Annotated in this window: 104 protein-coding genes and 2 pseudogenes; 68 read left to right on the top strand and 38 right to left on the bottom strand. The window is 54.4% G+C overall.

Going from position 1 to position 115,267, the window contains the following annotated elements:
* Positions 1-123: 123 nt before the first annotated feature.
* The 3 genes from cydB to mapR all read right to left on the bottom strand — a co-directional run bounded on the left by cydB (position 124) and on the right by mapR (position 4,035).
* Positions 124-1,035 carry a cytochrome d ubiquinol oxidase subunit II gene (gene cydB / locus E0L35_RS19515; RefSeq protein ID WP_283241547.1) on the bottom strand — a complete coding sequence of 304 codons (912 nt, stop codon included), beginning with the start codon at positions 1,033-1,035 and terminating at the stop codon, positions 124-126.
* Positions 1,036-1,054: 19 nt separating this feature from the next.
* Positions 1,055-2,461 carry a cytochrome ubiquinol oxidase subunit I gene (locus E0L35_RS19510; RefSeq protein WP_138801205.1) on the bottom strand — a complete coding sequence of 469 codons (1,407 nt, stop codon included), beginning with the start codon at positions 2,459-2,461 and terminating at the stop codon, positions 1,055-1,057.
* A 164-nt stretch (positions 2,462-2,625) separates the two neighbouring features.
* A complete protein-coding gene (gene mapR, locus E0L35_RS19505; protein ID WP_138801216.1) occupies positions 2,626-4,035 on the bottom strand; it encodes a GntR family transcriptional regulator MpaR in 1,410 nt (469 codons plus the stop codon).
* Between the two features lie 345 nt (positions 4,036-4,380).
* Between mapR and ccoG the strand changes: the two genes are divergently transcribed.
* Positions 4,381-5,829 carry a cytochrome c oxidase accessory protein CcoG gene (gene ccoG, locus E0L35_RS19500; protein WP_138801204.1) on the top strand — a complete coding sequence of 483 codons (1,449 nt, stop codon included), beginning with the start codon at positions 4,381-4,383 and terminating at the stop codon, positions 5,827-5,829.
* Positions 5,830-5,933: 104 nt separating this feature from the next.
* Here the strand turns inward: ccoG and E0L35_RS19495 are convergent, their stop codons facing one another.
* Genes E0L35_RS19495 through E0L35_RS19465 form a run of 7 tightly spaced genes read right to left on the bottom strand, consistent with a single transcriptional unit; the run spans position 5,934 to position 11,762 of the window.
* Positions 5,934-7,217 carry an MSMEG_0569 family flavin-dependent oxidoreductase gene (locus E0L35_RS19495; RefSeq protein WP_138801203.1) on the bottom strand — a complete coding sequence of 428 codons (1,284 nt, stop codon included), beginning with the start codon at positions 7,215-7,217 and terminating at the stop codon, positions 5,934-5,936.
* Positions 7,218-7,258: 41 nt separating this feature from the next.
* A complete protein-coding gene (locus E0L35_RS19490) occupies positions 7,259-7,543 on the bottom strand; it encodes an MSMEG_0570 family nitrogen starvation response protein (protein ID WP_022521493.1) in 285 nt (94 codons plus the stop codon).
* Between the two features lie 2 nt (positions 7,544-7,545).
* Positions 7,546-8,547, bottom strand: a complete 1,002-nt coding sequence (locus E0L35_RS19485; RefSeq protein WP_138801202.1) for a sll0787 family AIR synthase-like protein — start codon at positions 8,545-8,547, stop codon at positions 7,546-7,548.
* Positions 8,544-9,152 (bottom strand): MSMEG_0567/Sll0786 family nitrogen starvation N-acetyltransferase, encoded by a 609-nt coding sequence (locus tag E0L35_RS19480; RefSeq protein ID WP_138801201.1) that lies wholly within the window; start codon positions 9,150-9,152, stop codon positions 8,544-8,546. The genes E0L35_RS19485 and E0L35_RS19480 overlap by 4 nt, the downstream gene beginning before the upstream one ends.
* A gap of 33 nt (positions 9,153-9,185) precedes the next feature.
* Positions 9,186-10,280, bottom strand: coding sequence for an MSMEG_0568 family radical SAM protein (locus E0L35_RS19475; RefSeq protein WP_236557393.1), 1,095 nt, complete (start codon positions 10,278-10,280; stop codon positions 9,186-9,188).
* Positions 10,273-11,265, bottom strand: coding sequence for a Nit6803 family nitrilase (locus tag E0L35_RS19470; RefSeq protein WP_249362161.1), 993 nt, complete (start codon positions 11,263-11,265; stop codon positions 10,273-10,275). Before E0L35_RS19470 ends, E0L35_RS19475 begins: the two co-directional genes overlap by 8 nt.
* Before the next feature lie 14 nt (positions 11,266-11,279).
* On the bottom strand, positions 11,280-11,762 hold the full coding sequence (locus E0L35_RS19465) for an MSMEG_0572/Sll0783 family nitrogen starvation response protein (RefSeq protein ID WP_022521498.1): 483 nt from the start codon (positions 11,760-11,762) through the stop codon (positions 11,280-11,282).
* A gap of 359 nt (positions 11,763-12,121) precedes the next feature.
* On the opposite strand from E0L35_RS19465, the gene E0L35_RS19460 reads away from it, so the two are divergent.
* Together E0L35_RS19460 and E0L35_RS19455 are read left to right on the top strand one after the other, a co-directional pair.
* A complete protein-coding gene (locus E0L35_RS19460) occupies positions 12,122-13,519 on the top strand; it encodes a PLP-dependent aminotransferase family protein (protein WP_138801200.1) in 1,398 nt (465 codons plus the stop codon).
* Positions 13,520-13,822: 303 nt separating this feature from the next.
* Entirely contained in the window at positions 13,823-14,464 is a 642-nt protein-coding gene (locus E0L35_RS19455) for a hypothetical protein (RefSeq protein ID WP_138801199.1), read from the top strand.
* Here E0L35_RS19455 and E0L35_RS19450 read toward each other — a convergent pair.
* Entirely contained in the window at positions 14,461-15,492 is a 1,032-nt protein-coding gene (locus E0L35_RS19450) for a zinc ABC transporter substrate-binding protein (RefSeq protein ID WP_138801198.1), read from the bottom strand. The two genes, E0L35_RS19455 and E0L35_RS19450, sit on opposite strands and share 4 nt — an antisense overlap.
* 118 nt (positions 15,493-15,610) lie before the next feature.
* Here E0L35_RS19450 and E0L35_RS19445 point away from each other — a divergent pair, with 118 nt between their 5' ends.
* The 7 genes from E0L35_RS19445 to folE2 all read left to right on the top strand — a co-directional run bounded on the left by E0L35_RS19445 (position 15,611) and on the right by folE2 (position 22,410).
* Positions 15,611-16,357 carry a metal ABC transporter ATP-binding protein gene (locus E0L35_RS19445; protein WP_138801197.1) on the top strand — a complete coding sequence of 249 codons (747 nt, stop codon included), beginning with the start codon at positions 15,611-15,613 and terminating at the stop codon, positions 16,355-16,357.
* Positions 16,347-17,156 (top strand): metal ABC transporter permease, encoded by an 810-nt coding sequence (locus tag E0L35_RS19440; RefSeq protein ID WP_138801196.1) that lies wholly within the window; start codon positions 16,347-16,349, stop codon positions 17,154-17,156. Before E0L35_RS19445 ends, E0L35_RS19440 begins: the two co-directional genes overlap by 11 nt.
* A gap of 32 nt (positions 17,157-17,188) precedes the next feature.
* A complete protein-coding gene (locus E0L35_RS19435) occupies positions 17,189-17,839 on the top strand; it encodes a DUF1826 domain-containing protein (protein WP_171051201.1) in 651 nt (216 codons plus the stop codon).
* Positions 17,840-17,893: 54 nt separating this feature from the next.
* Positions 17,894-19,885, top strand: a complete 1,992-nt coding sequence (gene thrS / locus E0L35_RS19430; RefSeq protein WP_138801194.1) for a threonine--tRNA ligase — start codon at positions 17,894-17,896, stop codon at positions 19,883-19,885.
* 66 nt (positions 19,886-19,951) lie between these two features.
* Entirely contained in the window at positions 19,952-20,416 is a 465-nt protein-coding gene (dksA, locus tag E0L35_RS19425; protein WP_138801193.1) for an RNA polymerase-binding protein DksA, read from the top strand.
* Between the two features lie 6 nt (positions 20,417-20,422).
* Positions 20,423-21,511 carry a GTP-binding protein gene (locus tag E0L35_RS19420; RefSeq protein WP_138801192.1) on the top strand — a complete coding sequence of 363 codons (1,089 nt, stop codon included), beginning with the start codon at positions 20,423-20,425 and terminating at the stop codon, positions 21,509-21,511.
* Positions 21,508-22,410 carry a GTP cyclohydrolase FolE2 gene (gene folE2, locus E0L35_RS19415; protein WP_138801191.1) on the top strand — a complete coding sequence of 301 codons (903 nt, stop codon included), beginning with the start codon at positions 21,508-21,510 and terminating at the stop codon, positions 22,408-22,410. Before E0L35_RS19420 ends, folE2 begins: the two co-directional genes overlap by 4 nt.
* 26 nt (positions 22,411-22,436) lie before the next feature.
* Here folE2 and E0L35_RS19410 read toward each other — a convergent pair whose 3' ends face one another.
* On the bottom strand, positions 22,437-23,324 hold the full coding sequence (locus tag E0L35_RS19410) for a LysR substrate-binding domain-containing protein (RefSeq protein WP_138801190.1): 888 nt from the start codon (positions 23,322-23,324) through the stop codon (positions 22,437-22,439).
* Between the two features lie 176 nt (positions 23,325-23,500).
* On the opposite strand from E0L35_RS19410, the gene E0L35_RS19405 reads away from it, so the two are divergent.
* From E0L35_RS19405 to E0L35_RS19370, 8 genes are all read left to right on the top strand, one after another.
* Positions 23,501-24,301, top strand: coding sequence for a citryl-CoA lyase (locus tag E0L35_RS19405; protein ID WP_138801189.1), 801 nt, complete (start codon positions 23,501-23,503; stop codon positions 24,299-24,301).
* 23 nt (positions 24,302-24,324) lie between these two features.
* Positions 24,325-25,467 carry a CaiB/BaiF CoA-transferase family protein gene (locus E0L35_RS19400; RefSeq protein ID WP_138801188.1) on the top strand — a complete coding sequence of 381 codons (1,143 nt, stop codon included), beginning with the start codon at positions 24,325-24,327 and terminating at the stop codon, positions 25,465-25,467.
* A 93-nt stretch (positions 25,468-25,560) separates the two neighbouring features.
* On the top strand, positions 25,561-26,502 hold the full coding sequence (locus E0L35_RS19395; RefSeq protein WP_138801187.1) for a dioxygenase: 942 nt from the start codon (positions 25,561-25,563) through the stop codon (positions 26,500-26,502).
* An 80-nt stretch (positions 26,503-26,582) separates the two neighbouring features.
* A complete protein-coding gene (locus E0L35_RS19390; RefSeq protein WP_138801186.1) occupies positions 26,583-27,692 on the top strand; it encodes a C4-dicarboxylate TRAP transporter substrate-binding protein in 1,110 nt (369 codons plus the stop codon).
* Between the two features lie 97 nt (positions 27,693-27,789).
* A complete protein-coding gene (locus E0L35_RS19385; RefSeq protein ID WP_138801185.1) occupies positions 27,790-28,380 on the top strand; it encodes a TRAP transporter small permease in 591 nt (196 codons plus the stop codon).
* Positions 28,367-29,695, top strand: a complete 1,329-nt coding sequence (locus E0L35_RS19380; RefSeq protein ID WP_138801184.1) for a TRAP transporter large permease — start codon at positions 28,367-28,369, stop codon at positions 29,693-29,695. The genes E0L35_RS19385 and E0L35_RS19380 overlap by 14 nt, the downstream gene beginning before the upstream one ends.
* An 18-nt stretch (positions 29,696-29,713) precedes the next feature.
* Positions 29,714-30,325: a malonic semialdehyde reductase gene (locus tag E0L35_RS19375; RefSeq protein ID WP_138801183.1), complete on the top strand. Its 612-nt coding sequence runs from the start codon at positions 29,714-29,716 to the stop codon at positions 30,323-30,325.
* 250 nt (positions 30,326-30,575) lie between these two features.
* On the top strand, positions 30,576-31,850 hold the full coding sequence (locus E0L35_RS19370) for an aminotransferase class I/II-fold pyridoxal phosphate-dependent enzyme (protein WP_138801182.1): 1,275 nt from the start codon (positions 30,576-30,578) through the stop codon (positions 31,848-31,850).
* A gap of 57 nt (positions 31,851-31,907) precedes the next feature.
* Here E0L35_RS19370 and speB read toward each other — a convergent pair whose 3' ends face one another.
* The gene (gene speB, locus E0L35_RS19365; RefSeq protein ID WP_138801213.1) at positions 31,908-32,810 is read right to left on the bottom strand and encodes an agmatinase; all 903 of its coding nucleotides are present in this window, start codon (positions 32,808-32,810) and stop codon (positions 31,908-31,910) included.
* Between the two features lie 173 nt (positions 32,811-32,983).
* Here speB and E0L35_RS19360 point away from each other — a divergent pair, with 173 nt between their 5' ends.
* From E0L35_RS19360 to E0L35_RS19350, 3 genes are all read left to right on the top strand, one after another.
* On the top strand, positions 32,984-33,907 hold the full coding sequence (locus tag E0L35_RS19360) for a LysR family transcriptional regulator (protein ID WP_138801181.1): 924 nt from the start codon (positions 32,984-32,986) through the stop codon (positions 33,905-33,907).
* Between the two features lie 203 nt (positions 33,908-34,110).
* Positions 34,111-35,682 carry a Re/Si-specific NAD(P)(+) transhydrogenase subunit alpha gene (locus E0L35_RS19355; protein WP_138801180.1) on the top strand — a complete coding sequence of 524 codons (1,572 nt, stop codon included), beginning with the start codon at positions 34,111-34,113 and terminating at the stop codon, positions 35,680-35,682.
* A 16-nt stretch (positions 35,683-35,698) separates the two neighbouring features.
* The gene (locus E0L35_RS19350) at positions 35,699-37,141 is read left to right on the top strand and encodes an NAD(P)(+) transhydrogenase (Re/Si-specific) subunit beta (protein WP_138801179.1); all 1,443 of its coding nucleotides are present in this window, start codon (positions 35,699-35,701) and stop codon (positions 37,139-37,141) included.
* Positions 37,142-37,338: 197 nt separating this feature from the next.
* On the opposite strand, the gene E0L35_RS19345 is transcribed toward E0L35_RS19350, so the two are convergent.
* Together E0L35_RS19345 and E0L35_RS19340 are read right to left on the bottom strand one after the other, a co-directional pair.
* Positions 37,339-38,850 (bottom strand): HAMP domain-containing sensor histidine kinase, encoded by a 1,512-nt coding sequence (locus E0L35_RS19345; RefSeq protein WP_171051200.1) that lies wholly within the window; start codon positions 38,848-38,850, stop codon positions 37,339-37,341.
* Positions 38,847-39,572, bottom strand: coding sequence for a response regulator transcription factor (locus E0L35_RS19340; RefSeq protein ID WP_138801177.1), 726 nt, complete (start codon positions 39,570-39,572; stop codon positions 38,847-38,849). Before E0L35_RS19340 ends, E0L35_RS19345 begins: the two co-directional genes overlap by 4 nt.
* A 175-nt stretch (positions 39,573-39,747) precedes the next feature.
* Between E0L35_RS19340 and E0L35_RS19335 the strand changes: the two genes are divergently transcribed.
* From E0L35_RS19335 to E0L35_RS19285, 11 genes are all read left to right on the top strand, one after another.
* Positions 39,748-40,068: a pentapeptide MXKDX repeat protein gene (locus E0L35_RS19335; protein WP_138801176.1), complete on the top strand. Its 321-nt coding sequence runs from the start codon at positions 39,748-39,750 to the stop codon at positions 40,066-40,068.
* A 65-nt stretch (positions 40,069-40,133) separates the two neighbouring features.
* A complete protein-coding gene (locus E0L35_RS19330; RefSeq protein WP_138801175.1) occupies positions 40,134-41,015 on the top strand; it encodes a cytochrome b/b6 domain-containing protein in 882 nt (293 codons plus the stop codon).
* Positions 41,008-41,808, top strand: a complete 801-nt coding sequence (locus tag E0L35_RS19325; protein ID WP_138801174.1) for a molybdopterin-binding protein — start codon at positions 41,008-41,010, stop codon at positions 41,806-41,808. Before E0L35_RS19330 ends, E0L35_RS19325 begins: the two co-directional genes overlap by 8 nt.
* A 180-nt stretch (positions 41,809-41,988) precedes the next feature.
* The gene (locus tag E0L35_RS19320) at positions 41,989-43,755 is read left to right on the top strand and encodes an ABC transporter transmembrane domain-containing protein (RefSeq protein ID WP_138801173.1); all 1,767 of its coding nucleotides are present in this window, start codon (positions 41,989-41,991) and stop codon (positions 43,753-43,755) included.
* Between the two features lie 28 nt (positions 43,756-43,783).
* Positions 43,784-44,782 carry an aldo/keto reductase gene (locus tag E0L35_RS19315; protein WP_138801212.1) on the top strand — a complete coding sequence of 333 codons (999 nt, stop codon included), beginning with the start codon at positions 43,784-43,786 and terminating at the stop codon, positions 44,780-44,782.
* A gap of 261 nt (positions 44,783-45,043) precedes the next feature.
* Positions 45,044-47,197 (top strand): catalase/peroxidase HPI, encoded by a 2,154-nt coding sequence (gene katG / locus E0L35_RS19310; RefSeq protein ID WP_138801172.1) that lies wholly within the window; start codon positions 45,044-45,046, stop codon positions 47,195-47,197.
* Between the two features lie 215 nt (positions 47,198-47,412).
* A complete protein-coding gene (locus E0L35_RS19305) occupies positions 47,413-48,864 on the top strand; it encodes a 4-hydroxyphenylacetate 3-hydroxylase family protein (RefSeq protein ID WP_138801171.1) in 1,452 nt (483 codons plus the stop codon).
* A gap of 4 nt (positions 48,865-48,868) precedes the next feature.
* Positions 48,869-49,363: a flavin reductase family protein gene (locus tag E0L35_RS19300; RefSeq protein WP_138801170.1), complete on the top strand. Its 495-nt coding sequence runs from the start codon at positions 48,869-48,871 to the stop codon at positions 49,361-49,363.
* A 56-nt stretch (positions 49,364-49,419) separates the two neighbouring features.
* On the top strand, positions 49,420-50,439 hold the full coding sequence (locus E0L35_RS19295; protein WP_138801169.1) for an ABC transporter substrate-binding protein: 1,020 nt from the start codon (positions 49,420-49,422) through the stop codon (positions 50,437-50,439).
* Positions 50,440-50,501: 62 nt separating this feature from the next.
* The gene (locus E0L35_RS19290) at positions 50,502-51,356 is read left to right on the top strand and encodes an ABC transporter permease (RefSeq protein ID WP_138801168.1); all 855 of its coding nucleotides are present in this window, start codon (positions 50,502-50,504) and stop codon (positions 51,354-51,356) included.
* Position 51,357: 1 nt separating this feature from the next.
* A complete protein-coding gene (locus tag E0L35_RS19285) occupies positions 51,358-52,173 on the top strand; it encodes an ABC transporter permease (protein ID WP_138801167.1) in 816 nt (271 codons plus the stop codon).
* Positions 52,174-52,257: 84 nt separating this feature from the next.
* Here the strand turns inward: E0L35_RS19285 and E0L35_RS19280 are convergent, their stop codons facing one another.
* From E0L35_RS19280 to E0L35_RS19255, 6 genes are read right to left on the bottom strand one after another with little or no spacing between them, the layout of a single operon-like run.
* A complete protein-coding gene (locus tag E0L35_RS19280; protein ID WP_138801166.1) occupies positions 52,258-53,190 on the bottom strand; it encodes a glyoxylate/hydroxypyruvate reductase A in 933 nt (310 codons plus the stop codon).
* Between the two features lie 4 nt (positions 53,191-53,194).
* Positions 53,195-53,656, bottom strand: a complete 462-nt coding sequence (locus tag E0L35_RS19275; RefSeq protein WP_212751701.1) for a type II 3-dehydroquinate dehydratase — start codon at positions 53,654-53,656, stop codon at positions 53,195-53,197.
* 22 nt (positions 53,657-53,678) lie between these two features.
* Positions 53,679-54,311, bottom strand: coding sequence for a glutathione S-transferase family protein (locus tag E0L35_RS19270; protein WP_138801165.1), 633 nt, complete (start codon positions 54,309-54,311; stop codon positions 53,679-53,681).
* Between the two features lie 7 nt (positions 54,312-54,318).
* Positions 54,319-55,317 carry an NAD(P)H-quinone oxidoreductase gene (locus E0L35_RS19265; protein ID WP_212751700.1) on the bottom strand — a complete coding sequence of 333 codons (999 nt, stop codon included), beginning with the start codon at positions 55,315-55,317 and terminating at the stop codon, positions 54,319-54,321.
* Entirely contained in the window at positions 55,317-55,742 is a 426-nt protein-coding gene (locus tag E0L35_RS19260; RefSeq protein ID WP_138801164.1) for a heme-binding protein, read from the bottom strand. Before E0L35_RS19260 ends, E0L35_RS19265 begins: the two co-directional genes overlap by 1 nt.
* The gene (locus E0L35_RS19255) at positions 55,739-56,905 is read right to left on the bottom strand and encodes an ABC transporter ATP-binding protein (RefSeq protein ID WP_138801163.1); all 1,167 of its coding nucleotides are present in this window, start codon (positions 56,903-56,905) and stop codon (positions 55,739-55,741) included. The genes E0L35_RS19260 and E0L35_RS19255 overlap by 4 nt, the downstream gene beginning before the upstream one ends.
* 351 nt (positions 56,906-57,256) lie before the next feature.
* On the opposite strand from E0L35_RS19255, the gene E0L35_RS19250 reads away from it, so the two are divergent.
* The 12 genes and pseudogenes from E0L35_RS19250 (at position 57,257) to istB (ending at position 67,758) form a co-directional block, all read left to right on the top strand.
* Positions 57,257-57,652: a RidA family protein gene (locus tag E0L35_RS19250; protein ID WP_223828082.1), complete on the top strand. Its 396-nt coding sequence runs from the start codon at positions 57,257-57,259 to the stop codon at positions 57,650-57,652.
* Positions 57,601-58,317, top strand: coding sequence for a DUF1028 domain-containing protein (locus E0L35_RS19245; protein WP_349304648.1), 717 nt, complete (start codon positions 57,601-57,603; stop codon positions 58,315-58,317). The genes E0L35_RS19250 and E0L35_RS19245 overlap by 52 nt, the downstream gene beginning before the upstream one ends.
* Position 58,318: 1 nt before the next feature.
* Complete coding sequence (argE, locus tag E0L35_RS19240) at positions 58,319-59,482, top strand: acetylornithine deacetylase (RefSeq protein ID WP_138801209.1); 1,164 nt, start codon at positions 58,319-58,321, stop codon at positions 59,480-59,482.
* Between the two features lie 287 nt (positions 59,483-59,769).
* Positions 59,770-60,762, top strand: a complete 993-nt coding sequence (locus E0L35_RS19235; RefSeq protein ID WP_138801160.1) for a TRAP transporter substrate-binding protein — start codon at positions 59,770-59,772, stop codon at positions 60,760-60,762.
* Positions 60,762-61,568 (top strand): Asp/Glu racemase, encoded by an 807-nt coding sequence (locus E0L35_RS19230; RefSeq protein WP_171051198.1) that lies wholly within the window; start codon positions 60,762-60,764, stop codon positions 61,566-61,568. The genes E0L35_RS19235 and E0L35_RS19230 overlap by 1 nt, the downstream gene beginning before the upstream one ends.
* The gene (locus E0L35_RS19225) at positions 61,555-62,070 is read left to right on the top strand and encodes a TRAP transporter small permease (RefSeq protein WP_171051197.1); all 516 of its coding nucleotides are present in this window, start codon (positions 61,555-61,557) and stop codon (positions 62,068-62,070) included. The genes E0L35_RS19230 and E0L35_RS19225 overlap by 14 nt, the downstream gene beginning before the upstream one ends.
* Positions 62,071-62,080: 10 nt before the next feature.
* Positions 62,081-63,361, top strand: a complete 1,281-nt coding sequence (locus E0L35_RS19220; protein WP_138801158.1) for a TRAP transporter large permease — start codon at positions 62,081-62,083, stop codon at positions 63,359-63,361.
* 34 nt (positions 63,362-63,395) lie between these two features.
* Positions 63,396-64,355 carry a CDF family Co(II)/Ni(II) efflux transporter DmeF gene (gene dmeF / locus E0L35_RS19215; protein ID WP_138801157.1) on the top strand — a complete coding sequence of 320 codons (960 nt, stop codon included), beginning with the start codon at positions 63,396-63,398 and terminating at the stop codon, positions 64,353-64,355.
* A gap of 105 nt (positions 64,356-64,460) precedes the next feature.
* Positions 64,461-65,429, top strand: coding sequence for a LysR family transcriptional regulator (locus E0L35_RS19210; protein WP_027958275.1), 969 nt, complete (start codon positions 64,461-64,463; stop codon positions 65,427-65,429).
* A gap of 55 nt (positions 65,430-65,484) precedes the next feature.
* Positions 65,485-65,691, top strand: a complete 207-nt coding sequence (locus tag E0L35_RS19205; protein ID WP_138801156.1) for a hypothetical protein — start codon at positions 65,485-65,487, stop codon at positions 65,689-65,691.
* 82 nt (positions 65,692-65,773) lie between these two features.
* Positions 65,774-66,955, top strand: a pseudogene (gene istA, locus E0L35_RS19200) (IS21 family transposase).
* Positions 66,952-67,758, top strand: a complete 807-nt coding sequence (gene istB / locus E0L35_RS19195; protein WP_138801155.1) for an IS21-like element helper ATPase IstB — start codon at positions 66,952-66,954, stop codon at positions 67,756-67,758. Before istA ends, istB begins: the two are co-directional and overlap by 4 nt.
* A 226-nt stretch (positions 67,759-67,984) precedes the next feature.
* Here istB and E0L35_RS19190 read toward each other — a convergent pair whose 3' ends face one another.
* Positions 67,985-70,435, bottom strand: coding sequence for a DUF3604 domain-containing protein (locus E0L35_RS19190; RefSeq protein WP_138801154.1), 2,451 nt, complete (start codon positions 70,433-70,435; stop codon positions 67,985-67,987).
* Positions 70,436-70,554: 119 nt separating this feature from the next.
* Here E0L35_RS19190 and E0L35_RS19185 point away from each other — a divergent pair, with 119 nt between their 5' ends.
* From E0L35_RS19185 to E0L35_RS19170, 4 genes are read left to right on the top strand one after another with little or no spacing between them, the layout of a single operon-like run.
* Positions 70,555-71,481 carry a tripartite tricarboxylate transporter substrate binding protein gene (locus tag E0L35_RS19185; protein WP_039857438.1) on the top strand — a complete coding sequence of 309 codons (927 nt, stop codon included), beginning with the start codon at positions 70,555-70,557 and terminating at the stop codon, positions 71,479-71,481.
* On the top strand, positions 71,478-71,954 hold the full coding sequence (locus tag E0L35_RS19180; RefSeq protein WP_138801152.1) for a tripartite tricarboxylate transporter TctB family protein: 477 nt from the start codon (positions 71,478-71,480) through the stop codon (positions 71,952-71,954). The genes E0L35_RS19185 and E0L35_RS19180 overlap by 4 nt, the downstream gene beginning before the upstream one ends.
* 8 nt (positions 71,955-71,962) lie before the next feature.
* On the top strand, positions 71,963-73,468 hold the full coding sequence (locus E0L35_RS19175) for a tripartite tricarboxylate transporter permease (protein ID WP_171051196.1): 1,506 nt from the start codon (positions 71,963-71,965) through the stop codon (positions 73,466-73,468).
* Positions 73,465-74,232, top strand: a complete 768-nt coding sequence (locus E0L35_RS19170) for a GntR family transcriptional regulator (RefSeq protein ID WP_138801150.1) — start codon at positions 73,465-73,467, stop codon at positions 74,230-74,232. The genes E0L35_RS19175 and E0L35_RS19170 overlap by 4 nt, the downstream gene beginning before the upstream one ends.
* Positions 74,233-74,551: 319 nt before the next feature.
* On the opposite strand, the gene htc1 is transcribed toward E0L35_RS19170, so the two are convergent.
* The 4 genes from htc1 to E0L35_RS19150 form a co-directional block, all read right to left on the bottom strand.
* A complete protein-coding gene (htc1, locus tag E0L35_RS19165; protein ID WP_138801149.1) occupies positions 74,552-76,537 on the bottom strand; it encodes a methyl-accepting chemotaxis protein Htc1 in 1,986 nt (661 codons plus the stop codon).
* 181 nt (positions 76,538-76,718) lie between these two features.
* Entirely contained in the window at positions 76,719-77,384 is a 666-nt protein-coding gene (locus E0L35_RS19160) for a nucleotidyltransferase family protein (protein WP_138801148.1), read from the bottom strand.
* The gene (locus E0L35_RS19155; protein ID WP_138801147.1) at positions 77,374-78,342 is read right to left on the bottom strand and encodes an XdhC family protein; all 969 of its coding nucleotides are present in this window, start codon (positions 78,340-78,342) and stop codon (positions 77,374-77,376) included. Before E0L35_RS19155 ends, E0L35_RS19160 begins: the two co-directional genes overlap by 11 nt.
* On the bottom strand, positions 78,342-80,612 hold the full coding sequence (locus E0L35_RS19150) for a molybdopterin cofactor-binding domain-containing protein (protein ID WP_138801146.1): 2,271 nt from the start codon (positions 80,610-80,612) through the stop codon (positions 78,342-78,344). The genes E0L35_RS19155 and E0L35_RS19150 overlap by 1 nt, the downstream gene beginning before the upstream one ends.
* A 209-nt stretch (positions 80,613-80,821) precedes the next feature.
* Between E0L35_RS19150 and E0L35_RS19145 the strand changes: the two genes are divergently transcribed.
* Positions 80,822-81,301 (top strand): MarR family transcriptional regulator, encoded by a 480-nt coding sequence (locus E0L35_RS19145; RefSeq protein WP_022521534.1) that lies wholly within the window; start codon positions 80,822-80,824, stop codon positions 81,299-81,301.
* Between the two features lie 44 nt (positions 81,302-81,345).
* Here E0L35_RS19145 and E0L35_RS19140 read toward each other — a convergent pair whose 3' ends face one another.
* The 4 genes from E0L35_RS19140 to E0L35_RS19125 are packed head-to-tail and all read right to left on the bottom strand — an operon-like array spanning position 81,346 to position 84,829.
* On the bottom strand, positions 81,346-82,011 hold the full coding sequence (locus E0L35_RS19140; protein ID WP_022521535.1) for an N-carbamoylsarcosine amidohydrolase: 666 nt from the start codon (positions 82,009-82,011) through the stop codon (positions 81,346-81,348).
* A 50-nt stretch (positions 82,012-82,061) separates the two neighbouring features.
* On the bottom strand, positions 82,062-82,838 hold the full coding sequence (locus tag E0L35_RS19135; RefSeq protein WP_009286021.1) for an Asp/Glu/hydantoin racemase: 777 nt from the start codon (positions 82,836-82,838) through the stop codon (positions 82,062-82,064).
* 15 nt (positions 82,839-82,853) lie between these two features.
* On the bottom strand, positions 82,854-83,672 hold the full coding sequence (locus E0L35_RS19130) for an alpha/beta hydrolase (protein ID WP_138801145.1): 819 nt from the start codon (positions 83,670-83,672) through the stop codon (positions 82,854-82,856).
* Positions 83,669-84,829: an FAD-dependent monooxygenase gene (locus E0L35_RS19125; RefSeq protein WP_009286019.1), complete on the bottom strand. Its 1,161-nt coding sequence runs from the start codon at positions 84,827-84,829 to the stop codon at positions 83,669-83,671. The genes E0L35_RS19130 and E0L35_RS19125 overlap by 4 nt, the downstream gene beginning before the upstream one ends.
* 463 nt (positions 84,830-85,292) lie before the next feature.
* Here E0L35_RS19125 and E0L35_RS19120 point away from each other — a divergent pair, with 463 nt between their 5' ends.
* From E0L35_RS19120 to E0L35_RS19100, 5 genes are all read left to right on the top strand, one after another.
* Entirely contained in the window at positions 85,293-85,781 is a 489-nt protein-coding gene (locus tag E0L35_RS19120) for a (2Fe-2S)-binding protein (protein ID WP_022521538.1), read from the top strand.
* Positions 85,774-88,785 (top strand): c-type cytochrome, encoded by a 3,012-nt coding sequence (locus tag E0L35_RS19115; protein ID WP_249362160.1) that lies wholly within the window; start codon positions 85,774-85,776, stop codon positions 88,783-88,785. The genes E0L35_RS19120 and E0L35_RS19115 overlap by 8 nt, the downstream gene beginning before the upstream one ends.
* Before the next feature lie 21 nt (positions 88,786-88,806).
* Positions 88,807-88,995 (top strand): hypothetical protein, encoded by a 189-nt coding sequence (locus tag E0L35_RS19110; protein WP_022521540.1) that lies wholly within the window; start codon positions 88,807-88,809, stop codon positions 88,993-88,995.
* Complete coding sequence (locus E0L35_RS19105; protein ID WP_138801143.1) at positions 88,988-90,496, top strand: sodium:solute symporter family protein; 1,509 nt, start codon at positions 88,988-88,990, stop codon at positions 90,494-90,496. Before E0L35_RS19110 ends, E0L35_RS19105 begins: the two co-directional genes overlap by 8 nt.
* Before the next feature lie 129 nt (positions 90,497-90,625).
* Positions 90,626-91,657 carry a 2,5-dihydroxypyridine 5,6-dioxygenase gene (locus E0L35_RS19100; RefSeq protein WP_022521542.1) on the top strand — a complete coding sequence of 344 codons (1,032 nt, stop codon included), beginning with the start codon at positions 90,626-90,628 and terminating at the stop codon, positions 91,655-91,657.
* Positions 91,658-91,710: 53 nt separating this feature from the next.
* Here the strand turns inward: E0L35_RS19100 and E0L35_RS19095 are convergent, their stop codons facing one another.
* Genes E0L35_RS19095 through E0L35_RS19085 form a run of 3 tightly spaced genes read right to left on the bottom strand, consistent with a single transcriptional unit; the run spans position 91,711 to position 94,123 of the window.
* Positions 91,711-92,661, bottom strand: coding sequence for a biotin-dependent carboxyltransferase family protein (locus E0L35_RS19095; RefSeq protein WP_138801142.1), 951 nt, complete (start codon positions 92,659-92,661; stop codon positions 91,711-91,713).
* On the bottom strand, positions 92,658-93,362 hold the full coding sequence (gene pxpB, locus E0L35_RS19090) for a 5-oxoprolinase subunit PxpB (RefSeq protein WP_138801207.1): 705 nt from the start codon (positions 93,360-93,362) through the stop codon (positions 92,658-92,660). Before pxpB ends, E0L35_RS19095 begins: the two co-directional genes overlap by 4 nt.
* A gap of 8 nt (positions 93,363-93,370) precedes the next feature.
* On the bottom strand, positions 93,371-94,123 hold the full coding sequence (locus tag E0L35_RS19085; RefSeq protein ID WP_138801141.1) for a 5-oxoprolinase subunit PxpA: 753 nt from the start codon (positions 94,121-94,123) through the stop codon (positions 93,371-93,373).
* Positions 94,124-94,534: 411 nt separating this feature from the next.
* Between E0L35_RS19085 and E0L35_RS19080 the strand changes: the two genes are divergently transcribed.
* The 4 genes from E0L35_RS19080 to E0L35_RS19065 all read left to right on the top strand — a co-directional run bounded on the left by E0L35_RS19080 (position 94,535) and on the right by E0L35_RS19065 (position 98,687).
* Complete coding sequence (locus E0L35_RS19080) at positions 94,535-95,518, top strand: LysR family transcriptional regulator (RefSeq protein WP_009286012.1); 984 nt, start codon at positions 94,535-94,537, stop codon at positions 95,516-95,518.
* Between the two features lie 36 nt (positions 95,519-95,554).
* Positions 95,555-96,538 carry a TRAP transporter substrate-binding protein gene (locus E0L35_RS19075; protein WP_138801206.1) on the top strand — a complete coding sequence of 328 codons (984 nt, stop codon included), beginning with the start codon at positions 95,555-95,557 and terminating at the stop codon, positions 96,536-96,538.
* A 167-nt stretch (positions 96,539-96,705) separates the two neighbouring features.
* Entirely contained in the window at positions 96,706-97,269 is a 564-nt protein-coding gene (locus tag E0L35_RS19070; RefSeq protein WP_022521547.1) for a TRAP transporter small permease, read from the top strand.
* A 113-nt stretch (positions 97,270-97,382) separates the two neighbouring features.
* Positions 97,383-98,687, top strand: a complete 1,305-nt coding sequence (locus E0L35_RS19065) for a TRAP transporter large permease subunit (RefSeq protein ID WP_009286009.1) — start codon at positions 97,383-97,385, stop codon at positions 98,685-98,687.
* A 234-nt stretch (positions 98,688-98,921) separates the two neighbouring features.
* Here E0L35_RS19065 and E0L35_RS19060 read toward each other — a convergent pair whose 3' ends face one another.
* Positions 98,922-100,004: an HDOD domain-containing protein gene (locus E0L35_RS19060; RefSeq protein WP_223828085.1), complete on the bottom strand. Its 1,083-nt coding sequence runs from the start codon at positions 100,002-100,004 to the stop codon at positions 98,922-98,924.
* Between the two features lie 195 nt (positions 100,005-100,199).
* Here E0L35_RS19060 and E0L35_RS19055 point away from each other — a divergent pair, with 195 nt between their 5' ends.
* The 9 genes from E0L35_RS19055 (at position 100,200) to E0L35_RS19015 (ending at position 111,332) form a co-directional block, all read left to right on the top strand.
* Positions 100,200-102,875, top strand: a complete 2,676-nt coding sequence (locus E0L35_RS19055) for an EAL domain-containing protein (protein ID WP_138801139.1) — start codon at positions 100,200-100,202, stop codon at positions 102,873-102,875.
* Between the two features lie 102 nt (positions 102,876-102,977).
* Complete coding sequence (locus tag E0L35_RS19050; RefSeq protein WP_022521550.1) at positions 102,978-103,703, top strand: HAD-IB family hydrolase; 726 nt, start codon at positions 102,978-102,980, stop codon at positions 103,701-103,703.
* Complete coding sequence (locus E0L35_RS19045; protein WP_022521551.1) at positions 103,696-104,406, top strand: UTRA domain-containing protein; 711 nt, start codon at positions 103,696-103,698, stop codon at positions 104,404-104,406. Before E0L35_RS19050 ends, E0L35_RS19045 begins: the two co-directional genes overlap by 8 nt.
* Before the next feature lie 119 nt (positions 104,407-104,525).
* Positions 104,526-105,560, top strand: coding sequence for a putative 2-aminoethylphosphonate ABC transporter substrate-binding protein (locus E0L35_RS19040; protein WP_138801138.1), 1,035 nt, complete (start codon positions 104,526-104,528; stop codon positions 105,558-105,560).
* A 46-nt stretch (positions 105,561-105,606) separates the two neighbouring features.
* Positions 105,607-106,731, top strand: a complete 1,125-nt coding sequence (locus E0L35_RS19035; RefSeq protein WP_138801137.1) for a putative 2-aminoethylphosphonate ABC transporter ATP-binding protein — start codon at positions 105,607-105,609, stop codon at positions 106,729-106,731.
* Positions 106,728-108,422: a putative 2-aminoethylphosphonate ABC transporter permease subunit gene (locus E0L35_RS19030; RefSeq protein ID WP_138801136.1), complete on the top strand. Its 1,695-nt coding sequence runs from the start codon at positions 106,728-106,730 to the stop codon at positions 108,420-108,422. Before E0L35_RS19035 ends, E0L35_RS19030 begins: the two co-directional genes overlap by 4 nt.
* Positions 108,423-108,475: 53 nt before the next feature.
* A complete protein-coding gene (locus tag E0L35_RS19025) occupies positions 108,476-109,624 on the top strand; it encodes a 2-aminoethylphosphonate--pyruvate transaminase (RefSeq protein WP_138801135.1) in 1,149 nt (382 codons plus the stop codon).
* Entirely contained in the window at positions 109,624-110,442 is an 819-nt protein-coding gene (gene phnX / locus E0L35_RS19020) for a phosphonoacetaldehyde hydrolase (protein WP_138801134.1), read from the top strand. The genes E0L35_RS19025 and phnX overlap by 1 nt, the downstream gene beginning before the upstream one ends.
* A complete protein-coding gene (locus E0L35_RS19015; protein WP_138801133.1) occupies positions 110,439-111,332 on the top strand; it encodes an EamA family transporter in 894 nt (297 codons plus the stop codon). Before phnX ends, E0L35_RS19015 begins: the two co-directional genes overlap by 4 nt.
* 100 nt (positions 111,333-111,432) lie before the next feature.
* Here E0L35_RS19015 and E0L35_RS19010 read toward each other — a convergent pair whose 3' ends face one another.
* Positions 111,433-112,194, bottom strand: coding sequence for a hypothetical protein (locus tag E0L35_RS19010; protein ID WP_138801132.1), 762 nt, complete (start codon positions 112,192-112,194; stop codon positions 111,433-111,435).
* Positions 112,195-112,212: 18 nt separating this feature from the next.
* Between E0L35_RS19010 and E0L35_RS19005 the strand changes: the two are divergent.
* Positions 112,213-112,419 (top strand): annotated as a pseudogene (locus tag E0L35_RS19005) (IS30 family transposase); the annotation flags it as partial.
* Between the two features lie 167 nt (positions 112,420-112,586).
* Here the strand turns inward: E0L35_RS19005 and E0L35_RS19000 are convergent.
* The 3 genes from E0L35_RS19000 to E0L35_RS18990 all read right to left on the bottom strand — a co-directional run.
* Positions 112,587-113,672 (bottom strand): tetratricopeptide repeat protein, encoded by a 1,086-nt coding sequence (locus tag E0L35_RS19000; RefSeq protein WP_171051195.1) that lies wholly within the window; start codon positions 113,670-113,672, stop codon positions 112,587-112,589.
* A 206-nt stretch (positions 113,673-113,878) separates the two neighbouring features.
* Positions 113,879-114,283, bottom strand: coding sequence for a hypothetical protein (locus tag E0L35_RS18995; RefSeq protein ID WP_138801131.1), 405 nt, complete (start codon positions 114,281-114,283; stop codon positions 113,879-113,881).
* A 1-nt stretch (position 114,284) separates the two neighbouring features.
* A partial coding sequence (locus E0L35_RS18990; RefSeq protein ID WP_138801130.1) for an RHS repeat-associated core domain-containing protein occupies positions 114,285-115,267 on the bottom strand: 983 nt, incomplete at its 5' end.

Genomic DNA, 115,267 nt, shown 5'->3' with positions numbered 1-115,267 from the left:
ATGACCCAGCCAAAAGGCGCGGGTAGGGTTGAGTTCACAGGTCATGGTGATCTCCAAAACCAACAAGAGATCATTAGTGTGAAGAGGCGTAATTAGCTTGAGTAGATGGGTTTGGTGGCTCGCTTACAAGGCAAAGCCCTGGCTTTGGGCAGGGGCGGCGACCTGCCAGATAGAGGCATCGGGCGGTATAATCGTTGGCCACAGGCTAATGCCCAGACCGCTGTAGCCTAAAAATACCAGCGCCAAGACCAACACAAAGGGCAGGGCGGTGTCTTGAAAGGCGATAGCACGCCATAGCCACCAACCTACCAGCATGACTAACAGCGGTACCGGTAAAAACCACAGCAGGTTGGGTAGCGAAAACCAGCGGGCGGCAATATTCGGGTAAGCCAGCGGTGTCCATACACTGACCAGGGCGATCATCACCAGCAGCCCGAGCATCAACGGTTTGGTGATCCGGTACATCCGCTGTTGCAGGGCGCCTTCGGTTTTCATAATCAGCCAGGTGCTGCCCAGTAGCGCATAGGCAAACAGCAGGCCGATGCCGCAAAACAGCGAAAAAGGCGTGAGCCAGTCCAACGCGCCACCGCTGAAGTGAACGCCATCGAAGGCGATACCCTGAATATAGCCGCCCAAGGCAACCCCTTGTGCAACGGTCGCCAGCAGCGAGCCGCCAATAAAGGCTTTGTCCCACACATGGCGCCGCTCGGGGGATGCTTTGAAGCGAAACTCAAAGGCGACGCCACGAAAGATCAGCCCCAACAGCATCACGATCAGCGGAATTGCCAGCGCTTCCAGCACCACCGCATAGGCGAGGGGGAAGGCGGCGAATAGCCCCGCACCGCCAAGCACCAGCCAGGTTTCGTTGCCGTCCCACACCGGGGCAACCGTATTCATCATAATGTCGCGCTCCTGCTCGTTATGCACGCGCAGAAAAAGCAGGCCAATACCTAAGTCAAAACCATCCATGACTACATACATCATCAAACCAAACAGGATGATAATGGCCCAGGTGAGCGATAGATCGATTCCCATAATGCACCCCTCATATCTATTAGTGAGTTGTCTGCGTTTCGTTAGCCGCCGAGAGAGGCCGGGCGGGTGTGCGGTGATGGCCTGGGCCACCTAAGGCGGGCGCAGAGGGATCGCCAGGGCCTTTATTCACCAGGTGCATCATGTAAATAACACCGGTACCGAAGACGGCCAGATAAACCACCACAAAGGCGGTTAAGCTAATGCTGAGATGGACGGCGCTGTGCGCTGAAGCCGCATCGGCGGTTCTTAATAACCCATAAACCACCCAGGGCTGGCGGCCCACTTCGGTAGTAAACCAGCCCGCCAGCAGTGCCACTAGCCCTGCTGGCCCCATGCATAACGTGAAGAGTAGAAAGCGGCGAGACTCAAATAGCCGCCTTTTGACGCGCAGAGTATTGCCCACGATGGCAAGCACAATCATCAACACCCCCAGCCCCACCATCAGCCGGAAGCTCCAGAACACGATGGTCGAGTTGGGGCGATCTTCTGGGGCGAACTCCTTAAGCGCGGGAATTTGTTCGGTCAGGCTGTGCTGTAATAGCAAGCTGCCCAGCACGGGGATTTCCAACTTGAAACGGGTCTCTTCACCCGCCATATCGGGCCAGCCGAATAGAATGAGCGGAGTAGGTTCACCGCTGCTGTTATCCCAATGCCCTTCGATAGCGGCGATCTTGGCAGGCTGGTGCTCCAGGGTGTTAAGGCCGTGCAAGTCACCCACTACGGCCTGCAGTGGAGCAGTGATCGCTAGCATGAGCAATGCCATGGAGAGCATGGTGCGCACTTCAGGCGACGGTCTGCCTCTTAGCAACAGCCAGGCAGCAGAGGCCGCGACAAACAGCGCCGTGCTTAAAAAGGCCGCTAGCGCCATATGGGCCAGGCGATAGGGGAAAGACGGATTGAAGACAATCTTCATCCAATCAACGGGGATCACCACACCGTTGACGATGCCGTGGCCTTGCGGGGTTTGCATCCAGCTATTGGAAGAGAGAATCCAAAACATCGACACAAGGGTGCCCAGCGCGACCATGCAGGTCGCAAAAAAGTGCAGGCCCCGGCCGACGCGCTCCCAGCCAAAGAGCATGACGCCCAGAAAACCGGCTTCCAAAAAGAAGGCCGTGAGCACTTCGTAGGTGAGCAGAGGCCCCGTGACGCTGCCCGCAAAGGCGGAAAAGCCACTCCAGTGAGTACCGAACTGGTACGCCATCACAATGCCCGAGACCACGCCCATGGCAAAATTGACGGCAAATATTTTTGACCAGAAGTGGTAAAGGTGACGATAGGTATCCCGCTGGGTCTTTAACCATAGCCCTTCCAACACGGCCAGGTAGCTGGCTAAACCGATGGTGATGGCGGGAAAAATAATATGAAAGGAGATGGTAAAGGCAAACTGCACCCTGGCCAGATCAATGGCCGCGATTCCGAACATGGCGCTTCCTCCGCTGACAGCCACTGTCTTAACTAAATAGTGGGCCGGTATAGCCGCTGTGTGGCTTCATCGGAACAGTCTATCTTTCGCTGTGTTTCATAACAGACTCAGTTTTTCACTAAAAAACCGGATCAGTCGAAAGGAGATGGCGTTTGGAGTACCCGCTAAAAGAGGCTTAATAACCTGCCTAGTGTTTCCATGCCGCGCTCACTGCTAGGTGTCCAGGGGTGGCCGTAACTCAGGCGCACGCAGTGGCGAAACTGCTGGGTCGCGGAAAAGATTGGGCCCGGCGCTAAGCTAACGCCATGGTCGAGCGCCGTATTGAATAGCCGCAGCGAATCTACCTGCTCGGGAAACTCCACCCATAAAAAGTAGCCGCCCGCAGGACGGGTGATGCGAGTATTGGCAGGAAAGTAGCGATCCGCCGCTGCCAGCATGTTGCCTTGTTGGGCTTCCAGAGCATGGCGGAGCTTACGCAAATGACGGTCATAACCGCCATGCTGCAAATAGTCAGCGATGGCCGCCTGAGCGGGCACGGAAGGCGAGATCGTCGTCATTAGTTTTAGCCGCGAGATGGCCTGAGCATAGCGACCGCCCGCTACCCAGCCCACCCGGTAGCCCGGCGCTAAGCACTTTGAGAAAGAGCTGCAGTGGATGACCAGACCCTCATCATCGAAGGCTTTGACTGGCGCGGGTGGCGTGCTGCCAAAATACAGCTCGGCATACACATCATCCTCTAGCATCGGCACTTGGTGCTGTTTTAGCAGCTGATAAAGCGCTTGTTTGCGCCCTTTACTCAGGCTGGCGCCGATTGGGTTTTGCAGATGGCTCATAAACCAGCAGGCTTTGATCGGAAGCGTCCCTAGTCGCTCTGCCAGTACCTCCAGGTCGATACCCTCCCGTGGGTGAACGGGTATCTCCACCGCGCGCAGTTTCAAGCGCTCCAACACTTGCAGGCTGGCATAAAACGCTGGGGACTCGATCGCCACCAGGTCGCCTGGCTCGGTAACGCACTGCAGGGCTAGATTAAGGCCCTCCATCGCGCCGTTGGTAATCACCAGCTCTTCCATCGGCAGTTGAATGCCGCCCAGCATGTAGCGCAGGGCAATCTGCCGACACAGATCGGTATGCCCGGTGGTCATGTCAGCCACCACCTGTTGGGGCGAAAGCGCCCGTAACCCCCGCGTCATACTGATACTCAAGCGCGAAAGCGGAAACAGCTCAGGACTGGGAAAGGCCGATCCAAAGGGCACCGTGCGGTCATCCTGAAGCGAGCCAAGCACCGAGAACACCAACTCGCTGACTTCTACCTCTGCTGGGTCGGTGGGCTGCAGCGTTACACGCGGTTCGTCCAGCAGACGCCGGGCGTGTTCACGCACAAAATACCCCGAGCGTGCCCTTGCAGTGATAAGCCCACGGTTCTCAAGTAAATAGTAAGCCTGGAACACCGTAGAAGGGCTAATGCCGTGATGGCGGCTAGCCTGGCGCACCGAGGGGATTCGTTCCCCTGGGCCAAGCACACCTTGGCGAATCAGCGTCGCTATCTCATCGGCAAACTGTTCGTAGCGTTTCATGGGATAAACCGTCGGTGCATTGAGTAAAACGCCCGAATGCTCCATCACAGTGTTAGCTGGCACAGCGCGCCTCTCTGCTGATAGAAAGCACCACTGTGCCGCATGTGCGAAGCGTAAAACAGGCTCAAATATAGTAATAAACAGCATATCAGAAAGCAGCTGTATGAGAGGCTAGTGCTAACTGATACGCCTTATTTCTCTAAAACTGCATCTGTTTGTGCCATCCCTGTATGAGCATAGTAGCGGCTAACTTAAAAGTCGCGCCTTCTAACAAATGCTTAATCATCTACCTCGCGACGCCCCTCGACCGCATAAACCACCATTCTTTCTTTTTTGGATATCGGTATGACGCAACGCATTCCACTGCAAGACCTGACTACCGAGGCGGCGGTTGAACACCATACGCCTCCGTCTAAGTCGACCAATTCTCAGTCTCCCAGTAGCAAGCCACCGAAGCTCGGGCATATTTATGTGCGAGAAATAAGCGGCTTTTTTCAGCGTATCCGGCGCTTTTCTAACTGGCTGTTGATGGCGCTCTATTTCGGCTTACCGTGGATCAATTGGGGTGATCGGCCGCTGGTGTGGTTTGACCTCTCAGCCCAGGAGTTCCACCTGTTTGCGGCGACGTTTTACCCACAGGACTTTATCTTGCTCACCTGGATTCTGGTGCTGTGCGCTTTTGGGTTGTTTTTGATCACGGTAGTGGCTGGGCGAGTGTGGTGTGGCTACAGCTGCCCGCAAAGCGTGTGGACGTTTCTGTTTATCTGGTTTGAGCATCGCCTGGAGGGGCCTCGGCACCGGCGCATTCGGCTTGATAAAGCACCGCGTAGTTTGAATACGCTATGGCGCAAAACCGCCAAACATGCGGCTTGGCTGCTGATTGCGTTGGCAACGGGAATAGCCTTCGTTGGTTACTTCACGCCGATAAGAGCGTTAGTGGTGGATATGTTTACCCTGGACATGCACCCTTTAGAGCTGTTCTGGATCGGTTTCTTTACCCTGTTTACCTACTTGAATGCCGGTTGGCTCCGCCATCAGGTATGCCTGCATATGTGTCCCTATGCGCGCTTTCAGTCAGCGATGTTCGATGCTAATACGCTGATTGTTTCCTACGACGCTGCCCGTGGTGAGCCGCGCCGTCACCATTCTCAAAAGGGTGTTGAGGCAACTCGAATCGGTGACTGTATCGACTGTGAACTCTGCGTTCAGGTATGCCCCACCGGTATCGATATTCGTGACGGGCTGCAATACGAGTGTATTGGCTGTGCGGCGTGTATCGATGCCTGCGACAGCGTTATGGCGCGGATTGATAAACCGCTGGGCCTGATTCGTTACACCACCGAGCGTGTTCTGGAAGGTAAAGCGACCCGTTTTTGGCGCCCCCAGCTGTTGGCTTATACGGCGGCGTTATTCTCCATGGTGGTACTGTTAGTCGGTTTCTTGAACGCCCGGGTGCCCATTGATGTAGAGATTGCCCGCGACCGTCAGGCATTGTTTGAAAGCACGGTAGAGGGTCGCATTATCAATTACTACAACGTGACGCTGCGCAATCAAGATGGCCAAACCCATCATTACGCGGTATCAGCCTCGGGGTTGCCAGGGCTTCGTCTGCAGGGAGTGGATACCTTAGAGGTGGCGGCGTTTGAAACACGCAGCCTGCGTCTAGCACTCACCGCCGATGCGGACAATCTTTCACAACCTAGCCATCCCATCGAACTGCGCTTTATCGCATTAGATAACCCTTCCATCACGAAGGTCAGTGAAACACGTTTCCTGGGGCCTTCAGGGGAGTAGTGGGTACGGGTAGCCACGATCTAAAAAGCGAAAAAACCTGCGATCAAAGCGAGTAACGATGCAGTAACACTCTGATAGCAGCCCAATGGCTAGTGTGAACCGCGTCAGGCTGACGCTTGCTCCGAGAGCGGTTGTAACGCCGCATCCTGTTGTCGCTGATAAGCTTTGATGCGTTCAACCAAGTATTCAGCGTCAGCCGCCACCCCAGAGAACCTTCCAGAGCCCCAGGTATGCAGCCATGGCAGGCCAATAAAGTAGAGGCCGGGCTGTTGGGTGACACCGCGTTTGTGTATGGGATGGCCCTGACCATTGAATACCGAAGCATCAAGCCAGTGAAAGTCAGGGCGAAAGCCGATGCACCAGATAACGGCGCTAATCCCTGCGTCGACCAGATTTAGCTCGGAACGCTCTTGGTTCGGTTCCCAGCATGGCGTGTACTCGGACGCTGGTGGGGCCTCGATACCCTGGGAGGCGATATAGGCATCAATTCGCTGGTTTATGTTGCAGTAAACACTGTCGGCATGATCGAGGTTGGCTTGCAAATTATCGCGAAAGATAAAGTCCCCATTGCGGTACTCTTCTAATAGCCCGAATAGCTCCATACCTTCGAGAGCGAACTTGCGCAGGTCGATCTCCCGGCCCCCGTCACGTCCTGTGACATAGTGGTTGGTGTTATCTCTTACTCCCTCACGTAATGGGTGCTGATCGACCGACATCTCGTAGTAGCCCATTTCATCAAGCCATTCGACAACATCTTTGCCGCGATATTGACGCGCCACGCGCGGGGCATCACCAGTGGCGAGGAAGACTTTTCGCCCAGCAATGTGCAGGTCTTCGGCAATCTGGGCGCCAGATTGGCCGGAGCCCACCACCAACACCGCCCCCTCGGGTAACTGTTCAGGGCTTCGGTATTCCGCGGAATGTAGCTGGAACAACCGATCGGGCAATCGCTCTGCCATACGTGGAATGATAGGGAGATGATAACCGCCGGAGGCCACCACGATCTGATCCGCGCTAAACTCACCCGCGGAACTCTTCACTGCGTACTTCCCGTTGCTATTCAGACTGACGCGATTAACGGCAACGCCTTCGAGGGCGGGAGGCTGAACCTTGGTGGCAAAGCGGTCAAGGTAAGCGACGACGTCGTCTCGTTTCATAAAGCCTTTAGGATCATCCCCGTCGTAGGGATGATCGGGTAGCTGGCACTGCCAATTCGGCGTCACTAAGGTGAATGAATCCCAACGCGCTGTCTGCCAGCTATGCATTAAGCTGTGTTTCTCTATAACGAGATGGCCGATTGCCTGTTGTTGAAGGTAGTGGCTGACGGATAGCCCCGCCTGACCGCCACCGATGATAATGGCAGAATAGTGCTTACGTAGGTCTTTCATATCGCTCTCTCTTTGCAACGATTGATGAGATGTTTGATGGGCTAGTCGATGCGGATAATTTCGACCATGTCCTGCGGATTATTGCCAAACTGCTGGGCTTTGGCCTTGATAGCCGTCGACTGATCCATGGCACTGGAGCAGAAGAAGCCGAATTTTTGTTCGACGCGCTGGCTGGCCGCCTCTAGGGCTATGTCGGCGCGTTCCACAAAAGCATCGACGCTGAGACGCTCGCCGACCTGGAAGTACTCCTTTAAAACGGTGGAGGGTGAGTAACACTGGTCTTCGCTGCCGTCTGGCCAGCGAACGTGGAAGTGTATGGCTGGCATGCTCAAAGCTCCTGTTGGGGAATGGGCATTTGGGGACGACTCAGTCCGGTTAATGGAGTCGTTGCAAGGTCATGGAACAACTGGCGATCATTGTCGGTTTCTACCCAGAGCTGAGGTGAGGAAACGATCTCGCCGATCTGCGCGGCGGCGATGCCACGGGCACGGAAGCGCTCTAGCAGCATGGGAAGGTGCTCATTATCCGTGGTGAGCAGGTAACCGAAGCTAGGGAAGGTGCATAACCAGTCTTCCCAAGTGACTTTCTCGGGTTTCGGGATAGCGTCAAGGTTAATACTCACGCCTACATCAGCGCTCTCCATGAGCATTAAGGTGGTACCGAGGAGACCGGCCTGACTAATATCTTTAGCGGCGATAGCCAAGCCCGCTTCAGCAATACAGGGAAGTAGTTCGATGTCGCCACGCAAACGCTCAGCGGGCGCCGTTGTGGCCGCGTTCCAATTCAGATAGGGCGCTTGATAGGCGCCGCGCAGGTCGATAGCCGCCACTAATAGCTGCCCAGGCCGCGCCGCAAAACTGCTCAGCAGGCATTGGGCTCGACCCAGGATGCCGACCGCCAATTGCGGCTGATTGGAGCGAAGGTTGGTGTGGCCACCGACGATGGGAATGCGGAAGGTGTCGGCGGCCTCACGCATGCCTTTGGCAATTAGTTCAGCGCTTTCTGGGTCATGGCTCCATAGAGCATTGACGATTGCCTGGGGCCGCCCGCCCATTGCGGCGATATCACTGACGTTAACCATCACCGAACACCAGCCAGCAAACCAAGGATCCTCGGCGACGAAGGCGGTAAGTAGCCCTTCCATCGCCAACAGTGTGTAGCTTTCGCCGCTGGGAATGGCCGCGGTATCGTCGCCGTTGGGATGCCAGCCATCGGGCAGTGCTGTCAGGTTGGGAGCGATCCGCGCGATATCGGCCTTATGGGCAAGACCACTATAGTCGTGCACTTTCTGGAGCAGTTCTGTTAGGTCGAGTCGTTGCTTTTGGCTCATGATGCTTGTCTCAGTGCGGGGGCTGAAAGGATCTTAAGCAGCCCAGGCGCCAGCTCAGCGAGAGGTTGGCGTTGACGCCCAGGCACAACAAAGCCGCTAAGAGGAGAGTGGCAAGGGGGGTAGTGGGTAAGGTCGGCCTCCATTACCACATGAGGTCGATCAAGGATTAGCTCCTTGCCAATGCTTCGCCAGTGCAGCTGTTGAAAAAGAGCCTCATTCTGGGCCTGTACCCGGGCCAAAAAGCGTTGGCAGCCCAATGCATGAGCGCTGGAGACGGCCAGCCGAATCAGCGTGGAGCCTAGGCGGCCTTGGGCGCGGAAGGCTGGGTCAACAGCAAGACGCGAACCATGCCAGAGTCCAGGTTCTGATTCGTGAATACGCACTGTCCCCACCACTTGCTCATACCATCCTCCTGTGCACCCTAAAGCGACGAGTAGGTGGGCTGAGTCATCGATGGCATCTCGGTCGTCCTGATCAAATATTGCCTGCTCATCGCAGAAAACGCGCCGCCGCAATGCCATTGCTTCATCGGTTTCCCAAGGCAGGCTCGCCCACTTGATCCGGTAGTTGGAATAGGCCGAATAGGCGTCGGATGTTGACATCATCGGGCACTCCTCTATTAAGCGTTTCGCGTGCTGTTAGCGCTCGTACTCAGACAACGTTGAACAGGCACCGCAACGCCCGCAGCCCGCTTTGATATCGATAGAGCGCAACGCTGCGAGCTTGAGACGTCTGCCCAACGGCGCCAGGATCGACTCCATAAAGTCGGCGCTGGGCGGCTTATGATCTTCTAATGGCGTGCCGTTAATCGGCACGAACGGCACTACAAAGGGATAAACGCCGATTTCGATTAGGTGTTGGCAGGTTTCCAGAATGGCCTCGCGGGTATCCCCGAGCCCAGCAAGAATATAAGTGCTGACTTGCCCGCGGCCAAAGACGTCAACAGCATCGCGAAACGCCTGCATATACTCTTCGATGCCAACCTCTGCCTTGCCTGGCATTAGCGTTTTTCTTAGCGAAGGTGTGACCACTTCGAGATGCATGCCCAGGCTGTCAATGCCAGCTTCCTTCATGCGGGCATACCAAACGGGATCCTTCGGTGGTTCGCACTGCCCTTGCAGCGGAAGATCCACGGCCGCTTTGATGGCCCTGGCACTTTCGCAAAGGACGCTGGCTCCTCGGTCAGACGTGGCTGGCGTTCCGGTAGTCATGACCATATGTTTGACACCGTCGAGCTCGACAGCGGCCTTAGCCACCTCGGCCAGTTGGTCTGGGGACTTATGCGCAATGGTGCGCCCGGCTTGGAGTGATTGACCAATCGAGCAGAATTTGCAGGCTTTGCGCCTGCTCTCATAGCGGATGCATGTTTGCAGTACCGTCGTGGCCAGTACATCGCGGCTATGCAAGGTGGCGATATGCGTGTAGGGGACGCCGTCAGCGGTTTGCAGGTCGTAGAAGTGGGGCGTATCTGCAAAGGTAATATCGGCCATAGGAATCGTGTTTTCAGTCAGCCTATGCCCTTCATCACCTGACACTACGCTAAACGGTGAACGCCATGCCGACTGGGTATAGACGGGCACCATCATAGTGATTCCATCGATGGTTATTGCCTGATGGTCAGAAGGGCCAGCGCCGCCCCGTCGGCTGACATGCTCTTGTGATGCATCCTGCAGGCGTACGCCATGGGTTTGAAGTTCGGTGAACAAGCGTGAGCGATCGGCGAGCTTACTCATCTTCATCTCCTTGGGCATTATGGCTCTGAGCGGAAGTGGCCAGTGGCTGGCAGCAGTGGGCGGGCATATCGTTAATGGCTAAGCTCAACAGTTCAGGGCGCGCATAGTGGCCCACCGAATCCATCATTCGCTTACGCTTGGTAATCAGGGCGAAATCCAGGTCGGCAATGACGATGCCTTCTCCTTTGCGCAGCGGCTCGGCCAAGTGCTTACCTTCTGGCGAGATAATGGCGGTGTTACAGCCATCACGCAGAGCACGTTGTAGCGTGGTGTCGGGGGTAATGGATTCGATTTGGGAGTCGGTTAGCCAGCCGGTGGCGTTAACCACGAAACAGCCCGCTTCAAGGGCGTGATGACGGATGGTTACCTCAATTTGATCCGCAAAGACTGGGCCGACCAGCGAGCCAGGAAACTGGCTGCAGTGGATCTGCTCGTGCTGGGTCATCAGGGCATAACGTGCCAACGGATTGTAGTGCTCCCAGCAGGCCAGGGCGCCAACACGGCCCACGGCGCTATCCACCACCTTCAAGCCCGAGGCATCGCCCTGGCCCCAAATCATGCGTTCGTGGTAGGTCGGCATGAGCTTGCGGCGTTTCAGCAACAGACGCCCGTCGCTATCAAAGATCAGTTGAGTATTGTAGAGGGTGCCATGATCACGCTCATTAACGCCAAGCACGACGACGATGCCCAGGGTGCGAGCGCGCTCAGCGACAGCATCAGTGATTGGGCCTGGTACCACCACGGCCTGTTCATACAGCCGTAAGTGCTCGGCGCCACAGGCCACGGCGGGGTAGACAAATGAAAAGTACGGATAGTAGGGAACGAAGGTTTCGGGGAACACGATCAGCTCAGCCCCCTTGCTGGCCGCTTCGTCGATTGCATCCAGTACCTTGACCAGCGTGCCGCCAACACTCTCAAGATCGGGAGAAAGCTGAGCGGCAGCGGCCCGCACTATGGTGGTTTCTGTCATGTTTGCTTGTGCCATGGCCGCTGCTCCCCTTAGACCGTCCAGGTATCAATGATCAGTGCATCGTCGCGCACGTGAAGCAGCTTAAGGTCAAGCACATCCAGTGGATTGATCGCGCGGATGCCCTCAATGAGTGACGGTTCGCCATGACCATAGAGTGCTTGAAGAGCAAAGCGGCAGGCGTAGACCTTGCCTCCCTCGGCCATAAACTTGGTCAACTGATTGTTGAAATTCATGTGGCCGGGAAACGCTTCATCGCCCAGGGTCGGGAAGCCACGCTGGACACCCAAAGTGACGCCAGGGCCATACAGTAAGATGGAGGTTTCAAAGCCTTTACGCAGCAAGCGCGTTGCTTGCAGCATATTCACGAAGCCGATCGACCCCTCAAAGGCAACCGTATGAAAAGTTACCAGGGCTTTTTCGCCTGGTTTCGCTTTTACGTCTTCAAAAACCTTCTCTTCGTAGTCGACCAGAAAATCGCCTTTCTTGTTGAGTGGTTGCGTCACTGTAGGCATGTCTAAGCTCCGTTTATTGCGAGTGGGAGAGTCGTTAACCGCCGTGCTTACACAAGCGGTACGATCAATACGGAGCAATCGACGTGCCAATTGATATGCTTATTGATCCAATCAATTGTCGATCATGTAGGTCGCTCTAAGCTTAAAAATTGACCAAATTTTTAAGCTAAAAAAATAATAAAAGGCTAATATTTCAAAAAAACTGTTTTTTTCACCTTATTTGTGCACTAAAAGTATGTTTTGCACCATTAAGTACATATGCAATCAATTTTTTATTTGTGCAATCTTTAGTCCATCAGTGATAAGTTTTGGGCGATAAGAAGGGTAGGTAACAATGTTTATTTAACGACGGGGAAGATATGCATACATCTGAGCTGGAACGCTGGCGAAAACGTTTAGACAAGGAGGTCAGCCAGCCAGCTTATCGTCTGGTCGCTGAATTGATTGCTGAAGATATCGGTAGTGGTCGGCTGCAGCCCCGCGAGCGACTGCCCCCGCTGAGAGAACTGGCGGGGGCTTTGAGTATCAATTACACGACGGCGGCGCGTGCCTATAATGAAGCTAAGCTGCGTGGTTTGATTGACTCGCATCCGGGCTCGGGCACTTTTATTAAAGGTAAGGCAGTGTCAGTGAAGCCGAGCAGTGGTTATGAGATGACCATGAACCTAATGATTGAGCCCGCGATACCGACGTTGATTGAACGAGTACGCGATAGCGCTATCTCGGTGTTGGCCCAGCGTGATCTTTACTCACTGCTGCGTTATCAAACCTTTGGTGGCAGCCATCATGACCGTGTGGCTGCGCTCCAATGGCTGGATCGGCGGCTGGACAACACGACACTGGAACAGGTCTTGATATGCCCCGGTATTCACAGCGGCCTGGTTGGGTTGCTGATGCAGTTGGTAGTCCCAGGTCAGCTAATCTGTGTCGAAAGCTTGGTCTACCCTGGCCTAAAGGCTATTGCGGCTCAGCTCGGGCTGACCCTGCATTCATTGGAGCGTGACTCCGATGGCCCCCTTGTTCGCTCCTTCGAGGATATCTGTAAACAGGGGCAAGTGGCCGTTTTGTACATTAATCCCACCATCCAAAACCCCACGACGACGACTATTCCCTTGGGGCGTCGTGAAGCTTTGGCCGATGTTGCCTTACGCTATAGCATCCCGATTATTGAAGATGATGCTTACACCATGCTCAGCGAAGAGAAGGTCGTCCCTATTGCTAACTTGGCCCCTGAGCTCACTTACTATCTGACGGGGACTGCCAAGTGTTTCGGTCCCGGTTTGCGATCAGGATTCCTACACGCCCCCACCAAGCGACAGGCGCAGAGAACCGCTGGCGCGCTTCGAGCCACCTCGGTGATGTCCAGCCCGCTGATTGATGCCCTGGTCACCGAGTGGATAACCGATGGGACGGCGGATGCCATGCTTAAAGCGATCCGTATCGAGGCCATTGCCCGCCTTGAAATAGCCGAGAAGATTCTGGGACGTCAGCGCATCGTGTCTGCCAAAGGTGCTTTCCACCTATGGCTTAAGCTGCCCAAGCACTCTGGCTGGAATCCTTCAGAGCTGGCGGTGCAATTACGTTCACATGGCGTTAGTGCGGTTGCCAGTGCTGCTTTTAGTACCGACAACCATCCCCCTGAAGCTCTGCGCTTGTGCTTCGGTGGTCAACTGACAAGAGAGGACTGGGAGGAAAGGCTGCATTATGTGGCGGATATCATCGACCAACCTGCCTATCTGTCATCTCTGACGATGTAACCTTGGTCAACTGTCCTAGTGACGGTTTGGTATTGATTAGCCAGACGAATAGCAAAAGTGGTTTAACGCCCATTATCTTCGGCGATGAATGACAGGAGTCCTCATCTCCCTGGTTTAATGCACGCTGTGGGGCACTACCACGGTGTGGGAATTTGCGATCCGTAGTCTGATCCGGCTTTTTTGAGGCCTTCTGAGCCTGTACTTGTCAGCTGTGCATAGGCATAGTCCTTAAGTTAGTTTGAACGCTAACAAAGCTATTTATCGCCTAGCTGGTTCGGTTTCGTTTAGGAGGTGCCCGTTAATATGTTGATATATATTGTCTTTTTGATGATCTTTGTGGGCGTGACCGCAGCTCTGTATCAGGTGTATGAAATTCATTACAACATCAACGTCGGCAACGATAAAAAGTTGTCGAAGGCTGATAAAAGCCACTTACAAGCGCTTTCTGACCAAGCCAAAACCGCCACGCAAACCCATGCCCGGCCAGACTTTGATCAAGCGGCAGCCAATGCCTTGAGCCCTAATCTCGATCAGGATATCGCACTGAAGGCTTTTGCTGAAGAGGAAAAAGGCGTCTACGCGATTCCTTTGTTGCGGCGTAAAGCGCGGTTGTGTTTTAACGGCGATAGCAGTGCGAATGTAAACAGCGTAAAAGTGCGTCACTTGCCGTTTTGGAAAACAACGCTGCCGCATACCAATATACGCGCAGCGTTGATTACACTGGTTATTTTGAACTGTTTCTTGGTTCAGCTACTGGCTGCCATGAGTGTTTATACGCTGGGTTATCCAGTCTCGATGCCTTGGCTGGCTTGGCTAAACGACCCCATGGCAGTCATGCTGCTGATTTATGCCTTTATCGTTACGTCACTGCTTATTACGAAGTTTGATAGATATATGCACGACCTCTATCAACTCGGCAAGCTGTTTCAGAAAAAAGCTGTTTAGCCGTCAGTGCAGCGCGTAATCTCATCGGCCAACTGCTCCAGCAGCGCATCGTAGAGACCTGCATCCAGCGTCAGACCTACGCCCAAGGGATCCATGACGCCGATATAAGCGGACGTATCCCCAAAGACGTTATTGACCATCTGCGGATTGAACTGGGGTTCACTAAACACACACTGGATATTTTCATCATTCACCAGCGTTTGCAGCTTCTCGATACGCGCAGGGCTAGGTGAAGAGGCATCGCCAATGGAGATGGCCCCAGCCGCGTGCACATTAAAGGCCTCCTCAAAGTACTGGTAAGCATCATGGAAAACAATAAAGCGTGTGTCGGCGCTGCTGGCCAAACGATCCTGAATATGTTCCTGAAGGCTGGTTAAGTCCTCTTTCCCCTGGGCGGCGTTGTCGCGATAGTACGCTGCGTTATCAGGGTCGATCTCACTTAACTGTTCGGCGATGGCATCCAGCCAACGGCGGGCATTGGCAGGATCCAGCCAGGCATGGGGATTCATGCCGGTATGGCTGTGATCATGGCCGTGGTGGTCATGATCGTGCCCACTTTCGTCATGGCTGTCTGCATAGTGGTGGTGTTCGTGATCGCCGTGATCATGCTCATGATGATCGTGATCATGGTGCCCGTGACCGTGTTCATCCCTATCGTTGAGCGCAAAGGTCGCGCCTTCGCGGTATTCCAATGTGGTGATGCCAGGCACATCCATTAGCTCAAGGTGGCGTGCATCACCCGCCAGGCTGTCGATGGCGCCGGATAGCCAGGGCGTCAGCGCGTCGCTTACCCATACCACCAGGTCCGCATCATCGAGGGATTGTGCTTCAGAAGGGCGTAGCGAATAACCATGCGGCGAAGCACCGGGCTGAATAAACAGCTCAGGATCGCCGCGCTCCCCCATCACCTTAGCGACAAGCGAATACACCGGCGGAATATCCACCGCCACATGCGGCACTTCTGCGGCGGCAACCAGCGGGAAAGCCGCTAATAGCGGCCAAGACAAACGAGCTAAACGGTTATTCATCAGGGTTCTCCTCATCATCAACTATGGCTTTTCTGGGTTCGAACATAGGCATCGACACTCGCCTATGCGAGATAGACATGTTATAACATAACAAATACAGAAAAGACGACCTTCAATTATGCGGCTTGCTCAGCCTCCTGATCACGATGCGATTCTGAACGTTCGCCAACTGAACGTTCGTTTCGGCGGACAGCATATCCTCGAGAACATCAATCTCGATTTATATCGGCAACAGGTGGTGACCCTGATTGGCCCTAATGGCTCGGGGAAATCCACACTAGTGAAAACGCTGATCGGTGCGGTAACGCCCACCACCGGCCAGGTGGCCATCGCCCCGCAGCAGCGCATCGGTTATGTGCCCCAGCGGCTTCACCTGGATCCTACCTTGCCCATGACGGTCAAGCGTTTTATCAACTTGCCCCGTCGCCACCCCCATCGCAGTGTGCAAAAGGCGCTGGAAGATGCCGGCGCCGAGGCATTGATCAAGGCGGCAATGAGCGAGCTATCGGGCGGCCAGTTCCAACGCGTGCTGTTAGCCCGGGCGCTGCTGGCAAAACCCGATATTCTGATTCTCGATGAAGCGACACAAGGGCTTGATCACCGAGGTACCGCTGAGTTCTACCAGCATATCGAAAGCGTGCGCCGCAGCTACGGCTGCGCTGTACTGATGGTCAGTCACGACCTCCACGTCGTGATGCGTACCGCCGATCATGTGCTGTGCCTGAATCGTGTTATCTGTTGCGAGGGCAAGCCCGAGCAGGTGGCCTCATCGCCGGACTATCAGGCGCTGTTTGGCGATCAGACCGCCCAGACCTTAGCCTTCTACCGCCACCATCAGCATGAGGAGGCCGCCAATGCTGGATGATTTTATGTGGCGGGCGATGATCGCCGGTGTATTAGTGGCCATGGCCGCCGCCCCGTTGGGGTGTTTCGTGGTGTGGCGGCGTATGGCCTACTTCGGCGATGCGACCGCCCACGCCGCCATTCTGGGCGTGGCGTTAGCGCTGTTATTGGACGTCTCCATCTTCTTAGGCGTACTGACGGTCGCCCTTGTGATGGCAAGCTGTGTGTCAATGCTCAGTGGGCGTGGCTATGCCATGGATACCCTGCTCGGGGTAATGGCGCACTCGGCCCTGGCCATCGGCCTGGTGGCGGTGTCGTTTCTTGCCGGGGTGCGCATTGATCTCAATGCTTATCTGTTTGGAGATATTTTGGCCGTTGGGAAAACGGATATCTGGATCATCGGCGGCGGTGTGGCGCTGGTTCTGATGCTGCTTTTCTGGCGCTGGTCATCGTTATTGACCGCCACGTTGAGCGACGAGCTTGCTTATGCCAGCGGCATCCACCCACGGCGCGAACAGCTGGTACTCACCCTGGCACTCGCGGTGGTCGTCGCCGTGGCGCTGAAAGTAGTGGGCGTGCTGCTGATAGCCGCCTTGTTGATCATCCCAGCGGCCACCGCCCGGCCTTTTTGCCGTACGCCAGAAGCGATGGCGGTTCTGGCCGCGGGGATTGCCATACTGGCGGTGACGGCAGGGCTGAGAACCGCTTATGTGATGGACACTCCGACCGGCCCGACGATTGTCACGCTCGCCGCTGTGCTGTTTACCCTGGCGACGGTCACGACACAAAGCTGGCGCTTCCTGCGTCAGCGCACTCAATGACGGCTATCTCAACAACGCTTATGGAGTCATTTATGTCTTCGCTACCTGCCCCCCAGTGGACGTTGCCAGACCATGCCGCCGGTGATAATGATATCAGCGTGCTGCCGCGCATCTTTGAAGACGCTATTAACATCGCGATTTTCCAGCGCCCACTGCCCGCCGATATTGCCTTTAGCGCCCAGGCGCAATGCCAAACGGATCGCGCCTGGCAATATAGCTGGCTTGGTCACCCCGATGAAGCCTTCATCGCCGACCTGCGTCGTCACATTCCCGCCCCGGACGCGGCTTCCCCGCTGATTGAGGATATGGCGACGATCGCCGAAGCCATCGCGTTTCTGTTTGACACCCAAACCGTCGGTATTCGCCTGCGCCTGCTTAATAGCGCCATGTGCCCGCGTTTTCACTGCGATAACCTCCCCGTGCGCATGGTGACGACCTATTTCGGCCCGGGCAGCGAATGGCTGCCCGAGCACGCAATTAACCGCGAGGGCCTGGGCGCGCCGCATCCTGACCGACCCGACATCGCAACCGACACCGCGGCTATTCAGCGCCTTTCACCGGGTGATATCGCGTTAATCAAAGGAAGTGGCTGGGTAGGCTGCGAAGAGCGGGGCTTGGTGCATAGAAGCCCTGCCCTGGAAAACGGGTGCAAGCGCCTACTGATGAGTATTGATCCTGCCTAGGCGCTGATTTAGCCGCTGATATAGCGACTTGCTTATTACCACCGTGGAGACGATATGACTACCGCCGCCTTAGAACAGGCAGTGACTATCACCCTACCGGATGGCGCCAAGCGCCACTTTAACCACCCGGTTAGTGTCGCCGAAGTGGCGCTCGCCATTGGCCCAGGGCTGGCCAAACAGACCCTGGCCGGTAGGCTCGACGGCCGCTTGGTCGATGCTTGCGAGATGATCGACCACGATGCCCAGCTACAGATCATTACCCCCAGGGATGATGAAGGGCTGGCGATCATTCGCCACTCCTGCGCCCACCTGATCGGCCATGCCGTCAAGCAGCTTTACCCCAGCGCCATGATGGTGATTGGCCCGGTGATTGACGATGGCTTCTACTACGATATCGCCTTTGAGCGCCCCTTTACGCCGAGTGACCTCGCTGCCATCGAAACGCGGATGCATGAACTGATCGCCCAGGAGTATGAGGTGGTAAAGCGCATGACAACCCGGAAGGAGGCGGCCGAGCTTTTCAAGGCGCGCGGTGAGACCTACAAACAGCGCCTGATCGAAGAGATGCCCGCGGAGGTCACCAGCGTGGGGTTGTATATCCACCAGGAGTATATGGATATGTGTCGTGGCCCCCACGTGCCCAATACCCGCTTTCTGAAGGCGTTCAAACTGACCAAGCTGGCCGGTGCCTACTGGCGGGGCGACGCCAACAACGAGCAGCTACAGCGCATTTACGGCACCGCCTGGGCAGATAAAAAGCAGCTGAAAGCGTATTTGCAGCGCCTTGAAGAGGCAGAAAAACGTGACCACCGACGCCTGGGTCGCGGCTTGGATCTGTTCCACTTCCAGGAAGATGCCCCTGGGGCGGTATTTTGGCACCCCCGCGGCTGGGCCGTTTTCCAGCAGTTGATTGACTATATGCGCCACCGCCAGCAGGCGGCAGGCTATGTGGAAGTTAACTCGCCCGATGTGATGGATCGCAGCCTATGGGAAATCTCCGGTCACTGGCATAACTACCGCGAGCATATGTTCACCACCGAGACCGAGGATGGCCGCGCCCTGGCGCTCAAACCGATGAACTGCCCCGGCAGCGTGCTGCTCTACCGCCACGGTTTAAAGAGCTACCGCGACCTGTCCATTCGCATGGGCGAGTTTGGCAAGGTACACCGCTACGAGCCCTCCGGCGCGCTGCACGGGCTGCTTAGGGTGCGCCACTTTACCCAGGACGATGCGCATATCTACTGCACCCCCGGCCAGATGGATGCCGAGTGCCGGGAAGTTGTGGCCCTGGTACTGGATATCTACCGCCAGTTTGGCTTTGAGGAGGTGCGCATCAAGCTCTCCACCCGGCCGGAAAACCGCATGGGCGATGATGCCAGCTGGGATCTGCTGGAAGGCGCGCTGGAGCAGTCATTAACGGGTATGGGCTTGGCCTATCAGCTCAATCCCGGTGAAGGGGCTTTCTACGGCCCCAAACTGGAATTCGTTCTGCGCGACGCCATTGGCCGCGACTGGCAGTGCGGCACGCTTCAGGTGGATATGAACCTGCCCGAGCGCTTCGGCCTTGAGTATGTGGCTGAAGACGGCAAACGCAAGCGTCCCGTGATGCTGCACCGGGCGCTGTTTGGCTCGCTTGAGCGCTTTATTGGCATTCTGATTGAGCACTACGCGGGCAAACTACCGGCCTGGTTGGCACCGGTTCAGGCAGTGGTACTGTCGATCACCGACGAGCATGCTGCCTATGCCCAGGATGTCGCCCAGCTACTCAACGGGGCAGGCGTGCGCACCGAGGTGGATGTACGCAACGAGAAGATCGGCTACAAAATCCGCGAGCAGACCCTGCAGCGCATTCCCTTTTTGCTGGTGGCGGGGGCCAAGGAGCGTGACGGGGGCTGTATTGCCCTTCGCACCCAGGAAGGCGACGACATGGGTGTACTGCCGATTGATCAGGCGATGGCGTTGCTGTTAGAGAAAGTGCAAACACCGGATGCCGCTGAAAATCGTGCTACTCAGCAGCGTTTGCTTGAGCGGTTGACGACTGTTTAGCATAACGGATTACGCCGCTAACTTTTATGTTACGTTATAACGTTTGCTTTAGAGCGAGATTAATCTATGCACGACCAAGGCATAAAAGCCAAAGAACAGCGTGTTGCTGCTGATAAAGCGTGGGCCGAGAAGCTACTGGCGATGCCTGCCAGTGACTATATGAACGCCGAGCAATTGGCATTTTTTCGCCAGCGGCTGCTCGACGAGCGTGCCGACATTGAGGCGCACCTAAAGGAGATGAAGGACGTTATCGCCTCCCACGAGCGCGACAGCGACGAATCGGATCAAGCCTCTTTTGAGGAGGAACTGCGCTTGGCCTTGCGGCAAGCGGATCGCGAGAGCCGCTTGCTGAACAACATTGAGTCAGCCTTGAAGCGCATTGAGAGCGGTGAGTACGGCTACTGCGAAGAGACCGGCGATCCCATCGGGCTTCCACGGCTAATGTTTAGACCTACCGCAAAGCTCTGCATTGAGGCGAAGGAGCGTCAGGAACAGCAAGAGCATCACTATCGCAAAGCGAGGTGGGAGTAAGGTGTTATGCAGGAACCGTCATTAATACCGGTCAATCTACTCACCGGGTTCTTAGGCAGTGGCAAAACCACGCTGCTTAATCGCTGGGTTCACCAAACCTCCATGCACAACACCCTGGTGGTGATCAATGAATTTGGTGCCATCGGCTTGGATCACCAACTGATTACTCACAGCGATGAACAGGCGGTGATCGAAATGAGCAGCGGCTGTTTATGCTGCACGCTGCGTGGCGATTTGAGCCGTACCCTGCAACAAGCCATGCAAGACTTGGAAACGCAGGGAAAGCCCCTGCCCTCCCGGGTGGTGATTGAGACCACTGGTCTGGCGGAGCCTACGTCTCTGCTGCAACTGCTGATGACGGATCACTGGCTGGCGCATCGTTTCAAGCTGGACAGCGTGGTGTGCTGCGTTGATGCCGCTAATGGCTTGGCGACCCTGGACGCCCACTCAGAGTCGCAACAGCAAATCGCGGTAGCCGACAAATTGCTGATGACCAAAACCGACCTAGCGAGCGAGGAGAGCATTTCCCAACTGGCGAATCGACTGGCCAAGTTGAATCCCGCCGCTGAGCAGTGGCAGGTGATTAACGGCGAACTCTCGGCAGATTTGCTGGTAGGGGCGGGGCTGTACGCTGGCGATAAGAGGGGCTTCCAGGTGGAGCAGTGGCTCAAAGCGGGCAGCTACGCCTTGCACCAGGCAGACACTCAACCGGCTGCTTTTTCTGCACCGTCGAAAAACTCGCTATTGAGTCCGCATCAGCTTGGCGATTCCCCTCACAGCGATGGCATTAACGCTTTCTGTTTTAGCGTTGATGACCTGATTGCGCCTGAGGCATTGGAGGGCTGGTTGGATGTGTTGATGTCGCTAATGGGCGACAAAATGCTGCGCATTAAAGCCATTGTGCACCTCACTGACCGGGAGACGCCGCTAGCGCTTCACGGCGTGCAGCACATTTTTCACCCGCCCGCGCCACTACCCGCCAACAGTGTGGGTGACCGGGTATCACGCTTTGTGTTTATTACCCAAAACGTGGCGCCTGAAACCGTGGCCGAGCTGTATAACTTCTTCAACTCCTCTCCAGAGGTAGTCCAATGACCGTTTTGAGTTTACCCGATATCGCCAGCCAAACCACTCGCTTAACAAGCACATTGAACTGGGTGGGGATGGAGGGCATTACGCTACCTGTCCAACTGGGTACTCGCAGTGTGACAGCCAAGCTGGACGCGGGGGTGAGCCTTGATGAGGCCAAGGCACGGGGCATCCATATGTCCCGGCTTTATCTGGCGCTGGCACCGCTTGAAGAAGCACCGCTCACCTTATCAACGGTTAAAGAAATATTGCGTGCATTTTTAACCAGTCAGGAAGGGTTGTCCAAGCAGGCGCATCTGAATGTGGAAGGCGAGCTGCCGCTCAAGCGGGAAGCGCTGATTAGCCCATTGGCAGGGTGGAAAAGCTACCCCTTCACTCTGCGCTGCCAATTAACCCCTGATGGTTTTCAGGCTGAGCTGGGGCTCACAGTGGGCTATTCATCTACTTGCCCCTGCTCGGCAGCGCTGGCGCGGCAGTTGATTCAACAGGCCTTTGAGGAGGATTTTTCGGAAATTCCGTTAACCAAATCGGCAGTGGCTGCGTGGTTGGGTAGCGAAGAGGGCATCCTGGCGACGCCCCATAGTCAGCGCAGCTTTGTTGAGTGCTCGCTGCGTTTAGCCAAGGGCGAAAACGATGAACTACCCATTGCAGATTGGTTGGAGAGTTCGATTGATCGTATCGAAGCGGCGCTAGGCACCGCACTGCAAACCGCCGTGAAGCGCATTGATGAGCAAGCGTTTGCACTTGCTAACGGGCAAAACCTGATGTTCTGCGAAGACGCGGCACGGCGGGTCGATAAAGCCCTGCGGCAAGCACCGGAGGTCACCGGCTTTCAGCTCAAGGTGGTGCATGCTGAAAGCCTACACGCCCACAATGCAGTGGCGTGCAGTGAGTGGAATTGGTGAGCTAACAAAGCAACCTGGAGCTAATTTTACGCGATTCCTTGTCTAACAATGTCGCGAATTATCTCAGCCATAAAGCGGCTAGCAGCGGGACGCTCAGACTGTGGTGGCCATAGCAAACCGGGGGTGCGCACTGGCGTTGGGCTTTCAAGCGGAATTGCCTTAACGCCTGGTTCGTTTGCTAAGGCATTTTCTGACACGATACTGCACAGATCCGTGCGTCTGACGAGCTCAATCATAGGTGAGATAGCGTTAAGCTCGGCGACAATTTGGGGGCGAGCTCCAGCTGCTTCGAAACACTCGTCCAGCATTTGACGTGTTGAGAAATGCGGCGACAATAATGTCATGCGTTGGCCATTGAGCTCGACCATGCGCAGCCTCTTACGCTTTGCAAGCGGGTGATTGCTAGCCACAATAAGTTTGAGCTCCTCATTGTAAAGCGGTTCAAAGCGTAAACCACGGGGTATTGCCGGACGGTAGGAAATACCCATGTCTAAATCGCCACTCATTAAACGCTCACTGATTTGATCTCCAGCGAGCTCTTCCACAGCCACTTTTAAATTTGGCAGCCGTTGTAAAAATATTGAGAGGCACAGCGGGATAAGCTGAACATTAAAGCTATGGGTCGCCGCAATATGCAGTTCTCCATATAAATCGTCCGGTGTTGCCTTCATTGCCCCAATGGCTTGATCAACCTGTCTAAGGATGGGTACTACGTGCTCAAGCAGGCTCCGTCCAGCTTCGGTGAGCACCACTTTTTTGCCCACTCGTTCAAATAGCCGCTGGCCTAACTCCTCTTCTAACTGACGAATTTGATGCGATAGCGTCGATTGGGTGACGTGTACGCGCTGGGCGGCGCGGGTGAAGTTAAGCGTTTCAACAATGGCGATAAAGTAGCGCATATGGCGCAGTTCCATGGCATGACCTCCCTGCAAAATGGCTATTATGATCGATGGTATCGATTGTTTTTATGTGAATTAATCATTTTTATTCATTGTTTATCGCTTCTATATTCATTTGCAGCAAGTAATTTTCCCGATGAGTGTGACCGTCACCTTGACGTTATCCTCTCTCCTGATTAGCGGAGCGGCATATGAAGATAGGGCGCGAAACAATACCAAAAACAGCCATCAGCACGTCGGATGCCGACGCTATCGTGGTGAGAGGCAAGGATCTTTGCCAGGAACTGATTGGGCAAACCTCCTTCTCTGACTACTTTTTGCTGCTACTTACCGGTCAACCTGCCAATGAGACCCGCCGCAGGGTGTTGGACGCCACTCTGGTAGCCATTGCTGAGCACGGTTTAGTACCTAGCGTGCAGGCATCGCGTATGACCTACGCTGCTGCCCCTGAAGCACTGCAAGGTGCAGTGGCGGCAGGCATCTTAGGGTGTGGCTCGGTCATCTTGGGGGCGTCTCAAAACGCCGGGGTGTTATTTGATGATATTGCCCGTCAGGTCGATGAAGGCAAGTCTGTCAAGCAGGCCGCTTTTGATGCAGTTACGGCCATGCGTCATGAGCGCAAGCCGATTCCAGGGTACGGACATCCGTTGCACAAAGCGCGTGACCCCCGCGTCGAAGCGCTGTTCAGGGTTGCACGTGAAGCCGGTGCCGATATGCGCTTCGTGGAAATTGCCGATGCGGTTGAGGCCGTCATTCCCGAGATCATCGGTAAAGACCTGAAGCTCAATGTGTCTGCCGCCATACCCGCGGTATTGCTTGGTGCAGGGTTCCCGTTAAATGCGCTGAGGGGCATACCAATTCTGGCGCGTACGGCCAGCCTGATCGCGCACATGCTTGAAGAGTCCGAACAGCCGTGCGGATTTGCTCTCTCTTACCAAGCCACACAGCACCTGGAATACACCGGCGACTTTCCGCCCGGTTACAAGCGTTAAGTCAGCGACCTGAGGCAACGACAATGATAAAGGTTTTGGAAGGTATTACGGTGATTGAGCAGGGCACCTTCATCACGGGCCCGGCAGCCGGCATGATGCTGGCCGACCTGGGCGCAAACGTGATCAAGGTGGAGCTGCCGGGCAAAGGCGATCCGTTCCGCGCCTTCAAGGGCGGACTTTATAGCCCGCATTATCAAACCTATAACCGCAACAAACGCAGCATTGCGCTGAACACCAAAGAGGCCAAGGATCAAGCGATCTTTCATGACTTGATCAGCGATGCTGACGTATACATTCAAAACTTCCGTCCTGGTACGGCGGAGCGCTTGGGGGCGGGCGAGGAAGAGCTGCGTGCTATCAACCCACAACTGATTTATTGCGCTATAAGCGGCTTTGGCAACGACGGTCCTTACGCTAATCGTCCCAGCTATGACACGGTCGCTCAAGCCGCAAGCGGTTTTCTTAAGCTATTGATCAATCCGGAAAACCCGCGCGTGGTAGGCCCAGCCATGGCCGACGCTCTGTCAGGTTTTTATGCTGCCTACGGCATTTTGGGCGCGCTTTACGAGCGTAGCCATACCGGTAAAGGGCGTCGTGTGGATGTGTCGATGATGGAAGCCATGTGCCACTTCAATCTGGACGCCTTCACGCACTATCTCTCGGAAGGCGAAATCATGGGCCCCTACAGTCGTCCGCAGGTATCTCAGTCATACGTGATGGAGTGCGCTGATGGGCACTGGGTGGCGCTACACATGTCGTCCCCAGAAAAGTTTTGGCAGGGACTGGCGAATGCTATCGACTACCCGGAACTACTTCAGGATGCACGGTTCACGACCCGTGAAGGCCGCATCGATAATCAGGAAGCCATGATTGGCGTGCTGCGTAAGGTGTTCGTCCGAGAGCCTCGCACGTACTGGCTAGCGCGACTTGAGGCTGAAGACGTGCCGCATGCGCCCATGTACGACGCCAGCGAGGTACTGGAAGACCCACAGGCCAAGCATTTGCAGCTACGGATCAGCACTCAGCATCCGCAAGTCGGCAAGTGGGAAACGGTGCGTTCACCTGTGTCTTTCGATGGCGTTAAGCCACTAGAGGTGAGCGCACCGCCGGTATTGAACGAGCATCATGATGAGATCATGGAGGAGTTGAAGCAGCGCCAGCGCTGAATGATCCCAATCGTACGATGCAAGACATCATTAATAACAAGTAATAACGGGTGGCGTGTCCGGTGGGCACAACACTCCCTAGGAGCGTGAATCATGTTTGAGTTGCCCCGAAAGGAAGATATCGTCAATCACGGCATCCCCTCAACGCCGGATGACATTACCGATATTGTGATCAAGGCGTTCAGCCATACTCAGGATGATCGCTTGAGGGAAATACTCACCAGTCTGGTCAAGCATCTGCATGCCTTTGGTCGGGAAGTAAAACTGAGCGAGGAAGAGTTTACCGCGGCGATCAATGCCGTGACGCAGTTAGGTCATCTAACCAAGGATCGCCATAACGAGACCATGGTGATGTCGGATGCCCTGGGCTTCTCCACGCTAGTCATGATCATGAACCAGGATCGTACCGACGAGCAAATTTCGCCGGCCTTGTTGGGCCCATTTTATACACGCAAAGATCCAGAATATCCGCCGGGAACCAACATTGCCCGTGACAAACCCCATGACGGTGATATTCCGCTATTCGTCTCCGGACAGGTCAAGAGTCGCGACGGTCAGCCGTTGGCTAATGCGCTGGTGGAAGTGTGGCAGGCGTCACCCGAAGGGCTGTACGAAAACCAGGATGAACGTCAGCCGCACATGAACTTGCGTGGCAAGTTTCGTACCGATGTAAACGGTCGCTACCGATTCCGTACGCTGCGGCCTGCCAGCTACCCCATCCCGACCCATGGTTTGGTCGGTGACATGCTGCGAGCACAGGGGCGCCACCCGTTCCGTGCTGCGCATATCCATTTCTGTATTTCTGCACCGGGCCACCAGACGCTAGTTACCCAGATTTTTCCGCAAGATGACCTGTTCATCGAATCCGACTGTGTGTTTGGGGTCACCAGTGCCGATCTGGCCATGGAGTTCCCTCTGTATAACGATGGTAATGCGCCCGACCCTGACGTCACCGGGGAGTACAGCACCGTCACTATCGATTTTGATCTCTCGCCAGGGGAGTCACGCTTGCCTGAATCACCTATTGGTTCTTGAAGCAGCGCCATGTTGGGTCGACAACATGGGCACAAGACCAAATAGGTTTACAACAATAACGTCAATTTACGAGCCGTCTCATGAAAATAAACAATGGCATTGCCAAGCCTCGCCCAATAATGACATTAACCGCGCTAGCCTTAGCCGTGAATGTCTCGCCTTCGCCCGCGAATGCCCAGGAAGTGATAAACCTGACGGTCGGCTCAAGCCATCCCACAACCATTCCCTGGGTTGGCATGATCCCTGATGTGTTCATCACCACCGTCAATGAGATTCTAGCTGATGAAGGTGAGTACGAAATCAACTGGACAGAAGCCTATGCTGGCCAGCTTTACGGCGCCAACGCGACTCTCACATCTGTCCGGGACGGTATTGCCGATATTGGCTGGGTGTTCAGCTATCTTGAACCATCGCGCATGCCGCTGGCGCAAATGAGTGCCTACACGCCCTTCACCACCAGTGACCCTGAACTGATGCTCGACGTCTGGAACGATATGATTCGCAATGTTCCTGAGTTCAAGGCCGAATGGGAGGAGCATGACCTGGTATTCCTGGGCGCAACGGCCTCCGATAGTTACGACATTTACTCGGATTTCCCAGTGGATACGCTTGAGGATCTGGACGGTGCTCGGCTTTCCGCGCCGGGCGTGCTGGGGGTATGGCTGGATCCAGTAGGCGCCGTTCCGGTCGATGGCACTCTCGCTAGCTATTACACCGATATCCAGACTGGGGTATCCCAGGGTGTTGTCGGCCTGGCGACCGGCAACCTGCCAGCGCGTATCTACGAGGTCGCGCCCTACATTACCCAAGTCAACATGGGGGTGGTCTTCTCCGGCGGGTTAGCCATCAACCAGTGGAGTTGGGATGGCCTGCCTGAGACCGTGCAGGAGGCCCTGATGACGGCCGGTGAAACCTACTCCGAAGCCCATGGCAAGGATCTCGCTGAACGCTATGAAACGTCAATTGAGCGCATGATCGAGCTAGGCGAGAGCCAGAACCCGCCGGTTCAGGTCAGCCAACTGTCTGAAGAAGATCGGCAGGCCTGGATCGATGGCATGCCGGATCTCGCCCGCCAGTGGGTGGAGCGCAATGAGGAGCGCGGTTACCCAGCACAGGCACTGTTGAATAACTACATGAATGCCATGCGCGAGCGCGGCCACGAGCCGGAGCGTGCCTGGGATCAGGAGTGATCTGATCGCCTGACTGACCTATATCCAGCTTTTGATTCCCCTCAACGTTACGATTCTGTCCGTCACCTGGCGGACAGGACTCCAGGAGTAGCGGGCAATGTCTTTTTCTTTAAAGACCCTGATTTTGGGGCGCAGGTTGGGCAATGCACAGCACAACAGCCTGTTTGGCTATCTGGTTGATGGCCTGAATGCAATCGGTTCCCTGCTCATCTTTATCATCATGGCGATGATCGTCATAGACGTACTGTCGCGCAACCTGTTCAACCAGCCGATTGCCGGGGTAGCGGAGCTAGTAGCGGCGTCTATCGTCATGATCGTCTTTCTGCAGTTGCCGGGCACGTTGCGACACAACCGCATGGCCCAGGCTGATATCTTTATTGTCGGCTTTACCGATAAGCATCCACGTCTGGGTAACCTTTTGATGTGTATGTTCTTTCTGGCAGGTGCGTATATGCTCTATATCGTTTATACCGGTACGCTGCCAACCTTTATACGTGCCTGGGAGCGTCAGCAGTTTATGGGGGTGGAAGGGGTGTTTACCTTCCCCGTATGGCCTATCCGTTTCATCGTTATCAGCTGTGCGGCTATCACTGTTGTGCAATATCTGCTGCTGGCGATTCAGTCCTTGTGGCTGGCTTGGCATGGCCAGGTATGCCTGACTGAGGAGGCCGAAAATGACAGGTCTTGAAATCGGTACTATCGCCGTCGTGCTCATGCTAGTGCTGATCTATCTAGGCATGCACATCAGCATCGCCTTGATGCTGGTCTCGCTGATCTCCATAGCCACACTGCGCAATTCGGAACTAGCCACGCGTATGGTCGCCGCTGCCGCGAACGATTCGCTGAGCAGCTATCTCTATGGGGTGGTGCCGCTGTTCGTACTGATGGGATTATTAGTGGTGGTCTCTGGCGTGGGGCGCGATACCTTCGATGTGTTTCAGTGGCTGCTACGCAAAATACGCGGTGGGCTGGGCATTGCTACCGTGGGAGCCAACGGCATCTTTGCCTCTATCACTGGCATTAGCGTGGCGTCAGCAGCGGTATTCACCAAAGTGGCCGTGCCTGAAATGCGGCGCCATGGGTACACAGCCAAGTTTTCAGTGGGCGTGGTGGCGAGCAGTTCGGTTCTGGGTATGCTAATACCGCCGTCTCTGCTGATGATTGTCTATGGCGTATTGGCGGAACAGTCAGTCGGGCGCATGTTCATCGCTGGGATTATCCCAGGAATTATTTTGGCCTTAGCTTTCTGTGTTGTCATTATGCTGCTTGCTTGGCTGCGTCCCGGTTTCATGATGCAAAGCCAAACCGATACGGGCGAGGCACTTGAGGATCCGATTGAGGAAACGCCGCTAACACTGGTGTCTAAGCTAATCCCTATTCTGCTGCTGATGATGCTGGTGTTGGGTGGTCTTTACAGTGGCTTTTTCACACCCACTGAGGCGGGCGGGGTGGGAGCCTTCGGGGCGCTGCTGTTGGCGCTCGCTAAGCAACGGCTGACGCTAGGGAAGTTCTACGAAGTATTGGGAGAAACAGGGTACGTCGCGGTTTCCATCCTTTTTTTGATCCTGGCTGCTTCACTCTATAGCCGCATGCTGGCATTGACGGGCTTACCGATGTCGATTGCCCAGGCAGTTACGACGATGGATCTGACCATCTATCATTTCCTGGCTCTGTATCTGTTCATCATTATCCTGATGGGCTGCATCATCGATTCAGTCTCCATCATGCTGATTGTGCTGCCCATTGTGCTCCCTATTGCGCAGCATTTTGGCATGGATCTGATTTGGTTCGGGGTAATTACCGTTGTTGCGGTTGAAATCGGGCTAATTACTCCGCCCTTTGGTATATCGGTTTACACAGTCAAAGCAGCGCTGAATGATAAAACGGTGCCCGTCAAAGAAATCTTCAAGGGGGTAGTGCCGTTTTTTATCACCATGGTGGTGGTGCTGGTTATCTTAAGTGCATTTCCTATTTTATCTACCTACTTGGCCTATCGCTATTAACGTTAAAGAGGGTAATTCATGAGCTTAATACTTACTCAGGGGGCTTTACCCAACGATGCACTGGGGCAACTGTTTAGTGAAGCACGCACCTATGCCTATTGGCAGGACAAACCGGTTGAGGATGAAACACTGCGCCATCTGTATGAGCTGATGAAATTTGCGCCAACCAGCGTTAACTGCAGCCCGCTACGCATTAAGTTTTTGCGCACTGACGATGCAAAGGCAAAGCTCGATCCTGCCTTGAGCGAGGGCAATCGACATAAAGTTCATGCCGCACCGGTAACCGCCATCCTTGCGTATGATCGAGGATTTCATCGTCACTTGCCGGAGCTGTTCCCACATGCCGATGCGAAGTCCTGGTTTGTAGGTAATGAGCCATATCGGGAAGAAACAGCTTTTCGTAACAGCAGCCTACAAGGTGGCTATTTTATTCTTGCCGCGCGGGCCTTGGGTTTGGATGCCGGGCCGCTGTCGGGATTTGATAACGACATGGTGGACGGGCTCTTCTTTGCTGAAGGCGACCCTGATTACCGCAGCAATTTTTTGTGCAATTTGGGTTACGGCGACAGCAGCAAGCTCTACCCTCGCAGCCCTAGGCTGGCGTTTGAGCAGGTATGCGAGTTTTTATAAATAAGTATGTTCGCTTCCTGATTTCAATCAGTAAGTGCAGCTCCTGCGGTTGTTGGCGTTAATGTGCTTGTAGCCTATTAAAATCGGTGGACGTTCAGCACTCGGTTGATCTGCTATTTTGGATGTGGCTGCACTGCAAAAGGTGACCTTTGCGAGCTTAGCGCAGCGGAGGACGAACGATTGTTGGCCTTCCCGTCAGCGCTTGTTTAGGATCAATAGTGGATCCCAATAAAAATAGCGAGCCGTTCTCATGAAGCCAGAAACCATTGCTCTTCACCATGGCTATTCGCCTGATTCACAAAACGCCGTGGCGGTGCCGATTCATCAAACCACCTCGTTTTCCTTCGATAACGCGCAGCACGCGGCGGATCTGTTTGATCTTAAAGTGGAAGGAAACATCTACTCGCGCATTATGAACCCCACCTGCGCCGTGTTGGAGCAGCGGGTCGCCGCGCTGGAAGGCGGTATCGCCGGGTTAGCGGTGGCATCGGGAATGGCGGCGATCACCTATGCGATCCAGACCATTGCTGAAGCGGGCGATAACATTGTCTCGATCAGCGAGCTGTATGGCGGTACCTACAATCTGTTTGCCCACACCTTGCCGCGCCAAGGCATTCAGGTGCGTTTTGCCGATAAAGACGATATTGATGGCATCGAAGCGCTGATTGATGAGCGTACCAAAGCGGTTTTCTGCGAAAGCATTGGTAACCCCTCGGGTGGCGTGGTTGACCTAGCAAAGCTTGCTGAGGCGGCGCATCGTCATGGAGTGCCGGTGATTGTCGATAACACCACGGCGACGCCGTTCCTATGTCGGCCGATTGAGCACGGGGCGGATATTGTTGTTCACTCGGCCACTAAATATATCGGCGGCCACGGCACCACCGTGGGCGGTGTGATTGTTGATTCAGGCACCTTTCCCTGGGCTAAGCATGCCAATCGCTTTCCGCTGCTCAACGAGCCTGATGTCTCCTATCACGGTGTGAGTTATACCCGCGATGTGGGCGATGCGGCCTTTATTGCCCGTGCCAGGGTGGTGCCGCTAAGGAATATGGGGGCGGCGCTGTCTGCCCAGGCGGCCTGGAACCTGCTTCAGGGGCTGGAAACACTGTCTCTGCGCATCGAGCGTATCTGCGCCAATGCCTTAGCGGTTGCCAAGTATCTGGAAAGCCACCCTTTGGTCACCTGGGTGCATTATGCTGGCTTGGAAAACCATCCCGATTATGCGCTGGCCCAGCGTTATATGAATGGTCATGCTTCGGGGATTCTTAGTTTTGGCATTGAAGGTGGGCAGGCCGCTGGTGAGCGCTTCTACGATGCGCTGGCGCTGATTCTTCGCTTGGTGAATATCGGCGATGCCAAAAGCTGTTCTTCCATTCCAGCATCCACCACGCATCGCCAGCTCAACGAGCAGGAGCTAAAAGCCGCTGGCGTCACACCGGATATGGTGCGCCTTTCAATCGGCATCGAGCACATCGACGACCTGCTGGCGGATATTGATCAAGCGCTGGCGGCCTCTCAAAGATAGTCTGTTCCGTCCCCGCCATCTCAATACCATAAGTCTAGAGATGGCGGGGGGTAACCGTTAAACGCCCTTAGAAGCCGCCAGGGTATACAAAAATTCCAGCCCCAGCGTCGCGGCAGCAAGCGAGGTAATGTCGCCGTGGTCATAGGCGGGGTTCACTTCCACCACGTCCATACCGACCAGCTCCATGCCTACCATACCGCGAATTACTTTCAGCATCAGGTCGGTGGACATACCGCCGCACACCGGCGTGCCGGTACCAGGAGCATAGGCGGGGTCGAGGCCGTCAATATCCAAGGTGACGTAGGCTGGATGATAACCCACGCGGGCGCGGATGCGCTCTAGCACGGCAGCGGGGCCATTATCATTTACCCAATCCGCATCCAGCACTTCGTAAGGGTGGTTATGGCGGTCGTAGCTGGTGCGAATGCCAATTTGCAGCGAGTGCTCAGGCACCACCAAGCCTTCTTTTAAGGCGTGGTGGAAAATGGTGCCGTGGTCGAAGCGCGTGCCTTGCTCATAGGTATCGGTGTGGGCGTCAAAATGGATCAGCGCCAGCGGGCCATGCATCCGGGCGTGGGCGCGCAGCAGCGGTAGGCTGATGTAGTGGTCGCCGCCCAGAGTGAGCATCTTTTTACCCGCTTTTAACCAGCGGTTGGCGTGGGTTTCCAGGTTGTCGACCAGGCTCTCCGGCTCGCCGTAGGCGTAATTTACGTTGCCTGCATCGCACACCTTAAGGCGATCTTCCAAGGCGAAGTCCCATGGCCAGCGCTTGCCTTCCCAGATCAAGTTAGCGGTACTTTGGCGAATTGCATTTGGCCCCATACGGGTGCCCGCACGGCCAGAGCAAGCAAGGTCAAAAGGCACACCACTCACTACCACGTTGGCGTCGGTTTGCTTGGGATCCGTTGCTTGTGCTACGCCCATAAAAGTAGAAATCACATCGCCATAAAGGCTGGGCATGGTTTGTGCGGACATCGCTTGTGGGTGGGTCACCGGTGTGCTTCTCCTTAAGTACTGGATTATCGCTGATAGTCGCTGGTGAGCGAATGTGCGGCCGACAATAAGCAATTCCTGGCGATAAATTAAATGAATGTTTAGAATTTAATCATTCGTGATATGAATAATGAGAAACCATGCTTTCGCTACGCCATTTCGATCTGAATTTGCTGCTGGTATTTGAAGCGCTGATGCGCGAGCGTCATGTCACTCGGGCGGCAGAAACGCTGCATTTAAGCCAGCCAGCCTTGAGCCATGCGCTCAAAAGGTTGCGTGAGGCGCTGGATGACCCATTGCTGGTACGCACCGAAAATGGCATGCAGCCCACGCCCAGGGCGCTGGCGCTGTTGCCTGTCGTACAGCACTCCTTGGCCCTGCTACGGCAAGGCTTGGCACCGCCTGCGCTGTTTTCGCCTGCGACTAGTAAGCGGCGTTTTACGTTGGCGACCACCGACTACTTTGAAGAGGTGATGTACCCACCCTTTCTTAGCCAACTGTTGAGTTATGCACCGGGCATTAGTTTTTCAATTGAGCTGATTACCCCGGATGTTCTAAGTGAGGGGTTGGAACAGCGCCAAATTGATATGGTGGTGGGGCTGGATAGCCAAAGCGCGCTGCCTGGCGGCGTTATTCAGACTCCTTGGATGGCTGAGGAGTTGGTCTGCTTGGCGGCTACCCATAATGATCGCGTGGGCGATGCGCTCAATATTGGTCAGTTTGCTGATGCGCTCCATGTGGAGCTGGCGGATATTAGCGGCCTACGCCCCAGCAATATCGATAGTTGTCTGGTGCAACACGGCTTAACCCGCCGGGTAATTTCAAAAAACCTCAACTATATCGCCGCGGCGCAGGTAGTGGCGCTAACGGAAGCGATCATGACGTTGCCACGTCAAATGGCTGAAAGGTTCGTTGCTATGCTGCCGGTGCGCTTAGTGGCGCCGCCCAAAGAGCTGCCAGCGCTTAAAATGACCCTGATTCAGCATGGTCTGTACGCCAATGATCCAGCCAACGTGTGGCTTTATCAGGTGCTTACTGAGTTTGCTAATGAGTTTAGACGTTAGGCAAGCCGTCATGCACACTGGCCCATGTTGTAGTTAAACAACCCAGTTGAATCAAAGGTTGAATAGTATCTGGCAGCCGCCCCGTTAGATCCTAGACTGCTAACAGTCGTTATGACGAAGGTCGAAAATGGGCAGTGCCCAACCGCTATGTGGCGGCGCTGTAGGAAGGTAACAGCAGCAGAAAAAAACAAAGGAGAACGCGAGTGAAAATAGGTGCACCGAAAGAGAGTGCCCGGGGGGAAGCGCGTGTTGCGCTAACCCCCGAGAGCGCCAAGCAGATCCAGAAGCTGGGCCACGAGTGCTTGGTAGAGAGCGGCGCAGGCCTGGCGGCGGGCTTTAATGACGACACTTATCGTGAGGCGGGCGTTACCGTGGTGGAAGGAGCGGATGCGCTCTGGAACGACGCCGAGGTGGTCATTAAAGTCCGCGAGCCCTCAGATGAAGAGGCTGAGCGGCTGCGCAAAGGCCAAACCCTGATTGCCTTCTTCTGGCCAGCGCAAAACGAAGCGCTGCTGGAGAAGTGTAAGGCTCAGGGCGCCACCGTGATTGCCATGGATATGGTGCCGCGTATCTCCCGGGCGCAGAAGATGGACGCACTCTCCTCCATGGCCAATATCGCCGGTTACCGGGCGGTGATTGAAGCGGGCAACAATTTTGGCCGCTTCTTTACTGGCCAAGTTACCGCTGCAGGTAAAGTACCGCCTGCCAAGGTGCTGGTGATCGGTGCAGGCGTGGCGGGCTTGGCGGCGATCGGCACCGCCACCAGCCTCGGCGCCGTGGTGCGCGCCTTTGACGTACGCCCCGAGGTCTCTGAACAGATCGAGTCCATGGGCGCTGAGTTCCTGTTCCTCGATTTTGACGAGAGCCAGGATGGTTCTGAAAGCGGCGGCTACGCCTCGCCCTCAAGCCCAGAGTTCCGCGAGAAGCAGCTTGAGTGCTTCCGCGAGCAGGCGCCGGATGTGGATATCGTGATTACCACCGCGCTAATTCCTGGTCGTCCCGCGCCCAAGCTGTGGCTGGAAGACATGGTTGCGGCCATGAAGCCGGGGTCGGTGGTTATCGATTTGGCGGCTGAGAAGGGCGGCAACTGCGACCTGACCAAGCCCGATGAGCGCGTGGTATCGGATAACGGCGTTGTGGTGGTCGGCTATACCGACTTCCCTTCGCGCATGGCCACCCAAGCATCGCTACTTTACGCCACCAATATTCGCCATATGCTGACCGATCTAACTCCCGAAAAAGACGGGGTGATCAATCACAATATGGAAGACGATGTGATCCGTGGCGCCACGGTGACTCACGAGGGTGAAATAACTTTCCCGCCACCGCCGCCCAAAGTCAAAGCGATTGCGGCTGCCAAGCCGAAGAAGAAAGAGAAAGAGCCCACAGCGGAGGAGAAAAAAGCCGCCGAGCTTGCTACCTTCAAAGCACAAACCAAGCGCCAGGTGGGCCTGTTGGCCGTCGGTGGCGCGCTGATGCTGCTGTTGGGGCAAGTGGCTCCGGTGTCGTTTATGCAGCACTTTATTGTCTTTGTGCTGGCCTGCTTTATCGGCTTCCAGGTGATCTGGAACGTCAGTCACTCGCTGCATACACCGCTGATGGCGGTGACTAACGCGATTTCGGGCATCATTATTCTGGGGGCGATTCTGCAGATTGGCTCCGGCAGCGCCATTGTGGGCGTGCTGGCATCAATCTCGGTGCTTATCGCGTCAATCAATATCGTGGGTGGCTTCCTGGTGACACGCCGGATGCTGGCCATGTTCCAAAAATCCTAAGCGGCGGAGAGACGATATGTTAGGTCAAGGATTCGTATCTGCCGCGGCGATCGCGGCAAGCGTACTGTTTATTCTGTCGCTGGGCGGCTTGAGTAACCAGGAGAAAGCCAAGCGGGCCGTGTGGTACGGCATTGTGGGCATGGCGCTGGCGGTGTTCTTCACCTCCTTAGGGCCGGGTATCGGTGGCTACTGGTGGCTGATCCCGATGATGGTCATTGGTGCCGGTATCGGTGTCTACGTGGCGGGCAAGGTCGAGATGACCGAAATGCCGCAGCTCGTGGCAGCGCTGCACAGCTTTGTTGGCTTGGCCGCGGTGTTTGTGGCCTGGAGCGCGGATTTAGAGCGCCGCCGGGTACTGGCGGCACAAGCAGCCGATGGCGTTATGCAGGAATTTTCTGCGTTTGCCGCGTTGGTCGCCACCAAGGCGCCTGACGAGCTTACTTTTCTACAGATTGAAGTCTTGTTCGCTATCTTTATCGGCGCAGTCACCTTTACTGGTTCGGTGGTGGCGTTCGGTAAGCTGGCCGGTAAAGTGGATGGCAAACCGCGCCAACTGCCCGGTGGGCATATGCTTAACGCCGGAGCGGCGGTGCTGTCACTGCTGTTAGCCATTTTGTACCTCAACGGTGCGGGCTTCTGGACATTGATCGTGCTCGCAGCGCTGTCGTTCTTTATCGGTTACCACCTGATCATGGGCATCGGCGGCGCCGATATGCCCGTGGTGGTCTCGATGCTCAACAGCTACTCCGGCTGGGCGGCGGCAGCGATCGGCTTCACGCTCTCCAACGATCTGCTGATTGTCACCGGTGCGCTGGTGGGGTCATCCGGTGCGATCCTCTCTTACATCATGTGTAAGGCGATGAACCGTAACTTCGTTAACGTGATCTTGGGCGGCTTTGGCGGTAGCCAAGGGCCCGCGGCGGAGATCGAAGGCGAGCAGGTGGCCATTGATGCCGGCGGCGTGGCAAGTGCGCTGAACGATGCCGATAGCGTGATTATCGTGCCAGGTTACGGTATGGCGGTGGCCCAGGCACAAACAGCGGTGAGCGATTTGGTACGCAAGCTGCGTGCTTCGGGCAAGACCGTGCGCTTTGGTATTCACCCGGTCGCGGGCCGCTTGCCAGGGCATATGAACGTACTGCTGGCGGAAGCCAAGGTGCCTTACGATATCGTGCTGGAAATGGATGAGATCAATGATGATTTCGCCACCACCGACGTGGTGATCGTGATTGGTTCCAACGACATCGTGAACCCTGCGGCCGAAGAAGACCCCAACAGCCCCATCGCCGGTATGCCGGTGTTGAAGGTGTGGGAGGCCAAACAGGTGTTCGTCAGCAAACGGGGCCAGGGCACCGGCTACTCCGGTATCGAGAACCCGCTGTTCTTCAAAGAGAACACGCGGATGTTTTATGGTGATGCTCGGGATAGCCTGAATACACTGCTGCCGCTGATTGATTAGGCCTTTGCAACTTTTAGCTACCCATGCAACTTAGCTAGACGCTAGGTTACTAAGAGCCATTAAGTACTGAGCCCGCGAGCAATCGCGGGCTTTTTAGTTGCGCGACTGCCCATGGATCGATGCCGATCAGTTCAGCGTCCATGTCGCGTTTCCTCCAGCGTATTAACCGCATAGCGGGCGAGATGAGTGCCTACTCGTCAGCCCAGGCGGCGAGGGCGGATTGCTCTCTCATCGAGTATCGTCTTCGGCAGCGTGAACCAGATACAGGTGCCTTTTCCCGGTTTGCTCTCGATGACGAGTTGGGACTCGTGGCGCTTCAGCACTTCGGAGACGATAGCGAGTCCCAGCCCGGTGCCTTCACCCCGCTCACGTCCAACCGTGGTGCGATAGAAGCGCTGTGAGATGAGGGGGATTTCTTTTTCGGGGATGCCGACACCGGTATCTCTGACCCCGATCTTGAGCCGGGTATCGTCGAACTCGAGAATCCGGATCGAGACCGTGCCGCCGGTGTTGGTGGCGGTGATGGCATTGTCGACCATATTGGTCAGCGCGTGATCGATCAGTTCGATGTCGGCGGAGACCTCGGCTATCGCCGCCTGGTTTTCCACACGAAGCTCGATGCCTTTCTCCAGCGCGCGAGGGTGAAATTTACCCAGAATGTCGTTGGCCAGTTCGGCGAAGGAGAACGTGCTTGGGCATAGCGGTCGACCAGCGATATTGGCGCGAGACATCTGCGAGAGCTGGTCGGCCAGCTGTGCCAGTCGTTCCACGTTGGCGCGAATGGCGTCCAGACCGCTGCGTGTTTCATCGTCGAGAGGCCTGCGATCCAACTGCTTGGCATAGCCCAACAGGGAGGTCATCGGCGTGCGGAATTCGTGGGACAGGTTGGCGATGAGTTCCCGACGCTGGCGGTCGGTATCGTGCAGCGCCTCGACCTGGGCTTCGATGGTGGCCGCCATGTCGTTGAAGGCACGCCCGACCCGGCCGATTTCGTCGTCGATCGACTCGGGACTGCGCTGCCGGTAATCGCCCTCGGCAAAGTGTTGGACGGTGCGGGTCAGCCGGGAAAAGCGTCGCGTCAGAAAAGCGAAGAGGGCCAGCCCCACCGCCAGCGTCAATGCCAACGCCACGCAGCCTGCGATGAGCAGCGTGCGCGAGATGCTGCTCGTTTGCCAGATGTTGGCCATCGAGACGTCTGTGTTGGCCTCCAGTTGCACCATCAGATAGCCCGATTGCTGCTGTGGGCCATAGGTGATCGGGGCAACCGAAAAAACGCCCTCGTCGCCCCGGCAGGGCATGTCTGCGTAGACCGGCAGCATGGGCATGTCGGAAAGCAGTTCGTCGATAGCACCCCGGTCGATCCGGCGGCCAAGTCCACAGCGGTCGGGGGCGTAAGCGCCAACCACCGTGCCGTCAGTGTCGAGCGCGTAGAGCGAAAGCGCCGGATTGATGGTCATGACCTGCTCTACGGCCGCTAGAGTCGAGGGGGCGTAGACGCCGTCGTCGAGCGAATCCTGCAGTACGCGGGTCAGGTGATGGGCCATGTCGATCTCATTGCGCTGCAGCCATTCGCGTCCCAACTGGTTGAACTGATCGACCGCCACCAGCGTGGTCGTGGTGGAGAGTGCGATCATGCTCACCAGATAGACGAACACGATGCGCGCGAACAGGCTGCGGTAGGTTCTGCGCAACGATTGGCCGAGGCTCATGGGGCGTTCTCGTCGGAGACTGATGCCGGGGCGACGGTGGCGTCGGTGAACCGATAACCGGTGCCCCATACGGTGAGAATGTACTCGGGCCGCGCCGGGTCTGGCTCAATCTTGCTGCGCAACCGATTGATGTGCGTATTGACGGTGTGATCAAAGCCGTCGAATTCCGGGCCCCATACGGCATCGAGCAACTCGCTGCGGGAAAATCCCTTACCAGGGTGGCGGGCAAAGAACACCAGTAGGGCGAACTCCCGGGTCGTGAGTTGAATCATGTTTCCGTCGAATTTGACGCTGTAACCGTCGATGTCGATCTCCAGCGCCTTTATCTTCATAAGCGTCGACGACGTACGCTCCTCCATCGCCTTTCGACGACGCAGAAGCGCTTGGATTCTCGCCAATAGGATGTCGGTGTCGAATGGCTTGGTGATGTAGTCGTCGGCACCGATTTCCAGACCGACGACCACGTCCCGCGTTCCGGCGAGTGCCGTCAGCATGATGATCGGAATGGTGGCGTCGTGAGTGCGAATGTCTCGACACACGGCGAGACCGTCGATGCCCGGTAGCATCAGATCAAGAACGACGAGCGAGGCATTCCGCCATCGATGCAAGGCTTCTTCCCCGGTCGAAACCCAGGTCGGCTGATGGCCCGCCTGTACGAGAATGCTCGTTAATAGCCGGCCGATATCGGGATCGTCCTCGACGCAAAGTATCGGGCACGACATATCGGTTCTCCTTTAAGTGAGCTGTGAATCCTAGCCCAGTGTACCTCGTCAATCATCACGGAAACGTTATCACCGAACGTTATGATTCCGTGATGATTGAGGTGAATTTCCTGTTTATCTTGGGCAAGCCGTGTCGGACCGGACACGGTTTGCCTAGATAAATCAGGAGAGAATCATGACCCGCACGACACCCAAATATCTACTCGCCTTGAGTGCTGTACTGCTGAGCGGCGGCCTTGCCTTCACTACGCTCGCCAGTGCCCGGACCGACAATATGTCCCAGGACTCGATGAGTCAGGACGGCATGAGCCACGACGATGGCATGAGTCATGACGATGGCATGAGTCATGACGATGGCATGAGTCACGACGATGGTATGAGCCACGACGATGGCATGAGTCACGACGATGGCATGAGTCACGACGATGGCATGAGTCACGACGATAGCATGAGCCATGACGAAATGAGCAGCGACTCCATGGAGCATGCCAACTAAAAGTTGCGGTCCGGCAGCCAGGCGCTGTCTGGTTTGCCGGACGCTTTCGTTTCGAGGTCAATATCATGTCTGAGTCTGTCAAAGCTACGATCGATAGTGACTCGACCGGTAATGTGCCCGGTGCGCCGGCCACACGAGTGATCAAACGACATACGTTGGCGACTCGTCTGTGGCATTGGACGAATCTCGTCTGCCTGATCGTGTTGCTGATGAGCGGTTTGCAGATATTCAATGCACACCCCGCGCTTTATTGGGGGGAGCAATCCGATTTCGCCAACCCTTTCATCGCGATACATGCGCGCACCGCCGAAGATGGTGAGCGCATGGGCGTGGTTCGCATCGCTGGGCAGGCGTTCGACACCACCGGTGTACTGGGGCTTTCCGATGACAACGGCCAGCTACGCGAACGGGCCTTCCCCCGCTGGGCGACGCTGCCGGGGGACAAGTGGCTGACGATGGGGCGCAACTGGCATTTTTTGGCTGCGTGGATCTTCGTGCCGCTGGTTGTCGCGTATCTGCTCTATATCCTGCTGGTGCCCCAACGACGACGGGCGCTGTTTCCAACGTGGGTGCAGTTGAAGAACATTCCGCGGACGCTACTTGATCATGCGCGGCTGCGTTTTCATCACGAAGCTGACTACAACGGTATCCAGAAGCTGACCTATCTTCTGGTGCTGTTCGGGTTGCTGCCAGTAATGATTCTGTCGGGGCTGACTATGGCACCCAGTGTCAACGCCGCCTGGCCGTGGCTCACCGAACTTTTCGGCGGACGACAGAGTGCTCGCACCTTTCATTTTCTCTGTGCAACGGCCCTCATTGGCTTTTTCATCGTGCACATCGCGCTGGTGCTGGTATCCGGCGTTTTCAACAACCTGCGCTCGATGGTAAGCGGTCGCTACCGCATCCAGGTAGAAGCGCATGACGGATCGGAGCCGAGGCATGACTGACTCGAACACCAGACACTCGACATCACCAGCGCCTGACCGCGCTCGACGGCGGCTACTGGGTGGCCTGTGCGCGTTGGGGGCTGGCACCTTCCTCACCGGTTGCGATCGACTGTCGGAAAGCGCGCCCGTGCGCGCGGCGCTGAGTAACGTCGAGCAACTCTCTTACAAGGCCCAGCGTCTGATCGCCTCGCGCCAGGCACTCGCCAAGGAGTTCGACGAGAGTCAGATCGCGCCGGTGTTTCGTCCCAATGGCACTACCAACCCGCAGGAGGATTACTATCGTGCCTGGGTCGAGAATGGATTCGCCGACTGGCGTCTGACCATCGACGGGCTGGTCGAAGAGCCGATGACGCTGTCGTTGCCGGCGCTTCGGGAGATGGCTTCACGAACCCAGATCACTCGTCACGATTGCGTCGAGGGTTGGAGCTGTATCGGGCAGTGGACCGGCGTTCCTCTGGCGGATCTGCTTGATCGGGTGCGTCCGGCAGATACCGCGCGCTTCGTGGTTTTTCACTGTGCAGATCACACCTACGGTGGGTCGGATCTGTATTACGAGAGCCTCGACATGATCGAGGCGTATCATCCGCAGACGCTGCTTGCCTACGATCTCAACGGCGAACCGCTACCGGTGGCCAATGGGGCGCCGATCCGTCTGCGCGCCGAGCGTCAGTTGGGTTACAAGCAGGCCAAGTACGTGATGCGCGTCGAACTGGTGGAAAGCTTCAAACAGCTCCACGGCGGCAAGGGAGGATATTGGGAGGATAGGGGCTATGACTGGTGGGCGGGCATCTAGGCGATGACTACCGAGCGCGTGAGGGCTTCACTTTCGGCTCGTCGTACAATCTTTAACATGCTATCTGTTGTCTGACGTCCCGATACTTCCGCTCGACGGCTGGGCCGACTCGATTCTGTGCAGGGCACTGCTACTCCTGCTATGGTCGAATACCCCCTTATGTGTTGAGCAATCGCTACTATGAATCAACGCCCCAATCCCCGAGTGCTGCTGCGTTTGTTGGGTCTACTGCGCCCCTACCGCACGCGGTTGGCTCTGGCTGGCCTAGCGCTACTCATGGCATCGGGAAGCGTGCTACTGCTGGGTAATGGGCTGCGCTTAATCATCGACCGCGGTTTTCTGGACGCGGATGCGCAGGCGCTAGCGCAAACACTGGCTCTGATGCTGGTGGTAGTGGCCGTGCTGGCGTTTGCCTCCGCACTGCGCTACTACCAAGTGACCTGGATTGGCGAGCGCCTGGCTGCCGACCTTCGCCAGCGAGTGTTTGATCATTTACTCACTTTAGAACCCAGCTTTTTCGAGAGCGCAAGCGACGGCCGCGCCGCGGGGGAAATTGCCTCACGGCTGACGGCGGACACCAGCGTACTGCAGAGCCTGTTTGGCTCCTCGGTATCGCTGGCGCTGCGTAATCTGGTCATGCTGGTGGGCGCCGTGGTGCTAATGCTGGTCACTCAACCGTGGCTCTCGGCAATGGTGCTGATAGGCATCCCCGCCACTCTGCTGCCCATCGTGTGGTACGGCCGCCGGGTGCGGCGGCTTTCGCGCACCAGTCAGGATCGCGTGGCCGAACTAGGTCGCTATGCTGAGGAGGCGCTGAGCGGTATTAAAACGCTCCAGGCATTTACCCACGAGGCGGTGGATAAAAGCCACTATGGCCAGCGGGTTGAACAGGCCTTTGGCAGCGCCGTAGAGCGCACTCAGCAGCGCGCTTGGTTAACCGGTGTCGCTATGCTAGTGGTGTTTACCGCGGTTGGCTTAATGCTCTGGCAGGGCGGTCAGGCGGTGCTAAACGGAACCATGAGTGCGGGCGAGCTATCGGCGTTTATCTTTTACGCCGTGCTGGCAGCAGGGGCCATTGCCACCCTGGCCGAGGTGGCAGGGGATGTACAGCGTGCGGCAGGCGCTGCCGAGCGCTTATTGGAGCTGCTCGATACCCAGCCCGCTATCCAGTCGCCCGCACATCCGCAGAGCCTGGCAAGCCCTTCGCGTGGTGAGATTACCCTGGAGAACGTCACCTTTACCTACCCTGGTCGGGAAACCCCAGCGCTGAACGGGTTTGATCTACATATCAAGCCGGGAGAACGAGTAGCGGTGGTGGGGCCTTCCGGGGCAGGTAAAAGCACGCTGTTGGCGCTGCTGCTACGCTTTTATGACCCCAGCCAGGGGCGCATTACCTTGGATGATAGGGATGTCCGTACGCTAGATCTTGCCGCCTTACGCAGTGCCATGGGGTTAGTGGCGCAGGAACCGGTGCTGTTTAGCGGCTCGGTGGCCGAGAATCTTCGCTACGGAGACCCCGAGGCTGATATCGATAGATTGCGCCTTGCCGCTCAGGATGCCAGCGCCCTCGACTTTATCGATGCGCTGCCACAAGGCTTTGATACGCCCCTGGGGCCCGGTGGGGTGCAGCTCTCCGGTGGACAGCGTCAGCGGCTCGCTATTGCTCGGGCGCTGCTCAAAAATCCTGCGGTACTGCTGTTGGATGAAGCCACCAGCGCCTTGGATGCGGAGAGTGAGCGGCTGGTGCAGCAGGCGCTGGATCGGCTGATGGTCGGGCGCACCAGCATCGTGATCGCCCATCGGCTGGCGACTGTCATCGCCGCTGACCGCTTACTGGTGCTTGAGGGTGGGAAACTGGTAGCTGCGGGCACTCACGCAGAATTGCTCACCACCAGCGCGCTCTATCGACATTTAGCCGCGTTGCAGTTTGGTGGTGAAACGTTATAAAACGATTCTTTTAATGATGGGAATACCGATGTCGAGCTTCTTTCAGCGCCTTAATGCCGTAAATGCCCCTTCGATTGGTCTGGGCTGTATGAATCTCTCCCACGGTTACGGCAGCATTGTGCCGGAAAGCGCAGCCCTACGGGCGCTGGATGAGGCCTTCGATATGGGCTATCGCCACTTCGATACCGCCACGCTGTATGGCGCCACGGCCAATGAGAAAGTGGTCGGGCGCGCCCTGGAGGGAAAGCGGCACCAACTCTTTCTGGCCAGTAAATGCGGCATGGCGATGGACCCTGAGTCAGGCAAGCGGGTCATTGATGGCCGCCCGGAAACCCTGCGAAAACAGTGCGAAGCGAGCCTTGCGCGCCTGCGTACCGACCATTTAGATCTCTACTACCTGCACCGCTTGGATCGCCAAGTCCCCATTGAAGAGAGCGTGGGTGCGCTGGGGCGCCTGGTGGAAGAAGGCAAGATTGGTGGCGTGGGGTTATCTGAAGTCTCTGCGCTAACGTTGCGGGGCGCGGTCACCGAATATCCCATTGCCGCGGTGCAGTCGGAATACTCGCTGTGGACGCGCAACCCGGAAATCGCCCTGATCGATGCGTGCCGCGAGGTGGGAGCAGCCCTGGTCGCGTTTAGCCCTCTGGGACGAGGCTTCCTAACCGGTGCCATTCAAGATCCCTCGCGTCTCGAAGAGGGCGATATACGCCGTAATATGCCGCGCTTCAGCGCCGAAAACTACCCCCATAATGTAAAACTATTTGAACGCCTTGCGTCGCTGGCGCAGGCCTTAAGCGTCACGCCGGGGCAGCTGGCACTGGCGTGGCTGAAAGCCAAAGGCGGCGATATTATCCCCATTCCCGGCACTCGCTCCGCTGACCACATGCGCGAAAATTTAGCCGCGGAAACTCTGCACCTCGATGTCACCACAGTGCAGCAGTTGGATGCCATGATGACGCCAGAGCAGGTCGCAGGGGCTCGCTACAGCGAGGCGCAGCAAGCGGATATCGACACCGAAGAATTTTAACCACTGTAGCGCCAGCAGACTGCCGATGCATAAAAGCTATTAGATCGGTCACTAAAAGCAAATTGTGCCTATGAGGGATCTGCTTTAAAACAGTACCAAGTGAGTGAAGCGCCCTTCCCCTGCACAGCAGGCAGAGCGATAGCACTATCGTAAGGGCGCTCACCGTCAGTTGACTTGGTAGCCGCTCTTTTCAACATACCCAAGACGAACGCAACCAAGACAAAAGCTGTTAAGACACAATGAAGTTAGAAGGAGAGAGCTATGAGTGGTAAATGTCCTGTAATGCATGGTGGTAATACCTCCACGGGCACGTCTAACAAAGACTGGTGGCCGGAAGGAATTAACCTGGATATCTTGCACCAGCATGACCGCAAAACGAACCCGATGGATGCTGATTTTGACTATCGGGAAGAGGTCAGAAAGCTCGATTTTGACGCGCTGAAGCAAGACGTTCACACGCTGATGACAGACAGCCAATCCTGGTGGCCTGCCGATTGGGGCCACTACGGCGGTCTAATGATCCGTATGGCGTGGCACTCTGCGGGTACTTATCGCCTGGCAGACGGCCGCGGTGGCGGCGGTACCGGTAGCCAGCGTTTTGCACCACTCAACTCCTGGCCGGATAACGTTAGTCTTGATAAAGCGCGCCGTCTGCTGTGGCCGATCAAGAAAAAGTATGGCAACAAGATCAGTTGGGCCGACCTGATGATTCTAGCCGGTACTGTTGCCTACGAATCAATGGGACTGCCTGCCTACGGCTTCTCGTTTGGTCGCGAGGATATCTGGCACCCGGAAAAAGATATCTACTGGGGCGATGAGAAAGAGTGGCTGGCACCTTCCGACGAGCGCTACGCGGACGTTGAAAAGCCGGAAACCATGGAAAATCCGCTAGCTGCGGTTCAGATGGGTCTTATTTACGTTAACCCTGAAGGTGTTAATGGTGTGCCCGACCCGCTGAAGACCGGCCAGCAGATACGCGAAACCTTCGCTCGTATGGCGATGAACGACGAAGAGACCGCAGCCCTGACTGCCGGTGGCCACACCGTGGGTAAGTGCCACGGTAACGGCGACGCGGCAGCACTGAGTGCTGAGCCCGAAGCATCGGACGTTGAAAATCAGGGGTTGGGCTGGGGCAACCCAACCATGGGTGGCAAAGCGAGTAATGCCGTAACGTCTGGCATTGAAGGCGCCTGGACAACCAACCCAACGCAGTTCGATATGGGCTACTTCGATCTGTTGTTCGGCTACGAGTGGGAGCTGCGTAAGAGCCCAGCAGGCGCTCACCAGTGGGAACCGGTGAACATTAAGGAAGAGGACAAGCCGGTTGATGCCAGCGACCCCTCTATTCGCCACAATCCGATCATGACCGATGCGGATATGGCCATGAAAATGGATCCGACCTACCGCGCCATTTGTGAAAAATTCATGGCGGATCCGGAGTACTTCAAGCAAACGTTCGCTAAAGCATGGTTCAAACTGACCCACCGTGACCTAGGCCCGAAATCGCGCTACATCGGCCCGGAAGTGCCCGCTGAAGACCTGATCTGGCAGGATCCTATTCCGGCTGGTAGCACCGACTACAGCGAAGAAGTGGTTAAGCAGAAAATCGCCGAAGCCGGCCTGAGCATCAGTGACATGGTCAGCACCGCCTGGGACAGTGCTCGCACTTACCGCGGCTCTGACATGCGTGGCGGCGCCAACGGTGCCCGCATTCGTTTAGCGCCTCAGAAAGACTGGGAAGGCAACGAGCCTGCGCGTCTCGCCAGCGTATTAGCAGTTTACGAGAAGATTTCTGCCGACACCGGCGCAAGCCTTGCCGACGTGATCGTTCTGGCCGGTAGTTTCGCCATTGAGAAAGCCGCCAAAGCCGCAGGCTACGACGTTCGCGTACCTTTCCTGAAAGGGCGTGGCGATGCTTCTGCCGAGATGACCGACGGCGAATCGTTTGAGCCGCTAGAGCCGCTGGCTGACGGTTTCCGTAATTGGCAGAAGAAAGACTATGTAGTGAAGCCGGAAGAGCTGTTGCTGGATCGCGCTCAACTGATGGGACTGACAGGGCCGGAAATGGTCGTGCTACTTGGCGGTATGCGTGTACTCGGCACCAACTATGGTGGCACCAAGCATGGCGTGTTCACCGACCGTGAAGGCCAACTGACCAACGACTTCTTCGTCAACCTGACCGACATGGGCAACACTTGGAAGCCGGTGGGCAAAAATGCCTATGAGATCCGCGATCGTCAAACCGACGCTGTTAAGTGGACCGCTTCCCGTGTTGACCTGGTGTTCGGATCTAACTCGCTGCTGCGCTCTTACGCGGAAGTCTACGCCCAGGATGATAACGACGAGAAGTTTGTCAAAGACTTCGTCGCCGCCTGGACGAAAGTGATGAACGCGGATCGCTTTGACGTCGCTTAAATATATCGAAATTTATTGAAAGCAAGCGAACCCCGCATCCTCGGATGCGGGTTTTTTTTGCGAATAATAGTGGTGTTTTGAATTAACAATAGCCCTTTTATGCCGGGTTTAAGCTAACTCAGAATTTCTGATGCAACAAAAAGGAAAAGGCGTTTTTACAAACAAAGTAGCCAGCGACACACTCTTCTCAAACCACCACTGAGAAGGAACGTAGCATGATCCGTACTGGCGAAGAGTATAGAGAAGGGCTCCGGGATGGCCGTGAAATCTGGATGGAAGGCGAGCGTGTCAAGGATGTGACGAAGCATTCTGCTTTCAAGCCTATCATTGATGTGAAATCCCGGATGTACGATATGGCGCATGAACCAGAGCATAAAGACGCCTTTACTTATCGAGCAGCGAAAGAGACAAATTCGATCTTCTATCGCCCTCCCCGCGAAAAACAGGACTGGTACGACAAACTCGATGCCACTGATCGTTTTCTAAAGGATATCGGTGGGGTGGCAACCCGCGTCGGTGATGAGACGATCGGCGAGATGTGGTCATTGCTGGATGGCCGAGACATGCTGGCCGAAATCGACCCACGCTTTGCCGATAACATTGATCGCCATATTAAGCGGGTTTTTACTCAGGATATCTTCCATGTGTCGGCAAACACTGATCCTAAAGGAGACCGTTCACTCCCGCCGCAAAAGCAAGACCCCGATATGATGGTGCGGGTTGTTAAAGAGACAGATGCGGGAATAATCATTCGTGGTGCAAAATTCGAGACAGCCGCAGCCTACGCTGATCAAGCCTTCCTAAAGCCCACCGTCGGCGCTTGGAGTACGCAAGAACTTTCGGACTATGCGCTTGGCTGTATCGTTAAAATGGGCGCACCTGGCGTCAAACATATTTGTCGAGCCGGTTTTGCAGGCCGTTCTGACCCTTTGGACTACCCGTTAGCTAACCGCTTTGACGAGGTAGAAGCGTTGGTTGTTTTCGACAACGTGCTGATTCCCTGGGAAGACGTTTTCTTCTATCGGCATACCAAATCCGCCCAGTTTGTCCGTAACACACTACACCGTTACTCGGCCTTTCCGTATGTGCTTCGCCTCAGGTATGTCGCCGATATGATGATCGGTACGGCGATGTGGAATGCCATGCAAACGGGGTTGGATAAATTACAACCGGTGCGGGAAAAACTGGCCGATCTGGTTTGTTACCGCGAAAGTATCAATGCTCACCTGACAGCCTCTATTGCTACCGCAGAGAAGAGCCCTGCGGGCCTGTTGATGCCTAATCAGTCGCTACTTTATGCCGGTCGCGTTCTGGCCTGTTCACAGCTGCCTAAGATGATGCACATTGCTCGTGAGCTCTGCGGCGGACAACTGTGTGTTACCCCCAATGCCGCAAGCTTTCATACCGAAGGCTCCAAGGAGTGGTTGGATAAGTTCTACTCACTGAATGATCGCTGGAACTCGGAAGACCGCCGCAAACTGATGGCGTTTGCCCGTGATTTGCTGACATCCGATTACGCCGGGCACCGGCTTACCTTTGTGCAATTTGCCCAGGCTCCCCACTTTAGCCATCTCGCGGCGGTCTACAACAGTTTCGATTTCTCGGGGCCGCTAGATTTTGTACGTAAAGCGGCAAGCCTTTCCGATAATGTACTTGGAGGCGATTAACCTCATGATGACATCTGAGCTATTTCGTGAAGCGATGAGTTTGACCGCCTCTGGCGTGTCGATCATTACCACCGATGGGCCTCTAGGGCGTGCCGGTTTAACAGTGTCTTCCTTATGCTCGCTCTCTATGACGCCGCCTTCTGTAGTGCTATGTGTGCATCAGGATAATCGGGCGTTGCCAACCTTTATGGAACATGGTGTTTTTGCCGTTAATGTATTAGCCAATGATCAAGCCCAGATTGCCAATATCTTTGCCGGTGCTGTAGCTGAATACCGCGAAAACCGTTTTGCGGTGGGAGAGTGGACAACATTAAACAGCGCTGCGCCGGTATTACAAGGGGCCACCTGTAGTTTTGATTGCGAACTCGTCGACTTTAAAGATTTTGGCTCTCACCGAATACTTATTGGCGAAGTTATTGCTTTAGAAAATAATACTAAATCACCATTAGTTTACAGTGAGCGCGCTTTTCACCGTACAGCTGCATTAGCCGCTGTATAACTCTCTTGGCAACGCTTTAAGCATTGCAATAATCGTTACTATAACTGGGGTGTACAATGAAAAAATCATTATTTATCACTGCCATTGTTATTGGTGTTAGTTCTGGAAATGCCATAGCTCAAGATGTGTTAGTGGTTGATACGTGGGGTGGGAGTTTTCGCGATTTAATTGATGAAGCGATTGCCCAAGAATTCACCGAAGAAACGGGTGTTGAGGTGGTTTACACCACCGGTGGCACAATTGATCGTCTTAATAAAGCCAAGTTGGCCAGTGAGCCTGAGAGCGACGTTACTTTCACTACCTCTCATGTGGGATGGCTTTACGCGACAGACGGCTTGTTTGAAGAGCTGGATATGACGCGGTTACCCAACGCGGAACATTTGGTCGATCAGGCCAGAGTCAGTCCCTATCACATTGGTGCCTGGGGCTATGGTTACACCATTGCCTACCGACCTGACTTAACTCCTGAGGGGGTAAGTTTTGATAGCTGGGAGGATCTCTGGAGTCCTGAACTTGAAGACTCTGTTGCATTGCCCGATTTTGACCCCAGCCACATTATTGCTGTTTCAGCGCTGCTCTCAGGGACTGATGCTGAGAACTGGCAAGAGGGTATTGAGCGGCTTGAGAGTTTAAAGCCTAATCTGCGCGCTTTTTATACCAATGATGCCAATAGTCAGCAGTTAATTTCGACGGGTGAAACGCCCGTACAATTGATGCTTTCAATGAACGCGCAAAACATGATTAACGAAGGCGTTAATATCGAGCTGGCAACACCTAGCGAGGGTGTCGTATTGGGTGTCGACACCATGGCGATTACTCGTGGCTCGAGTAATCAGGATCTTGCCTATCAATTCATTAACATCGCGTTGTCTCCTGATGTACAGGCCCGCATTGCCGAGATCAAACATGGCAGTCCCACGGTCAATAATGCAGAGCTATCGGCGGAGCTGGCCGATTCAGCAGCCATTCTGGCGACACCTGAAGAGTGGAATCAGACCATTAACGTTGACCCTCAATTACGTGCCGAGAAAATGGGTGAATGGCGTCAGTGGTTTACTGAAAACATCATGAACTGATTTGTAGCTCAATAGCGAAGTACTCGATGGGTGCTTCGCTATTTTTTGGGGACGGCAAGGTTATGCAACGAAAACCACGCTTTGTTTATTGGTTTCTTCTTCCTTCTACGCTGACAGCCTTTGGTTTGATCTGCGCCATGCTGGCTATTCTGCAATATAGCGTGCGCAGCTACATACCTGGTTCGCTTGAAGTGGGCGATTTTACACTGGCAAATTTCCAGGCATTACTGAGGCCACTGTACGCCAGTGCATTTCTGGAAACCGTCGTGCTCAGCCTGTATACCGCGATATTTACGTTACTGATTGGCTATCCTTTGGCTTATGCGATGATCCGGGCACGGCGTACATGGTGTCGCTCCTTGATTCTGATTGTTGCGATTACCCCGCTGTTTTTGGGGGAGGTGGTGCGCACCTACTCATGGATTATCGTGCTGGGTAGCAGCGGATTTCTGAACAGTGTGCTGATGGGGCTTGGCATTATTGAACGCCCTCTACGTTTTATGTTTACCCAATTAGGCGTTGTTATTGCGCTGGTGCATGTCACTTTGCCCATCATGGTGCTGATGTTGGCAGCTGGGCTATCCCATATTGACCGTGCCTATGAACGGGCAGCAATAAGCCTTGGAGCGGGGCCGGTGCGAGCGTTTATGACGGTGACCCTACCTTTATCCATGCCGGGTATTATTGCGGGCACCATGACCTCCTTTGCATGGACATTTAGTGCCTTTGCAACGCCGCAACTGATCGGCGGCGGGCGTGTTAATACCATCTCAACGATGGTTTATCAGTTAGGTTTCTCATCGCTTAATTTGCCTTTCGCTGCCAGTTTGAGTGTGGCGGGTCTGGTACTCACCATGCTGGTGCTATGGCTTACCAAGCGCCTGACGAACTCACTGGAAAGAATAGGAGGGCACTGACATGCAGCGTTCACGTGCCGATTTATGGCTGCTGCGCGCCGGTCAGGGGCTTATCGCGCTAATCCTGCTATTCATATTGCTGCCAGCATTGGTGGTCGCTATTGCCTCCTTCAATGCCTCTTCAGTTCTCGCCTTTCCTCCCCAGGGGTACTCCCTTCGCTGGTTTAAGAACGCTTTTGAGTATCGCGATTTTCAAATTGGCCTGTGGAATGGCCTGATTGTTACCGCTTGGGCATCGTCGCTGGCTACCCTGGTGGGTACTACGCTGGCGGTTGTCATTCATCGATATGAATTCAAGGGCAAGCGTTTGTTGGAAGGGCTACTGTTATCGCCGCTTTTTATTCCGCACTTTATGGTTGGTCTTGGGTTGCTGATGCTGGTGTCTCAGCTTAGCCTCTCAAGAGGTTATGCGGTCGTAGTGTTTTGCCACCTCCTATTAGTTCTGCCGTTTGTGCTTCGCAGTGTGTATGTGTCTATCCACAATCTGGATCCTCGAACCGAACTTGTGGCGGCTAGCCTGGGAGCAACACCCTTGCGGGTTGTGACGACGATTACATTTCCGCAACTGTTGCCTGGGCTCGCCGGTGGCTGGCTGTTTGCTGCGATTCTGTCGTTTAATGAGTTCACTGCTTCACTATTTGTAACGACCCAAAGCACCCAGACACTGCCGGTCGCTATGTACAACTACGTACGCGAATACGCTGACCCCACGCTAGCGGCGGTGTCGGTGGTGTACATCTTGGCAACAGCCACGGTGATGATTTTGGCCAATCGTTATCTAGGGCTCGGCAAGGTACTCAGTGTCGAGAGTCGGTGATCGTATACCGCCAGCACCTGGAGTGCTGGCGGTGAGTCGAAAGGGCGAAGTGCGCCGAAGTAAGTGATCGCTGAGAAAAGGAGTTTAATAACCGCGGTTTAGGTCAACGCAGTGAAGAGGCGGCTGTTTATCACGTACACGGTGGATGTTCGCCGCGACCTGTTTAACTGCGGAGCTAGGCAGTGCAACTGACGCGAGATGGGGAGTAATGAGCACATTTTCCATTGCCCAGAAAGGGTGGCTATCCGGCAGCGGTTCATGTTCAAACACGTCCAACGTTGCGGCGCCTATCTGGCCGGAAGATAGGTGTGCAATCAATGCGGGTTCGTCGACGATATCTCCCCGAGAAACATTAATCAGGCTTGCGCCATGGGGCAGCATGGCCAAGTGTTGATCATCCATTAGACCACGTGTATCGGGGGTGGACGGTAACATGATGACCAGTATGTCGGTGCGCGAAAGAAAGCTCTCGAGCGATGCCATGCCGTGATGACCCTCAACACTCTCGATCTCTTTGGCGGTTCTGGACCAGCCTGCGACTGAAAAACCTTGCCGGGCCAGCTCCTGTGCCGTTTTTCCGCCTAACTCACCCAATCCCATAACGCCGACACGGATCTCTTCCGCTGCGCGGGGATGGCGATATTGCCAGCGTGCCTGTTTTTGCATCTGCTCGAAGAAGGGGATATCTCGGGCATACCGGAGTACCGCAAGCAATACATAGCCGGCCATCATCCGCGCCATGTTGGGATCCGAGAGGCGAGTGACCGGTATGTCTGATAGGTCGGGCCTATCAACAAGCGCATCGACGCCAGCACCAAGGTTGATCACGAGTTCAAGATTTGGCCAGTGCTGGAAAAAGTTTTCGGGTGGCTTCCAAACGAGTGCATAGTGTACCTTCTCAGGCGCTGTTACTGCATTGGCATGCTGCACATCGAGGGAGGGGATTTCACGCTGTAGTAGTCGTTTCCACTGATCAAAGTCGTCAAATTCACTATAGAAAACAAGTGTACCCGTCATAGTGTCAGCCTTTCTGTTGAGTGAGCAACTGGGCCGTGGCGTCTAATGCAAGCCGATAGCCGTTGACGCCGAGCCCGGCGATCACACCAGTGGCCGCCTGCGAAAGCATTGAGTGATGACGAAAGGGTTCGCGCTTCCAGATATTACTCATGTGGGCTTCGATAATCGGCCCTTCGAAAGCCAGCAAGGCATCGAGTATCGGTATTGAGCGGTAACTGAGTCCAGCCGCATTAATGATGAGCGCATCATGATGCAAGCGGGCTTCCTGTATCCAGTCGACCAGTACGCCCTCATGATTGCTCTGTCGGAAATCCAGCGTTATGGACAACGTTCCGGCATGGCGCTGACAGCTCTGTTGTATGCCCTCGAAGCTTTCACGGCCATATGTGCCGTCTCGATCCAGGCCGTAGAGGTTGGCGTTGGGGCCATTAAGAAACATAACGTGGGGAGACAAAGATGCTGACATGGAATTCCCTCTTAGTGGCTGCTCATTCATATGGGCGTGTAGCGATCATTGCGGGTTGGGTATCGAAGTCTTTAAACCAGCGTGCTGCCTCCGGGCAGTGGCTGCGCCAATCCATATCGGGAAAGCGGAAATCCAGGTAGCCCAAGGCACAGCCGAGGGTAATGGAACCAATATCACTAGGAGTGCTCGCAAGCGCAGGGACCTGCTGATCGATACTTGCCAAAGCCGCCTGCACTTTACCAAGTTGAGCCTGATACCAAGCATCAGACTGAAGCTCTTTAGGGCGCACTAAGCGTTCATATCTGGCTAGCAGCGCAGCGTCTAGCAGCCCGTCGCCAAGTGCTTGGCGTGCCAGGGCTTCCCAGCGCGCAGCACCCACCGGGAATAGGCCGCCCTGGGCATAATCGTCGAGATACTCACAGATAACGCGGCTGTCGAATAATAACTGCCCATCTCTCGTTTGGGCTGCAGGTATCTTGCCGATAGGGTTGAAAGTCGCGATACGACTGTCGCGATTGATAGGATGCGCGGCGCTAGCCAGCAGCTCAACCTGGGATGCCAGACCAAGCTGTGTCGCCACCGCCATGACTTTGCGTACGTAAGGCGAGGTTGTTGCGTGGTAAAGACGTAAGATAGGGGCAGCAGCGGTCGTCATGATGCTCTCACTCTTCCAGTGTGCTGGTGGTCAGTACTACTTTGCCGATATTGCTGTTCTGCTCTAATACGTGGTGGGCTTCCACCGCTCTCTCCAGGGGGAGCGTCTTGTAAATAACAGACGTGACGCGTCGGCTGGCGAGTAGGGGCAACAGATGGTGGGCGACTCGCTGCGCCAAGCGTGTTTTTTCATGGTGGCTCTTGGGGCGAAGCGTTGAAGAGGTCAGTGTCAGGCCCTTACGCATAACGGTCGGCAATGGCAGCGATACTTCAGCGCCCGCAAAAAAAGAGAGGCTGACATGTCGTCCTTCGGGAGCCATCACTTCCAGATTTCGGCCAATGTAGTCTCCACCCACGGTATCCAGCACCACATTGATAGCGTTTTCGCCCCAAGTTGCATTAATGACGCTGACGTACTCCTGTTCGCGATAATTAATCGCCAGATCAACGCCTATATTGCTCAGCGCAGCCACCTTTTCGGCGCTGCCCGCAGTAGCGGCAACCCTTGCTCCGGTGGCTTTCGCCAGTGCAATTGCCAGAGTGCCCAAGCCACTTGCACCGCCGTGGATAAGCAGGCTGTCCCCTGGGGAAAGGCGTCCGCGTTCATATAGGTTATGCCATAGGGTGAAGAGTGCTTCGGGCAGTGCGGCGGCTTCGATTAGCGAAACCTGTTCAGGAACGGGCAGGCAGTGATCGGCGATAGCAATGCAGTGACTGGCATAGCCGCCACCATTGAGCAACGCCATCACACGATCGCCTACTTTCCAGTTGGTTTCACCTGGGCCGACGGCTTCCACCAAGCCGGATACTTCGAGCCCGAAGATGTCGGTAGTGCCTGGAGGTGTGGGCATGCCGTTGCGCTGCATCAGGTCTGGCCGATTAACGCCGGCAGCGGCTACCTTGATCAGTATTTCGCCCACTCCCGGGGTGGGGATCTCCCGAGTGACGCTTTGCAGAACCTCCGGGGAACCATATTGTTCAGCGATAATGGCGGTCATGTGTTGCATCAAGCTTGCACTCCTTCCACTAGTACGGCCGCTCCCGCCTTGGCCACCTCAATATCCTGCTGGCCGGTGCCGGATCCGACACCAATGCCGCCAACACAAACATTGCCAATCATTAACGGGTGGCCGCCTTCAAGGTTGGTGAGTCGTCCCCCTGCGGCGATAGCGAGTTTGAGTTCAAGGTTAGGGTCAAGCTGAGCGGTTGGCTGCCGGTGAGAGGCCGCTGATATCGCTTTGGAAATCGCCGTTTCACGAGATAGAAGCTTTGCCCCATCCATGCGGATAAATGCGAGCAAGTTACCTCCTTCATCCACAATCGCAATGTTCTGCGCAACGCCTAGCTGTTCTGATTTTTCAATCGCTGCATGTAACACCGCGAGTACGGCATGATGTGTCAAACGTGGTGTATGGCGTATCCAGTCGCTCATTGAGTGCTCTCCTTTGAGATTGAGGCGCGTGTAAATGCAGTGGTATCTCTGCACACAAAGCTGATTCCCACGCCACTACCCGTTGGCCAGCGTTCCAGGGCATCTAACCCTGGGCTGCGAATAGTGACCGGATGATCAATGCCACAATCCGGCACGTGAATGGATACATCGACGTGATCGCCCTGGAATACATGCCCAATCACTGTGCCCGCGAGATCGGCTTCTGCGTTGAGGGGAACAAGGCGAACATTCTCAGGACGCGCATATAAATCGACCACATCGCCAACTTGACCATGAATGTTGGCAATGGGAAGAAGCAATTTAGTGCTGCCGAACTCAACCACACCCATAGTGTCGTCATGGCCGGTATAGCACGCTGGGAAAATATTGGCGTCGCCCACAAAAGAGGCAACGAATGGATCAATAGGATGCCGATAGATTTCGTGTGGCGAGGCTACCTGTCGAACGTGGCCTGCTGACATCACAACAACTCGGTCAGACATCGCTAGTGCTTCATCTTGATCATGGGTCACGAAAACCGTCGTCACCCCTAGTTTGCGCTGGATCTCTTTGATCTCCTGCTGCATGTTGAGCCTCAGGTTTTTATCCAGTGCCGAGAAGGGTTCGTCCAGAAGTAGAACCTTCGGCCGTATAACCAAGGCGCGGGCGAGTGCCACGCGCTGCTGCTGTCCCCCTGACAACTCTTTTGGTCGTCGCTCCTCGAAACCTTCCAGCTTCACCATCTTTAAGGCCTGATCGACACGTTGCTTAATCTCCGCCTTGGGAGTGCGACGCATACGCAAGCCATAGCCCACGTTCTCGCTGACGTTCATGTGAGGGAACAGTGCATAACTTTGAAACACGATACCTATCTCCCGCTGATAGGGTGGTGTCTCGGTAACCAATTCACCATCAATAAAAATCTCACCATTATCGGCTTCAATGAAACCTGCCATTAGATTTAACAAGGTGGTTTTACCACAGCCAGAGGGGCCTAATAATGTTAAGAACTCTCCTTGGAATATCTTCAAAGATACACGGTGCAATGCCGTGGCATCGCCAAACTGCTTCAGTACACCATCTAGTTGCACAGCAATACGGGTTTCCGTTATTGGTACTGATGTTTGCGTCTCAGCAGGTTTAAAACTAACTAACTCACTCATATGAATTACCCCAGGGGATAGGTACCGAAAATATTTTGAGTAGGTGGGTTGTTTGAGCATACCGACGTAATAGTCGTGAGGCAGTTCGTCCTTTCTAAAGATAAGCTTAAGAAAAGCGGAAGCAGGGTGGGTGGAACACGGCGACCTTGAGCCGTGCTTCGGTACAGTAACTTTCAGTGCACCAATAGGTATGTTGTGGACTAGATCGTTTTTATTGAACCGTAGGTGCAGATAATTTGATTGTCGCTAAGCGGATCAGATGGCTAGCTTCAGTAGCAAGCACATTCAATTAACGACGGTAGGCCTCTGATGCAGCAAACGACCCGAGCGGTAACCCATGAACGAATCCGAATGTTTAATACCAAGGCGACATATCCAAATCAAAGTTTAGATAATGATCTTTGCCAAGCGGTGCGAGTGGGTAACACCATCTATGTGCGTGGTCAGGTTGGCACTGACTTCGACGGCAACCTTGTCGGCCTGGGCGATCCTGCGGCTCAGGCAGAACAAGCCATGAAAAATATCCAGCAATTACTACAGGAAGCAGGCAGTCACCTTTCTCACATCGTTAAAACAACAACTTATATTACCGATCCTCGCTTTCGTGAGCCTGTATACCGTGAAGTGGGCAAGTGGCTAAAGGGCGTTTATCCCATTTCAACTGGGCTGGTAGTGGCGGGGCTAGCACAGCCTGAGTGGCTGATGGAAATCGATGTGATCGCGGTTATTCCGGAGGTGAAGCAGTGACATTCTCAATTGCTGCAGTGTGTAAGGAAACCGGCGAAACCGGGTGTGCTGTTAGTTCATCTAGTATCTGTGTCACCAGCCGCTGCGCTTTTGTAGGCCCAGGAGGCGCGGCATTGACTCAGAATGTCACTAATCCTGCTTTAGGCATGCAGGCTATCCAGCTCCTAAAGGAGGGGATGGCACCACAGCAGGTGATCGATACGCTGCTACAGTACGAGCATTACCCTCAGTGGCGCCAGTTGCTGGTAGTCGACTCACGGGGGCGTAGCGCCCTATTCGACGGTGAGAAAGCCCTCGGAATCGTGGGACGGGCTAAAGGCGATGGCTGCGTAGCCGCCGGTAACTTACTGGCTGATAGTCGCGTCCCCGAGGCGATGGTAAAGGCGTTCGAGAATTCGGAGGGCCAGCTTGCTGACCGGCTGATATTAGCCATGCAGGCGGGCGTGGCTGCTGGTGGTGAAGCTGGCCCTGTCTACTCTGCGGGCCTTCGCGTGGCACGCCCCAATATTGAGTGGCCGGTTATTGATTTACGGGTTGATTGGCATGATTCGCCGATTGATTCGTTATATGAGAGCTGGCTGCGGTATGCCCCTCAGTTGGAAGATTATGTGATGCGGGCGGCCAATCCCGACGCCGCTCCCAGCTATGGTGTGCCCGGTGAGTGACATGATGCAGAGTCGGTTGCTGCTAGAAAAACTGGTGGCCTTTGAGACCGTGAGCCGTGCTTCCAACCTGAATTTGATTGAATTCATACGTGGCTACTTGGACGAGTTGGGGGTTACCTCTCAGTTGGTCTATAACGATTCGGGTAGCAAAGCCAACTTGTGGGCCACCATAGGCCCTGCTGATCGCGGCGGCATTGTTCTGTCAGGGCACACAGATGTCGTGCCGGTGGAGGGGCAGGCGTGGACCTTTCCCCCATTCAAGCTGACCGAGCATGATGGAAAGCTTTACGGTCGCGGCAGTGCCGACATGAAAGGCTTTCTAGCCTGCATGCTAGCGGCAGTGCCCACCTTCTTGGCAACCCCTCTACGCACGCCGATACATTTGGCTTTTTCTTATGATGAAGAAGTGGGGTGCCTGGGCGTGCGCTCCCTCCTAGAGTACATCAAAGAGCAGGCTCATCCTCCTGTCGCTTGCATCGTGGGCGAGCCAACCGGGCTCAAGCCAATCTTAGGGCATAAGGGAAAACTCGCTATGCGCTGCCATGTGCATGGAGCCGCCTGTCACTCTGCCTATGCCCCTGACGGTGTGAATGCCATTGAGTACGCTTCCCACTTAATCGTAAAGCTAACGGAAATGGGGGCTGAACTCCGCGATAAGCAGTTTGATTATCGGTTTGACCCTCCTTTTACCACGGTACAGACCGGCACTATAAGTGGAGGGAATGCACTCAATATTGTGCCAACTGATTGCTGTTTCGACTGGGAAATTCGCACTTTGCCAAGCGCTGATGGCGAACAGATATGCAGCGAATTAAAACAGTATGCCTGCCAAGAGCTTGAGCCGCAGATGCGTGCTGTCAAAGCGGACACAGGGATTCACTTTGAACCCCTACAAGCCTATCCCGGGCTACTGCTGGATCAAAGCGCTCCTCTTGCTAAATTTATTGCCTTACTGGCTAACAGCAGTGACTTCAGCACGGTGGCCTTTGGCACAGAAGGCGGATTATTCCATCAAGTAGGGATACCAGCGGTCATTTGCGGGCCTGGGAGCATGGCTCAAGGGCATAAACCTGATGAGTTTATTGCTATTGAACAACTGCATAGGTGTGACGCCATGATGCGTCGACTAGCTAGGTTTGCCACAAGCGAGGAAATCCTGAAGTAAATCTTAAGCAGTTATTTGTTTTCTTGGATTCAAATACCATCTTCAATGGTGAATACGTCAGCCAGTTGTTTCAAGGAAGTAATAAAAGTCAATGCACCGTAACGATCCGAAAATATAACAGCAGTAATAAAATTCAGTGAAACGGTGTAGGCAGGGAAGCATCCAATAGCATTTATTGTTTGCTAAGTGTTTTAAATCTTATGATTAATAAAAAGTGGCACAAAAAATGCTTATAGTTGGTATGCAAACGCATGCCTGAATAATTTCTATATTGTGGAAAAAAAAGCATGTTAAAACGAAAACTCCTGACGTATGCACTTATCTCCGGTTTATCATTTCCGATGACCTCAATATTAGCGAGTGATGATGTTGTTAAGCTGAGACTAGCTGTTGAGACAACCCCGGGTGACCCTCTCAATGTCATGCTAACGAGCTTCAGGGACGCTCTCCAGGCGAGCGCCGAAGAGGAGGTTGAACTTGAGTTCTTTGAAGGTGGGGCGCTGGGCAGCGAATCTGATTTGATACAGTTACTTCGAGCCGAACAGGTGCAAGTATTGCCTATCGGGTCGGATATCGTTGAGCTAGACAGTAATTTCGCGCTTTTCGATATGCCTTTTATCTTTGCAGATAAGCAAACCGCGCGTGATGCCTTGGATGGAGAGCTTGGCGACCTGCTGGCCGACTCATTGCGTGACAAGAGTGGCCTTGAAGTACTGGCATTTGGTGAGCTTGGTTTTCGTGTGATTAGCAACAACCGCCGTCCGATCAATACGCCGGAGGATCTTTCAGGTCTGAAGTTGCGTACTCCTGGCAGCGCAACACGTATTCTTGCATTTGAAATGTTGGGTGCGGCACCGACTCCCATGTCACTTGGAGAGGTCTACATAGCGTTACGCCAGGGCGTTTTGGATGGGCAGGAGAATCCGCTTTCAGTATTGGACGAGTTCTCTCTTTATGAGGTTCAGGATTACGTCTCTCTAACCAATCACGTTTACACCCCTATTACACTCGCCATGAGTGCCAACAGTTATGCATTGCTGTCGCCTGAAATGCAGGAGCGAGTAATCTCCGCTGCTCAGGAGGGTGCAGATCAAACCCGCCAGCTTTCTGATACCAGTGATGCCGAGCTAGTTGAGGTCTTCAGCAATGCCGGAGTAGCGGTTAACCAGCCTGATTTAGCCAGCTTTCAATCTGCCTCGGTGCCCATCCGCGATGCTATTTCTGAGCGTTTGAATGAAGCGTTCTGGGAGCAGGCACAGAATATCCTGGAGTTGAGATAATGAATTCATCTCATGAACAGCCGATGAGCAACCCTATGTTTCGCTATGACGGTAGCGGCGATGATGCGCGTATTGGATTGATTTATATGGCATCAAGCATCGTGATGGAGGCTGAAATGTGGGCTATGTCGACTCCTGGTGTTTCTACTCACACTACCCGTATACGGCTGCCAAAGGTCACCTTTGAGGGCATTGATGCAATGATGCGCTCTCCGGAAATTGAGCAGGCCGCAAAATTGCTCGGCTCTGCTCCCATTGATGTGCTCTGTTTCGGTGGTACCAGTGCGTCATTCTTGCATGGAACCGCCTACGACAAGGCCTTAATCGAAAAGCTCAAGCAGTGGGCGCCAGGCCCGCAAGTCACTACTGCCTCAACGGCAACATTGGCGGCGTTAGCAGCTGTGGGGGCTGACAAAGTGGCCCTCGCTACTCCCTATGTGGATGCGGTGCATGAACGAGCGATCAACTTCCTGCAAGAGAATGGCCATGAAGTGCTTCGCCACGCCAATCTGAGGATTGATGAAGACCAGGCATTAGCTGAAGTCTCTTTGCAGGAGGTGTATGACTTAGTGAAATCCGTTGATCATCCTGAGGCCAGCGCCATTTTTATCAGCTGCACCAACTTTCGTACTGTGGGGGTGATTGAAGCACTGGAAGCTGAGCTGGGTAAGCCCGTGATATCTGCTATTCAAGCCTCCTTTTGGCACTGTCTCGAGGCAGTGGATGTTAATGGCGCGCGCCCCGGTTACGGCTCGCTTCTTAAGCACCGCTTAGCGAAGGGAGCAGATGCAAATGAAGATCATTAATTCGGGACGCTTGGCAATGGCTTCTTCTTATCACATAGGACAGAAGTTACGAGTGCCAAAAGTAGGATTAGGCCTGGTAAAGATAACCGAAGCAGGCGCAGCCTGTTGCATTAGTAGTATCGCGTTACTTGTTTTTGCCAATGCCACCAGTCGTTATCTTTTTGGCCGCCCGCTACCTTGGACAGATGAAGTCGTCATTGCCTTAATGGTGTGGGTCGCGGCGTTCGGGATCGTGCTGGCCAGTATCCGGGGTGCATTGATCTCTTGCGATCTATTGACCCGCTCTCTCTCGCCCGCTCGTTTGGTTCTGATGCGCAGACTGTGTGCGCTGTTCAGTGCTGGCGTGATGAGTGTACTGGGCTGGCTGACATGGCAATACATTGATCTCTTCGGGAACGATGTAACCGCCATGCTCAGAGCGCCGAAGAGTATCGTCTACAGTGGGCTGCTATTTGGCTCTTTAGGTATGACCATCGCTTTTTTGCTCAGCTTACGTCGCTGAGGGGGCCATCATGTTGTTACTCGCTTGTGCCTCTATCGTGTTGCTTTGTCTGTTAGTCATTTTGGGTGTGCCCATCATTGTATCCCTGACGGCGGCCATACTGATGTATTTAATGTTTAGCGGTGGCTGGAGCTTAGCATTACCCCAGCAAACGCTGGCAGGTATGAGTGACTATATTCTTGTGACGATGCCACTGTTCATTTTTGCTGGCGCCATCATGAATGCTAGTGGCATTGCTGATCGCTTATTCGCATTTGCTGGAGCTTTGGTGGGGTGGATGCGAGGTGGCTTGGCACACGTCAATGTTACTTCAAGCATCATGTTTGGGGGGATGGTAGGGACTTCGGTGGCTGACTTAGCCGGTACTGGGTCGATTATGATCCCGAAGCTCAAACAAAATAACTATCCGGGCCCATTCGCAGCCGCACTAACAGCAACCTCATCCGGTATTGGCATCTTAATTCCTCCAAGCTCCCCCATGATTCTCTATTCGGCGGTGACAGGTGTGTCATTAGGAGCACTGTTTTTGGCGGGAGTGCTACCTGGATTATTGATGGGCCTGTTGTTAATGCTAATTGTGGCTATTCAGGCGCGGCGACATGGCTGGAAACCTATAAGTAATTTTGCTTGGAATCGGGTTTTGATAACTGGAATGCAAGCGCTATTACCGATGGGGCTTCCATTTCTAGTATTAGGTGGGTTGGTTGTGGGGCTATTTACTCCCTCAGAGGCCGGTGCTTTTGCCGTAGCTTATGCGCTAGTGCTTGCCATGCTGGTCTATCGCACTCTCAGCTTTGCGCAGCTTTATCGTGCCATGGTGGACTCCGCCGTATTGACAGGGGAAATTCTACTGGTGGTCGGGCTCTCCACTTCCTTCGGCTGGGCGTTGTCGCAGGCTGGTGTGCCAAGCGCTTTAGCGGCTGGTCTGGATACCCTTTTTCCTTTTGAATCAGTTGTGTTAAGAGTGCTCGTGCTGCTTTTATTGGCGCTTATTGCCGGCATGGTATTGGATCCATTGATTCCTATGATCATGCCAATACTTCTGCCAGCGCTGATGGCCATGGATGTCGACTTATTACACTTTGGTGTACTCATCATAGTGACAGTGGTGATAGGCCAAGTAACACCTCCTGTTGCATTAGCGCTGCTAGTTGCCGCCAAAATTGGCAACGAGGATGTGACGAGTGTTATTCGAGCGAATACTCTGTTTCTTATTACGCTATTTGCCTTTCTATTGTTGCTTGTGTTTATTCCGCAGCTTTCGATGGCGCTTCCATCATTGGTGCAGTGAGCTTTACATCTTTAATATTTATTGAGGCTTTGACATGAATCATCATTCTGGTGTCTTGGAAGCTTATCAACATCAGCACTCATTCGGGCTTGATCAAAAAAACACGAATGAGAAACGTATCCTCTTTGTGACACTCATCACGATATTGGTAATGGCTTTGGAAGTGGTAGCAGGATATTTCTTCGGCTCCATGGCGCTGCTTGCTGATGGTCTCCATATGGGATCACATGCTATTGCATTAGGTATTAGTGCTTTTGCATATGCCTATGCCAGAAAACATGCCAATGATCCCTCGTTTACTTTTGGCACGGGCAAGGTTGATGCATTGGCGGGGTTTGCAGGTGCTATTTTATTAGGGGGTTTTGCTAGCATCATTCTGGTAGAAAGCGGGTCGCGCATGCTGCAGCCACGAGCCATTGATTTTAATATGGCGATTCTTGTGTCGGTAATTGGCCTTGTGGTTAACATAGTGTGCGCCATCATCTTGGGCAAAAACCATGATCATCATTCACATTCACATTCACATTCACATAACGATGATCAAGTAGCTCCATCTAGGCAATCCCATGCACTAAGTTCCGCATATCTTCATGTTCTAGCTGATGCACTCACCTCTTTGTTGGCTATTATATCTTTGTTAGTGGCGAAGCATACTGGTTTGCTATGGGTTGATCCGTTAGTAGGTATTGTAGGCGCTTTTTTAATTGCGCGTTGGTCGTGGAAATTGCTGCGTACAACCTCTGCTAACTTGTTAGATAAGCGACCAAGTATAGCTTTACTTGAAAGTGTGCGGCAGGTAATTCAAGAAAGATCGTCAGATAGAGTTGTAGATCTTCATATATGGGAGCTAGGAGCAGGCAATCTTATCCTAGCTATATCTATTATCTCAAAGAATCCTCTTACGCCGGATGAGTATCGAAGCCTGATTCCCTCCCAAATTAATATCGTCCACTCAACTATAGAGGTTAATGTTGTTGGCGAAAATGAATGGTGATTTTATGGATAAAGTTGTTGTTTGACTCCCATTTGGAGTGATTGTTTTTTTTATCGATGCTGGTAAATTCTAACCATAGACGATTTTGATTGAAGTGAGAATATTATGCTTAGCAGGATTACACATCGCCAACTTGAATATTTTATAGCCTGCGGTGAAGAAAGCAGCATAATTAAAGCTTCTGAGAAAATCCACGTATCCTCACCCTCTATCTCTGCAGCTATAACGCACATAGAAGCAGAACTGGGTGTGCAGCTTTTTATACGCCACCATGCCCAGGGTGTCTCTTTAACTCCTATCGGCGGCATCGTGTTACAGGAAGCTAAGCTGATCGTTGAGCAGACAAAAAATTTGTATACATTGGCGTCAGACTCGATAAATGCAGTCAGAGGGCCATTGCGGGTAGGGTGCTTCAACTCGTTAGCGCCTATGATTGCACCTGAAGTGGTATATGGTTTTGCAAAGGCGTTTCCTGGTGTGCGAGTTACCTTAATAGAAGGGGATCACGATGAGTTAATTGAAGGGTTGCGACGATCCAAGATTGATATTGCCATTACTTATGACCTTCATATTTTTGAAGATGTGGAATTCACTCCGTTGGTAGGTTTACCACCTCATATTATTGTAGGGCATCATCATCCGCTGACCGAGTTTTCGGCGATAAGTATATCGGATCTTCGAGATTTTCCGATGATTTTCCTTGATTTACCCTATAGCCGAGAATATTTTCTTAGTCTATTTTCAAGTGCTGGGGAAGCCCCGCATATAAGGCTATGTTCAAATCAATTGGAAGTCGTAAGATCTATGGTGGCAAATGGGTTAGGTTACTCTATTGCCAATGTACGTCCCAAAGCCAATTTCTCTCAAGATGGAAAACGAGTTATTCGTCTGAAGCTCTCTGGGCAGCACCGGCCATTGTATATAGGATGTGCAACTTTGAAAGGAGCTCAGCTTCCGAGGGTGGTAGAGGCTTTTGCTCAACGATGCAGCAATTTTATTTCTGAACAATACGTTCCAGGCATGTCGGCCCCCAGGTATTACGATGTACATTCAAACGAGTATGAGCACAGTTAAGTTGAACAAAAAAATAGCTAATTCATGATGGTGAGAATCATGGAGTTTTCCAGCATTGGCGCTGTCTTCTCTTGGTGTTCGTGATGATCAGGGAAAGCTCGCCAACGCAGAAGTGTCGGCGGTTATGTACGACGGTGAGCAGTTACTGCTGGCCAGCCAGCGACACGCCTATTCCTGGCGAGTATCATTACGCGATCTTAGCCTTACCGATAATGGGCCGGATTCTATTCGCTTCCATCTCATGTCGACGCCGGTGCTATAAGTCCGTAAATCATCAAAATAGATTGTCCCCCCGACCCGCATGACCTTTCCTTGTTGGTGACCAAACCACAAGAGATCGCGCCATGCTAAGCCGAGAGGACTTTCTCATGATAAAGCAACTTCACCAACGAGGCGCCCATCTCGTGGACATTGCGCACCAGATTGGCTGTTGTGAACGCACCGTGCGGCGCCACCTAGCCCGTGAGGAGGCGCCCACCGGGCGGCCGACCAAGCTGCGAGCAAGCAAGCTGGATCCCTTCAAACCCGTCATCGATCAGTTGCTGGCCGATAATGTCTGGAACGCCGAAGTGATCTTCCAACTGATCCGTGAACAGGGCTACACCGGTGGCAGCACCATGGTGCGACGCTATATCCAGCCCAAGCGGTCGTTGCGGCCCAGCAAGCAGACCGTCCGCTTCGAGACCCCGCCTGGTTTCCAGCTCCAACATGACTGGGGCGAGACCGAGACCGTTGTGGCTAGTCAGCGCTGCAAGGTCAATTTTGCGGTTAATACCTTGGGCTATTCGCGGCGTTTCCATGCCTGGGCGGCCCCTAGCCAAGATGCCGAGCATACCTACGAGGCGCTGGTACAGGCCTTCCGTTATTTTGGCGGCGTACCGCGTACAGTGCTGGTCGATAATCAGAAGGCTGCTGTGCTCAAGCATGACCGGGACCACCGCGTGATCTTCAACGCTGGCTTCCTGCAACTGGCCAACTATTACAGCTTCGCGCCCAAGGCGTGCCGCCCGCAGCGCCCGCGCACCAAGGGCAAGACCGAGCGTATGGTGGGCTACGTAAAGCAGCACTTCTTCCAGCGCTATCGGGCGTTCGAGAGCTACGCCCACTTGAACCAGCTGCTCCAGCTGTGGCTGGAGCGCGTGGCCGATCAGCGGCCACTGCGGCAGTTCCGGTAAATCCCGCTGGAGCGCTTTATGGCTGAAGCGACGGCCCTTCAGGGGCTACCGGCCACCGACTTCGATACCCGCTACCATGACCTTCGCCAGGTCGGCTGGGACGGCTACATCGAAGTCCGTGGCAACCGCTACAGCGTGCCCGACGGCTATTGCGGCCAGGCGGTGGTGATCCGGCTCAGCCTGGACGATGAGCTAACGGTGTACACCGCCGCCGGTGACACCATCGCCTATCACCGCCTACAGGCCCCGCAAGCAGGTTGGCACACCGTGCCGGAACATCATGCTGCCCTGTGGCAGCAGACGCTCTCCGTGCAGCAGCGTGACCTGAGCGTCTACGAGGAGGTGCTGTGATGGCCCTGGAACAGCTACTTGATCGCCTGAAGATGGAGCACCTTCAGGCGTCGCTCGACAGCCTCTGTGAGCACGCCAGTAAGCAAGACCTGAACTACCGCGAGTTCTTGGAACAGGCCCTGTTGCAGGAATGGGGCGGGCGTCATCAGAAGGGCCTGGAGTCCCGTCTGAAGCAGGCCCGACTGCCGTGGATCAAGACCCTGGAGCAGTTCGACTTTAGCTTCCAGCCCAGCATCGACCACAAGATCGTGCGTGAGCTGGCTGGCCTGGGCTTTGTCGAGCGTAGTGACAACGTCGTGCTGCTCGGGCCGCCTGGCGTCGGGAAGACGCACCTCGCCGTGGCGTTGGCGGTGAAAGCGGCAGAAGCCGGCCACCGGGTGCTGTTCATGACGTTAGACCGGCTGGTCAGCACGCTGATGCGTGCCCGACAGGAAAACCGCCTGGATCGACAGCTCCAGCAACTGACGTACCCGAAGGTGCTGGTACTGGACGAGATGGGCTACCTGCCGATGACGCGCGAAGAAGCCAGTCTGTTCTTCCGCTTGATCAACCGGCGTTACGAGCGGGCCAGTACGATCCTCACCTCGAATAAATCGTTCATGGACTGGGGCGAGATCTTTGGCGACCAGGTCATTGCCACGGCTATCTTGGATCGGCTACTGCATCACTCGACCACCCTGAACATCAAAGGCGAGAGCTATCGACTGAAGGACAAACGACGTGCTGGCTTAGTGACGACACCGACGACGAAGGAGGACACCACCTCAAACGAACCTGACGCTGTTCCGATAAAAGAGCACTGATAAAAACGGGACAATCTAGAGTGATGAAATGCGGACATCCTTCATTGACGTTGACACTCACGTGGCATGCCTGTGTAAAACTCCATTATGCTGACCTTGGTTGCCACTTTTTAGCTAAGCCCGCTGATACAACTTCTCCTACCATCCCTCAGGATAGCCGCCTACAGAGGGGGAGATGCTGACATAAATGCATAAGCCGCGCCTGGTTTCGACGCAGCCATGGCAATTATTTTTGGAACAAATATATAGGGGAAGTCCAAGCTTGGTTACCGTCCTCCAAGTTAACGCAAAGCCAAACTGAGGTATCACCGTCTTCTTCGATCTCTATTTCTTTTTGAAAGTGCGCTGAAGTAGCTAATCCGCCTGCAGGTAGCCGCTGGGCTATTAATTTCCGCTCAAGCCCTCCTGCACTCATTACCACCGGTTTGCCATCCATCTCTTTAAGTGTAAGTGAAAGCTCACCATGATTGGTTGTCACCTCAACTTCAGAGCTCTCTTCTTCAAGCCAAATATCACATCCCATCCGATTGCCAGTGGTAATCGTATTGAAAATCACACTTTTTGACCCGACTTGTTCTAAGGTTTGCTCAGGGTTTAAGCGATTTACTGGTGAAAACCTTTCTATACAACCACCATTGATTAATATTCGCCCCTGCCAGCGAGTATTACGGCCACGGCCACGATATTCTGCGCCTGACCACATGAGACGCAAACGATTACCAAGGTTTTTGTCTTTGTAACCACGCCATAGGGCAACCGTGCTCGTGCCTCGACGCAATTCAATGCTTTCAATACCGACGGGGGCGTCCACTGATACTGAAACTTTCACCTTTTTGTCCGTTATTTGCACAATATCACCCATAGTGCAGACAAAGACTTTTTCGGTTGCACAATCAGGCTCAGCGATAGGGTTGCGGTGAAACAGTGTTCCACCAGCGGTCAGCTCTGCCTTAATGTCTATGGCTACACGCGGGCCCGAGGTGCCGTAGGTATGGCGACGGCGAATCGCTTCAAAGACAGCATCACGTGTATTTTCTTTCATCAGAAAGCAAGTCAAGCCGCCATAGGCACCGAAAAATGAAGCGCCTGGATAAGAGGCACCGGGGCGACCTTTATGTCCATCAGAATTCGCAACGACCCCAACTCGACGACGCATAGGGAAGCCATCGGTTAATATCCATTCGAAACTACCCCACGCAGAGTGTACCTCCACCGCTGCTTCTAACCGGGGATCGTGATCGAAATGAATATTGGCATAGCGGCCTCCAACATGGGCATACATGACGGAGTCCACTGGCTCGTCATGAAGCCTGCTATAAAGGTCAGTCAGTGTATGTGCATCAGTGTCAAGGTCATCATGCTCCGCAACCAATGCGTGAGAACAGCGATATATTCTCGCCCCTTCCTTCCTAAAAAAGACGTTATGATCGCCACCCACTGCTGTATTGCCAGACCACTCGTAACCGGGTAACACAGTAAAAACACCGGGTTCATTCAATGTTTCTGTCAAATGATTGAGCTTTTTCCAGAAAGCTGGCTTAATTTGGAAATCATTAGCCTGGTGGGCTGTCACGTCCAGAAACGACTTGTTTCGAGCGAAATCAAAATAGTGCTCTATGGAGTTGGTGCCGACGGTCTCGCCGGTCTGACCGTGTAGATCCCCCCAGAAATGTGCTGGCCCATCAGTAAGAACCTGCATCGGCCCAGCTTCTACAACGGTTCCGTCTTCAGCAGTAAGCCAAATCCTCAATATCCCCTCTTCTGCGGCTACTCGCAGAGGTTCAATGCGCATCGCTCCACTGGCTGAAGCGAAATCAATGACACTCGGAAGGCCTTCGACGGGTAACGAGCTTTCAATAGCAAAGCGTGTACTGCCTTTTGATGTCGGGTTGCCCCAAAGGTCTTCGGCTTTTAATCCAAGGCAGAAGACGTCGTTTAAGCGTCGGCGCGTCGGCAAAATTGCTAAATACCGATGCGCTGGTCCTGCTCCAACCGTGAACGCCAAATGAGTATCAGGCAACGGAATAAAATTGCCCGTAGCCTGCACGTCTGCCATTACGCGGATAACCCTTGCGCCTTCATAGAAGGTCGACATTAAGAGACCAGGAGAACCTTCAGTCGTGTCGCCCAGCACAATCTCAATCGTCTCACCAGGTTTGAGGTAGCCGCCTCGCTGGTAAATCGTAAGGGTTTCATTCCATGGACGCTGTCCCCCGTTACGGTCATATTTTAGAAGCAGCTGTCCATCACCGGATGAGCGCGCCGTAACGTAATTTGGAGCGGTTGGGTCGGTCGTCTGTAGTGACCCAGCGTCTGAGATTAACCTAAGGGCCAAGCGTATCGCGCCTGTATCGTCCAGGCCCAGCTTGCCAGTCGTGTATTGAATACGAAAAGTTTGGTAGCTACGCACTTCAACATGTTCAGGCCCACTCATCACCGCGGTGCCAAACAAGGCAGGATCAGTGCCCGGTGTCGTTAGGAGCTTAGATTCACCTATCATTTCAGGGTCTATATCGAGTCTTCCTAGCATGGGGAACCTTTGATGAGTTGTTTTGAGTTCAATTAAAACTACATAGTAATATAGGGATAAAAAAGTCAAAATAGCAAATTTTTGTTGACATATGCCCGCAAAGCCCTCTATTACTGTGAAGTAATAACAATAAGTCAGCACACTCACGCCAACTCCGCGTAGCAAAAAATGCCCATTCGGCGTCAATTTATGCTTCACCGGCTATGAGGTTGGTTAAAATTCGCACAAAACTTCATAGTAATAACACTATAAACAGGAGTACTGAGATGCGTAAGCTTGTTCAAACAATTTTCATTCTCACTATGATGTCTCTGCCCTTTGCTGCTCTGGCCGACTATCCAGAAAAACCGATCACGCTCATTGTTCCCTATCAGGCAGGGGGATCTATGGAAACCATGGCGCGTGTTTTTGCCGAAGAACTGGGTAATGAATTGAATATAAATGTGCTTGTCAGAACCCAGCCTGGCGCAGGCGGAAAGATCGGCACGACCGCTGCATCTCGTGCTATAGCGGATGGCTATACATTATTATTTGCGCCAGAGTCTACCGTCCTGTGGCCCCCTATTGCTGAAAACGTGAACTATTCGCTGAGTAGTTTTGACCCCATAATTAGGGTTACAGACCTTCCCCAGGCAATCGTTACGTCTAAGAGCTCAGGCATTGAAACGTTCGAAGACTTGCTTGCACTCTCTGCTGCACAAAGCATGAGTTATGCTGATCAGAACTCAATCTCGCGCGCCTTTGTTGATTACATTGCCATGCGTGAACAGGTTGTTTGGGTAGCAGTGCCAACTAAAGGCGGCGGTGAAATGGTTCCCTTTTTGTTAGGGAATAAGGTGAATTTTGCATGGTCTGGCGGGGCCCATAACCGTTACTTAGATCAAATGAATGTTGTTCTCTCCATGACAGCAGCCCCTCAGGAAACGATGCCCGAAGTGCCAACCATGCAAGAAAGATATGGTGTTTCCATGCCTGGAGGCGCGACTATATGGGCTCCAGCCGGATTGTCAGAAGAATTGCGCGCCAAGTTAACAGAGGCTGCTATTACCGCCGCTCATTCCGAAGCCTTCAATGACTTAATGATGAACACGCTCGGTTTTCCTTTAGCGGATCTAACTGGAAGCCAATTAACGGCAGAACTAATGACCATTAATGAAGATTTGGCAGCCATTTATGAGGAGACTGCGCCATGATAGATCAGAAAACTTGTACACAAGATGCTTCTGATCGTTTCGATTTTTTAATAGGTGCAATTACCGTCAGCTTCGCGCTGTTTGTTATTTTCTTGCTGATTCCAGTCGGTGTGGAAACGACCACGTATCACAGCCAGCTTTCTCCTGGTTTTTTTCCTAAACTGGCTTGCATTTTCATTGGGCTATTTGGCGCGATGCTAATGTTTAAGAATCGCCACTGGGCGCTCCGACGAATTCCTCATAACGGCTCCCGTATATTACTAGAAACTCTCGCTTGGTTTGCGTGGGCCATTGCCACAATGTTGTTACTCATGTATGTAGGATTCGTCGTCACCGCCGCCGTATCATGTTTTACGGGCATCGTATTAGCTGGCCAGCGCCGCTATTTAATCCGATGCGCACTAGGCTCAATATTACTGCCGCTGGCCCTTCAGCAACTCGCATGGCATGCCTTTTATATTCAACTGCCCTGAGGTCATCCATGTTAGATATTATCTTACAGGCATTCGCAGCAGCGTTAGAGCCGATGAATTTACTGTTCATCGCTTTAGGAATTGCCTTAGGCATTGTGATTGGTGTTTTGCCTGGACTCGGCAGTGTAACCGCCATGGCGGTACTGATACCGATAACCTTTTACATGTCCCCGTTAGCTGCCATTGCTTTCCTAGTAGGAGTCAATAAAGGAGGGACATCCGGTGGGGCCATTCCGGCTATTCTGTTAAATTCTCCCGGCTCACCCGAGGCAGCAGCAACGGCCTGGGATGGCTACCCTATGGCTAAGCGCGGAGAAGCTTTTCGTGCAATGAAATTCTCGCTTTTTTCATCGGTTACCGGCGATACGATTTCTGATTTACTACTCATCGTCCTTGTTGTGCCTTTTGCCGCCTTCGCATTGCAGTTTGGGCCAGTAGAATATACAGCTGTATTGTTATTCTCATTTGCATTAATTGCTGGAATTGCAGGAGATTCACCCTTAAAAAGTGGAATAGGTATCTTCTTTGGTATTCTACTCTCAACGATAGGCCTTGACCCCGTTGCCTCCACTTCTCGCTTCACATTTGGTCAACTTAAATTAGAAGATGGCCTCTCACTGTCAGCTTTGGCAATCGGCGCGCTTGCACTCTCATCTGTGGTTATTCAGCTTTCTGATCTCATCACCCGGCGTGAAAAAGATGACTTCGCCTCGAATCAAGCTGATACGAAAGCAGGCCGATCTGTTTCTGCACGTGAATTTTTCTCTTACTGGCGCACGCTAATCCGAGGGGCATTGACTGGCTCTCTTGTTGGGATGCTACCAGGGCTAGGCGTAACCTTAGCCTCTTTTCTATCTTACTCAGCCGCTAAACGTGCTTCCAAAAACGGCGATAACTTTGGTAAAGGAGAGCCCGAGGGTATCATTGCTACAGAAAGCGCCAATAGCGCTGTGGTTGGTTCTAACCTGATTCCAACAATCGCACTTGGCATTCCTGGCAATATCGCGGCAGCATTACTTGTTGGCGCCCTAGTTATGCATGGTGTTGTACCGGGGCCTTTCATGCTGAGCATGCATGGGGAGCTTATTTATGGACTCTTCGCCTCCATGATTTTGGCGAATATTTTCCACCTTATAATTGGCCGGGCGGGTTTATCACTATGGGTGCAGTTTGCTCGTTATTCACGTCGCCTGATTTTGCCGCCAGTGCTCATGTTTTGTATCTTTGGTATTTACCTTCCGACCCAATCGCTTTGGGACGTCGGTGTAATGTTAGCTTTTGCGGGTCTAGGTATTCTTTTTACTCGTGCGCGAATTTCAATTGTGTGCACTGTCATCGGTTTTCTATTAGGAGGAATGTTTGAAACTTCTTTACGCCAAGCTCTCTTGCTTCATCAAGTAGAAGGGATCTCAATTCTGGCGAGCCCATTAGCACTAGTATTCTTGCTACTTACAATCGCCGTTCTTTCACGTGCAATATGGCGAAGCCAAAAGGAGAGTAACAAATCGGCATGACTAAAAAAAATCAGGATGCTGCCCTGTGCTCTTTATTAATACAGAAACTAAAAGAAGAGCGTCACCGCAATCCACAAGAAACCAAGCGTACTGCACTGCGGCTAGCTTTGATGGCAGCTATACGGGAAGGAAAGGTCAAGCCTGGAGAACGGTTACCATCAGAAAGCGAGCTGGCGAGAAGCCTTGAGCTTTCACTCGGCACAGTGCAAAGCGCACTGGGTCAGTTGCAGGATCTGGGGTTAATCGTGCGTCGACGCGGAGACGGCACTCGCATAGCGGATGCAGAACCGCTAGGCCCTAATATTTGGCATTTCCGCTTCCGTGTTGCCGCCACAAATCGTCCACTACGCCTGACACAGGTCAAGGTCGAGGTACTCCGCACCAATGAACGTGGCCCCTGGAGCGAACACTTGGGCCCCGGGCCTTACGTTGTCATTCGTCGACGTCTCACTGGTGATAACATCAACCTTGGTGCAGAAATGTACTTACCGCAGAGACTGATAAATATAGATGATATTGAATTGAGTGAATTAGAAGGCGTCAATCTTCGCATCTGCCTTGAAGCATTTTTGGGGCAACGCTCTCATCAAGCAAATACGCTCATTGCAATAAACCACCTCTCTTTCCGTCATGCTGCTTTGTTTGAAATGCGGCCTGATAACGCGACATTCTGTGTAACAGCCTGTACATCACTAGGCGATGGTAGCCCGTTCTACTATCAGGATATCTATGCACCTTCTGACTTGTTAATATTAGAAATTTAAAAGCACTGAATAGCCCCAACTTGATTGGCGCCACACTTAAGAGTTCAATCATGCTCACAAAGGGGTTGAACATAATGAACAGGCTTTTCAGCGAAGAGCAGATCATAGGTTTCTTGGGCGAAACAGAGCAGGGGCTTCATTAAGGAGCTATGGCATGAGCAGCGTAATCTTTTACAGGGAGGTGAACTAAGTTCGGCGGTATGAATGCTATGCCAGTGAAACTCTCTATATACTTTTGCATATTGGTCACGAAAGTTTACGAACTTTAAGCTAAAAGGCACCCAAGCGGGTGCCTTTTAGCCTTATTAATGATGAGAAATTAGAACTCTTCCCATTCTGCCACTTCATGCTTTTGCTGAGTGGCCTGGGGAGGGCGGCTAGGTGCTTGAGGTAGTGCAGTGCCTGTCCGCGCTTTATGTGCTGCCGTATAAGGTAGCGCAGAGTTCTCAGCGCCGCCTTCACTGAGCACAAACTCGCTCATCAGTTGATCCAGCCGTTGCGCATTATCGCGCATATTGGTGGCAAGCGTGGCGCTCTGGCTGACCATGGCAGCATTCTGCTGGGTCATCATATCCATCTCTGCCACTGCGGTATTGACCTGTTGGATGCCAGTGGTTTGTTCCCGGGCGCCGGCAGCAATCTCGGCGATCACATCCGACACTTGAGTAACGCTGTGGCGAATCTCCTTCATGCGATCAGCCGCCGCCTTGACAATATCACCGCCTTCTTTTGAATGACTCACGGACATATCAATCAGTGCACGAATATCATGTGCCGCAGATGCCGAGCGACTGGCGAGTGTGCGGACTTCGCTCGCTACAACAGCAAAACCACGGCCCTGCTCGCCAGCGCGGGCAGCCTCCACCGATGCGTTCAGTGCCAATATATTGGTTTGAAATGCAATCGAGTCAATCAAGCCAATAATGTCGCTTATTTTATTGGCCGAATCACTAATCGCGGCCATCTTGGCTTCCATTTGATTCATCGAGTCGGTGCCGCGCTCTGAGGCACTGGCGGCTTCTAGCGCGAGGCTATTCGCCTGTTCAGAGGCCTGGGAAGTATGCGCTACCGTGGAGTGAATTTGCTCCATTGAGGCAGACGTTTCCTGGAGGTTAGCCGCCGCTTGTTCGGTACGCGATGAAAGCTCATGAGTACCATCCGCCATATCGCTGGCATCGGATAATACTGTTCGAGCGTTTTGGCGCACTTCCTGAAGTGTGGACTGCATGCGCTCCACAAAGGCATTAAAGCCGTGGGCGAGGTCGCCAATTTCATCCTGGGTTTTGGCTTCTAAACGGCGCGTCAAATCGCCTTTACCTTTGGCAATATCCGCCATGGCACTGGCGGTATGCTTGATAGGAGCAAGTGAGCGCCGCGCCGCATAGGCAACCACCACCAACAGCAATGCCAATAGCAGTCCACCCGCCAGCAGCAGCGACTGCAGCAGGCTATTAGTCACGGTCGTAAAGGCGGTGATGGGTACGGTGACCCCGACCACCCAGGAAGTGCCTTCCACCGGGCTCCACATGAGCACGGTCTGCTCACCGCTGGGCATGGTTATTTCACCGGAGCCTGCCGTGCCGCTGAGTATTTGCTGACTCAATGCATCCAGCCCTTGGTAGCCCTGCTGGTCGGCATCGGTGTAATTGAGCGACATGCGATACTCTTCAACCGGATGAGCAATGACTTGCCCTTGGCTGTCGATTAGCCAGCCGTAGCTGCCATCGCCAACATTAATATCGGAGGTAATATCAGATACGGCGGCCATGGAAACGGTCATGCCCAGCAGTCCCGCTCGATTGCCACGCTCATCGAATACAGTATCAGCGACAATAGCCGTTGGCAGGCCACTCACCATGGAGATAACCGGATCGCTTAGCAGACTATCCTGGGTGCCGTCAGTCACTAAGGCTTTGAAATAAGGACGTTCGGCTATCTCCAAGTTGACGCCAGCGTGAGTTAGGGTCGCTCCGGATGCGTCAGTAAAGAACAATGACTCGATGGTGCCCCCCGGCGGGTAGCGCTTTTCGAGCCAAGCGCGGTGAGACGCAAGCGGCACGTCTTCCACCAAACGCTCATCCTGAGCAAGCACGGCGATCCAATTACGGTACCCGGTAATCCAGCGGCTGATTTCATCTGCTCGCGCTTCTACCTGCCGCTTACCGGCATTATCAATTAACGCTGGAATAGCCTGATTAAGCTGTTGATTGACCACAAACCCTAAAATGATGGCTACCACTAAGAGAGGTATAGCGACAGCGACCAGCAGTTTCTGCGTCAGTGAAAGACGAGAAATTTTTTTCATTTGTTGCCTCGATATGTTGGCCAGAAGCAAAGCACGAGGATGTTGATGAGTGCCATGCTTTGACTGTTTAATGGTTCCCTGGGTGTTATTCTTGCTACCGCTAATCATTAACGGCCGATCCTGCACTTGCTTAAATATTTGAGTTTTTTAATATCTTTTTGGCTTACATAGTAATGTTAAGCTAAAAGTCTGTTTTGGCTTTTAATGTAATTTTTGTTGTATTTTTGTATGGCGCTTGCGCGCTTCTTGTATTTTTTAGTGATTTTGTTAAATCATCGGGGTAGTCGACGTCAGTGCACACGCCTGGGTCGTTGAGAGAGACATGAATAACACGTTTGCTATGCTTTTTGATGACAGGACTTGCACCCCTGTCGTTTTCTAAAAGTGCCAGTTCGCTCCAGAATTTTCTTCCAAACACAACAGGATGCCCCGGATTTCCTTGGTGTAGCGGCTGTACAATACTGTCTGGAGTGGCCGTTTTTGTTAATACATTGCATGTTTCTCCGCTTACCCAAGGGAGGTCGGCCAACCATACTGCGGCAGCACGAAAATGATGTACGCTTTCATCGCTGCAGAGTTGTCTAAAAGCATCGCTAATACTGTAACCAAGGCCTAAATGACTGCATTGGCTAATAATAATTTGATGTGCTGGTGTAAGGCCGAGTGACAGGGGATTATCTTCGGGTTTAATAACAACGCGGCGATTAGAAAAATTTTTCTGAATAGTTTGTAAAGTGGAGCTAAGCAGTGTTTCCCCATTGTCCAATCTGGCGACTCTTTTATCGCTGCCAAAGCGGCTTGATTGGCCTGCCGCCATCACGATGACTATGATATCGCTACAAGGCATGGCGTTCTTTTCCACGAGAGAGGCGAGCAATATCGGCCATCACGGCTAGCGCAATTTCAGCCGGTGTTTTACTACCCAGATTAAGCCCAATGGGCATGGCAATTCTTGCTACTTGGCTTTCCGTCAGGCCGCCAGAACGTAGCAGTCGTTCGGCACGCTGCTGTGATGTCTGCTGAGAGCCCATAACGCCAATGTAAAAGGCTTCCGTTCGGACGGCTTCGATCATCGCTAAATCATCGATACGCGGGTCGTGGGTCAAGGCCACAACGGCGGTATTGGCATGGCAACCGCCCGAGGCGATAAATACGGAGGGCAGCACCGCCTGCACTTCCACGCCCGCGACAGCAAAATTTTGCCTAGCCTCGTCTCTGGGATCGCAGACAATCACCTCAAAGCCCAGCGTTTGGGCAAACAGGGCACATGGCGCAGAGATCGCGGAGATCCCCGCGATAATCAGCCGTAGCGCAGGGCCTATGCGAATATTGACGCTAGCTGTATCGAAGGTAACGGTTGGCTCGGTGTTACTCGCTGGGTTAAAGCGCTTGCCGCTGCCATCCAACTTGATACAGCGGGTTAGCGGTTGGCGACCCAGTAACGTGGCATGCATCACTTCTAAGTGAGTGAGGTTTTCGGTGTAGGGCGTTAGCCGTTCAACCAACACTTCAAGGCTGCCACCGCAGGGTAAACGAATACTCGCTGAATCAGCGTCACCGCCATAGCGCACCCGTTGAACCGGTTCGTTAAACTCACCCTTTTGAAGCCTTGCGATAAAGTCTTCTTCGACACAGCCGCCCGACAGTGACCCCAGATAGTCGCCTCTCGAACATGCTACCAACATGGCCCCCGGCTCCCGGGGGGCCGAGCCAAAGGTTTTCAGAACTGTGCATAGCCAAACGGTCAGCCCCTGGTTGGCCCATTTCAACGCGCGTTCGATAACCTGCAGATCAAGGTGGTGCATTAACTAGCCGCCTCCATGGGGAGTCGAAGGGCGGCTTTCAGTGCATCGCGAATGGTGTCAGGGGTAAAAGGGGGATGGGTAAAGCGTACCCCCGTGGCATCAAAAAGCGCGTTGGCAATCGCGGGAGCGCCGGGCAGTGAGGCGGACTCCCCAACGCCGAGTGGGGGAAATTCAGGGCGATCAAGCAGCATGACGTCGATGGGCGGAAGCTCCGAGAAACGCAGAATAGGGTAGCCGCCCCACTCTTTGCTGGTCGGTAAACCATCCTCAAAGGTTACCCGCTCCTTTAAAGTGCGGCTGAGCATCTGGATCACATTGCCATGCACCTGATGGCGAACGCCGGCGGGGTTCACCATCAAGCCTGCATCCTGGCCTACATATAAGTTCTCGACGACAACCCGCCCACTCTTCACATTGACTTTTAGCTCAATCACCCAGGCGGCGAGCGCGGCGCCAAAGCCGGGAAATTTACTATGTACGTACTGGGCGTAAGCGAAGCCTCGGCCGTAGCGCCACTCGCCATCGCTACTCGGATTGGCGTTAGCGGTGCAGGGCTTCCAGTTCGCACGTTCGGCTAGCGCTTCGACAAGCTCGCAGGCGCGGTTATCGGCTAAGTAGCGCAACCGATAGGCGACAGGATCTTCACCCGCCAAATAGGCGAGCTCATCAATATAGCTTTCGTGGGCGAAGGTGCTGGGCAGCGCCGAGACACCACGCAGCCAGGAGGCGCGCACCAGGGTCGGGACGTCGTCGCACACTATTTGGCGATGAGGGTAGCGGTAGGGCGGCACTGATGTTCGATCCCCCATTTCAAAGGGGATATCAATCGGTGAGGCAGCGCCGGTCAGCAGTAGTGCCAGGGTGGGCGCACTGTTAGAGGGGTAGCGCGTATTAAAGCGATAGCCTGCTGGGCTGCCATCTGCGTTCAAGCCGCCCTGGATGGCCATATACTGAGCAGCCCCTTTAGGCTCCCAGGTGTGCTCCTGCTCACGGGTTAGTTGCACACGAACAGGTCGACCCACCGCCTGAGAGAGCAGCACTGCATCCGCGCCAACGTCGTCGGCGCAGTTGCGGCCATAGCAGCCTGAGGTTTCCATGCGGGTAATGGTGATAACGCCTTCATCCAAACCGGTAAGGCGGGCGAGGTCGGCGCGCAGGCTGTGTGGATTTTGGGTGCCCGACCATACGTGAAGGCCATCTTCGTTGGCATCGGCGACAGAGCACGAAGGGCCGATGGAGCCATGCAGCTGGAATGGCCACACATAGTGACGATTGAGCGGATGCTGTGCGGCAGCCAGAGCGTTATCGAGATCACCCTCTTCGAGGAGTATGCGCTGCTTGCTGGGCAGGTCGAGCAGTGCTTGCTCTATGTTGTCCAACTGAGGCAAGCCTTCGATTGGGCGCCACTGGATCTTTAGCTGTTTGGCTGCGGCGGCAGCCTGCTCTTCACGCTCGGCCACCACGCCAACAAAGTCACCGACCACCACGACGCTTATCACACCTGGCAAATGCGCCACAGAGCTTTCATCTACCGCGATTAAACTGTTGCCAATAAAGTCGCCGCTATCATGGCCTACATAAGGCGGACGAATCACTCGCCCATGCAGCATGTTGGGCAGGCGTAGGTCGTGGATAAAAGTCAATTGCCCGGTGGCCTTGGCGGGTATATCCACGCGGGAGGTCGATTGGCCGACCAGGGTATAATGGCTGACCGGCTTAAGCGGCACCTCATCGGCAAGCTTTAACGCATGACGGGTACCTAGCAGTAACTCCCCAAAGCTAACGGGTGAGCGGTTATTATCACTTGGCGTAATAGCGCCGTTCTGGCAGCTAAGTAGTGAGCGCTCAGTGTCAAAGTGCTTTGCTGCCAGGGTTAATAGGTACTCCCGCGCCTGTGCCGCAGCTCGGCGTAAAGGCTCGGCAGTGATCTGAATCGATGCACTGGCTATGGTGGGGCCTTGGTTGGGGGCTTCAACGGAGTTGCCCAGCACCATGGTGACGCTGTCGAACGCGACGCTGAGCTCTTCTGCAACAATTTGAGCGAGCGCCGTGCGTATGCCCGTGCCCAGGTCTACGTGGCCGTTGAAAGCCACGATATGACTATCGCTCAGTACGGCAATGAATATCTCAGGCTCATGTGGGGTGAAGTTTGAGTGTGTACCTGGCTGTCCGGGCGCGGGCTTGGGGGGTGTAACCGGGTCGCGATAGATCACCAGAACATCAGACCCATACAGCAGTGACTCTCTTGTATAGTCTGATTTATCAGCCATGTCTGCCTCCCACGCTCGCGTTTACGATGATCAGTGCGGATGAATTTTAGGTGATGAAAGAGCGATAACTAAGGTAAAATTATAGCGTGTACGCCATAAAAGCATGATGAATTGATCCAGCGCAAGGAGTATTTCATACGTTGATGCATCATTTTGTTAACCAGTGCCATACTCGATACACGACGTCGCCAATAGATTAAGGATATGGAATGACAACGGATAGTGCGTTCAAACACTCGTCTTCCGGCGAGCACTCTACGCCTTCAGAGCAAGGGTATGATTTTTCTGAGCAAGTAGGGCATCTACTGCGTAAAGCCTACCAGCGGCATACGGCTATTTTTCAGCGCTACAGCAGCGATAAACAGCTCACGGCCATTCAATTTGTAACGCTGTGCACGGTGATGGAGCGCGGCCCCAGCTCGTTAACCGATATCGTCAACGCCACGGCGATTGATCCCGCCACTATCCGTGGCGTCATTAAACGTCTTAAAGCGCGGGGGTGGATCTCGCTAACCACCGACCCTAATGATCAACGCAAAGTCATGGTCGTGATCACTGAGGCCGGGGAGACATTAGTCGAGGCTATGGTGCCCAGTGCCAAGCAAATTAGCGATCAGACCATGAAAAATCTCAACCCGGCAGAGCGGGTTGCCTTAATGCATCTGCTGGAAAAAATGAACGCGGACTGATGACTCAACAGAGACGTCCGCTTCACCTGCGTTTTCGGATACTCCTAACGCTTCATTAAGTATCCCAGTGTTTCATCCAGTCCAATCACATCGCCATATTTGCTATCGATATCAAACAGGTTAGCTTCATGGGGCGCGGGGTGACGGTCACCCACGCAGTCACGCACGACCATCACCCGAAAGCCGTGCTGTACGCCATCAACGGCGGTGGCGCGAATGCAGCCACTGGTGGAACAGCCGGTAATGATGAGTGTATCGATACCCATGGCGACCAGTGTGGAGGCAAGCGAAGTTCCAAAGAACGCGCTGGCATACTGCTTGGTCATTACCAGCTCATCTTCACGGGGGGCCACCTCGGGGCAGAACTCGGCGTAAGGGTTGCCCGCCACCATCGCCCGCATGACCGGCGCCTTCTTGACCCAAATGCCACCATCGATTTGATCCGGGGCGTGATACAGGATGTTGGTGTGGATAACAGGCGTGCCAGTGCGCCGTGCGGTATTGAGTAGCGGCGGCATATTGGCCACCGCATCCACCACGCCCTGGGCAAATAGCGGCGAACCCGACGTGGTGTAGCCTTGCATAAAATCAACCACCAGCAGCGCAGGCGTTTTGCCAAAACCGATGCGCCCATCCCACACGCCTCGGTAGTTGTCCGTGGCAGTATTATCGCTAACGCCATCGCTGTTATCAGTCGTGTGTGGCGACATGGTCGTCTCCTTAATCAGCACTCTATATCGTCAATAAGTACCTGATCTTGTTAGTAAGCCCCTGACAAGAGGGCGCCCGCGCCCGGTACGATGGGCTCAAGGTCGAGTGCCTTGAGCATGGCATAGGTGGTCGCGATAGCTGCGGTAACCACCGGCTTGCCGGTCAGGGCTTCGACCTTGGCGACGGCCGGTAGTGATGGCATTTGCACACAGGCTGACAAGACGATAGCGTCCACGTTACTTAAATCGAGACTGGCGACGATCTCGGGAAGATTAGCGGGATCGTGGCGAGCGACATCCAGGTTATTGGGGATCTCAAGCGCTCGGTAGTCGAGCACGTCAATGCCTTCCTGACGTATGTAGTCGACCACCATTTCGGTCAGCGGCTTCATGTAGGGGGCCACTACCACCACGCGCTTGGCTTTCATCACACCCAGGGCATCAACCAGAGCACCGGCGCTGGTGACCACCGGCGTGTCGCAACCGTTCTCTTCGGTGCGGCTGCGCAAACGCTTTTGCGACTCTCGGTGGTAGCCGGGCCCCATCGCCATAATGGCAACCAGGCAGGCATACCCCATCACATCCACCGCTGCATCAGAAAGCTCCAGGGCGCAGCGATCCGACTCTGCATCCATGGCAGCCAGTTCGTCCTTGCTGACGTTCTTCATGCGCATGCGGCTGGAGTGAAAGGTAAAGCGTTCCGGGCGGATTAACTGCCGCGCCGTAAGCATGGCGGGTATTTCGGTCTCCATGGTGATATTGGAGCTGGGGACGATCTGGCCGATACGGTAGCTTTTGATCTCGTTCTTTATATAGTTGCTGGTCATGGTATTTGGCCTCTCTTAGAGCTCGCTGCCCAGGAAGTCTTCAAACGCGGCAAAAAAACCGTCGAAGTCATCCCAGGGAATCATGTGACCCGCTTGTTCCGCGGTAGAAATACGAACCGTCGGTAGAAGGGCGCGTATTTCGGCGCGATCTTCATCCTGGATAACACCGCCTTTGCCTGCACACATCAGCAGCGTGGGCACTTTGATACCGGGGAAATCCTGGTGGATATCGACGCTGTGGAACTCTTCAAACGCCTGAACAATGGCGGGCTCAAAGCAAGTATGTAACCACTCGGCGCGTAACCGCAGTTGCTCGTCGCTCCAGGTGGGGCAGTAGTGGCGCATGGTCTCGATATCGGCACCACGTGTGCAGTCGCGAATCGAATCCACGTACCAGGGCAGCTTGCTGGGGTACTCACGGCGTCCTGGCCCTGAAACCGGTGGGTCGATAAGTACCAGTTTGTCGATTCCCGTGGCGCCGCGACTCATGGCGCGTAGCGCAAAGCGCGCACCCATGGAGTGGCCCGCCAGAATGACATTGCTCAGACCCAGCGCATCAATAAAGGCGATCACATCGTCGGCGCAAGTGTCGGTGTCATAATCGAGCTCGGGTCCGGTAGACGACAAGCCGCGTCCACGAACATCCAGCACATAAGTGTCGAAATGCTGGCCGAGCCGCTCGGCCACAAAACGCCAGGTGATGGCTGGGCTGGTAATGCCCGGTATCAGTACCAGCGGTTGGCGCGAAGTCTCGGCGCTGTCGGCAAAGCGCAGGTAGTGCTGACGAATACCATTGGCGTGCACGTTGGCGCCATAGAGATAGGTGCTGTTCATGCTGGGCTCCCTTGACTGGTTGGTTGCTTCAGCGGTACTTCAAAGGGGTCATAGGCGAATACCCAGGCCGGGTCTTCGTCTTCCCGTAACCAGGTATTGTCGTGGGAAACCTGCTGAACCCGCGAGGCGCGTTCAAAACGGTTGGTGCGGTAAAGTTCGAATGCCTGCTGGTAGTGCTCGGCGCCCACTTCCTCCAGGCAGCGTACCAGCATGGCGGCATCCTCGATGGCCATGGCAGCGCCCTGGGCCATATGAGGCTTCATCGGGTGGCAGGCATCGCCCAGCAGCACCAGTCGATTTTCATGCCACAGTGGCAGCGGGTTGCGCTCCAGCAAGGGCCATTTGGTGACGGTTTCAGTGCAGTCAATCAGCGCTTGTACGGTGGGGTGGTAACCCTCGAATGCTTTGCGCATCTCTTCCCGTGAGCTGTCGACGAAGGAAGTGCCGTGGTTCCAATCGGGTTCAGGCACGCCGGTCACGTAGTAATACTCCTTCTCGTCGCCGGTCACGAAGTACACCATCATGTGCCGGTCTTCCGACCACCACTTCACGCAGGCTTCGAAATCCAGGTCATATGCCTTGAGTTTTTCGGCAGAGATAATTGCCCGGTGAGCGACCCAGCCGCTATAGATCGGAGCCTCTGGGCCCAGTAGCTTCTCGCGCAGCCGAGAATTGACACCGTCTGCGCCGATTACCAGGTCGGCCTCTTCCGTCGAACCGTCAGCGAAGGTCATGACGACCTTGTTGCCGCTGTCGTCGACATCGACCAGGCGCTTATCGAAATAGAGGTTGTCCTGGTCGAGCGTGCTGACCATCAATTCGTGCAGATCACCACGGTGTACGGTGATGTAGGCCGCCCCATAGTTTTCGCGAGCAAACTCGCCTAGCGGGATGCGAGACTGATACTCGCCGGTCATACCGTTGCGGCTAAACCAGTAATCGGGGTGTGAGCCCATGGCATTGAGCTTCTCCTCAATGCCGATCCGGCGCATTACTTTCATCACGTTGGGGCCAAGGTGAATGCCTGCCCCAAGGCGCGCAAACGCTGGTGCCTGTTCGTACACCTTGGTGGGGTAACCCGCTTTCTGCAGTAGTGCGCCTGCAGCGGCGCCGCCAAGGCCCGCGCCAATAACGGCTATGGTGGGTTTATTGTTCATATCCTGGTTTCCTCGCTGTTTTATTCGCCTATCACTCGTTTCTGAATGCGTTCGTGAATGCTATAAAACAACGTATACACCATTTATTTTTTGGTCAAGAATTAGTTTCGAAATTATTTTTTAACGAAAACAAGGCGGTATTTTTAAATAAATACATGAATTTAATGGATTTATTGCTGTTTTTTTGGTTTTATGCAAAAACTTGAACAACGTGTACATTGAGTGCTATACGTTTATTAGGCTTATTTTTATAGCGTACGCACCTTTAATGCTCGATGGGTATTAGCTCTGCACTCAGCTGGTGCAAGTCGATTGGCCGTATGTGAAAGGTAGATGAAAATAGGCTGGTTTAAGGTGCTACGAAGCGTGTTTGGCAGGCAGTATTTATTAGTAATATCTAAGTCATATCCAAGCCCTACTCAGAGCAAGAGGGCGGGCTTAACAATAACGATGATGATCCCCTATGACGCTAAAGCTAACTATCAATGGGCAAGAACGCGAGCTGGCCGTGCCGCCGCAGACACCATTGCTCAATGTGTTGCGTAACGACCTGGCGCTCAATGGACCCAAGTATGGCTGTGGTTTGGGCGAGTGTGGGGCATGCAGCGTATTGATTGATGGCATGGCCGCACGCACCTGCGTGCTGCCCGTGTCCGCTGCCGTTGGCCATGAGGTAACCACCCTTGATGGTCTTTCCCAGGGCGGTGAGCTTGACCCTGTACAACAAGCCTTTATCGATGCTCAGGCAGCCCAGTGTGGCTACTGTTTGAACGGCATGATCATCACTATTCGTGCGCTGCTAAATCATAATACCCAACCCTCTACGCAGCAGATTCGCACCGCTTTAGAGCATAACCTCTGCCGATGTGGCACCCATGTTGAAATTCTCCAGGCAGCGGAGCGTGCCGTGGTCATTAACGCGGCCGCGTTGCAGGAGGCTTCTCATGAGTGAAGGGTCGATGCTCCATGGTCAGCAAGAACAGGCCGGCATCCCCGCGCTACTAGCGAAGGCACGTTTTGGTGTCGTCGTGCGTCCACCTTACTACCGGTGGAATGGTGAGCGTTTTGAGAGTGATCGCTTAGTTGGCGTCGATAGCAGCCGCATTGCCTCACTATCTGGATCTATTGAAGTCGTGGTGGAAGGGAATTTTGTGGGGGTGGTTGCCGATAGTTTGGCCTTGGCGACCGATGCCGCTAAACAACTGAAGGTTGAGTGGCAGGCCGTTCACCAGACGCCCGAACAAGTGCCTGAAAGCGATCAAGCGCCCTCTGAATCGCCTCTTGTTATGCCTAGCCAGTCGTACATGCATTCGAACCACGGGTATGGCTGGCCGAGTCGCATGCGCTGGGGCAGTCACCCCAGCTGGGTAATTGCCGATTGTTGCGACCAACAATTGAGTGTGTGGGGGCAAACCGTCACCCCAGCGGCGCTTAAGCAGGATCTAAGCCGGTTAATCGCGCTGGATATTAGCCAGATTGAGCTTTACAGAGTTGATGGTAAACACGCATCAAGTCAGGCCTCAGGGTTGGGTCGCCATTGCGGTGACGATGCCGCCGTGGATGCGGCGTTGATGTCGCGGGCGGTGGGCGGCCCGGTAGCCGTTTGGCTCGATGCCCGCTACGCCAAAGATGTTCAGGCATTGGGCCAAGCGCAGCGAATTAGCCTAAACGCGGATATTGCCAGTAGTGGTGAGGTAGCCCGTTATCACTATCAGCAGGCCAATCTCACTGGTGAGGTGGCTGCCGCAGGGTTGTTGTTAAGTGGTAGGGCCGCGATAACACCGTCTAGCGCTGAGGCCTCCGCCGGCGAGCAAGACACAACGCCGTTCTCGCCCTATGTATTTCGTGACCAATACCTTGCCGCACGCTCCCAGTCAGACTCGCTCTCCACCAATTCCACCTTGATGGGTATACAGCAGACGTTCGCTCGAGAATCTTTTTTAGATGAGGTTGCCCGCGAGAGTGACCAAGACCCTGTCGCGCTGCGACTTCGACATCTTGACGATGCGCGTGGTATTGAGCTGATTGAGTCCGTTGCTAAACGGGCCGAGTGGCAAAGGGCGTTCAATCCATCAGCGGACTCTTTACCCCAGGATCTATTGCGCGGGCGGGGTTTTGCCTACTCTCAACTACCTGACCGCGAACAACGCGTGGAATCGGGAGTGCGCTCTGCCTGGATTGCCGATGTGGAGGTTAATCGTGTTACCGGCGATGTTCAGCTTACCCGTTTGGTCGTTGGTCAGGACGTCGGCTCTGATGTGGATACTGATCGCCTTCAGCAAACGCTACAGGCCCGGGTTTTGGGCGAGGCGCGCCCCCTTTTGGGGCAAGCGCCCAGTTTCGACGAGTGGGGTGACGGCAGTCGTGCGCTGACTAAAAGTGAATATTCAGCAGGATTACCAACCACCGCTTCTTCGCCGAGCCCTGTTGAGGGAGGTGTTAATCAAACCGTTGGTGAAGACGTATTAACCGGGGCGGAGCTATCGCCGGGTGTTGCGGTAATAGCCAATGCGCTTTTTGATGCCACCGGCCTGCGTTTTCGCCAACCACCGTTTACCGCCAAGCGTGTGCGCCAGGCACTCGAAGCTTCGTCCATCGAGGAGGCAGGGCGCCCATCTAAATTGAAACCGCCGCGGTCAACGAAACGGCGCTGGTTAGCCGCCGCAGCGTTTACCACTATTGCGGGCACTGTTGCCATGGCATGGCCGTGGAAAGGGGCGATTGCACCGATTGCCAGGCCAGCTAGCAACCTCTATTCCGCCGAGACCATTGAGCGTGGGCGACTCGTTGCGGCTGCAGGCGACTGCGCGGCGTGTCATACCACAGAAGGTGGCGTGACCAATGCCGGTGGGCGTGGGTTTGAGACACCTTTCGGGACGCTCTACAGCACGAACATTACGCCGGATGAGGCGACGGGGATTGGTCAGTGGTCTTACGCAGCCTTTGAGCGCGCCATGCGCCACGGCATTAGCCGCGATGGCAGCCACCTGTATCCCGCGTTCCCCTATACGGCGTTTGCCAAGACCAGTGATGCCGATTTACAGGCGCTTTACGCCTACTTAATGGCTCAGCCCCCCGTGTCGACTGAAAAAAAAGCCAATGCGCTCACTTTCCCCTTCAGCGTGCGTAGCTTAATGGCAGGCTGGAATACGCTTTATCACGACGCAACTCCTTTCCAGCCTGACCCCATGCAGAGCGAACTGTATAACCGGGGAGCCTACCTTGCCGAAGGGTTGGGCCACTGCAGCGCTTGCCATAGTCCCCGCAATACCATGGGCGCTGAGAAAAGCGGCGAGGCCTACTTTGCCGGTGCCTTTGTAGATGGTTGGGAAGCACCACCGCTTAATACGCTGTCGCGTGCGCCCATCCCGTGGAGTGAAACATCGCTTTACGACTATCTGCGCCACGGTGAATCTGAGCTTCACGGCGTTGCCTCTGGCCCTATGGCCCCGGTGGTAGCGGGGTTGGCTGAGCTGCCTGAATACGATGTGCGGGCTATTTCTCACTATGTGGCCGCCCAGATGCAGGCGCCCACAAGTAATAGCGATGCGGCTGTGGCGGAAGCTACGCAGCGCGTGACCAGTGCAGCCGTTAGCTCAACAGAAATGGAGGCAGGGGAGCGGCTCTTCGAGGGCGCCTGTGCGGCGTGCCATGTCGATTCTGGCGTTCCTACCTTTTCGAGGGCGGGCACTAATCTGGCGCTGAATACCAATTTACACAGCGATCATCCCGATAACGTTATTCAGTCAATTTTGGGGGGTGTCCACGCCGAACACATTCCCGGTATTGGTAGCATGCCCGGCTTTGCCGACAGCTTTAGTAATACCCAGGTCGCTGATTTGACGACCTATCTCCGAGCGCGTTTTGCCCCAGAGAAAGCGCCTTGGCAAAAAGTAAAACAACGTATCGCAGATATACGCCAGCCTCACCACAACAACACTCACTCTTCTCCCTGACGTAATAAAACGAGGTGGATTATGAAACGCAGTAAATGGATATGGCTAGTATGGGCAGTGGTCCTGCTGAGCTACCTGGTGCCTTATACCCTCTTGAGCGGTGTCGCGCTTTGGTACGGCAGCTTCCTGTTCTGGATGTTGGCAGGGTTGGCCATCATTGCGCTGAATGTGTTTATCACTAAAGATTTTGAGGAGCACAGCAATGACTGAGTCACTCATCTGGTGGTCCATTGCCATCTACTTATTAATCGCTATTGGCATTGCGATTATGTCTCGCCAAGGCCCTTCCGAAAGTATGTCGGGATACTTCCTGGGTAACCGACAAATGAACGGCTTTGTCTCGGCGCTGAGCTACAGTGCCACTACCTACAGTGCCTTTATGATGGTGGGCTTGGCAGGTCTTACCTATGCCGGCGGCGTTGGCGCGCTCGGTTTTGAAATCATCTATTTCGCCGGTGTCTCTCTGGTGGCTGTTTTCGGTCCCAAATTCTGGGCAGTCGGCAAGAAGTTCGGCTATGTGACGCCCAGCGAGATGCTGGGCCACCGCTACAACAGCAAACATGTGGCCATGGCTGTCTCGATTGCCAGTTGTATCTTCCTGATTCCCTACTCGGCCGTTCAGCTCGCGGGTGTCGGTTACCTGTTGCAGGGGATTACTGATGGCGCGATTACCTTTACTACCGGGGTGGTGCTGGCCACGGTGATCGCTATCTTCTTCTCCTATATCGCGGGGATTCGTTCGGTGATGTGGACCGACTCGCTCCAGGCCATCATGATGATTGTTGCCTCAACCCTGGTGGCCTTCCTGGTGATCCAGGGCTTGGGTGGTTTCGGCGCACTATTCGATACGCTGGCAACGGAACATCCGCAGTCACTCACGGTGCCTGGCCCTGGCCTGTTCAGCTTTGTCACTTTCCTGGGGCTCACCATTCCCTGGTTCTTCTTTAGTATTTCCAACCCACAGGTCAGTCAACGCCTGTTTATGCCCTCCTCGCTGCGCTCCATGCGCCACATGCTGATTGGCTTCCTGGTGTTTGGTTTTATCTACACCATGGTCTCTGTGCTTTGGGGTTTCTCTGCCTTAGCCGCTTTCCCAAGTCTTGCAAGTGCAGATTTAGCCACGCCCACGCTGCTGGCCTCGGAGTTTGTTCCGCCAGTATTAGGGGTGATCGTGATGATCGGCATCATGGCGGCCGCGGTCTCTACTATCGATTCGATCATGCTGACCCTGGCGTCCATGGTCTCCCGCGACGTCTATGCGAACGTTAAACCGAACGTCAGTGAAAAGCGCCAACTGCTGGTGGGCAAGTTCGTGGTGCCGGTGATCGCACTGATGGCGCTGGCCTTTGCCGAGCTGCAGCTTGACCTTATTGCGGTGCTGTCGGTGGCTGCTTCCTCTGGTCTGGTAGCCATGGTGCCCGCCCTTATCGGTGCCTTCTATTGGAAGCGCGGTACTGGCGTCGGTGCACTGGTAAGCGTGGTGGGCACCAGCGCCTTTGTACTGCTGATGTATGCCACTGGTAATTCACTGCTGGGCCTGCCCGCCGGTGTATGGGGCATTGTGGTCGCTAGTGTGCTGTTTGTTGGCGTTAGTTTAGCCACCAAGCCTCATCAAGCCACCACGGATGCTTTCTTTGCGGCTATCTCTGAAGAGCTGAGCAAAAAGCGCAGTACTACCAAAGATCAAGCGACGAAAGAGGCGGCTGCCTAATTGACGTTCAGCTTTGACCCGATAACACCATAGAGCGCTTGGTGTGCCCAAAGGCGAGCACGAGCGCTCTCAGCTAACACTTCCCGGTACGTTACAGCTGTGCTTTCGCCTGGGGAGTTAGGAGACTTTATGGATCACGCAAGCTTTGCCGAAATTTGCCTCCATCAGCTAAAAATGTCCGGCGTACATGAAGGCGAAAAACTCGTCGTACTGACTCAGGGCAGCGAACGCCTTGATTATGCGGATGCCTTTATGGCGGCGGGGCAGCGTTTAGGCGCCAATATGTACCACATGCGGTTACCCGCGCCGTTACCTACCGGCGGCTGGGCCGTGGGAGCAACGGGGCTTGCTAGCATGCCCGATGCGGTGGAAGCGCTTAAAAACTGCGACATGTTGATCGATTGTATTTTCCTGCTGTTCTCTCCCGAACAAATGGCGATCCAAGCCGCGGGTACGCGTATATTGACGGCGGTTGAACCGCCAGAACTGCTGGCCAGAATGTTGCCCACCAAAGAGCTAAGGGAAAAGGTCGAACTGGCCGCCGCGCTGCTGGAAAAAGCCAAAGTGATGCGCATCACCTCGCCCCACGGCACGGATGTCACCTACCAACTGAATACTTATGAGACGGTTGCTGAGTATGCCTGTACCGACGAACCGGGGCGTTGGGATCACTGGCCCTCTGGCTTTGTGTTCACCGGCGGTGATGACGATGGCGTTGATGGCACCATTGTGGTGGCGCCGGGCGATATTCTGCTTCCCCAAAACATGTATGTTCGAGAGCCTATTACCTACACCATTGAAAAGGGCTGGATTACCGATATACGTGGTGGGCTCGATGCGGAGCTAGTGAAATCCTATATGGATAGCTTTAACGACCCGCGCGGCATGGGCATGAGCCACGTAGGCTGGGGCATGAACCCTAATGCCAAATGGCACCGCATGGTGCCGGGGGAGTTCCCGGGTGGCATGGGGATGGAACCGCGTAGCTTTTATGGCAACGTAATGTTCTCCACCGGCCCTAACAGCGAACTGGGCGGGTCTAACGATACCGCCTGCCATCTGGATATTCCCATGCGCAACTGCTCGCTCTTCCTGGACGATGAGCCCATCGTCATTGATGGCGATATCGTCGTTAAGGAACTGCAGATGGCTAGAAGCTAGCGCTCTTGAGACACGAGATACTGATAAAGCCCCTGGTTCGGGGCTTTTTTACTTTAGTGCCAAACCGTTAGCTGATGTCGGTAATCATCTTGCGCTTGGCTGGCGCTGGCAGGGGTTAACCAAACCTGGGTGCCGGGTAAACACTGGGCCAGCGTAGCGCAGGCGATGGGGGTGAGGGCGCCTAGGCGCGGGTAGCCGCCGATTGTCTGGCGGTCATTCATCAGCACGATTGGCTGGCCGTCCGGCGGCACTTGAACTGCTCCCAGCGGAATGCCTTCGGAAATAATGCCCTTTAGTGAGCCGTGTAGGGCTGGGCCGGTGAGGCGTACGCCCATCCGGTCGGCGCGATTATCCACTGTCCAGGGTTGGTTGAACGCCTGGAAAAGTGCATGGCCACTGAAGGAGGCGATTTGCGAGCCGAGCACGATGGGTAAGCGGCAGCCAGACGCAGGCATGCGCGGGCCCTGGCTTTCAGGAATGCGCCGCACTGCCGGAGCGGTGCCTTTCCAGGTTAACCGGTCGCCCACTTTTAGCGGTTTGCCATCTTCCTGTAAGCCCCCCAATTGCTCGCGGGCAGTGCAGGAGCGGCTGCCCAGCACTTCTGGCGCATTTAGCCCGCCGGGAAAGGCGAGATAGGCGCGCAAACCCTGGCGCGGTTGGCGAAATACCAGGCGCTGGTCCGGCAGTAGCTTGAAACTGGTATTGGGTGCAAGCGGTTTGCCATCCAACTGGGCGTCTAGATCGGCGCCGGTCAACGCCAGGCGCACCTCGTGTTCGGTTTCAAAGCTCAAGCCGCCGCCCATGACGATTTCCAGCGCAGCGCTGTTTAAAGCGTTGCCCAGCAACCAATTGGCCCAGCGAAACGAGATCCAGTCGGCAGCGCCACCCTGAGTAACGCCTAAGTGGCCGACGCCAAACCGCCCGGCATCTTGGATAAGCGCCAGCGGTCCCGCCTGTTTAACCACTAGCCCCTTTTGTGTTTCATTCATGGCAGCGTGACTCATGGGCGCTCCTCCATGGGCGTGGTATCGCCACCATCTGCTTCAAACTCTTCCCGGGAGATCGCTCTAAAGCGCACCTTGTCGCCGGGGCGAAACAGTGGCTCGCCACGTTTGGCGTGCTCGAATAGCGGCACGTTGGTGCGGCCCAGAATATTCCAGCCGCCCGGCGAAAGCAGCGGATAAATCGCGGTTTGGCGATCAGCAATGCCCACGCTACCTGCGGCGACTTTGCGGCGCGGCGTTTTCAAGCGCGGCGTAGCGAGAGATTCGTCTACCAAGCCCATAAAGCCGTAACCGGGGGCAAACCCCAACGCAAATACGCAGTAATCGTGGTTGCAGTGCTGCTCGATAAGCTCGTCGACGCTCAAACCAGCGCGTTTGGCGACCAGTGGTAACTCGGGGCCCACGCTTTCGTCGTACCACACCGGGATATCGTGCAGCTCACCGGCTTGAGTATCCACAGGGGTAAGACCAGAAAGCGCCTTGTGAATAAGTTGAATCGCCTCGCTATGGGTTAACTGCTGGCAGTCGTAATGCAGCAGCAGCGTGGTGTAAGAGGGCACCAGGTCAATTAACATGCTTCCAAAGGCATTACGCAGCGCCTGATCGGCGGCGATTATCCAGGCCATATTGGTTTCGTCGATGGTGTCGAATAATCGCACCATCAGGGCATCCATGGCGGCGGTTTCAATGCGCATTTCAATATTGGGTTTCACACCGGCTCCAGCGCCTGAAAGGCCTCGCGAATAGCGCGTACGGCGGCCACTGACTCGGGGTTGTCGCCATGAACGCAGAGCGTATCGCAGGCTAACTGCAGCGTTGTGCCGTCGAGTGCGGTGAGCGGCTCGCCTTTGGCCAGCTTGATGGCTTGATTGACGATGGTGTTCTGGTCGTGGTGCACAGCGTTAGGCAGCCGTCGTGAGGCCAAGTGGCCGTTACCGTCATAAGCGCGGTCGGCAAAGGTCTCGAACCAGAGGGTAATGCCTATTTGGGCGGCCAGCTCGCGATGTGGTTCGGGGTCGGCGGTGGACATAATCATTAACGGCAGGCTGGCATCATAAGCACGTACTGCGCGCATGACGCCTTCGAGCAGCGCCGGGTTGGCAGCCATGTCGTTGTACAGCGCACCGTGCGGTTTGATATAGCTCAGTTGGGTGCCTTCGGCTTGGCAGATGCCCGCCAAAGCTCCCACTTGGTAGAGCACCATATCTTCCGCTTCTTCCGGCGAGCAGGCCATTGAGCGGCGGCCAAAGCCCATCAAATCCGGATAACCCGGGTGCGCGCCAATGCGCACGCCATTTTGAACCGCTAGTTTGACGGTGCGGCGCATGACATGGGGGTCGGAGGCATGGAAGCCGCAGGCGATGTTGGCGCAGTCGACGAAAGGCATCGCATCGGCATCCAGGCCGAGGTGCCAGTTGCCGAAACTTTCGCCCATATCGCAATTAAGCAGGGGGATGGCCATAGCGACTCCTATGTCGATGCAGTGGGTGCGCTTGATTGGTTAGCGCTGAATTGTAGTCCACCACCAATATATGAACATGGCTTGCCCAGTGCCAATCGTTTTTGACGATACTAACTATCGGGTGCTTCTATCATATTGTTATTTATTGGAAAAAGGGTTGACGCTTGGGCACGATACGCTTATCACATTAGGAGCGGGGCGTGATAATAACGTTGGTGAGATAGCGCTGCTGGGAGTGGCCTTAAAGTTGCATAGTGGTCTTGAAGTTGCGTAGTGGTCTTGAAGTTGCGTAGTGGTGGTCAAGTTGCGTAGCTATCAGGTCGTCATGAGCCGTAGCACTCCGCCGGTCTCTTTGCGTATCAGCACAGCAGTGTTTTTACTCCAGTAAGTCATATTTGTAGGCGAGTCACTATGCTCGATTTTAAAGAACTTGAGGCGTTCGTATGGGCAGTGAGGCTCGGCTCCTTCCGTAAGGCGGCGACCCGCCTGCACCTTACTCAGCCCTCTGTTTCTGAGCGTATTTCACGCTTGGAAACCACGGTAGGAGAGTTGCTGCTGGAGCGTGCCGCCAGGCCTATTCAGCCTACTATGCGGGGCCGCGAGTTCTTTGTGCACGCTGAGCGGATGCTGCACCAGCGTGATGAAGCGATGAAGCTTTTCGATGACGAAGAGGCGTTTTCTGCACCATTGCGGCTCGGCACGATTGAAACCATCGCCCATAGCTGGTTTCCCGAATTTATGCGCCGTTTAACCGAGCGGTATCCGCGTTTGACCATTGAACTGACGGTCGATTACTCGCCGGTGCTCAATGAGCGGCTACTGGGCAACGAACTGGATATTGTATTGGCGATGAATGGCTATTCACCGCAAAAGCAGATCGAGTACGAGTCCTTGAGCCCTTATGAAATGGGCATGTTTGTCTCTCCGCGGCACGTCAAGCAACTGGGCGAAAGTGCCGACACTTGGGGCAAGCAGTTGCCGTTTATTTCATTTGGTAAGCAGGCTCGTCCCTATGCAGAGTTAGTGAGTTATTTGGCAGAGCAGGGAATCGCTAATCCTCGTATCCATAGCGTCAGCACACTAATGACCATTGTACGAATGACCACCGAAGGGTTGGGGATTGGCGCGCTGCCTGTCGCCACTGTGCTGGATGAGTGGCAGCGAGGGGAGCTCTACCGTCTCTCGCTACCGGTGCCGTTACCGGCCATGCACTATGATGTGATATGGCGCAACGCTAACCACCCGCGCTTTTGTCGTGGCGTTGCCCGATTGGCTCAGCAGTGTGCCTGCAGCTATGCTCAGGCGCGCCGTGCCGATATGACAACAACACTTTTCTCCGGGCGCTGGGTTACTGCCAGTGCCTCCTCTGGTACCACCGAAGCAACACACTATTAGCACCATACTATTAATAGAAATAAGAGGGTTCTTATGATGCGCAAGACAATAACGACTTCATTGCTCCTGGCGACCGCCTGCGGTTTAACGGTGACGGCTCATGCCGCAGAATGGACCATGGCCACGCCTTACGGTGATGCCAGCTTTCATACCCAAAACAACAAGCAGTTCGCTGAGGACGTGGCCGAAGCTACCGATGGCGAGTTAACCATTACCGTACATAGCGGCGGCTCGTTGGTATCGCATGGTGAAATCAAGCCGTCGGTTCGCCGTGGCACGATTGATGCGGGTGAAGTATTCCTCTCCGTTCTTTCCAACGATGATCCCATTTTCGAAGTGGATACACTGCCCGGTGTGGCCGGCAGCTATGACGACGCCTACGCGCTGTGGGAAGCCACCAAGCCGATGATCACCGAGCTGTTTGCCTATGAGGGGTTGATTCCGCTCTACGCCGTCGCTTGGCCTGCGCAAGGTATCTATACCTCTGAACCTCTTACTGACCCTGAGCAGTTTGAAGGCTTGCGCGTTCGTGCACCTAACATCAATACCCAGCGCTTTGTCGATAATCTGGGCGGTAGCCCCACCGAAACCGAAGAGTCTGATATACCCACTGCGTTTAGCACTGGCCGTGTGGATGCCATGATCACCTCAAGCTCTACCGGTAACTCCATGGCAGCGTGGGATTACGTGACTGATTACACCGACGCTAACCTGTGGCTGCCAAAAAATATCGTCTTCATTAGCCAACGTAGTTTTGATGGCCTGGATGAAGCGACTCAGGACGCTCTGATGGAAGCCGCCGCTGAGGCTGAAAAACGTGGTTGGGAGATGAGCCGCGAAGATAATCAGGCGAGCTTAGAAGCTCTGCAAGAGAACGGTATCTCTGTTTCAGAGCCTAACGAAGCCGTTTCAGAGGCATTCCAGGCAGCCGGTGACAAACTGTTTGAAGATTGGCAGTCCCGTGCTGACGACGAAGCCAAACAGGCGCTGGAATCCTATCGCGAGCAGCGCGACAGCTAAGCGCTATTTAGCCTAAACACGGTTTAAGCTAAGTACTTTTTAACTAGGCTCTATCGTGATGGTTTCCGCAGGGGCGGTGATTTTGGCGCTGCCCCTGCTTTTGCTACGCGCTTTTCCTAAGTACGTTTTATAAGTACGTTTCCCGCGTGCTTCGTGAGGCTGCGAACATGACGTTTAAATTCGACAAGCTCTATCGCCTGGGTGCTTGGGGTGCGGCGGCCTGCATGGTTGCCATTTGCACGCTGATAGCGCTTCAGGTGACCTTCCGCCTGGTAGATGCCCTGCTGGTGCTCGTGGGACTGAGCCGCCTGGGCATGAGTATTACCGGCGTTTCGGAAATCGCTTCTTATCTATTGGTGGGGGCGACCTTTCTGGGGTTGGCCTACACCTTTGTGCATCACGCCCATATTCGCGTGACGCTGTTGATTACCCGGCTACCATCGGCAATTCGTGTGTGGTTTGAAGTGTTTTGCCTCATCATCGCCCTGGCGATCAGCTTAATGCTCAGTTACGGCCTCATTGGGTTGGCGAGGGAGAGCGTGCAATACAACGATGTCTCTTCAGGCTTTGTGTCGATTCCGCTCTGGATCCCCCAGCTTGTGCTCGCGACCAGCGTAGGACTGCTCTGTTTGGCGCTGGCTGAAGCCCTGTTTATGGCGCTACGGATTGCCATTCGCGATCCTGCGAGTTTTCGTGAAGCGTCTGCCCCAGATGAAAGCGAGGGCCACTAAATGGTGACGATAGCTATGTCTTGGTTGAGTACGTCGCCTGTTGTGTTGAGTACGCAGCGGTTAACGGGGCCACTGTTAACACTGCTTCTGCCTTTTAAATTGGAGAGATCCTTGTGCTGCTACTAAGTCTCGCCACCATTTTCACCCTCGTGGTTCTGCTAGGGAGCGGGGTGTGGATTGCCTTTGCGCTAATCGGCACTGCCTGGATAGCGCTAGAGTTCTTCAGCTCTTTCTCGCCAGGCGCTATTTTAGCCTCCGATTTTTGGGGCGCCAGCTACGGTTGGGATCTCACCGCGCTGCCTATGTTTATCTGGATGGGGGAAATTCTGTTTCGCTCCGGGCTTGCGGACAATATGTTTCGTGGCCTGTCGCCCTGGCTGAACCGACTGCCGGGACGTTTACTGCATACCAATATTATTGGCAGCGGCATGTTTGCAGCGGTGTGCGGCTCTTCGGCGGCCACCTGTGCCACGGTGGGCAAAATGACCCTGCCAGAGCTCGAGCGGCGGGGTTACGACAGCAATATGGCGATTGGCACCTTGGCCAGCGCCTCCACTTTGGGACTTTTGATTCCACCCTCCATTGTGCTCATCGTTTACGGTGTGGTCACCGAACAGTCGATCTCCAGGCTGTTTATGGCCGGTATTGGCCCGGGACTGATGATCCTGGCCATGTTTATGAGCTACCTCATTTTGTGGGCGTTGCTCAAGGGCAACCGTGAAGGGCTTACCGGCGAAGATGAATCCGGTATGAGCTTTGCTGAAAAGCTGCGCAATACCTGGTCGCTGGTACCTATTCTGCTGTTGATCGGCGGGATTATCTTTTCGATCTATGGCGGGTTAGCGTCGCCTACTGAGGCCGCGGCAGTCGGTGTGGTATTGTCAATCGTGATTGCGCGCTTTAACGGTCACTTTGATCGCGACATTTTTAAAAGCTCGCTGTTTGCCGCCGTGCGTACCGCCTGCATGATCGCTTTTATTATTGCCGGTGCGTCGTTTTTAACCTCGGCCATGGGCTTTACCCAGGTGCCCATGAAGCTGGCGCAGGCGATTGGTGAGATGGGGCTTTCACCTACCATGCTGCTGATTGCGCTTACCTTGCTGCTGCTGGTGATGGGCTGTTTTCTCGACGGTATCTCGCTGATCCTGCTAGTCACCGCGATTATCATGCCGCTGGTGAGCGCCGCTGGGTTCGACCTGATCTGGTTCGGTATTTATCTGGTCGTGGTGGTCGAGATGTCCCAGATTACCCCACCGGTGGGCTTCAACCTGTTCGTGATTCAGGGGCTAACCGGTAAAGATATTCTGACCATTACCAAAGCCACGTTGCCGTTCTTTCTTCTCATGCTGTTGGCGATTGCCTTAATGCACATCTTTCCGGGTATCGCTCTCTATCTACCTGAGGCAATGACTCGGTGAGGTGCTTATAAAAGAAAGACGGTTAAGCATGAACTAGGGAGCCTCTGATTAACGTAATGAGCGCAGGCCAGACAAGGCAAAAATCAACGAAAAAGCGGAGTTTACGTGGGTGTAAATGAGCATTTTGAGGCGATTTTTAACGCCGTATGGGCAAGCGCAATAGTTAATCAGAGGTCTCCTAGAAAAAACGCTCTGGCCGGAACGCCTGATGGCATGCATGTTCTGGCCAGAGGTTTAAGATTTAGCGCGGGATTGGGGGTTAAGTTTTTTGAAAGCAATGTTTTTGTTGAATCCATCCGGGTCGCTGTACCCTTTACGCAACATCGTTAATGCTTTGTGTTGGGCTTCTCTACGGCTATTGAGTATAAGCGTATGATTTAGCAAGAGCTGCTGAGCATTTTCAAGCAGCTCTTTGGGATCAATAGCCGCGGGGGTGTCAATCATCAGCGTTTTAGCGATCAACTCCATTTTGGGCTGAACTTCTTGTAGAACGCTTTTAAATGAGAGAGAGGGCACATCCGCTGTCGTGCTTATATCGGCTATCAGGGCGGCCAGCTGTTCTTCAGGAGCTTTTGATAGGCAGGCATCCGCCGTGGGGCCGGATAGACGAACACACATATCCATTAAGCTATCGCTTTGATAGCAGGCGTGACTAAAACGTATGGTGTTGACCATCGCCGATGGGAGCCCCCATTTGGCTGCCAGCCATGCCCCAATAACGGTGTGGTCACCACCAAAGTAACGCTGCTCCTCCGCAATAAGCTGGGTATGGGAGATAGCACTATCACTATAGAGTTCGTCTGCTTGCTCGGGGTAAGTCGCACTCAGTGCCAATATGCCAATATCCTGTAGCAGCGCTGCTGTAAACGCATTGCCTGCCTGTTTAGGGCACGCTTGTTCAGCAAGTTGGCGCGCTATCAGCGCAGACATGATAGACCGTCGCCAAATATGAGTATGCTGCGGCCCTTTACTGGGGTGCTGAAAAAGGTTAAAGCTCAACACGACCGTTAACGTTGCATCTAGTCCTAGTCGCTGGATAGCCTCCAGGCATGTTTGTGTCGGATTGGCGGAGCGGGTGTGGTGGACGCTATTGGCGAGAGATATTAACCGAGTGGTCAACGCTGGATCGTGTTCAATGGTGTCGGCAACATCGTTGATAGTCGCTTTTGACGATTGCGTTAATCTGAGGATGCGTAATGCGATTGAGGGAAGCGAAGGTAAGCGTTGGCACTTGAGGAAATCGCTGATCAGAAAACCAGGCAGTGCTTCAGTTAGCATTCCATACAGTGCTTCATCCTTGGTCGATGTATTAGTCACGTTATCTCCTGCGCACTTTGTAGCGTAGCCGCCAGCCATTATGAGGCGATACCTAATTTTACCATATATCCAGCTACTGTTGACGTTGTTATAGTTGGAAAAGAGCGGTTTGTGCTTTGTAGGCCGCTATATATACTTTATGAGGTTAGTGGCAGGCGTCCAAGCCGCTTCAGAATTAAAAAAGTGAGTGCAACAATGCACACAAAGAACGACGCGGCCGATATATTCCGCCAATTGGCAGAAGGCGTAGGGCACAGTGGGAGCCCGCGTTTTTATGCAACGTTGGTTGAACGTTTAGCGACGATACTAGGCGTTGATCATGTGTTAGTCGCCGATGTAACTCAATTGCATCGGGCTGAGACGTTGGCCGTTTGGTCAAATGGCAACTTGCTGAGCAATGTTACTTACACGCTGACCGGTACCCCTTGCGAGACTGTGTTAGGACGCGAAACCTGCCTTTATGACCATGATGTTCAGTCACGCTTTCCTGACGATAAACTGCTTTGTGAACTGGGTGCCGAGAGTTATTTGGGGCGGGCGCTCTATGCGGCGGATGGTTCGCTAGTTGGTTTGTTAGCGGTACTCAAAAACGCCCCCATGCAGTTGGACGATCTAGCCAATGAGATATTGCAAATCGCCGCCGCCCAGGCGGGTGCAGAGCTGTGCCGACAAAAAGCAGAGCAGGCATTAAGAAAGAGCGAAGAGGTCGCGCGGGAAAGTGAACGCCGTTTGGATACGCTGCTCAACCATCTGCCGGGCATGGCCTATCGCTGCCTGAATGACCGCAATTGGACTATGCAACTGGTGAGCCAAGGGGCCGAAACGCTGACCGGGTACCGGCCTGACGAATTACAGGGTAATCGGCTGATCAGTTTTGCTGCCCTGATTCATCCTGATGACCAGGACAAGGTCTTCCATGAGGTACAGTCGGCCATTGCCAACAGATGCCCTTACCGTGTGATCTACCAGCTGCGCCATCGCGACGGTGGTTATCGGTGGATGTGGGAGCAAGGCCAGGCCGTCATAGATGAGGCGGGCGAAATCGTATGCTTGGAAGGGTTTATCTCGGATGTGACCGACCAGCAAGAATCGCAGCGGGTGCAAAACGCCGTGGTTCAAGTGGCTTCTACGGTCACGACCCAAGTCGGGGATGGTTATTTTCAGCAGTTGATTGTGACCTTGGTCAAGGTGCTGGAAGCCGATGCAGGCTTTATTGCGTTGCTGCATACTTCACCCCAGGGCGATGAAAATGTCTATGGGCAGGCGACGACTGTCAGCATGGTGGTTGATGGGGCTCAGCGAGAACAGCACACCTTTGCGCTGCGAGGCTCGCCCAGCGAGCAGGTAGTGTTGGAGCGTGAAGCAGTCATGCATGATGGTTCGCCGCTGTTATTACCAGGCACACTGCTACCCACAAGAGCATGGATTGGGCGGCGTTTGGATAATGCCAACGGCGAGGCCATTGGCGTGATGATGGTATTTTATCGACAGCCGCTGACCACCAATGCGTTCGCCACCTCTGTGCTGCAAATTCTTTCGACCGGTGCTGCAGCAGAGCTTGAGCGTCGGCGCGACCATCGGCACATGCACCAGTTAGCCTATACCGACAGTACCACCGGTTTACCTAACCGCGTCCGTTTTATGGAGTTGCTAGCGCAAATGTGGCAAGAAGCCCAGCAAGGCGAGCATGGGCTTTCACTGCTGTTATTGGATATCCGCCGTTTTAAAGAGGTCAACGATCTGCACGGTCACCAAGTGGGCGATCAACTGCTGGTGACAGTGGCTGATCGTTTAGCGAAGATCAGCCACTCATACGGCTCGTTGGCGCGTTTGTCAGGGGATGAATTTGCCCTGCTGGTGGCCGATACCACCCCTCGTGACATTGGCAGCCTTGTGGAGCAGCTACGCTTAGTGGTTAAGCCGCCGCTTCATCTGGAACGGCGTGTCTTTCACCTCGATGTCAGCATCGGTTTTGCTCATTATCCGCAGCATGTGAGCGAGGCGGGCGAACTATTTAACGCTGCCAGCATTGCTCTCCACCACGCCAAGCGGCGCGAAAATAGTATCTGCCCCTATTCCCAAACGATGCGCCACGCGCTACATCGACGCCAACAGATGACCGAGCGACTCAGCGCGGCAATTACTGAACACAAGTTAGAACTCTACTTTCAGCCCCAGGTGAACCTTACCAGTGGTCAGTTGACTGGTGCAGAAGCCCTGTGCCGCTGGCACGATGCCGAGTGGGGCTGGGTGAGCCCCGGCGAGTTTATTCCCCTGGCTGAAGAGCGCGGTTTGATTCGTGCCTTGGGAGACTGGGTGCTGGAAGAGTCCGCAAGGCAGCTACTGGCATGGCGTGAACAGCCTGAGGGTGGGCTGCCAGGGAGGCTATCGATCAATATTTCCGCCCAACAGTTTGCCGATCCTGAGCTTACCCACCACATTGCGCAACTCACCGCCGGCGTTTCGTCGAGCGCTATCGCCCTGGAGCTCACTGAAAGTGATTTTATGCGCGACCCAGATCAGGCCGTTGAGATCACCCACGCCATGCGACAAGCGGGCTATGCTCTCTCTATCGATGATTTCGGCACCGGCTATTCTTCGCTTTCCTACCTACGGCGCTTCGCTGCCGACGCACTGAAAATTGATATTTCCTTTGTGCGTGAAATGCTCGAAAACAAAAATGACCGCACCATTGTTCAGGCCATCATCGCCATGGCAAAAGCGCTAGAGATGAAAACCGTGGCGGAAGGCGTTGAAACGCGCGACCAAGCGAATTTGCTTGCCGCAATGGGTTGCAATGAGGCACAAGGGTACTGGTTTGGCCGCCCGCTGCCTGCCGATGAGTTTGCGACGCAGTGGTTAACTACTTAGTCTTCTAGTTTGCTCATCGTCGTCTTCTATTAGCGTCATCGTCCTGTCATCACCTTTGGCATACCCTACGCGCCGCCAACCCGCGATGAAAGGAGTGCTCCCATGCGCCTGGCCCTGTTTGATCTTGACGACACCCTCCTGGACGGAGACTGCAGCGACCGCTGGAATTTATGGATGATAGAGCAAGGCTGGATCAGCGATGCCGAAGCGTTTATGGCGCGGGCGGAGAAAATGCACCAGGCCTATCACGCGGGGAAGCTAAAGCTTGAAGAGTATTTGGCCATGACCCTAGCACCGCTGCGAGGGCGCAGAGTGAGAGATGTGCAAAAAGAGGTCGAGCGCTTTGTTGCCACGCACCTGCAACCGCGTATTTTTGAACAAGCTTGGGCCTGTCTGGAAGCGCACCGCCAGGCAGGCGATACCCTGGTACTGATTTCCGCCTCGTCACGGCATCTGGTCGAGCCGATAGCGACCACTCTGGGTATTGAACACGTGCTGGCGGTAGAGCTAAGCGTGGAGCACGGCATCAATGAAGACGCGCGCTATACCGGCGGCAGCGAGGGTATTTTTTCTTATCGTGGCGGTAAGGTGCTGCGCTTAAAACAGTGGTTGGCCGAGCAGCAGTTCACCCCTAGCCACACTACTTTCTACTCAGACTCCCGCAACGACCTCCCGCTGTTGCAGTACGTGGATTGCCCTGTAGCGGTCAATCCCGATCCAGTACTCGCTGAAGTGGCTAGCGTTGAAGGTTGGCGGCGCTTAGACTGGCGGGCGCCCTCAAGCGCTTCGTCACCTAATGCTCTGCCAGGAAAATCGGCACATGTCTGATGCCTACTATCTAAAGTTAACCGAACAGCTTCGTACCTTGATCGACCAAAATGCTGCCCTGTGGGAAGGCAAGCTTCCCGCAGAGCGGTCATTGGCCGAGCGTTTTGCCACCACTCGTGTGACCCTGCGCCAAGCGCTTTCACAGTTGGAAATGGAGGGCTTAATCCACCGCAGCAACCGGCGCGGCTGGTTTATTTCTCCTGCCCGTTTAGTTTACGACCCCACCCGTGACGCGGGCTTTAACGACTATGTACGTGCACAGGGGCGGCAGCCGCGCACGGCAGTATTGAAGCTGGAAACCCGTGCCCATCTGCCTGCCGCGCGGGCACTGAATCTGCCGGATGACCAGCCGTTTCAGCATATTCGCCGCCGCCGCTACGTGGATGACCGCGCGGTGCTGGTGGAGTCGCTGTGGGTGGTGCCCGAGCGTGCCCCAGAGTTGCTAGATATCTATAGTGGGCAATCGCTTTGGGGGCTGTTGCGCGAGCGCTGGGGGCACTACCTGGCCAATCGCTCTATTCGCATGGTCTCAGAAGCGCTTTCGCCAATGGATGCCGAAGAGCTATTCGTTGCGCCCGGCACTGCCGGGTTAAATATTAACCGTGCCATTTTAGACGACCAGCAGCGCCCTATTGAGTTTGATGAAGAGCACTGGCTGCACGATTCGCTGTGTATCAGTGTGGAGCTATCCGGTCAGCGCTAGCGGAAACGACCTAGTCGTGGTCATCATCAGTTAAAAAAACGGTCAAACAAGCGTCATCGCAGTGTCATTTAAAGCCTGCAGACTTCTGGTCTATACCAATTAGCCAGGAGCCCACCATCATGATGTCACGCCGTTTATTCCCCTCCACCTTGCTTGCAGGTGCCGCAGCCGTTGCACTTGCTTCAAACGCCCAGGCCACTGAATTAACCGTGTATACCGCCGTTGAGTCAGATGACCTGCAAAAATACGCCGAACGCTTCAGCGCGGCGCACCCGGATATCGAGATTAACTGGGTGCGCGACTCCACCGGCGTGATTACCGCCCGCCTGCTGGCCGAGAAAGACAATCCCCAGGCTGACGTGATCTGGGGCCTGGCCGCTACCAGCCTGCTGGTGTTGGAAGAGGAGGGCATGCTGGAGCGCTACGCTCCCGCTGGCGTTGAGAATCTCGACCCCAAATTTGTCGATGTGGCCTATCGTGATGGTGAAGACCCAGCTTGGGTGGGTATGGACGCCTGGGTCGCTGCTATTTGCTACAACACCATTGAGGGCGAGCGCCAGGGCGTGCCGATGCCGACCTCTTGGGAAGATCTCACCCAGCCAGAGTTTGAAGGCCATGTGATTATGCCTAACCCCAACTCGTCGGGTACCGGCTACCTGGATGTGGCCAGCTGGCTGCAGCTATGGGAAGAGGATCAGGGCTGGGATTATATGGATCGCCTGCATAACAACATTGCCCGTTACACCCATTCTGGCTCTGCTCCCTGCAGCCTGGCGGCCACCGGTGAAACCGTGGTGGGCGTGTCATTTGCTTTCCGCGGTGCGCGCTTGAAGTCCCAGGGTGCGCCTATTGAAGTTATCTTCCCTGAAGAAGGGCTGGGCTGGGATATGGAGGCCGCCGCTATTATGACTGGTACCGACAAGCAGGAAGCCGCGCAAACGCTGATGGACTGGGCAATCTCCCGCGATGCCAACGAACTCTATAACGAAGGCTATGCAGTGGTGGCCTACCCAGGTGTAGCACAGCCGATTGAAAACTACCCCTCCGATATTACTGACCGCATGATCGACGCCGACTTCCAGTGGGCTGCCGTCAATCGCGAACGCGTGCTGGCCGAGTGGCAGCGTCGCTACGATGGTAAAACCGAGCAATAAGCCGCGATCAGTTGCCCCGGCCAGTGTGCCGGGGCATGGAGATGTTATGCACACGACAATGACATCGCTGCTGGCGGCCGACGCGCCGACAGTGATGACCCCCACGACGCCCCATTTACGCATTGAAGCGGTGACCAAGCGTTTTGGTACCTTTACTGCACTGGACAACATTTCCCTGACCATTAACGAGGGGGAGTTTGTCTGCTTTTTAGGTCCCTCCGGCTGCGGCAAAACCACCCTGCTGCGCACTATTGCGGGGCTTGCCCGGCAAACCGCGGGCACGCTTATTCAGCGCGACAAAGATATTTCCATGCTGCCTACCCAGGCGCGTGACTTCGGCATTGTGTTCCAGTCCTATGCGCTGTTTCCCAACCTAACGGTGTTTAACAACGTGGCCTATGGGTTGCGCAACCGGCGGGTAGAGCGGTCACGCATCCAAGCACGGGTGAGTGAGCTGCTTGCGTTGGTGAACTTGACGGGTAGCGACAACAAGTACCCGGCGGCACTTTCCGGCGGACAACAGCAGCGCGTGGCGCTGGCGCGGGCACTGGCCACCGAGCCTGGCCTGCTACTGCTGGACGAGCCGCTTTCGGCGTTGGACGCCCGGGTGCGGGGCCATCTGCGCAGCCAGATTAAAGCCCTGCAGGCGCGCCTCGGGGTGACCACCATCATGGTGACCCATGACCAGGAAGAGGCGCTCACCATGGCCGACCGCATCGTGGTGATGAACCACGGCGTGATCGAGCAAGTGGGCACCCCGGCCGAGATCTACCACCAGCCTGCCAGCGCCTTTGTGGCCTCGTTCATTGGCAGCATGAACTTCCTGGAAGTGACCGCTCAGGGCGATAACCAAGCGCTGCTGGGTACCACGCCCTGCGCCTGCCTATCGCATACCCTGAAAGTGGGCCAAGCCGCCCAGTTGGCTATTCGGCCCGAGGCGGTGGCACTTAGCCGTCAAGTGGGAGCGCTGAATGGTGAGGTGATCGGCATCGAGTTTTTAGGTCCCTTTCAGCGGGTCACTTTGCGCCTAACGGACGTTGACCAAACGCTCATTGCCGATGTGCCTAGCCGCGATAGTACCGACCTAAGCCTTTACCAGGGGCAGGTTCTAGGCATTCACCTGCCCGCCGAAGCCGCTCGTCTTTACCCCGCCGGGAGCAGCCAGCAATGATGGCCGAGAGCTTTGTAAAATCGGCGACCAGGCCGTCGCTAGAGTCGTTGATCCGTTTATTGGCGTTACTCGCTGGCGTTGCATTGCTGGTGGTGGGGCTACTATTCCCACTCGTGACCATGCTGATCAAGAGCCTGCAAGACCGTGCAGGCGACTTTATCGGCCTGGCCAACTTCGCTTACTATTTTCAAACCCCTGCGCTGGTCAATTCGATTGCCAACTCGTTGCGGGTGGCGTTGATGACCACCGGTGTGGTGGTCGGATTAGCGTTTCTATGCGCCTACGGGATTACCCGTACCTGCATGCCGGGCAAGCGGCTGTTTCGCATGTTGGCGATTCTGCCCATTTTGGCGCCATCGCTGCTGCCCGCGATTAGCCTGGTCTATCTGTTTGGCAATCAGGGATTTCTGCGCGATTTACTGGCCGGCCAATCGGTTTATGGACCTATCGGCATTGTGATGGGCATGAGCTTCTGGATATTTCCCCACGCGCTAATGCTGCTGACCACCGCGCTGACCAACAGCGATGCGCGGCTCTACGAAGCGGCCGAAGCGCTGGGAACCCCCAAGTGGCGTACGTTTTTGACTATTACGTTGCCCGGCGTGCGCTACGGGCTGATTTCCTGCCTGTTTGTGGTGTTTACCCTGGCGATTACTGACTTCGGCGTGCCTAAAATTATCGGCGGCCAGTTCAGTGTGCTGGCCACCGATGTCTACCGCCAAGTGGTGGGGCAGCAGAACTTTCAGATGGGCGCGGTAGTCAGCGTGATTCTGCTGCTGCCTGCGGTGCTCTCGTTTATCGTTGACCGTTGGATACAGCGGCGCCAGGTGGCGCAACTCTCGGCACGGGCGGTGCCGTGGCAGCCAACCCCCAGCCCGCTGCGGGATTGGATATTTACACTGCTGTGCTACGCGGTGGCGGGGGCCATTGTGCTGGTGATCGGCACCGCGGTGTATGCCTCGCTGGTTCAGTTTTGGCCCTACAACTTATCGATAACCTTTGAGCATTATACCTTCCAAGGCATGGCCGATGGTGGCTGGGGGGCGTGGTTTAACTCGCTCAAATTAGCGTTTAGCGTGGCTTTGGTGGGCACGCTAGTGATCTTCTTTAACGCCTGGCTAATCGAAAAGAGCGAGGGCTTTCGCCCGCTGCGCCAGGGGCTGCATTTTATGGCCATGCTACCTATGGCGGTGCCTGGCATGGTGCTGGGGCTTGCCTATATCTTCTTTTTCAACCAGGCGGGCAACCCGTTTAACTGGCTGTACGGCACGCTGATGATTCTGGTGCTTAATACACTGGTGCACTTTTATACGGTGTGTCACCTCACCTCGGTAACCGCGCTTAAACAGCTCGACCCTGAGTTTGAAGCCGTCGGGGCCTCACTCAAAGTACCGTTTTGGACTACGTTTTGCCGGGTGACGCTGCCGGTGTCGCTGCCCGCGGTGCTGGATATATCGGTTTACCTGTTCGTCAATGCGATGACCACGGTATCGGCGGTCGTGTTCCTCTATAACAGTGACACGCGGCTGGCCTCGGTGGCGGTGCTGCACCTGGATGAAGCGGGCTACTTCGCCAGCGCTGCGGCCATGGCGGTGCTGATTTTCCTTACCTCGCTGGTGGTGAAGCTGCTCCACACCGCACTCACCCATGTTTTATTAAATAACGCCCAGCGCTGGCGCCAGGCAGGCTAGACAGCCTGCCTGGTTGGGTATTAATGTGTTCCAAATATCTGGTATAGACCAAAATGAGTGATCAAATCAAAGACCCCTACCTGTTAACCCCTGGGCCGCTGACTACTTCCCATGCGACCAAAGCCGCTATGCTGCGCGACTGGGGCTCCTGGGACGATGACTTTAACCAAGTGACTGCCGACATTCGTAGTCAGTTGCTTGCTATGGCGGAAGCCGCAAGCGATGAGTACGCCTGCGTGCCCATGCAGGGTAGCGGTACCTTCGCCGTGGAGAGTGCGCTGGCCTGCGCCACTGACCCCAGCGGTAAAGTACTGGTGCTAATGAATGGTGCTTACGGTAAGCGCGCGGCGCAGTTGCTCCACATAATGGGCCGCCGTTACGTGACGCTGGATAAAGGCGACTACCTGCCACCCCAGCCCAATGAAGTGGCGACGCTGCTGGAGCAATACCCAGAGATTACGTCGGTATTTTTGGTGCACTGCGAAACCAGCTCGGGGATTTTAAACCCACTGGAAGCCATCGCCGAGGTGGTGCACTCCCATGGGAAAACGCTCATCGTCGATGCGATGAGTTCCTTTGGCGGCGTACCCATCAGCCTCGCGAAAACACCCATTGATGTGCTGGTTTCCTCTGCCAACAAGTGCATTGAGGGCGTGCCAGGATTTGGTTTTGTGATTATTCGCAAAGCGCTGCTTGAAGCAGGCAAGGGGCGCGCCCACTCGCTGAGCCTGGATCTGAACGCCCAGTGGGCGTATATGGAGCGCACCGGTCAGTGGCGCTTTACGCCGCCCACGCACACTGTGGTGGCCTTTCAGGTCGCACTTGCCCAGCACCGGGAAGAAGGCGGTGTGCCAGGGCGCTGCGCGCGCTATACCCGCAATCGTGATGCGCTGGTAAAAGGCATGCGAGCGCTAGGCTTCAGCACGCTGTTAGAAGACGAATGGCTATCGCCGATCATCACTACCTTCTTAAGCCCAACCGATCCAGCGTTTGAGTTTAACGCTTTCTACGCGGCGCTAAAGGCGCGCGGGTTTTTGATCTATCCCGGCAAGTTGACTGAAGTGGAGAGTTTTCGTATCGGCTGCATTGGTCAGCTAGGCACCACGGTGATCGCGGAACTGCTAAGCGCCATTCAAAACACACTTGCCGAGATGGGCGTTAGCCTTTTTCCAGGCCTATCTTCACAATCAGGGAGCGCCTAATGCAGTATCAATCTCCCCAATGCTTGCAAGCGGTTATCTGTGACTGGGCAGGCACGCTGGTCGACTTTGGCTCCTTTGCGCCTACCCAGATCTTCGTCGAAGCGTTTGCTGAGCTGGGCGTGGCGATTAGCCTGGAAGAAGCTCGCGGCCCCATGGGTATGGGTAAGTGGGATCATATTCGGACACTCTGCAACCATCCGGACATCGCCGAACGCTTTGTTCAGGCGGTAGGCCACGCGCCTTCTGATGACGATGTAACGGCGCTTTATGAGCGCTTTATGCCGCTGCAGATTGCCAAAATTGCCGACCACTCGGCGGTGATTCCCGGCGCGCTCGAGACCTTAACTACGCTGCGCGCCCAGGGACTGAAAATCGGTTCCTGCTCTGGCTACCCGACGGTGGTGATGGAAAAAGTCGTCGCTTTGGCTGCGGATAACGGCCTGCAAGTTGATCACGTAGTGGCGACGGATGAGGTGCCCAATGGCCGTCCGTATCCTGCTCAGGCGCTGGCCAATGTGATCGCGTTAGGCATCAGCGATGTGGCAGCGTGTATTAAAGTGGACGACACCACGCCGGGCATTCTTGAAGGGCGCAGCGCGGGGATGTGGACGGTGGCGCTTACCTGCTCGGGCAATGCGCTGGGGCTAACCTATGCGCAATATCAAGCGTTGAGTGATGCCGAGCGCCACGCCGCCCACGAGCGGGTGGCCGCGCAATTTGCCCCCTCAGCACCACACTACTGCATTGAGACCATTGCCGAGCTACCTAGCGTGGTCGATGCCATCAATACACGTCTTCAACAGGGAGAGCGTCCTTGAGCCCAGCCGCGCTTGCTCTGGTACTGGTCTCGGTATGCATGCACGCCGGATGGAACGTGTTGGGCAAACGCAATGCGCCGTCGCTCTCTTCTTTTACCCTGGCTTACGGCGCGGGCGGGGCGGTGATGCTGCCGCTGGTGTTGCTTGGGCCGTCACTCACTGCATTACCAAGTGCATTCTGGGGCTGGCTGGCGCTTTCTGGGCTGTGTCAAATGCTCTACATGGGCGGCTTAGCTTGGGCCTACGCGAGAGGGGACGTTAGCGTACTCTACCCCATCGCCCGTGCATTGCCGGTGATAATGGTGCCGCTGGTATCCATAGTGCTGTTGGGTAGTCGGGTGCTGGATCGCTGGGACGGCCTTGGCATGGTGCTAGTCGTGGCAGGCGCGCTCTGCCTGCCGCTTAGCCATCCGCAGGCGCGCAGGATATCCACCCATCTCACGCCTGCCATGGGGTTTGCGTTGCTGGCAGCGGCGGGCACCGTAGGCTACTCGCTAATCGATAAGCAGGCCCTCGGGCTAATGCAGGGGGCAGGGCACAGCGGGTTAACCGCCGGGGCGGTGTTTATGGTGCTGCAAGCGCTGATGACGCTAAGCTGGTCGGTACCGCTACTGGTGTTGCTACCGGCAGAGCGCCGCCGCCTGCCTGCGCTCCGCCAGCAGGGGCTGACCATGCTGGTCGTTACCGGGCTGATGATGACCTGCACCTATGGCCTGGTATTAATCGCCATGGCGCTTACCGACGAGGTGAGTTATGTGGTAGCGCTGCGCCAGCTCTCCATTCCAGTGGGCGTGCTAATGGGTGTGCTGTGGCTGAAGGAGCCCGCATCCAGGGCAAAAGCATTCGGCACTCTGGTGATGTTGGCGGGGCTGGTGCTGGTGACGCTTTAGACAATTACGCTGGCGGCGCTTTTGGCACCGCCAGCGTGAGGTGATCTAGCCAGCCATCGTCGTTGTTTTCGGCTGCCAGCGGATTGTCAGTTCTTCGATGCTACTGGGCATCCCCAGCCGATTCCGCTTGGGGGCTGTCATTTGGTTGATAAGCAGTGGAATATAAGATGGTCAAGATAATGGCAGTGAATATATATATGAACGTGTTTACTAGTGGGGTTATCAAAGCAAAAGATATCAGGCTAAAGAATTGACCGCCAATCAAGCTAGAAAAAAGTCCAATGCAATATTCAAAAATAAATAGCAGAGCGATTAATAAGGCAAGTGAAAAGAATAGCGACCACTGGCAATTTTTAGTCATGCTCAAAGATTCTCTCAACGATATGCTTCTGTCAATCGCTACACCTACAAAAATAAGCGACAGCCTTAATGTGAAAAATAAAGTGATTAAGAAAAAAGTTAAGGGGATAACGCCCATTAAGACGTTATACATAATTAGGGTTGAAGAAGCTCCGATAAACATGCTTGGTATTATCCATAAGGCCAGGAATTCAATGCTATACAGGAGATATTTTATTTCTCGCTTTTTGAATTTCAATTTAAAAGCTTCTGGCTGTTCGTCGAGTAAGATTATCCGCATTGTATTTATTGAGATAATCGTCAGAATGGCCATGTCAGCAACAAAGAAAAGTATGTATAAAAGTGAGCTGGTACTGCCGTATGAAAGCCCTGTATAGACTGATCCGTAGCGTGCTAGTTGAAGTAGGATGTATAGAATCAAAGGTAGAGTAACACCTTTTAATATAGCGCTACGATATTGGTTCATAAGGTACAGTGAACCGAGGGTGAATTTTGCAAACATACGACTTTCCTGGTGTTTAAAGGGTTGTCAAAGTATACCGAGATCACTCAGAATACTGGTACAGGGATTTACTTAGCTGATCCGCACAGCCCATGGCAACGGGATTCCAATGAGAACACTAACGGGCTGTGGAGGCAGTACCTGCTAAAAGGCTCAGATCTATCGGTCTACAGCCAGCAAGAGCTTGACGAAATAGCTAACTCACTGAATATAAGACCACAAAAGACGCTTGAGTAGCGAACGCCGCTGGCAGCCTACTCCGAAGTGCTCTAGAAATCCGTCGCCGGGCCGAGCACCCTTTAACAGCGATGCGCTTGGAACTTGATGCCGCCTTTATAGAGTAAGCAATACGTTAATGAATATTCATGAACATGACATCTAACAGCTTACTTCTATTGTAGCTCCTGAAGCGCTATATTTGCCTCTTCGACTCCCTGCTCAGCGAGTTTTTGTAAATCCCCTTTTGCGTCGTTATCGCCATTCTGTGCCGCTCGCAAGTACCAGTGAACTGCTTTCGAAAAGTCTTGGGAAACCCCTCTGCCTTCTGCAAAAGCTTCGGCCAAAAAATACTGAGCATCGGGCTCGCCCTGCTCAGCCGAAAGTCGATACCACTGAGTTGATTTTTCCATACTACGCTCGACGCCGCGGCCCTGATAATACATATTTCCAAGGTTAAACTGGGCTCCAGGGGCTCCTTGTTCAGCAGCCAACAAATACCAAGAAGCGGCCTCAGTATCACTTTGAGTTACTCCAGTACCCACGGAATAAGCAGACCCTAAATTGAACTGTGCGGTAGCACTACCTTGTTCGGCCGCTTGTCGGGTCCACATCACACCTTTATTATAATCTTGTTGCACACCCACGCCACGGTAGTATAAATCACCTAAGATCTCTTGAGACTTTAGTAAGCCTTGCTCCGCAGCCAATTCAAACCATTTTGCTGCTTCCGAATAATCTCGTCTTACTCCCTTTCCGTAGTAATACATTAGCGCTATGTTCTGCTGCGCTCCAGCCATTCCTTGCTCTGCTGCTTGGCGGTACCATCTCATTGCTTCTTGAAAGTCTCTTGATACTCCACGCCCATTTTGGTATAGCCAACCTAAATTATTTTGAGCTATGGCGTCATTTTGATCTGCAGCTAACTTTAGCCAATCAGCGGCTTTCTCGAAATTTTGCTCAACACCTCTACCTCTAAGATACATGCCACCTAAAAGTGCTTGTGCATCTGAATTTCCTTCTTCAGCCAATGGTCTAAAGTTCTCAATTGCAACAGTGAAGTCTCCGTTCCGTAAAGCCTCTCTGCCATCCTCTATAGAGTTGGCCATTGCACTGAATGCTGTCAGTAAGAAAGATAAAGGTACTACAGCTATGATTTTTTTAAATACGCTCATTCGCTTCACTATTTCAGAAATTAGGTTCTTTAGGTTTGGCTTAAATGTTTGATGTCTATATTTTATAGAGTTTAATATTTTTTGCATCGTCTGCTAAGATGCCTTTTAGCGCCGACAGCCGTTGCTAGCAATACCTCTCTTGGGAGCATCAAATGCTCCCGTCGATGCAGGTCGTAGGGTTTCAGAGCGGTCTCAACGTTAGGCTTAGTACACATCTTTAGCGAGAAACATCTGCGGCCAGGGCCAGGGCCAGGGCTTGTAAAGGTGAACTATGCGTTATTTTCTTGACTTTATTATTGTTTGTAGCTAGGGATTAGCTTTTTTGAAGCTAGAGCAACTGCTCCTCCAAGACCTCCTAGCAACGCGCCGCTCACCAACATGGAAAGTACCCAAATATAGTCGCCACTTGCTATATTAGTGATGAAGTATATGTCAAGTGAGACACTGGCTGTGGCGGCTATAAGGGAGTGAAGAATTACTCTTTTTTTTGTTAAAAAACCCATCGCCAATCCACATAGAAACATTAAGAAATATGCAAAATAAACCATCACTACAAGAAGCAGAATTCTGTTTGAAATAGCTCCATGAGATAGTAAATTGGCGATGGCTTGATAAGCGTCTTTCGCTAAGCGATATGAGCTAATGCAAAGTAAATAATTAAATATTAAAAGCTTTGTTTCTAGCCTTATGCTGTTCATTTTAATTCCTCAAGTTTTCGCACATTTGCGCGCCTAAGTCAGGCGTAGCCTCATTCTGCATAAAGCATTCAAATTTACTCAGCCCTCCACAATCTCTTGCATGTGAGTTAGCTTTCTCAAGGTCAAAAATAGTATCTACTACTTTAGCGTCAGGTTTAGGGCCGCCTCCTCTGCAAATTTCATTCACACACATAGGCCTTGTCTGAAAATATTTAGCAGATGTGGTTGTGCTATTACCATGTTGATCACTACAGACAGCACGCACATCTTTATAATCTGTCCACAGCCTTTCTAGTCGGCCTTCTGGCTCCAATACTTCCCATTCCACAAACTCCCATTCGGATGGCGGCTGAGCTACTGCTGGGCTTTGAGTATTAGAAGGGTTAGACGAATGTATCCCGACACCAAACGGTTCTAAATGATGCATATTTGCACCAAACAATCCCAACGGATCCACCATCCCCGTCGGATTCGTCACATAGCCATACAAATTCGTCCCACCCTGCAATCCAATCGGATCCTGGCTAATATACCGCCCTTGCTGCGGGTCATAATAGCGGTGGCGGTTGTAGTAAAGCCCGCTCTCTTCATCGTGCCATTGGCCCTGGAACCGGATGGGCTGGGTGAGGTTGCGCACGGCGCGTTGGTTTTTCACCGCTGCCCAGTCGTCCGGTTCGGCGAGCCACCGGGGTTGGCCGTTGGGGGTGACCAGTTGCATGGGTGTGCCCAGGGCGTCGGTGATATAGGCGCTGAGCACTTGGCCTTGTTCAGTATCATCAATACGCAGCATGGGCACAAAACTGCCTGGCTCATACACCACGGTAGTGCGCTGGTTGTCGGTCTCTTCGCGCACGATGCGATCACCGTCCCAGCCGTAGTGGGTGGTGGCGGTGGTGCCGTTGGTGTGGCGCACGGTTTTGCTGATGCGTCTTCCTAGGCCGTCATAACGGTAAGTGGCTTCGCGGGTAGCCCCCAGCTCGCTGG

The organism is Halomonas sp. ATBC28 (assembly GCF_005937175.1).
Taxonomy (GTDB): Bacteria; Pseudomonadota; Gammaproteobacteria; order Pseudomonadales; family Halomonadaceae; genus Vreelandella; species Vreelandella titanicae.
Note: the sequence above shows the minus strand (reverse complement) of the source record. Positions and strands in the feature narration are given on the sequence as shown.

Coding starts and splice junctions, on each gene's coding strand:
- cydB (WP_283241547.1), bottom strand. CDS start 1,035: ATGGGAATCGATCTATCGCTCACCTGGGCCATTATCATCCTGTTTGGT.
- E0L35_RS19510 (WP_138801205.1), bottom strand. CDS start 2,461: ATGTTCGGAATCGCGGCCATTGATCTGGCCAGGGTGCAGTTTGCCTTT.
- mapR (WP_138801216.1), bottom strand. CDS start 4,035: ATGAAACGCTACGAACAGTTTGCCGATGAGATAGCGACGCTGATTCGC.
- ccoG (WP_138801204.1), top strand. CDS start 4,381: ATGACGCAACGCATTCCACTGCAAGACCTGACTACCGAGGCGGCGGTT.
- E0L35_RS19495 (WP_138801203.1), bottom strand. CDS start 7,217: ATGAAAGACCTACGTAAGCACTATTCTGCCATTATCATCGGTGGCGGT.
- E0L35_RS19490 (WP_022521493.1), bottom strand. CDS start 7,543: ATGCCAGCCATACACTTCCACGTTCGCTGGCCAGACGGCAGCGAAGAC.
- E0L35_RS19485 (WP_138801202.1), bottom strand. CDS start 8,547: ATGAGCCAAAAGCAACGACTCGACCTAACAGAACTGCTCCAGAAAGTG.
- E0L35_RS19480 (WP_138801201.1), bottom strand. CDS start 9,152: ATGATGTCAACATCCGACGCCTATTCGGCCTATTCCAACTACCGGATC.
- E0L35_RS19475 (WP_236557393.1), bottom strand. CDS start 10,280: ATGAGTAAGCTCGCCGATCGCTCACGCTTGTTCACCGAACTTCAAACC.
- E0L35_RS19470 (WP_249362161.1), bottom strand. CDS start 11,265: ATGGCACAAGCAAACATGACAGAAACCACCATAGTGCGGGCCGCTGCC.
- E0L35_RS19465 (WP_022521498.1), bottom strand. CDS start 11,762: ATGCCTACAGTGACGCAACCACTCAACAAGAAAGGCGATTTTCTGGTC.
- E0L35_RS19460 (WP_138801200.1), top strand. CDS start 12,122: ATGCATACATCTGAGCTGGAACGCTGGCGAAAACGTTTAGACAAGGAG.
- E0L35_RS19455 (WP_138801199.1), top strand. CDS start 13,823: ATGTTGATATATATTGTCTTTTTGATGATCTTTGTGGGCGTGACCGCA.
- E0L35_RS19450 (WP_138801198.1), bottom strand. CDS start 15,492: ATGAATAACCGTTTAGCTCGTTTGTCTTGGCCGCTATTAGCGGCTTTC.
- E0L35_RS19445 (WP_138801197.1), top strand. CDS start 15,611: ATGCGGCTTGCTCAGCCTCCTGATCACGATGCGATTCTGAACGTTCGC.
- E0L35_RS19440 (WP_138801196.1), top strand. CDS start 16,347: ATGCTGGATGATTTTATGTGGCGGGCGATGATCGCCGGTGTATTAGTG.
- E0L35_RS19435 (WP_171051201.1), top strand. CDS start 17,189: ATGTCTTCGCTACCTGCCCCCCAGTGGACGTTGCCAGACCATGCCGCC.
- thrS (WP_138801194.1), top strand. CDS start 17,894: ATGACTACCGCCGCCTTAGAACAGGCAGTGACTATCACCCTACCGGAT.
- dksA (WP_138801193.1), top strand. CDS start 19,952: ATGCACGACCAAGGCATAAAAGCCAAAGAACAGCGTGTTGCTGCTGAT.
- E0L35_RS19420 (WP_138801192.1), top strand. CDS start 20,423: ATGCAGGAACCGTCATTAATACCGGTCAATCTACTCACCGGGTTCTTA.
- folE2 (WP_138801191.1), top strand. CDS start 21,508: ATGACCGTTTTGAGTTTACCCGATATCGCCAGCCAAACCACTCGCTTA.
- E0L35_RS19410 (WP_138801190.1), bottom strand. CDS start 23,324: ATGGAACTGCGCCATATGCGCTACTTTATCGCCATTGTTGAAACGCTT.
- E0L35_RS19405 (WP_138801189.1), top strand. CDS start 23,501: ATGAAGATAGGGCGCGAAACAATACCAAAAACAGCCATCAGCACGTCG.
- E0L35_RS19400 (WP_138801188.1), top strand. CDS start 24,325: ATGATAAAGGTTTTGGAAGGTATTACGGTGATTGAGCAGGGCACCTTC.
- E0L35_RS19395 (WP_138801187.1), top strand. CDS start 25,561: ATGTTTGAGTTGCCCCGAAAGGAAGATATCGTCAATCACGGCATCCCC.
- E0L35_RS19390 (WP_138801186.1), top strand. CDS start 26,583: ATGAAAATAAACAATGGCATTGCCAAGCCTCGCCCAATAATGACATTA.
- E0L35_RS19385 (WP_138801185.1), top strand. CDS start 27,790: ATGTCTTTTTCTTTAAAGACCCTGATTTTGGGGCGCAGGTTGGGCAAT.
- E0L35_RS19380 (WP_138801184.1), top strand. CDS start 28,367: ATGACAGGTCTTGAAATCGGTACTATCGCCGTCGTGCTCATGCTAGTG.
- E0L35_RS19375 (WP_138801183.1), top strand. CDS start 29,714: ATGAGCTTAATACTTACTCAGGGGGCTTTACCCAACGATGCACTGGGG.
- E0L35_RS19370 (WP_138801182.1), top strand. CDS start 30,576: ATGAAGCCAGAAACCATTGCTCTTCACCATGGCTATTCGCCTGATTCA.
- speB (WP_138801213.1), bottom strand. CDS start 32,810: ATGCCCAGCCTTTATGGCGATGTGATTTCTACTTTTATGGGCGTAGCA.
- E0L35_RS19360 (WP_138801181.1), top strand. CDS start 32,984: ATGCTTTCGCTACGCCATTTCGATCTGAATTTGCTGCTGGTATTTGAA.
- E0L35_RS19350 (WP_138801179.1), top strand. CDS start 35,699: ATGTTAGGTCAAGGATTCGTATCTGCCGCGGCGATCGCGGCAAGCGTA.
- E0L35_RS19345 (WP_171051200.1), bottom strand. CDS start 38,850: ATGAGCCTCGGCCAATCGTTGCGCAGAACCTACCGCAGCCTGTTCGCG.
- E0L35_RS19340 (WP_138801177.1), bottom strand. CDS start 39,572: ATGTCGTGCCCGATACTTTGCGTCGAGGACGATCCCGATATCGGCCGG.
- E0L35_RS19335 (WP_138801176.1), top strand. CDS start 39,748: ATGACCCGCACGACACCCAAATATCTACTCGCCTTGAGTGCTGTACTG.
- E0L35_RS19330 (WP_138801175.1), top strand. CDS start 40,134: ATGTCTGAGTCTGTCAAAGCTACGATCGATAGTGACTCGACCGGTAAT.
- E0L35_RS19325 (WP_138801174.1), top strand. CDS start 41,008: ATGACTGACTCGAACACCAGACACTCGACATCACCAGCGCCTGACCGC.
- E0L35_RS19320 (WP_138801173.1), top strand. CDS start 41,989: ATGAATCAACGCCCCAATCCCCGAGTGCTGCTGCGTTTGTTGGGTCTA.
- E0L35_RS19315 (WP_138801212.1), top strand. CDS start 43,784: ATGTCGAGCTTCTTTCAGCGCCTTAATGCCGTAAATGCCCCTTCGATT.
- katG (WP_138801172.1), top strand. CDS start 45,044: ATGAGTGGTAAATGTCCTGTAATGCATGGTGGTAATACCTCCACGGGC.
- E0L35_RS19305 (WP_138801171.1), top strand. CDS start 47,413: ATGATCCGTACTGGCGAAGAGTATAGAGAAGGGCTCCGGGATGGCCGT.
- E0L35_RS19300 (WP_138801170.1), top strand. CDS start 48,869: ATGATGACATCTGAGCTATTTCGTGAAGCGATGAGTTTGACCGCCTCT.
- E0L35_RS19295 (WP_138801169.1), top strand. CDS start 49,420: ATGAAAAAATCATTATTTATCACTGCCATTGTTATTGGTGTTAGTTCT.
- E0L35_RS19290 (WP_138801168.1), top strand. CDS start 50,502: ATGCAACGAAAACCACGCTTTGTTTATTGGTTTCTTCTTCCTTCTACG.
- E0L35_RS19285 (WP_138801167.1), top strand. CDS start 51,358: ATGCAGCGTTCACGTGCCGATTTATGGCTGCTGCGCGCCGGTCAGGGG.
- E0L35_RS19280 (WP_138801166.1), bottom strand. CDS start 53,190: ATGACGGGTACACTTGTTTTCTATAGTGAATTTGACGACTTTGATCAG.
- E0L35_RS19275 (WP_212751701.1), bottom strand. CDS start 53,656: ATGTCAGCATCTTTGTCTCCCCACGTTATGTTTCTTAATGGCCCCAAC.
- E0L35_RS19270 (WP_138801165.1), bottom strand. CDS start 54,311: ATGACGACCGCTGCTGCCCCTATCTTACGTCTTTACCACGCAACAACC.
- E0L35_RS19265 (WP_212751700.1), bottom strand. CDS start 55,317: ATGCAACACATGACCGCCATTATCGCTGAACAATATGGTTCCCCGGAG.
- E0L35_RS19260 (WP_138801164.1), bottom strand. CDS start 55,742: ATGAGCGACTGGATACGCCATACACCACGTTTGACACATCATGCCGTA.
- E0L35_RS19255 (WP_138801163.1), bottom strand. CDS start 56,905: ATGAGTGAGTTAGTTAGTTTTAAACCTGCTGAGACGCAAACATCAGTA.
- E0L35_RS19250 (WP_223828082.1), top strand. CDS start 57,257: ATGTTTAATACCAAGGCGACATATCCAAATCAAAGTTTAGATAATGAT.
- argE (WP_138801209.1), top strand. CDS start 58,319: ATGATGCAGAGTCGGTTGCTGCTAGAAAAACTGGTGGCCTTTGAGACC.
- E0L35_RS19235 (WP_138801160.1), top strand. CDS start 59,770: ATGTTAAAACGAAAACTCCTGACGTATGCACTTATCTCCGGTTTATCA.
- E0L35_RS19230 (WP_171051198.1), top strand. CDS start 60,762: ATGAATTCATCTCATGAACAGCCGATGAGCAACCCTATGTTTCGCTAT.
- E0L35_RS19225 (WP_171051197.1), top strand. CDS start 61,555: ATGAAGATCATTAATTCGGGACGCTTGGCAATGGCTTCTTCTTATCAC.
- E0L35_RS19220 (WP_138801158.1), top strand. CDS start 62,081: ATGTTGTTACTCGCTTGTGCCTCTATCGTGTTGCTTTGTCTGTTAGTC.
- dmeF (WP_138801157.1), top strand. CDS start 63,396: ATGAATCATCATTCTGGTGTCTTGGAAGCTTATCAACATCAGCACTCA.
- E0L35_RS19210 (WP_027958275.1), top strand. CDS start 64,461: ATGCTTAGCAGGATTACACATCGCCAACTTGAATATTTTATAGCCTGC.
- E0L35_RS19185 (WP_039857438.1), top strand. CDS start 70,555: ATGCGTAAGCTTGTTCAAACAATTTTCATTCTCACTATGATGTCTCTG.
- E0L35_RS19180 (WP_138801152.1), top strand. CDS start 71,478: ATGATAGATCAGAAAACTTGTACACAAGATGCTTCTGATCGTTTCGAT.
- E0L35_RS19175 (WP_171051196.1), top strand. CDS start 71,963: ATGTTAGATATTATCTTACAGGCATTCGCAGCAGCGTTAGAGCCGATG.
- E0L35_RS19170 (WP_138801150.1), top strand. CDS start 73,465: ATGACTAAAAAAAATCAGGATGCTGCCCTGTGCTCTTTATTAATACAG.
- htc1 (WP_138801149.1), bottom strand. CDS start 76,537: ATGAAAAAAATTTCTCGTCTTTCACTGACGCAGAAACTGCTGGTCGCT.
- E0L35_RS19160 (WP_138801148.1), bottom strand. CDS start 77,384: ATGCCTTGTAGCGATATCATAGTCATCGTGATGGCGGCAGGCCAATCA.
- E0L35_RS19155 (WP_138801147.1), bottom strand. CDS start 78,342: ATGCACCACCTTGATCTGCAGGTTATCGAACGCGCGTTGAAATGGGCC.
- E0L35_RS19150 (WP_138801146.1), bottom strand. CDS start 80,612: ATGGCTGATAAATCAGACTATACAAGAGAGTCACTGCTGTATGGGTCT.
- E0L35_RS19145 (WP_022521534.1), top strand. CDS start 80,822: ATGACAACGGATAGTGCGTTCAAACACTCGTCTTCCGGCGAGCACTCT.
- E0L35_RS19140 (WP_022521535.1), bottom strand. CDS start 82,011: ATGTCGCCACACACGACTGATAACAGCGATGGCGTTAGCGATAATACT.
- E0L35_RS19135 (WP_009286021.1), bottom strand. CDS start 82,838: ATGACCAGCAACTATATAAAGAACGAGATCAAAAGCTACCGTATCGGC.
- E0L35_RS19130 (WP_138801145.1), bottom strand. CDS start 83,672: ATGAACAGCACCTATCTCTATGGCGCCAACGTGCACGCCAATGGTATT.
- E0L35_RS19125 (WP_009286019.1), bottom strand. CDS start 84,829: ATGAACAATAAACCCACCATAGCCGTTATTGGCGCGGGCCTTGGCGGC.
- E0L35_RS19120 (WP_022521538.1), top strand. CDS start 85,293: ATGACGCTAAAGCTAACTATCAATGGGCAAGAACGCGAGCTGGCCGTG.
- E0L35_RS19115 (WP_249362160.1), top strand. CDS start 85,774: ATGAGTGAAGGGTCGATGCTCCATGGTCAGCAAGAACAGGCCGGCATC.
- E0L35_RS19110 (WP_022521540.1), top strand. CDS start 88,807: ATGAAACGCAGTAAATGGATATGGCTAGTATGGGCAGTGGTCCTGCTG.
- E0L35_RS19105 (WP_138801143.1), top strand. CDS start 88,988: ATGACTGAGTCACTCATCTGGTGGTCCATTGCCATCTACTTATTAATC.
- E0L35_RS19100 (WP_022521542.1), top strand. CDS start 90,626: ATGGATCACGCAAGCTTTGCCGAAATTTGCCTCCATCAGCTAAAAATG.
- E0L35_RS19095 (WP_138801142.1), bottom strand. CDS start 92,661: ATGAGTCACGCTGCCATGAATGAAACACAAAAGGGGCTAGTGGTTAAA.
- E0L35_RS19085 (WP_138801141.1), bottom strand. CDS start 94,123: ATGGCCATCCCCCTGCTTAATTGCGATATGGGCGAAAGTTTCGGCAAC.
- E0L35_RS19080 (WP_009286012.1), top strand. CDS start 94,535: ATGCTCGATTTTAAAGAACTTGAGGCGTTCGTATGGGCAGTGAGGCTC.
- E0L35_RS19075 (WP_138801206.1), top strand. CDS start 95,555: ATGCGCAAGACAATAACGACTTCATTGCTCCTGGCGACCGCCTGCGGT.
- E0L35_RS19070 (WP_022521547.1), top strand. CDS start 96,706: ATGACGTTTAAATTCGACAAGCTCTATCGCCTGGGTGCTTGGGGTGCG.
- E0L35_RS19055 (WP_138801139.1), top strand. CDS start 100,200: ATGCACACAAAGAACGACGCGGCCGATATATTCCGCCAATTGGCAGAA.
- E0L35_RS19050 (WP_022521550.1), top strand. CDS start 102,978: ATGCGCCTGGCCCTGTTTGATCTTGACGACACCCTCCTGGACGGAGAC.
- E0L35_RS19045 (WP_022521551.1), top strand. CDS start 103,696: ATGTCTGATGCCTACTATCTAAAGTTAACCGAACAGCTTCGTACCTTG.
- E0L35_RS19040 (WP_138801138.1), top strand. CDS start 104,526: ATGATGTCACGCCGTTTATTCCCCTCCACCTTGCTTGCAGGTGCCGCA.
- E0L35_RS19035 (WP_138801137.1), top strand. CDS start 105,607: ATGCACACGACAATGACATCGCTGCTGGCGGCCGACGCGCCGACAGTG.
- E0L35_RS19030 (WP_138801136.1), top strand. CDS start 106,728: ATGATGGCCGAGAGCTTTGTAAAATCGGCGACCAGGCCGTCGCTAGAG.
- E0L35_RS19025 (WP_138801135.1), top strand. CDS start 108,476: ATGAGTGATCAAATCAAAGACCCCTACCTGTTAACCCCTGGGCCGCTG.
- phnX (WP_138801134.1), top strand. CDS start 109,624: ATGCAGTATCAATCTCCCCAATGCTTGCAAGCGGTTATCTGTGACTGG.
- E0L35_RS19010 (WP_138801132.1), bottom strand. CDS start 112,194: ATGTTTGCAAAATTCACCCTCGGTTCACTGTACCTTATGAACCAATAT.
- E0L35_RS19000 (WP_171051195.1), bottom strand. CDS start 113,672: ATGCAAAAAATATTAAACTCTATAAAATATAGACATCAAACATTTAAG.
- E0L35_RS18995 (WP_138801131.1), bottom strand. CDS start 114,283: ATGAACAGCATAAGGCTAGAAACAAAGCTTTTAATATTTAATTATTTA.